Source organism: Franconibacter daqui (genome assembly GCF_014644275.1).
Taxonomy (GTDB): Bacteria; Pseudomonadota; Gammaproteobacteria; order Enterobacterales; family Enterobacteriaceae; genus Franconibacter; species Franconibacter pulveris.
Map to the genome: position 1 here is coordinate 1 of NZ_BMKJ01000006.1, position 112,982 is coordinate 112,982.

The following is a 112,982-nucleotide window of genomic DNA, read 5'->3' on the forward strand; positions in this document are numbered from 1 at the left end:
AACAGTTTGGTTCAAAATGTTCAGTTTTTCCCGCCACTTTTTCTATTCTCTATTTATCCCATACTCCATAAAATCGCTGTGAATTACTGGCAGTGTAGATCACCGTATGCTTTATATTCCGGTGGCCCAGGTAATCCTGAATCAGCCTGGTATCAACGCCTAAATCAGCCAGGGCATAGCCGCAGGCGTGGCGCAACATATGAGGATGCGGAGTGATGGTCAGCCCGGCCATTTCGCCATAGCGCCGCAGCAGGCCATAGACCTGCTGGCGCGAGAGCGCCCCGCCCTTTTGCGACAAAAAGAGCCACGGCTGCCCGCTTCCCTGATAAAGACGGCGGGCTTCAAGCCAGGTTGTCAACGCGGGAAAGACCTCGTCCGTTAATGGATGGACGGTGGAAAGCCCATTTTTAAGGCGTCGGATATAAATTATTTTCTGATTCAGGTCGAGGTCGGTCAGTTTAATGCCGCAGAGTTCAGATACCCGCAATCCATGATAAAAGCAGAGCGTAAACAGGCAGGCGTCACGCTCACGGTGGGTTCCCTCAGCGGTGGCTTTAACTATCTGGCTGATTTCATGACGGGTAAGGTATTTGCGCTGCTTCATCGGTGTCCCTTGTAGTTGTTGGAAAGGTGATAACTTCGCTATGAAGACTATTTCAGAAATCAGAAAGTTACATAATAAAGTCGCGCCTGTCTTTACCGCAGCCCCGGCAGTGTTAGCAGAAAAATCGCCTGCGGTCCGGACGCTTTCCTTCAACGACCTTCACCGGCCCGCTAAAGCGATTGACGAGTTGATGGCCTGCTTCCTGCCCGCCAGCACCCCGTGTAAGCCGAAAACCGGTATGTTGACCGCCCGCCCCGGAGAAGATGAAGGGTTTATCTACCTTATCCGCAGCGGCCGCTTCGACACCTTCCGCCTGATTGACGACCTCTATCTCGGCGTGGGATACGGCCCGGCGATTGTTGGCCTGCAAGAGTTGTTCTGCCATGCGCCGAGCCGCCACTATGTTCAGGTAATGGCCGATACCAGCGTGCATGCGCTGCCCGCAAGGCGCGCCCGGGAGCTGATTGAACAGCATAACCTCTGGCAAAGCGCGAGCCTGATCCTCTCGTTTTATCTGATGTTTATGATGTATCGCGATGAGCACATGGTGAGTAAAAGCGCCTATACCGTCGTGCGCGCCAAGCTGATGGAGTACATGGAAAACCGCGATTTTCATATGATGCGCAAGGAGAGCATTGGGCCCTTTATTCAGAAGACCACCACGCTCTCCCGCAGCCTTATCTACAAGATCCTCGCTGAGCTGACCGAAGGCGGCTACATCACGGTGAACCGCGGCTGCCTGGTCAAAATCTTCTATTTGCCCGAAGCGTTATAACGCTGCGCAAAATGCTCAGAAAGCAAAACGCCCCGCTGGGATCGGCGGGGCGTTTATCAATGCCAGACAGGCGCGGTTAAGGTTTAAAAACTGCCCGCACGCAACCATCCTCTTTATTCTTAAACATTTCATAGCCGCGCGGCGAGTCTTCCAGCGAGAAGCGATGCGTGGCGAGGAAATCCGTACGCAGCTCGCCCCGTTCGGCATGCGTTAACAACGCTTTCATATAGTGCTGGCCGTGCTGCTGCGCGGTGCGAATAGTCAGCCCCTTGTTCATCGCCACGCCGAGCGGGAATTTGTCCATCAGCCCGTAAACGCCAAGGATGGAGAGCGTGCCGCCTTTACGGCAGCAGTAGATAGCCTGGCGCAGCGCGGTACCGACATCAGTGTGCATGCGCAGCGCCTGCTTGGTTTTATCGTAGGCATACTGCAAGCCTTCACCGTGCGCCTCCATGCCGACAGCGTCGATGCAGCTGTCCGGCCCGCGTCCGTGGGTCAGCTCCAGCAGCGCCTCATAGATATCCACTTTGGTGTAATCCAGCGGGATAGCGCCCACCAGATCCCGCGCCATCGTAAGCCTTTCCGGGAAGCGGTCGATAGCGATAACTTTCTCCGCGCCCATGATGTAGGCGCTTTGCGCGGCCATCAGCCCGACGCCGCCGCACCCCCACACCGCCACCGTATCGCCAGGATGAATATTACAGAAGTCGGCGCCCATGTAGCCCGTCGGCGCGGCATCGGAGAGAAACAGCGCCTGCTCGTCAGGCACCCCATCCGGCACCACAAAGCAGTCGTTATCGGCAAAGGGCACGCGCACATATTCCGCATGGGAACCAGCATAGCCACCAAAGGCGTGACTGTAGGCGTAAATACCCGCCGTCGGGTAGCCGAGGATCTGCTCCTGCATATGGGCGTTGGGATTGGTGTTATCACAGCAGGAAAAGAGGTGATGCTGGCAGTACCAGCACGAGCCGCAGGCGATAAATGACGGCACCACAACGCGATCGCCGCGCCGGATGTTTTTAACCTCCGGCCCCACTTCCACCACTTCGCCCATAAACTCATGGCCTAAAATATCCCCCTCCTCCATGCTCGGGATAAGGCCGTCGATAACGTGCAAATCAGAACCGCAGGTGGTGGTTAGCCCCACTTTGATAATGGCGTCGTGCGGGTTGACAAGAACCGGGTCCGCTACGGTTTCCACTTTTAAATCGTTAACGCCGTTCCAGCATAGTGCTCGCATACGCTTACTCCTCCGCTTTGTCCATTCCCCCGTGACGCCCCGCAGGCTGCGGCACGTTGGTGGCGATTTCACCCGTTTCGGCAAGGCTCTTAAAACGGCGCAGTGCCTGGCTTAACATCGCCTCCGGCACCATCTCCATTTTCTTCGACAGCCATTCACCAAGAAAACCGCCGGGCGGGTCGAAATGCATGGCGAGCGTCACTTCTGTTCCCCGTTCATCGGAAACCGGCTGGAAAGAGAGCCTGCCGGCGTTCGGCACGCTGGCTTTTTCGTCTGAGGCCCAGCTGATATAGCGGCCCGGCTGCTCATCCACGATATGCGCGTCCCACTCAAGCTTGCGGCCAAGCGGCAGCTTCACATGCCAGCGCGAAGAGGTATCGCTCAGGATAGTGATAGTGGCGAAATGGTACATAATGCGCGGCAGCGTAGTCGGGTCGCGCCAGAGGTGATAAAGCTCATCAGGGGAGCGGTGAATAAGGATGGATCGACGCAAGCCTTGCTCGTCGTGCCCGGAGGCGGGCCGGGTGTTTTCTGCGTTTTGCTGCATTGGTCTCTCCCGTAAGGTCGATGGAATGCGTTCTCCTTTTCGTTGTTCTCCTTTTAAAAGCCTCATTAACTATAGTGCAAAAAAACGGGGCAACCCTTTGAAAAACCGCCCCGCTTCGCCATTAACGCCCCTGCCGCTCGCTTTCTACAATCTCTTCGATGGTAAAAGGATGGAACTTGATGGTGACGATTTTATCGGTCACTGCGAGGGTCGGATTAGGCAACCGCTCATTCTCTCCCTTTGGCGAGCTGGTTTTTACCGCAATGCCGGGCTGAGCCAGCCCCTCGTCGGAAAGCAGCGCCAGCGCGCGGGCGTTCAGCGTTTCCGGCGCGCCAGGCAGTACGATTTCGATATGCTCCCAGCCTTCATGCGGATAGCGCTTCTCGCCAGGCCATGGCAATTCGACGATATGAAAGCGCCAGTGGGCGACGCAGACCGGCTCATGCAGGCGGAACAGGCAGATGGGCCGCCCGTTGATGATATTTTCCGACAGCAGCTCGCCGCACTGCTCAAACCCTTTGCGCCAGCGCTCCGCCGTGGCGTTCTGGTGGCAGCGCAGGGAGATATGGTCAGCGTGCAGCGGCGCGATATCCAGCCCCAGCCGTGCGGCGAGGTCGGTAAGCGCAGTCGTAAAACGGGGCAAATCCCCGGCGATGTCGGTGAGTTCGTTAATAGCCTGCCAGTTCATGGGCGTCTCTCTGTGCGTCAAAAGCCGCTAATCTACCCTGGCGGGCGGCGCGTGATAACCCCTGTCATAGCCGGGCTGACGCCTGTTGCCAAATGCAGTATACTTCCCGCCTTATTTTTTCCATTGTCGTCGCCCTGGCGGATAAAAACAGGCGGCGAGCGTAACGTAAGGTATCCCGGTGAATATTCAGGCTCTTCTCTCCGATAAAGTCAGTCAGGCACTGATTGCCGCAGGCGCCCCTGCGGATTGCGAACCGCAGGTTCGTCAGTCAGCCAAAGTGCAGTTCGGCGACTATCAGGCCAATGGCGTGATGGCTGTCGCTAAAAAACTGGGCATGGCGCCGCGACAACTCGCAGAACAGGTCATCGCCCATCTCGACCTCACCGGGATAGCCAGCAAGGTGGAAATCGCGGGGCCGGGCTTTATCAATATCTTCCTCGACCCGCAGTTCCTGGCGAAGAATATCGACGCCGCCGTGGCCTCCGATCGCGCTGGCGTGGCGAAAGCAGAAGCGCCGCAGACCATTGTGGTGGACTACTCCGCACCGAACGTGGCGAAAGAGATGCACGTGGGCCACGTGCGTTCCACCATCATCGGCGACGCCGCTGTGCGCACGCTCGAGTTTCTCGGCCATAAAGTGATCCGCGCTAACCACGTCGGCGACTGGGGTACCCAGTTCGGCATGCTGATCGCGTACCTTGAAAAGCAGCAGCAGGAAAACGCGGGCGAAATGGCGCTGGCGGATCTCGAAGGCTTCTACCGTGAAGCGAAAAAGCACTACGACGAAGATGAAGCTTTCGCCGAGCGCGCGCGCGGCTACGTGGTGAAGCTGCAGGGTGGCGACGAGTATTGCCGCGAGATGTGGCGCAGGCTCGTCGACATCACCATGACCCAGAACCAGATAACCTATAAGCGTCTGAACGTGACGCTGACCCGCGACGACGTGATGGGCGAAAGCCTCTATAACCCGATGCTGCCAGGCATCGTCGCAGACCTCAAAGCCAAAGGTCTGGCGGTTGAGAGCGAAGGCGCGACCGTGGTCTTTCTCGACGAATACAAGAATAAAGAAGGCGAACCGATGGGGGTTATCATCCAGAAAAAGGATGGCGGCTACCTTTACACCACCACGGACATCGCCTGCGCGAAATACCGTTACGAAACGCTGCACGCCGACCGCGTGCTCTACTACATCGACTCCCGTCAGCACCAGCACCTGATGCAGGCGTGGACCATCGTGCGCAAAGCGGGCTACGTGCCGGAATCCGTGCCGCTGGAACACCACATGTTCGGCATGATGCTGGGCAAAGACGGCAAACCGTTCAAAACCCGCGCGGGCGGCACCATCAAGCTTTCCGAACTGCTGGACGAAGCGCTGGATCGCGCCCGCCGTCTGGTGAGCGAGAAGAACCCGGATATGCCTGCCGACGAGCTGGAAAAGCTGGCGCACGTGGTGGGTATCGGCGCGGTGAAATACGCCGATCTCTCCAAGAGCCGCACCACCGACTACATCTTCGACTGGGACAATATGCTGGCGTTTGAGGGCAACACCGCCCCTTACATGCAGTATGCGTATACCCGCGTGCTCTCTGTTTTCCGCAAAGCGGAGATCGACGAAAGCGCCCTGCAGAGCGCGTCGGTAGTCATTACCGAAGATCGCGAAGCGCAGCTTGCCGCCCGCCTGTTGCAGTTTGAAGAGACGCTGGCGGTGGTGGCGCGTGAAGGCACGCCGCACGTGATGTGCGCTTACCTTTACGACCTGGCGGGCCTCTTCTCCGGCTTCTACGAGCATTGCCCGATCCTGAGCGCGGAAAGCGCCGAGGTGCGCAACAGCCGCCTGAAGCTGGCGCTGCTGACTGCGAAAACGCTGAAGCTTGGTCTGGATACCCTCGGCATCGAAACGGTTGAGCGTATGTAAGACCAAAATAAGGCCCGCATGCAGCGGGCTTTATTCGGTTCTGACCGTAAAGCGGCTCGCCATTCGGCGGGCCTTTTTTACAGGTACGTTCGCAAAAACTCCGTAAGGGCGAGGATCGCCATCGCCTGACCATAAGGCATCGATGTGAGCGGGATCTGGCGATAAAACTCCAGATCGCTTCCCATCCCGGTGCCGAACGACACCTGCAACAGCTCGCCCTGCGGCGAAATATTCGCCATCACGCCTTTGATGGCTTTCTCCGCCACCGGCGCGTACGCCTTGCTGATATAACGCTTACGCACCGCTTTTAACATCCCATACGCAAACCCGGCGGTCGCAGAGGCTTCCAGATAAGATGTCGGGTCATCGAGCAGCGTATGCCACAGCCCGCTATCGTCCTGACACGTCGCCAGCGCCGCCGCCTGATTTTCCAGCACCTGGATCAGGTAGCGACGGGTGGCGTTGTTTTCCGGCCAGTCCATTAGCTCCAGAAAATCGGGGATCACAATGGTTAGCCAGCTGTTGCCGCGCGCCCAGCGGGCGCTGGCAAAGTTATGGCGGCCTTCATAATTCCAGCCGTGAAACCAGAGGCCGGTCTCCCGGTCCATCAGGTTCTGCACGTGCAGCAGGAATTGATATACCGCCTCTTCCACATACTCCGGCTTGCCGAGCAGCTTGCCGATTTTGGCGAGCGGCAGCACCGTCATCATTAATGTGTCGTCCCACATCTGCTGCGAGTTCTCTTCGGCAAGGGTGATGTGCTGCATGCCGCCGTGCTCGGTGCGCGGCATGTCATACATCGCCCACTCCGCCCAGCTTTCAAGCCAGGGCAACAGCGCCGGATTGCCAGTCTCTTCGTAGCGGTATGCGAGGGTCAAAAACGGCGCCATGGTATTGACGTTTTTGGTGGTCGCCCCTTCGGCGAAACGCGCGCTGAACCAGCTGTCGATAATGTCGCGCATCTGCTCATCGCCGGTCTGGCGATAGTAGTGATACATGCCGTAGAGCCCGACGCCGTGCGTCCACTCCCAGCCCGCCCACCCTTTGGTGTCTATCACCCGCCCGTCATCCAGGCGCAGCAAAAACTGACCGGTTTCATCCTTAATATTGACCAGATTGTCCGTCATCTTATGGATGAGGGATTTCAGTTCGTCCCGGGCGATAAAACGTTCCGGCTGGCGCAGCAGCGCGCTGTGTTTGACAGGCCAGACAATCATTAACTTATCCTCTGATGGGGGTTGAATTCAGATCGTGCGCATCCTTAAGCGAAGGCGCGGCGGGCTTGTGGCGATTGAGAAAACCGATGTTGTTATTGCCCCACAGGTTTTCATACGGCATGCCGGCGAGCATCTCCACGGTGGCGCGGGCCTGCGGCGTGGCCGATTCGGGGATGGCACGGTTAGCGACGCGCATTTTCGCCGTCTCCTCGCGCAGTACGCTATGGGTTTTCAGGTTGAGCTTAAAGCGCAGCGAGACAAGGAAACCGCAGGCTAACACCAGCACGGTGCCGACGCTTAAAATCAGCAAAATGGTGTGGCTGACGGCAGGCGGCTGGCTGCTCTGGCCGGAGACAAAGCCGGACATCTGCATCACAATTCCCACCAGCATTACCGCGCCAGCCTGCGAGGCTTTACGGGTCAGCGTCATGATGCCTGCGAAGATCCCCTCGCGGCGCTGCCCGGTTATCACTTCATCCACGTCAGCGATATAGGTGTAAGTATTCCACGGCACATAGTTGATGCCGCCGCGCCCCAGACCCGCCATCGCAGAAACCAGCAACAGCAGCGAATAAACGTCGCTCAGCCCGGCGTAATACAGCACGGCATAGGAGATGGAGCTTAAGCCGAACAGCACGACCACCAGACGGTAAGAAGGCGCAGGCCCGAAGCGAATGCAGAGCGGGATCATGCCGATAACGGCGATAAACTGCAGAATCGCCATAGTGCCAAGCAGGTTGGAGGCCATCGACGGGCTTTGCATCAGCACGAAAACCACGTAGTAGGTAAACACCGCATTAAACACGTCCTGAGCGATATACCCGCCGAGATACATGCCAAGATGCTGGCGGAAAATCTTAATGCGCAGCGTGGAGCCCAGTTCGGTGACGAGACGACTCAGGTTCTGGCGCAGCGTGAGACTTTTCTTCTCCTCTTCCGCCCGCAGCGCCGCTTCCGTCCACGCCTCGCGCGGCCGCTCCCAGGTAAAGATCCAGACCAGCGTCAGCATGATGGCGCACAGCACCGCAAACACCACGCTCGCGTAGAAGAAGGAGATAGCGTTGTCTTTGCCGAAGTGATTAATCAGGATGCCCGGCAGGAATGAAGCGAGAATGGCGGACATCTGCGCCATCGAGATGCGCGCGCCGGAGAATTTGGTTTTCTGTTTGAAGTCATCGGTCATCTCCGGCACCAGCGTTTCGTAAGGCACCAGGATCATGGTGTAGACCACGTCAAACACCAGATAGGTCAGCAGATAGTACCAGTAGTTCATGCCGCCAACCCACATCAGGCAATAGCTGAAGACGCAGGGAATGCCGAGCAGGATAAAAAACTTGCGACGACCGAAGCGCTTGCCGAGCCAGGTAGAGCCGAAGTTATCGGTGAGAAAGCCCATGAGCGGACTGACGACCGCATCCAGCACGCGGGCCATAGCGAAGATAAACGTCGCCTCGATGGGGGTGAGTCCACAAAAGGTAGTGTAAAAGTAAAGAAGCCATGCGGCGGTGAGCGCTGTCGTCCCTGCGCCGAGGAAATCGCCTGAACCATAAGCGAGATAATTCGCGAGCCCAATTTTACGAGTTTTCATTGCCGTCAACCCTGTGTTTTATGCTGGAAGCCTCCTGAGCAGGAGACGCCATTAACGCTGTCACGGCTAAAGTAAAAGTAAGGCGCAGGGGAAACCTTTTCCTTTTTGCCACCGCCCGGAAGGAACTGGCAAAAATACAAAGAGTTCCGCCACCAGCTTCACCGATTTATAAAACAGCGTTTCACAGGGTTCAAAGCGAGAGTTTAAAAATGCGGGCCAGCCGTCAAAAATGGCTGGCCCGTGAGAAAAGAGGGAAAAGCGGAATTACCGGTAGTTCACAATCACCTGATTGCTAAGCACCTGCAAGCGCGGATAAAGTTTGCCGCCGCCCGGCACTTCCCAAATAAAACGCAGCGGCTCGCTGGCCGGCACGTTAGTAAAAGCCCGGGTGGTGCCGGTCTGCCCTTCTATTGCGACGCAGCGCGACTGCGAGCAGAGGCGCACCAGCAGCCCGGCGGGCGTCGGCCCGACAAGCTCGTAGCGCCAGGCGACTACCGTCATCAGCCCGTCTGGCGGCTGCCCGGGCGACAGCGGCATGGAAGAAATAGCCTGGCCGCGATTGCTCAACGTGATGCCTTTACTGCTCGCCTGCCACGCCCCTTCACCCGCGGCATGTGCCAGCAGGGGCAGCAGCAGAAAAAGCGCTGTAAGTTTGCGCATTACTGGCCCCCGATAGTCGCCGTCATGCGAATGTTGCGATTATCTGAAAGCTCCATATTGGAGAGCACCACCAGTTGCGGCAGGCTGCGGCGTAAAAAGCGCGACAGCAGCGGACGCAGCGCGTGGTTGACCAGCAGCACCGGCGGCGCGCCCATCGTCTCCTGGCGATGCAGCGCTGCCTGCGCCTGCTCCAGCAGACGGTCGGCCAGGCCCGGCTCCAGCCCGCCGCCGCCCTGCAGCGCCTGCAGCAGCAGACGTTCCAGCGCGGTATCAAGCCCAATAACCTGCACTTCGCCGCTGCCCGGGAACCACTGCTGCGTGATGGCGCGGCCCAGCGCCACGCGCACCACGGTGGTCAGTTCATGCGGGTCATTCTGCACCGGCGCATGTTCGGCAAGCGTCTCAAGGATAGTGCGCATGTCGCGAATAGGCACCTTCTCGGACAGCAGATTCTGCAACACTTTGTGCAGCGTAGTGAGAGTAACAATGCCCGGCACCAGGTCTTCGGTCAGCTTCGGCATCTCCTGCGAGACGCGATCCAGCAGTTGCTGCGCTTCCTGACGGCCGAAGAGTTCCGGCGCGAACTGGCCAATCAAATGGTTGAGATGGGTGGCGACGACCGTGCTCGCTTCCACGACGGTAAAGCCCTGGATCTGCGCCTGTTCTTTTAGCGCGCTTTCAATCCAGATAGCGGCGAGACCAAAGGCCGGGTCGACGGTGGCTTCGCCCGGCAGCGTGCCTGCCGCCGTGCCGGGGTTAATCGCCAGCCAGCGGCCAGGATAGGCTTCGCCGCTGCCAATCTCCACGCCTTTCATCAAAATGCGGTAGCGCGCCGGGGGTAAGTCCATGTTGTCGCGAATGTGCACCACTGGCGGCAGAAAGCCCATCTCCTGCGCGAATTTCTTACGAATACTGCGGATACGGCCAAGCAGCTCGCCATCCTGCTGAAAATCGACCATCGGAATCAACCGGTAACCCACTTCCATGCCGAGCGAGTCTTCCAGCTGCACGTCACTCCAGGTCGCTTCCACAGCCTGCGGGTTTTCAGTCGCTTTGACGGGTTGCGCCACCTCGGGCTTCGCCGTTTCGCGACCGCGCATCCACCAGGCGAGGCCCAGCAGCGCGGCGGTAAAGAGCAGGAAAACGAAGTTCGGCATGCCCGGCACCATGCCGAGCAGGCCAAGCACCGCGGCGCTCAGCACCATAACGCGCGGGTTGCTGAACAGCTGAGTCACCATCTGTTCGCCCACGTCCTGATCGGTGGCGACGCGGGTGACGATAACGCCAGCGGCGGTGGAGATAACCAGCGCCGGGATTTGCGCGACCAGACCATCGCCGATGGTCAGCAGCGTATACGCTTCCGCCGCCTGGCCTACCGGCAGACCATGCTGGATAACGCCCACCAGCAGGCCGCCGATGATGTTGATAGCCATGATAAGCAAGCCGGCGACGGCGTCGCCGCGCACGAATTTACTAGCACCGTCCATCGAGCCGTAGAAATCCGCCTCTTGCGTCACTTCCGCGCGGCGTTTTTTCGCTTCATCTTCGCCAATCAGGCCGGCGTTGAGGTCGGCGTCGATAGCCATCTGCTTGCCAGGCATCCCGTCCAGCACAAAGCGCGCGCCCACTTCCGCGATACGCCCGGCACCTTTGGTGATAACCATGAAGTTAATAATGACGAGGATGATAAAGACCACGATGCCGATAGCGAAGTTGCCGCCGACCAGGAAGTGGCCGAAAGCCTCTACCACTTTGCCCGCCGCCGCCGCGCCCGAATGCCCTTCCATCAGAATGATGCGGGTCGAGGCGATATTCAGCGCCAGACGCAGCAGCGTGGTAAAGAGCAGAATGGTCGGGAACGCCGCAAACTCCAGCGTGCGCTGTGTGAACATCGCCACCAGCAGCACCATAATGGAGAGCGCGATATTAAAGGTGAAGAGCATGTCGAGGATAAAAGCCGGCAGCGGCAGCACCATCATCGACAGGATTAGCAGAATAAGTATCGGCCCGGCAAGGATCTGCCATTGCGTCGTTTTCAGGTTGCCCGGCAGGCGCAGCATAGCCACCAGATTAGCCATCAGTGTCCTTCTCGTTCATAAAATCCAGTGCGGCAGGCACCGGAAGGTTTTCAGGTTTTTTTGGGATAAGACCGCCAGCGGCGCGCCAGCGTTTCAGTTGCCATACCCATGCCAGCACTTCCGCCACGGCGGCGTACAGCTGACCCGGGATTTGTTGTCCTATTTCCGCATGACGGTAAAGCGCACGCGCAAGCGGCGGCGCTTCGAGGATCGGGATGCGATTCTCGTTGCCGATTTCACGGATGCGCAGCGCGACCAGCCCTGCGCCTTTCGCCACCACTTTCGGCGCGCTCATTTTGTTTTCGTCATACTGCAACGCCACGGAATAGTGCGTCGGGTTGGTAACGATAACGTCCGCTTTCGGTACATCGGCCATCATGCGGCGGCGCGCGGCGGCGCGTTGCTGCTGGCGAATGCGTCCTTTTACGTGCGGGTCGCCTTCCTGGTCTTTAAATTCGTCACGAATATCCTGGCGAGACATGCGCAGCTTTTTCACATGGCTGTGGATCTGCCAGAAAACGTCAAAGCCGACCATCGGCACCAGGCCCATCACAATCAGCAGCCCGCAAAGCGCCACAAGGTTAAGGGAATTACCTAGCGCCTCAACGGGCGATTCGCTTATCAGCCGCAGCATATCCGGCCAGTTATGCCACAGATACCAGCCGGTAACGATGCCGACCAGCGTCGATTTCATTAGCGCTTTTAACATCTCCGCCAACGCCTGCGAGGAAAAAAGCCGCTTGACGCCGGAGATCGGGTTGAGTTTTCCGAGGTTGAAGGCGATCGACTTAGCGCTAAAGAGCACGCCGCCTAACAACATCGGCGCGCCAATCGCCACCAGCACCAGGCCAATCATCAGCGGCATCAATGCCAGCAGCGCTTGCTTAATCAGCGAGCTGATTAAACTCACCGTCAGCCGCGGGTCATTAATAATGCTGTGGTCGAAATGCAGCCCGCCGGAGAGCATGGCGGCCAGTTGACGGGCGAGCGCCTCCCCGCCCATCCAGGTAACGCTCAACCCTACCAGCAGCATCAGCAGGGAAGTGAGTTCTCTGGAACGGGGGATTTGCCCCTCCTCACGCGCTTTTTCTAGTCGGTGGGGTGTGGGGGCCTCTGTTTTGTCCTCGTCGCTATCTCCGGCCACTTCGCAAACTCTCTGCCCAATTCGTCACGCTTATCATGCCAAAGGACACCCGCGCTAATGGCTGAATTAACGTTAAGAAATGGTGGGGTTTCTGCCGTTAAGTGGAATTAATCAACACCGATGGAAGCAACCGTTGCCGCACTATTGCGCATCGGCTCATAAAATAAAGATATATCTGTGAAAGGGTTAGTGTCGCTTTCTGTAGTCTGATAGCGTAGCAAAACACCGACAAAATTAGGGGTTATTATGGATATGCAGTGGGAAAAATTGCTCAGTAGCGCTCGCCGTAAGGATAAATATAAAAAGGCTATGCAGGAGGAAGAAGCGCCCACCTCTTACGTCACGCCCCCCATCAGTACTGGCCGCCTGACGCTGGATTTTCAAAAGCCCCAGCAACAACTTATGTTGGCTCTGCCCGAGAAATAAAACCGCCGCCCTAAGACGGCGGTTTTTACTTAAAAACCCAGGCTGTCCAGCAGGTCGTCGACCTGATCCTGGCTTGCCACAACGCCTGCGGCGGTGGCGTCCAGCTGGGGGCCATTAAGCAGGCTTTCGTTCTCACGCTTCGGACGCGCGGCTGGCTCCGGCATGTTTTCCAGCAGCACCATCAGCAACTGGCGCTCAATTTCCTGAATCACATCCATCATGCGCTTGATAACCTGACCGGTCAGGTCCTGGAAATCCTGCGCCATCATGATGTCCAGCAGTTGGGCGTTAGTGAAGCTGGTGTGCCCCGGCACTTCCGCCAGGTACTGACGGGTATCGGTAACAAGCTCCCGGGCGTCGCTCAGCTCAATGGGATTTTCAAACCATTCGTCCCAGCGTTTGCTAAGCCCTTTCGCCCCTTTTTCCAGCTCGTCCTGATGCGGCTGCGACGCTTCAACGCTGTTGAGGGCGCGCTCTGCGGCCTGCGCCGTCATCTGGACAACATAGTCGAGACGATCCCGGGCATCCGGAATCGCCTCGGCCGCTTCCGCAATCGCCTGATCCAGACCAAGCTCACGCAGGCTGTCACGCAGCATACGCGTTAAGCTGCCAATGCGAACGATGATATCGGCTGCGGAATGTTCTTCAGTGGGTTTCATTGCAGAATGAATCATCAGGAGCTCCTCACATTCCGAGTTTCTCGAATATCTTGTTCAGCTTCTCTTCCAGCGTCGCCGCGGTGAAAGGTTTAACGACGTAGCCGCTGGCGCCCGCCTGAGCGGCGGCGATGATGTTCTCTTTCTTGGCTTCCGCTGTCACCATCAGCACCGGCATCGCCGCCATTGCGCCGTCGGCGCGAATGGTTTTCAGCAGTTCCAGGCCATCCATGTTCGGCATGTTCCAGTCGGAAATCACAAAGCCAAAACCGCCAGCCTGCAATTTGTTCAGCGCGTCTACGCCATCTTCGGCTTCTTCCACGTTGTTAAAACCCAGCTCTTTAAGCAGGTTACGCACGATGCGACGCATGGTGGAGAAGTCATCCACAACCAGAAACTTGAGCTCTTTATCCGCCATAAAAACTGCACTCCTCTTTAAATACGTATTGCCTGTCCGGCACTGATTTTCGCCAGCATTTGCTGGCTGACCTGGCTTAGATCGACGACTTCGCTGACGCCACCCATATTGATGGCCTCACGCGGCATGCCGAACACCACACAACTTGCTTCATTCTGCGCAATGGTCCAGGCGCCCGCCTGGTGCATCGCCAGCATCCCCGCCGCGCCGTCGTTGCCCATCCCGGTGAGGATAACCCCCACCGCGTTGCGCCCCGCATGTTTGGCGACGGAGTGAAACAACACATCTACCGCCGGGCGATGCCGGTTAACCGGCGGCCCGTCGTGAATCTTAATTTGATAGTTCGCCCCGCTGCGGGTGAGCTCCATATGCTTATCGCCCGGCGCGATATAGGCATGGCCCGGCAGCACGCGCTCGCCGTCTTCCGCCTCTTTCACCGTTATCTGGCAAAGCTTGTTCAGACGCTCAGCGAAGGAACGGGTAAAGCCTGGCGGCATATGCTGGGTAATCAGCACCGCCGGGCTCGAAAGCGGCAGCGGCTGCAGCACGTGACGAATTGCCTCGGTGCCGCCCGTCGAGGCGCCAATAGCGAGCAATTTTTCAGAACTCAGCAGCGGGCCTGCCTTCAGCGTGGCCGGCGCGCTGACGGGCGCGCGGGCGGAAAGGCGAGCGCGGGAAGCGGTACGCACTTTCTCAGCAATCAGCTCGCTGTAGGCCAGCATGCCTTCGCGAATGCCGAGCTGCGGCTTGGTGACAAAATCCACCGCCCCCAGCTCCAGCGCGCGAAGCGTCACTTCCGACCCTTTGCCGGTCAGGGAGGAAACCATCACCACCGGCATCGGGCGCAGACGCATCAGCTTTTCGAGAAAATCGAGGCCGTCCATGCGCGGCATTTCGACATCCAGCGTCAGCACGTCCGGATTAAATTGCTTAATCAGATCGCGCGCGACCAGCGGGTCCGGCGCGGTCGCCACCATCTCCATGTCGCTGTGGCTGTTGATGATTTCCGTCATGATCTGGCGCATTAGCGCCGAATCATCCACTGACAACACTCTGATTTTACTCATTGTCTTTCCTTACTCAGGGCGTATACCGTCTGACCGCGCAGCCAGAAATCGCGACTGAGATTGCTGAAATTCTCCGAATGTCCGGCAAAGAGCAGGCCGCCTGGCTTAAGCAGCGGCACGAAACGCTTGAGGATCGCCTCCTGCGTTTCTCTGTCGAAATAGATCATGACGTTTCGACAAAATATCGCGTCAAACGGACCCGGAACGTTGTACTGCTTGTCCAGCAGGTTGAGCGAGGCGAACTCCACATGGTTCGCAAGCTCCCCACGCACCCGCACCAGCCCTTCATGCGGGCCGGTGCCGCGCATGAAATAACGCTGCAATTGCTGAGGAGAGAGGGTTTTCAGCTCCTCCTGGCGATAGATGCCGCTCTGCGCTTTTTGCAGCACCTCGGTGTCAATATCGCTTGCAAACACCTTCCAGCGGCCCGGCGCTGTGCCAAGCGTATCGGCAAGCGTAATGGCCAGCGAATAAGGCTCTTCCCCCGTCGAAGCCGCCGCGCTCCAGACCTTGTACTCACCGCTGCGCTTGCGCGCATGCTCGGCCAGCACCGGAAAGTGATGCGCCTCGCGGAAAAACGCGGTCAGGTTGGTGGTCAGCGAGTTGATGAACGCCTGCCACTCGGCGCTGTTGGCGTTCGCCTCCAGCATGCTGAGGTAGCGGCCGAAATCATCAAGCCCGAGCGTGCGCAGCCGACGCACCAGCCGGTTGTAGACCATGTCTCGTTTGTGGTCCGCCAGCACGATCCCTGCGCGCTGGTAAATCAATTGACATATCCGACGAAAATGCGCGTCGGACAGCGCAAGGCGCTGTGTCATAGGCAACAGGAACGAGGGTTGCCCACCAGGAATGGTTGTTGTCATAGCGCCTTTTTACTCACAGTCAGGGGGATACGGCTACGGCGTTGAGCGCAACGGCGTCGTCTCGCTCAACAACATGTTTCTCTTCAAGATTAAATACCGACACAACCGCCGTCAGACGATCGGCCTGGCTTGCCAGCGTTTCAGCCGCGGCAGCCGCCTCCTCTACCAGCGCGGCGTTCTGCTGCGTGACCTGATCCATCTGGCTTACCGCCTGAGCGACCTGCTCAATGCCCCGGTGTTGCTCATCCGAAGCGGAGGCGATTTCGCCCATAATGTCATTCACCTGGGTTACCGAGCGGACAATCTCCGCCATGGTTTGCGCCGAGTTATCCACCAGCGACGACCCTTGCTGCACCCGGGATACCGACTCCTCAATCAACGCTTTGATCTCTTTCGCCGCCTCGGCGCTGCGGCTTGCCAGGTTACGCACTTCGCCTGCCACCACAGCAAAACCCCGTCCCTGCTCCCCTGCGCGAGCCGCTTCCACGGCGGCGTTAAGCGCAAGGATGTTGGTCTGGAAAGCGATACCGTCGATAACGCTGATGATGTCGCCGATTTTTTGCGAACTCGTTTCTATCTCATGCATCGTTTGCGCTACGTTCGAGGCCTGATCGCCGCCCCGCTTCGCGGTTTCGGCGGCGCTTTTCGCCAGCAGCGAAGCCTGACGGGCGTTTTCAGCGTTCTGGCTTACCGTGGCGGTCAACTCTTCCATGCTGGCCGCGGTCTGCGCGAGCGATGCCGCCTGCTGTTCGGTACGCGAAGAGAGATCGTTATTGCCGGCGGCAATCTCGCTAATGCCGGTGTGCATCGCAAGGCTGCCGTTGCGTACTTCACTTACCGTTTCCCGCAAGGCGTTTTGCATCGCCTTAAGGCTTGCGAAAATCTCCGATATCTCGTTACGTCCGAAAACCAGGATCGGACGCGCCAGATGGCCTGCGGCAATACTGTCAAAATGGCTGCGTATAATCGCAAGCGGCATGACCAGCATGCGGCGCGACCACCACAGCGACCCCAGAACCAGCAGCACCGCCACGACGCTCACCACGCCGAAAATCAGCCCTGAGAGGTGATACCAGCCTTTGCTCTCTTCGCTGGCGCTGCTGACAAACTGGTTAATGTGCTGCTGCCAGGCGTTAAAACTGGCGTCAAACCCATCCTGCGATTTCTGCACCGGCGCGGTGAGGAAATCGGAAAGCTGGTTGCTTGCAAGCCAGGTCGCCTGATGCTCCAGGTCTTCGCGGTAGACCGCAAAACTTTTCTTCGTCGAGGCGATCAGTTGCGCCACCTCCTCGCTCGCCGGCTCAATAGCGACGAACTGTTTAAACAGGGAATCCGCCTGCTTCAGGCTCTCCTGCGCGCTTGTCATCAGGGCTTTGATATCTTCCGGCGGGTAGCTCAGGGCGGTGAGCGTACCGGCACGGTTTAATGCCGTACTCGCTTGTAACAACGCTGCGCGGGTTTGCGTCAGCGTGTCGCGTTGTTGGTTACTTACCTCGACCCTTTTCAGATTGCCGTAGTCGGCCCGAAAAGCGAGAAAGGACAAACCGTTACTGCCAATCTGCAAAGCACCGCAGAGAATCAAGAGCAAAAACAACGTGGTCGAAATACGAATACGGTTAAACATCAACGCTCCCTTACCCGGCATCGCTGCCGGCTTGAGTGGTCAAAAAGTTTCCCAGTTATCGTTATGGCCAACCGCGGCCGTTTCACGTGGGATCGAAGCCGGGCTGGAGGCCGGCGCCAGGGTCGTGCTCAATGTGCTGCTCAAATTCGGCTTTTGCATAGAGGCAGACGTTTCGCCCTCGCGCAGGCGGAACGCGGCGACCGCCTGAGATAACCGGCTCGCCTGCTCCTCAAGCTGCGCGGCGGCGGCGGCGGATTGCTCCACCAGCGAGGCGTTCTGCTGGGTTACGCGGTCCATCTCGGAGACGGCCAGCGCGACCTGGTCGATACCGCGGCTCTGCTCATCGGACGCCGAGGCGATCTCGCCCATAATGTCGGTCACCCGGGTTACGGCGCTGACGATGTCCTGCATGGTTTCACCCGCGCTTTCCACCAGCACCGAGCCGGTATCCACGCGCGTGACGGAATCTTCAATCAGCGCTTTGATTTCTTTCGCCGCCTGGGCGCTGCGGCTCGCCAGATTGCGCACTTCGCCCGCCACCACGGCGAAGCCGCGGCCCTGCTCCCCTGCCCGTGCTGCTTCCACAGCGGCGTTAAGCGCAAGGATGTTGGTCTGGAAAGCGATGCCGTCGATAACACCGATAATGTCGGCAATCTTCTTTGAACTGGCGGCGATGTCGTGCATGGTGTTGACCACGCCATCCACCACTTTGCCGCCGCGCTGGGCCGTTTCCGAGGCGGTGCGCGCCAGTTGAGAGGCCTGACGGGCGTTGTCGGCATTCTGTTTCACCGTGGCGGTTAACTGCTCCATGCTGGCGGCGGTCTCCTCCAGCGAGGCCGCCTGCTCTTCCGTGCGTGAAGAGAGATCGTTATTGCCGGCGGCAATCTCACGGGTGCCGGTGTAAATCGCATCGGTCCCTGAACGCACGCTGGTCACGGTGTCGATAAGCTCCTGCTGCATGTGCTGCACGCTCTGCGCGAGCTCGCTCATCTCGTTGCGTCCGCTGACGTTGATACGGGCGGTCAGGTTGCCTGCGGCGATTTCACGAATAGAACCGATGATGACGGCAAGCGGGTTGAGCAGCACATGTCGCAGGCCGTACCAGACCAGGGCGCTCACCGCCACCAGCACCAGCGCCAGCACACCGGTCTGCCATTGGGCGAAGCGGTAGTCATGCGCGCTCTGCTGCCAGGCATCCTGCGCGATGCGCACGTTAAGCGCAGCGTAATCATCCATCGCTTTTTGCAGCGCGTTCTGTTTGCCCTGCGTCGGTTGGGCGAAGTAAGGTTCTAAATTGCCGCTCTCCAGGTACTGCACTAATTCGCCAAGCGCCTGCGCGTAATCCTGATAAGCCGCATCAAGCTGTCCGCTGAGAACCTGAATATCGGGCTGGTCAACCGGCGCCGCTTTGAATGTCGCGTAGTGAGCCTGCGCCTGCGCCAGCGTCTTTTTCGCGCTGTTAAGCAGGTCGGTTTTGGCGCTGCTTTGCTGGTTGCTGGGATCCATCATCATTCGCGCCGCGGAACGGCTGAGGTTGATGCGCGTCTGCAACAGCATGTCCCAGGTATGGTTCAGCTCCGCCTGTTGCAGGCGCAACTGGTGTGAAGCGCTAAAGCTTTGCTGGTTCTCTTTTAGCGAAGAGAAAAAGAAGCTGCCGGAAATAAGCTGCAGCAGGATGAAAACGCCTACCACCAGCATCAGCATTGTGACTACGCGAATACGATTCACTCAACATCCCCCAGACATCTGACTAACTGTTGAGGTTATCGGCAAAGGAGACGGGAACTTTATCGTTCAGCGGAAGGAATTTGCGTTAACGTGAAAGCGTGAACAGGCTCACTAAAAGGCGATATCGACCACCAGCGTGTCGCTATAGCTGCCTGCGGGCAGCGCGCTCTGCCCTGAAAGCACCCGGGCGGTGTAGTTATACGTGCGCAGCAGGCCGTCGGTGCTGACCTGCGATGAGCTGGCGCTTGCCCAGCGCTCTGCGCCGCTCACCCCCCAGCGGTTCGTGGTGCTGCCTTTATAGATCTCGTAGCTCAGGCGATTCGCGCCGCTTGCCATGTTGCGCACATTGCCGTTGGCGTAACTGCCGTTATTAATGCCGACGGTATAGACGCTGCCTTTGGTGCAGGTAATGGCGATGCTCTGCGAAACCGGGGCGAAGTTGCCCGGTAGCGGCGCGCTGCCAAAATTGACGTTCGGCGCGCTGATGGTCGTGCAGTCATTGGTTACCGTGAGCGTGACGATAAGCGGCAGCGACACGGTGCCGGTCTGCGCCGACAGGCAGACCGCCGCCCCGACGGCGCAGACGCTGTAATTTATAGAGAGCGTTAAGGTCGCCTGATAGGTCCCGGCGCTGAGGTTTTGTCCCGCCACCGTGCGGATGTAGAGCGGAAGCGTATAGCGTGAGCTGGTCAACAACCCCAGCAGCGTGCTGCCGCTCCAGCGGTACGAACCGCTTAGCGCAATCTCGCTGTTAGCCGGACACCCGCTCTGAGCGCAAAGCTGAATCGGCAGGCTGTCTGTTGATGTTGTCGTGTCGGTGCGCCGCAGCGTGGCGCGATTGCTGGCGCTGGCGCTGGCGGTGGTAAAAGTGGCGTTGACGAAATCGGTGGTGTTGAGCAGGTTCAGCACCGTATCGCACTCCACCACCAGGTTGGTGCTGGTGGTCTGCACTGTGCTGTTAATAACGAACGAGGTTTGGGTGCCGAGCGAAGCGTTGCCCAGGCTCACCCGGCAGGCGGCGAGCGCGGGCGCGCTGACTATCATCAGCAACAGGCAGAGCAGCAGGCGCGTCATGGCTGTTCTCCCTGGCAAATAAGCGGGCCGAACGTTTCCAGCCGATGGCTACGCGCGGCGGCAAGGGTCAGCGTAGCGGTACAGCGCTTACCTTGCGGCGTGGAGACGGTCAGATGGTTTACCTCGCCGACGTTTTCAAGCCAGGCGATGCCGTCGTAACCCACAATGGCGGGCGGCTGACCAGCGCGGAAGACCTGGCTTGAGACGGGCAGCGGCTGGCCGTTTTCGTCATGCAGGATAACGTTCGCTACCCGCTCCTGCTCCATCGGGAAAGTAATCAGATAGCCGCTGCGCCGGCGCAGCGACAGGCGGCGCTCAGTTTCACGGATGCGGGTATCCGCAGGCAGGTTAAGGGTGTCGATGCTGTAGTTGGCCGGATAATAGGAAGTCACGCCGGAGATTAACAGGTAACCCTCTTTATCGGTTTTGCCCACCGGCTGGTTTTCATAGTTCACGGTCACATCCGCCTGGCCGCCGGTGCTTACCACCGCAAAGGCGTCATTAATCTGGTTGGCGGCAAAGAGCGCGCCATTCATCAGCACCAGCGAGCCGGTAGCCTCGCCCCAGTGAGTGTAGCCGTCGCGCTCGCCGTAAATGCCGCCCTGCAACTCGACATGGTTGTTGCGCCAGCCGAGCGTCGCCTGCTGATAATCGTTCTCCTGGGTCTGATGCGCGTAAGCGAGGTTCCAGCTAAAGCCGCCCTCGCTCGGCATCGCATGGTTATAGTTCACGCGCTCGCTCGCGCTGCCATCGGGCTGGCGCTCGGCGCTGAACGCCACGCTTTCCTGCAGGCCGAAGGGGATTTGCAGCGAGAGCGCGACCGACCAGTCGTCGGCATCCGGGTCATGGCTCGCCGCCACATAAAAACTGCTGCTGCCCCAGAGGTTTTTACTCCAGGAAAGGTTCAGCAGCCGGGTGCTGTCGCTGTTAAAACTGTCAACATCCAGCCAGGCCGCGCCGAGGTTGCCAAAACGACCCATATTAAAAGAGAGCGAGTACTGGGCGACGTTGCGACTCAGGCTGACTATCGGCTGGCGGTCGCTGTCATACATCACCTGCTGATCGTAAAGCGCCAGGTTGCCGAAGCCGCGCTCACGGCGCGTGTGTTGCGTCGTGAATGACATAAAATCGGTATTGTACTGATAACCCAGCGTCCACTGCTGGCCCTGCTCGCCGCGCATCCGGCTGTAGGCCACCGCGCCGTTCACCACCCCGAAGTGGCCAAGCTTCACCAGCGACCCAACGCCGCCAAGCCCCAGCGATTCCGCGCCTTCACCGTGCGCCTCTACCGTCCAGAAATCATTGACCCCGTAGCGGTACGAGCCGCTCGCCGCCGCCGGGCCATAGTCAAGGTTTTTGATGCCATAGTTGCGCCGGATAGCCCCCGCCGTGACGGCCCCGTCGCTAAGCCCCGCTTTCAGCAGGTCGCTCGCCACATAAAACGGCATGGTGGTGGTGACCTGGCGGCCCAGGGCGTCGGTAGTCACCAGCACCGCGTCGCCGGAGCCGTTGATATAAGGCAGGTTGGTGAGGGTGAAAGGGCCGGGCTCCAGCTGTGTGGAGCCGGAGCGGTAGCCGTTGATAAAAACATCAACCGTGGTGGGTACCGCCGCCTCGCCGGAGAAGGCGGGCAGCGGATAGGTAATGAGATCCGGGCGCAGCGAGAAATCGCGGCCAAAGGAGACGCCGCCGAGGCGCACGCTGCTGGTCCAGCTTAAGCTGTCGCTCACCACGTCCCCTACCGACCAGCTCAGCGCATCGTCATCCAGCGTGCCGGTGAAGGTCGAGTCGTAGCGGCGGTAGCCTTCGCTTTGCCCCGGATAGCCATCGAGCACCTCGCGGTTTGTGCCGGTAGTGGAAAAGGCGCCGTAATCGTTGAACAACCGCAGCTCGTGCCACAGCGAGGCCTGGCTGCCGCTGTGCTCGGTGTGGTTAGCATAGAAATCGTAATTAAGCAGCCCGCCGCGCCCGTTGCGCGCGCGCAGGCGCGCCGCGCCGTCGCCAAGCGCAATCCGCCGCTCCGGCACCCACTCTTTCGGCACCGTCAACAGCAGCCGCTGGCTGGTGCTGTCATACTCCGTACGCACCAGATTTAGCGTAGAGAGATTGACGTCGCCCTGCGGCAACCGGTCGCCCGGCAGCCCCGCGCGTTGCAGGTCAGCGCTCGAGACCCAGAACTCCTCTGCCCGGCGCGTGACCGGCACGACCATGCCGGTATCGTAATGGTTCAACACCAGCGACAGGTGAAAAATCGCCCGATCGTTGATAGCGCGGGCATCCGGCGGCGGCGGCAGCGCATCGTCGCCCGGTTGCGCCATGGCGCGATCTGTCGCGACGCTAAGCAGACCAACCACCGACACGACTTTCATCGCCTGATACCGGCTTAACGCGAAGAGGCGAGCCATCGCGAGTCGCGGGCGTTAAGGGAAGCGGAGATTTCGCTGGGCGCGGTAATGCCCGCAGGCAACGGGAAAAGCCGGGAGCTGTGCGGCAGCACATACCCCCACAGCCCGTCGGTAAGCTCGCGCTGCCGCCCACCCTGGCGCACCGACACTTTGCTGATGCGCGCGTGAATCTCATCGTTATTTGTAATTTCAATGGCCGGCTGGCCGTTATCGCGAGTCATCCGCCAGCTCAGCTTGGTCGGGTTAACGAAGGCGTGATGCGCGCCGGAGCGCTGGGTTTCAATGCCCTGTCCATACACAAACAGCGGGATGGAGTAGCGCATTTGCAGCTTGATGCCAAGCTGCGGTTTGCTATTGTCCTGCGGCTGGGGAATTTCATCAACCACCACCCGGTACGCCTGCTCAACCCCCATCGGGATCTGCGCCTGGCTGATTAAACGGATAAGCTGTTTTTTACCGCCGCCGATGGTCACGATGGGCGGGCTGGCGACCACATCCTGCTGCGCCTCATAGCGCTCGAAGCCCCCCTCCTGACGCCAGCGCACGATACGCACCTGCATGGTGGTCGGCGTGTCGCCCTGATTTTGCACCCATAGCTCCGCCGCTTTTTCGCCAGCAGGCAAATAAGGGTCGATAGGCCAGATAAGGATATTGCTTGCCGCATGGCTTGTGCTGGCAAAGAGCCAAAGGGCGATGAGTAAACCGCAAGAGTGGAAGCGCGTTGCGCCTGTAATCATGTCACTTCTCCCTGAGTCACCATGACAACGTCACCGTGAGCCGATCGCTGTAGCTCCCTGCGGGGCTGAAGCCAGTCAGCTGCGCTGCGCCGAAAATGGGCAGCGTAATGTTGTTGCTGTTGCTGTAAGTCACCGTCACCGCCTGGTTTACGCCGATTTCGCTCGCTGCCGATAATGAGCTGGCGCTGTAGAGACGGTAAGGCACCCTTTCCGTTCCGCCGCTGCGCGCCATGTTGCGCACCGTGGAGTAATTTTGCCCGCCGTCAATGCTCATGCTGAGCGCCACCCCGGGGGTGCAGGCGAGCGTCAGACCGCTGTTCGGCACAAAGCTTGTGGTGACGCGGGACCGGTCCACACCGCTTCGCGTCCCAAAATCCAGCGTGCCGTAAACGCCGCCGCTGCCGCTCGTCACCGAGCAGCCCGGCGTGATGGTGGCATTAACCTGAAACGACTGCGTCGTCACCGCCCGCGAGGTCAGGCTGACGAAGGCTAACGCCAGGACAAAACCGCCGCTTTTTCGCACAGCTTTCCCCTGGACAGCCCGGCGGACTGCCCTGTTGTGTATCGTAAACAAGCGCAGCGGTAATTAGTAAATAACGCTCACGTTGATAGTGTCGGTATAAGTGCCCGGCACCACGGTGACGCTGTTGCCGCCGCCCTGGATACGGCCATAGAGGGTATAGTTATCGACGCCCCCCGTAGTGGAGGCGCGGGGAATCGGCGCGTTGTTGGCGATAACGTTGTTGAAGGCGGCGTCGCTGTAGAGGCTGTAGGCCACGCCCTGCGTCGCGTTAGTGGTATTGACAAGATAGCGGCCCGGCGTGCCTGGCGTGCCGATCACCGTGCCTGGCGCCTGGTTCGTGCTGCCGGTGACCTGCACGGTGTAATCCGCCGTGGTGCACTGAATAGCGAAGCTGTTGCCGCCCGCCGCGCCGGCTAACTGCGTGGTCAGGGTGTCGAAGGTTGCCGGGTGGGTGCCGAAGTCCAGCGTACCGAAGTTAATGCCGTTCTGGCTGGGCGAGCCGTTGATCAGGCAGCCGTTGGTCAACGTTAAGGTGGCGCCGATAGTACCGCTGCTGGTTACCGCATGGCTCACGGAAGAAGCGAGCAGTAACCCACCTCCGCAGATCACAACAAAAAGATTTTTTTCATCGTGTTTTCCTCTGACTGCGCTGTCGCGAAGCATCCTGTTTTCTAATTTGATCAGCCTGTTAAGCACCGGAACCGGAGCGCCGGAGCCTGTAAACTGAAATTTAGTTTATGTATCTGAATTTAACCAAATACTAACAGCGCATTCATACGGACGACGGATTGACGTATTTATTTCATTAAAAACAAAAGCTTAAATAATATAAATTCATTTCTGAATGTAAAATGAAATGGATATATTCATTATTGCGTGATTTTAGTCACATAATTCAGGCGAAAAACGCGGGCTAAAAATTGACAGATTGGTCAGCAGTGCTAACGGAGTATGTTAGGAGAACTACACAGTGGCGGAAAGTAATTACTCCGGCGGGCAGCGGGCAAAGAAAAGGGGCGTTAACGCGCCCCTCAGCCATGGCGGTTACGCGACGCGCGAAGCCGCGATATCCACCAGTTCCATCTCTTCGCTGTTGAGCAATTTTTCGATATGCACAAGGATGAGCATACGTTCGCCAATCGCGCCGAGGCCGGTCAGATATTCCGTTGAAAGCGTCACGGCGAATTCCGGCGCCGGGCGGATTTGCTCCGCGGTCAGCGACAGCACGTCGGAGACGCCGTCCACCACGATGCCCACCACGCGCTGGCCGAAATTCAGCACGATAACCACGGTGTTGTCGTTGTATTCCACATCCTGCTGGTTGAACTTCACGCGCAGGTCAACGATAGGCACAATCACGCCGCGCAGGTTGGTCACCCCTTTGATAAAGGAGGGGGTGTTGGCGATACGGGTTACCTGATCGTAACCGCGGATCTCCTGCACCTTCAGAATGTCGATACCGTACTCCTCGTCGCCGAGGGTAAATACCAGAAATTCCTGACCTGACGGCTCGCCGGCCAGTTTAGTTACATTACTCATACCGGTCATTTGTATACCTTTTTACGCTTGTGGGATCACGCGGCAGTCTGCGCCATACGCTGTTCACGGTTAATACTTTGCAGCGCTGAAACATCAACGATCAGCGCCACGCTACCATCGCCCAGAATGGTGGCGGCCGAAATGCCCGGCACTTTGCGATAGTTACTTTCAAGGTTTTTCACGACCACCTGATGCTGGCCGATAAGCTGGTCAACCAGCAGCGCGTAGCGGCGGCCCGCGCTTTGCAGAATCACGACGATGCCCTGAGTCGCTTCGGTTTTCGCGCCCTGCACGTCGAAGACCTTCCACAGCTCGACCAGCGGCAGATATTCGCCGCGCACTTCAAGCACGCGTTCGCCGCCAGCCAGCGGATGCAAATCTTCTTCGCGCGGCTGCAGCGATTCCATGACCGCGTTGAGCGGCAGAATAAACACCTCGTCATTCACCTTAACGGACATGCCGTCAAGGATGGCGAGCGTCAGCGGCAGCAGAATGCGAATGGTGGTGCCCTGCCCCTGCTTCGACTGGATCTCAACGTGGCCGCCCATCTCCTGGATGTTACGCTTCACGACGTCCATGCCAACGCCGCGGCCTGAAACGTCCGTGACCTGCTCGGCGGTAGAGAAGCCCGGCGCGAAGATAAGCATGCCCACTTCGTCATCGGTCATGCTTTCGCTGACCGCCATGCCCTGGGACATCGCCTTAGCCAGAATGCGCTCGCGGTTAAGCCCGGCGCCGTCGTCGGTCACTTCGATGCAAATGTTGCCGCCCTGATGTTCCGCGGAGAGGATCAGGTTGCCGACCGGGGCTTTACCTGCCGCCACGCGTTTTTCCGGCGATTCAATGCCGTGGTCAAGGCTGTTGCGAACAAGGTGCGTTAACGGGTCGATAATGCGTTCAATCAGGCTCTTATCAAGCTCGGTGGAGCTGCCCATCAGCGTCAGTTCAACCTGCTTGTTGAGCTTGCCGGCCAGATCCCGCACCAGACGCGGGAAGCGGCTGAAGACATATTCCATCGGCATCATACGGATGGACATGACCGATTCCTGAAGGTCGCGCGCGTTGCGCTGCAGCTGGCTCATGCTGGTGATGAGGTCGCCGTGCGTAACCGGATCGAGCTCGTTAGAACGCTGTTGCAGCATCGACTGGGTAATAACCAGTTCGCCCACCAGGTTAATCAACTGGTCGACTTTTTCTACCGCAACGCGAATGCTCGTTGACTCTTTCTCACGGGCCGGTTTTTCACGTTCCGCGCGGGCAGGCGCTGGCGCTTTAACGGCCGCGACGGGCGCAGCAGCGGCAGGCTCGGCCACCGGCGCGGGGGCGGCTTCAGGTTCCGGCTGCGCGGCCGCTTGCGGCGCGGCGCCCGGCGCCTGCGGCGCCAGGAAGGCTATTTGGTCCAGCTCAATGACGAAGCAGAGCACGGCGGTGATGTCATCCGCGCTGGCGCTGGTTTCAAGCGTCGCGGTGAGCGTATCGACGCCCTTCTCCACCTGGCTTACAGCGCCGAGGTTGCTCAGCTCTTCCAGCAGCAGATCGGGCTCGCTCGCCTTCAGCTTACTGAGCTGAATACGCAGGCTGCCGCCATCTTGTGCAACAGGCGCAGGCTCCGGCGTCTCCACCACGGTTAAATGCGCGCTGGCCGCAGGCGCAGTCGGCGCTTCGCCTTTCGCTTCCAGCGCCAGTTGACGCAGCGCCTGACAGATGTATTCAAAGCTGGCAGCATCCGGCTCCTGTGAGCTTTTATAAGCGTCGAGCTGTTCCTGCATAATATCTTTGGTTTCCAAAAACAGGTTGATAATGTCGGTGTTGAGTTGCATTTCACCGCGGCGAGCTTCATCCAGCAGGTTTTCCATCAGGTGCGTGGTTTCCTGCAAAATGGTGAAGCCGAAAGTGCCTGCGCCGCCTTTAATGGAGTGCGCTGCACGGAAAATGGCGTTGAGCTGCTCAGAATCCGGCGCTTCAGGCGACAGATCGAGCAGATGCTGCTCCATATCCGCCAGAAGCTCGTCGGCTTCGTCGAAAAATGTTTGATAAAAATCGCTGATATCCATACTCACGCTATCACCTCATAACCGGTTGCGACGGTGTTGGGTTGGAGGCCGGGGGCACGGCGCCCGGTTGTTGTAACACGCTCAGAGGCTCGTTCTCGCTTTCGGCGTTTTCATGCACGATGGCGTCTTCCGCCTGCTTGTTGAGCACTAAAATACTGATTCGACGATTCAGCGCTTCGTCCGGGCCGCGATTCGCCAACCGCATGGTGGCGGCCATCCCTACGACGCGCAGCATTTTGCCTTCGTCCAGCCCGCCTGCCATCAGTTCGCGACGCGAGGCGTTGGCGCGGTCGGCGGAGAGCTCCCAGTTGCTGTAGCCGCGCTCGCCGCCCGCATAGGGAAAATCATCCGTATGGCCCGACAGGCTGAGCTTATTCGGAATGCCGTTCAGCACCGGAGCGATAGCGCGCAAAATGTCGCGCATGTAAGGCTCTACTTCAGCGCTGCCGGTTTTAAACATCGGCCGGTTCTGGCTGTCGATAATCTGAATACGCAGCCCCTCCTGCACCAGATCGATCTTCAGATGCGGGCGCAGCGCGCGCAGTTTCGGATCCGCTTCGATCAGCTGATCGAGGTCGCCGCGCAGCTTTTTCAACCGGTTCTGCTCCATCCGTTTTTTCAGCTCGTCGATATTCGGCTGCTTTTTCACTTCACCCTGCTGTTGGGTGTAATCATCCCCGCCGCCCGGAATCGGGCTTTCACTGTCGGCGATGCGGTGCCCGCCCGTGATCGCAGCGGAAAGCGGCGTGCGAAAGTATTCGGCTATTTGCGTCAATTCTTTAGGGCTGGAAATGGAGATGAGCCACATAACCAGGAAAAACGCCATCATCGCGGTCATAAAATCGGCATAAGCGATTTTCCAGGAGCCGTGCGAGCCGCCCCCGTGCCCTTTATGCTTGCGTTTTTTTACGACAATGATGGGGTGATTCTGGTTTTTCATGCATCTTCCGTCGCTTTCTGTTGGTTAGCCCCTTTGGCCGCGCGTACATGCTCATCCAGTTCAGTAAACGAAGGACGTTCGCTGGAATAGAGCGTTTTACGGCCAAACTCGACGGCGATAGGCGGCGCGTAGCCGTTAAGGCTTGAAAGCAGCGTGACTTTTACGCACTGCATCATCTTGGTGGTTTCGGCGCTTTTCTGACGCAGCACGGTGGCGAGCGGCGAAACAAACCCGTAGGCGAGCAGGATGCCAAGGAAGGTCCCCACCATCGCGTGCGCAATCAGCGCGCCGAGTTCTGCCGCCGGGCGATCCGCCGACGCGAGCGCATGCACAACCCCCATTACCGCGGCCACGATGCCGAAAGCAGGCAACGAGTCGCCCATCAGCCCCAGACTGTTGGCCGGCACTTCGCTTTCGCTCTCGTGGGTTTCTATCTCTTCGTCCATCAGCGCTTCAATCTCGAAGGCATTCATGTTGCCGCTGATGATGAGGCGCAGATAATCGGTGATGAAATCGAGCATCATCGCATCCGCCAGAATGCGCGGATAGCTGGCGAAAATTTCGCTCTCTTTCGGGTTTTCTATATCGCGCTCAAGCGAAAACATGCCCTGTTGGCGAGACTTGGTCATCAGGCGATAAAGCAGCGCCATCAGATCCATATACAGGCTTTTGGTGTATTTCGAACGGCGGAAAAGCAGCGGCAGCGCCTTCAGCGTACCCTTGATGGCTTTCCCGTTGTTGCCGACGATAAAGGCACCGATGCCAGCCCCACCGATAATAATAAACTCAGAGGGTTGATAGAGTGCCCCCAGGTGACCGCCGGTCATCATATAACCACCGAACACGGTCCCCAGAATGACCAGGTAACCTAATAAAATCAGCACGACATCATCCTTCTGCTGTTGACCAAAGTGAGGATGCGCAGATAGAAGGGAGCGTTTAGCGGATCGGGGGATATAAAAAAGCAGCGGCGAAATCGCCGCTGCTGGAGTGAGTTTCCACACCGAACCGGTTAGACGGCCTGATCGACCTGTTCATCCAGCAGTTGTGGAATAATATCGGCAGCTTCCCGGGAAAGTTTACGTCTTTTTACCGCGCGGGATGGCGGCTGGCACAGGCTGCACGCAAAGCTGCCAACCGGCTGGTGCGCATGGGTGATAAAGTTGCCGCCGCAGCAGTTACAACGGGACAATTCCAGCATGCCGCTTTCAACAAAGCGCACCAGCGTCCAGGCGCGGGTTAAGGCAAGCAGCGGTCCCTCTTCCTGCTGCGGGCACTGTTCAAGGTATAAGCGGTAGGCTTTAATTACCGCATCCACGCCGCTGCACAGCCCAGTGCGCAGCAGGTATTGCCAGGCGTTGCAGAACATCGACGCGTGGATATTCTGTTCCCAGGTCATAAACCAGTCGGTGGAAAATGGCAGCATGCCTTTCGGCGGCGGGCTGCCTCTCAGCTCTTTGTAAAGCTTAATCAGGCGGCCACGGCTGAGCTGGGTTTCGCTTTCGAGCATTTGCAAACGCGCGCCAAGCGTAATCAACTCCATAGCCAGCTGAATATCACGAGCTTCCTGAACAATGCTTTTCTCGCTCATGATTATGCCCTTTTCTTCTTCGGTGCATCATCAGCGCTGGCGACTTCATTGAGCAGTCGCGTGGAGAGCAGAATACCGGTGTGGATCTGCTGCAGATCGTCAACGCGGGACTCCTGCGTCAGACGAGTGATTGTTTGATGATCGTTAAAGCGGAACTGACAAACCAGTTGGTTAGTTTCAGCCAGCTTCACCATTTGCGGCAGCGTCAATTCAACAAGCGTGTTGGCCATCTGTTCGTTAATACCTAAGCGAAACATAGCCGAAGCCTTATCCTGACTGATCAGCCTTTGCGCCAGTAACAAATATGACAGATTGATATCATAAATATGTTTTAGCAACTCGGATGCGTGCATTTTTCCCATCCCGAATAACCAATTTTATTAAATGCGGCGTTGCCGCACCCCGTGATGTCGCCGGATAAAATCCGGTAAAAAATAAAACCGTAATGGTAAAAAATAATGGGTGGTACGCTGTGCTGACCGGTTAACTATGCCGGTTTAAATTATTGCTTCCCTGTAGCGTTTCCTTACGCGGTTAAGACTTGCTTACAAATTCCTAAGATTTTTCCTAATTCGCGCAAACTGTACTCGTCACCCCTAACACATACAATGTGGTCGCGCCGAGATTTTAGGAATTATGTGATGTACGTCACATAATTTCAATCTATAAATCACACGAAAGCATAAGTGACAGTGTTTAATTGGACAAAATTTAACCAAAGTCAGCTCATAATAAGCTTCCTAAGTCGAATATTAATGCATTGAAGTTTTAGATAGTGACGCCTGTAATACTTGCTGACAGCAATTATTTTACAACTATCTAACCTGCAATGGTTCTATGTTAGAAACATGACTCTTCTGTTAAACTTCTAAATATAAGTTAATTATTTTCAATGAGTTAGCCTGGAGTTACTTGTAACATAAAAAAAGGCTTTTTGATGACTTTACTGCCGCTAAACTGTCAAAATTTTGCGATAAAATAATCATGATTGTTACTTTTCATTAACATATTTACCTCCTGCATATTCCATACATAAGAATATTTAAAGTTTTTTTATGAGACCTATCACGCTTCTTTCAAACGTAACGCTTGCGCAAGGGTTTTATCAGGCGTAAGAGCGAAGAGTGGCTTTATCATCTTGTTTAAAAGGAGATAAACATGAGCTATGCCCATGTTCTTGTTGCGGTTGCGGTGACGCCGGAAAGTCATCTGCTGGTTGAAAAGGCCGTTTCGCTGGTTCAGCCTTATCAGGGGCGTATCACATTGCTTACGCTCGCCGCAGACCCGGAACTTTATAATCAATTCGCCGCCCCTATGCTGGAAAATTTGCGGGAATTAGTTTTAGAAGAGACGAGGGCTTTTTTAGAGGAAATAAAGATTCGCGCGAAATACCCTATCGCGGGTTCGCACATTGCCACCGGAGAATTAAGCGATCATATTCTGGATATTTGTCGCAAAGAGAATATTGACCTGGTTATATGCGGTAATCATAACCAAACCTTTTTCGGGAAAGCCCTTTGCTCAGCAAAAACGGTTGTCGCCGCCAGCAAAGTGGATGTCTTATTAGTGCCGCTCAAGTAAAAATCGCCTGCCTGAATGGAACAGGCAGGCGATTTTCGGTTTACGCCAGTTTCGGGAAGGTCGCCACTTTACTTTGCAGCTGGCTTTCGTCGCTGCGTGGCGTCACTTGCTTTAGGTCGGCGATAAAACTCTCCTGCCAGTGATTGATGTCATTTTTTTGCACAATCTCCAGCATTTCACTGTGACGCGCGATACGCTCAGCCAGCGGCATCGTTAGCGCCCGGTCAAGCGCCGCCGCGACTTCGTCACGATCGTAGGGGTTTACCAGCAGCGCGGAGGTCAGCTCGTTTGCCGCGCCTGCAAAGCGGGAAAGCACCAGCACGCCCGGATTTTTCGGGTCCTGCGCCGCCACATACTCTTTGGCGACCAGGTTCATCCCATCGCGCAGCGGAGTGACCAGGCCGACATCCGCATAGCGGAAGACTTTCATCAGCAGCTTGCGGTCAAAATGCTGGTTGAGATAGTAAAGCGGCGTCCAGCCAAGCTGGCCATATTTGCCGTTAATGCGGCCCGCTTCGGTTTCCAGCAGATGGCGAATGTCCTGATAAGCCTGCACATCACCGCGCGACGTCGGCGCGATTTGCGTGTAGCGAATTTTGCCGTGGTGCTGCGGGAATTTCTCAAGCAGCGCTTCAAACGCCTGGAAACGCTCCGGCAGGCCTTTGGAATAATCCAGACGCTCCACTGAGAAGATGTTTTTGATGCTGCCAAGCTCTTTTTTGAGCTGCTCAAGCTTCGGCGGCAGCGGTCCTGCGGCCTGTTCGGCAATCTCATCCGGTTCAATGCCGATGGGGTAAACTTCCGTGCGGAACGTTTTGCCATAGGCTGAATGCGCATGTTTGCCATGTGCGGTAAGGCGCGTCTGGGTAGCGAGGCTGTCTAAAAACGCTACGCGGTCGTTTTCCGTCTGGAAGCCCAGCAGGTCATAATCGCACAGCTGTTCCAGCAGCTCTTTATGCGGCGGCAGCGCGTTAAAAATTTCCGGCGTCGGGAAAGGAATATGCAGGAAGAAACCGATGCGGTTATTAATGCCGCGCTTACGCAGTTCGGCTGCGAACGGCAGCAGATGGTAATCATGGATCCAGAGGATGTCGTCCTCTTTTACTAACGGTTTCAGCTTGTCAGCCAGCAGGCTGTTAACGCGCTGATAGCCTTCCCAGGCATCACGCTGAAAGTTAACCAGGTCCAGACGATAGTGGAAAGCGGGCCAGAGAACGGCATTGGAGAATTGGTTGTAATATTGCTCATGGTCTTCTTCGCTAAGGTTGAAGGAAGCCCATGTAATATTATCGCGAGTAACTTTCTTTAGCGGCGCGTCTTCATTGCCAATCTCTCCGCTCCAGCCAAACCAGAGACCGCCTGCGGCTTTCAGCGCCCCCAGTATCCCTACCGCGAGGCCCCCGGCGCTGCTCTTTTTGTCATCAGGCGGGGCGATACGATTAGATACTACGACTAAGCGACTCATAGCCTTCTCTCCTTTCAGTAAAATGCTTTTTTTCTTGTTCTAAGTGTTGTACGAGTTCTTCAAGCCAGGCGTGCACCTCTTGTACACTGGCCAGACGCCACTTCGCCTGCGTCTCGCCCTGCCCGACCTTAATGGATACGCCGTTTACGGCGTTTACAGTATGAAAGCCAGCCTCATCCGTCAGGTCATCGCCAACAAATACCGGCGTGCGGCCTGCAAACGGCGCTTCTTTTAAAAACGCCGCTACGGCCGCGCCTTTATTAATGCCCTTTGGTTTCAGCTCTACCACACATTTGCCCGGCTGCAGCGCCAGCTCTTCATGCTGCTGCGCCAGCGACTGGGCAAGCTGCAACACCTGTTGCTCATATTCCGGCGCCTGACGGTAGTGCAGCGCAAAAGCCATGCCTTTTGGCTCAAGCTCGGTACCCGGCATTTTCGCCAGCGCCTGTTCTAGTCGCAAATGCAGCGAGGTCACCAACTCTTCCGGCAGGGCCACGACATGGTTATTTCCATTGATATCACGACGTTCCGCTCCGTGTACCCCGGCGAGCGGGAACTGGAACGGTGTGGCGAGCTTGTCGAGCTCAACCATCGAACGTCCTGAGACCAATGCCAGCGCCCCGTTATTCATGCCCGAAAGTTTTTGCAGCAGGTTGCGCACGTCAGAGGGAATGGAGACTTGATCCGGATGCGGTTTGATTTCCGCCAGTGTGCCGTCCAGGTCAAAAAAGAAGGCAAGATCCCCGGAAAGCAGCGGCGGTGTAGAGAGTACTTCAGCCACCCAATTTCCTCCTTACAGGTTTAATGGATAACCGCTTCGGTTATCCAGGGTTGTTCGTTAGCCATGTAAGTATAGACAGTGTGACGAGTGTCGCCATTCGACAACAGCTTCGCCAGCCGTAAAGGGCTGGCGAAGTGGACGAATATCAGTCAAAAAACGGTTAAACCGTGCGCTTTGCTTTCTGTTTGTAGCGGTCGAAAATCACCGCCGCGAGAAGGATGAGGCCGCGCACCACGTACTGTGCGAAGGGGGAGATGTTCAGCAGGTTCATGGCGTTTTCTACGGTGCCGAGAATTAATATCCCCGCCACCACATACGAGATTTTTCCTATGCCGCCTTTGAGCGAAACGCCGCCCAGAACGCATGCCGAGATGACGATAAGCTCATAACCGATAGAGGTCATCGGCTGGCCGCTGGTCATACGCGAGGCGAGAATAATCCCCGCCGCTGCGGAGACCAGACCGGAGAGCACAAAGATGATTATCTTGGTGCGCACGACCGGTACGCCCGCGAGACGCGCCGCCTCTTCGTTGCCGCCAATCGCCAGCGTATTGCGGCCAAAGGTGGTTTTATTGAGCAGGAAGCCAAACAGCACCAGACAGGCGACCGTCAGCCAGATTGGCGCGGGCAGCCCCAGCCAGTTAGCGTAGCCCAAGGTGAAGAAGCTCTCGTCTTCAATCCCGACTGCTTTACCGTCGGAGATGATATAGGCCAGGCCGCGGACTATCTGCATGGTGGCGAGCGTGGTGATAAGCGCGTTGATTTTTAGCTTCGCAATCACAAACCCGTTCACAAGGCCGCTCGCCACGCCAAGCATTAGCCCTGCGAAAACACCAATCCATAGGCTTTCAGTCATGTTGATGACCACCGCCGTGGTAACGCCCGCGCAGGCGATAACCGATGCGACGGACAGGTCAAAGTCGCCAGAGGCAAGGCAGAAAAGCATGCCGCAGGCCACCATGCCGGACATTGAGATGGCGAGGCCCAGCCCTTTCATATTAATGAAGGTGGCGAAGTTGGGAACGAAGATGGCGCAGGCGATAAACAACACCGCGAAAACCACCAGCATGCCGTACTGATCCCAGATACGGCCGACGCTAAACGGCGATTTGGTTGCGCCGGATGATGTTAATGAAGACATGTTTACTCCTCTCTCAGGCAACCGCCTGGCTGACTTTGGGCATAGCGAGACTCAATGCCTGCTGTTCGCTGGCCTGGTCATGCAACAGTTCTCCGGCGATTTCCCCTTCGCGCATCACCACGATGCGGTCGGCGACGCCAAGCACTTCCGGCAGATCGCTGGAGGCGAAAAGCACCGCCACCCCCTGCGCGGCAAGCGCGTAAATCACGTTGTAAATTTCATGCTTCGCGCCGACGTCAATGCCGCGCGTCGGCTCGTCGAGCAAAATCACTTTCATCTCTTCCGAAAGCCAGCGGCCAAGAATGGCTTTCTGCTGGTTGCCGCCGGAAAGATTCATGATGAGCTGCTCGGCGGTCGGAGTTTTAATATTGAGCGAGCGGATATGGTGCTGGGCGTTGTTGGCTTCCCACTGATTATTGATAAGACAACCCGCGCTGATATGCTTGCGCCGCGCGCTGATGTTGATGTTGTCCTGCACCGAGTGCACCGGAATAATACCGTCGGCTTTACGATCTTCCGGACAGAGCATCATGCCGGCGCGGATAGCGTCGCCGGGTTCACGGATAGCCACCGGCTTGCCGTCTATCAACACCTGTCCGCCAGTGATGCGCGTGCCGCCAAAAAGCCCTTTCATCAGCTCGCTGCGCCCTGCGCCCACCAGACCAAACAACCCGACGATCTCCCCGCTTTTTACGCTGAGGCTGACCGGCATGCGCACGCCGGGCGCTTTCACTTCATTCAGACGCAACCGCTCTTCACCGTAAGGACGCGGTTTCCAGCCGTAGATATCGCCGAGGTTGCGCCCGACCATCGCCTGCACCAGGCTGTCGTGGTTAACCTGCTGCATATCGCTGAAGGTGCAGACATAGCGCCCATCTTTAAACACGGTGATGGCGTCGCTCAGCGCGAAGATCTCTTCCATGCGGTGCGAGACATAAAGAATGACGCGCCCTTCCTTTCTTAACTCGCGAATCACCCGGAACAGGTTTTCGATCTCCCGCGCCGAGAGCGAACTGGTGGGCTCGTCGAAGGCGATAATCTTGGCGTTGCGCGCCAGCGCCTTGGCGATTTCCACCATCTGCCACTGGCCGATGGAGAGGTACTTCAACGGCGTCTGCGGGTCGATATTCAGCCCGAGATGCTCAAGCTGGAGTTTTGCTTCGTAATTCAGCAGCGAACGGTTAACAATGCCGCCTTTATGCGGGATCTGGCCGAGATAAATGTTCTCAGCGACAGACATTTCCGGCACCAGATGCAACTCCTGGTAAATAATGGCGACCCCGGCGTTCAGCGCTGCGGTGGTGTCATTAAAAGCCACTTCGTTGCCCTGAATGGCGATGCTGCCTGTGGTTGGGGTGTAATTGCCGCTCAGGATCTTCAGCAATGTGGATTTACCGGCGCCATTTTCCCCCATCAGGGCGTGGACCTGGCCGGCGTGACAATCAAAGCTAATGTCGGAAAGCGCCTTCACGCCCGGAAAGGATTTTCCTATGCCACGAAATGAGAGATACGGTGCTGCCTGTTGCATAACGCCTCCACAATCGACTCCGGAAGCGGGCGCATTGCGCGCCCGTGAGTTGTAAACCAGACCATTACTTGCCGCCCAGCCCTTTTTTCGCCAGTTCGTCTTTGAAGTTGTCGCGGGTGATAAGCACCACGTCGGTAACTTCAGTGAACTTCGGCGGCTCGGCCCCTTTCGTCACCCAGTTGTAGAGCATTTCGCTGGATTTATAGCCATGCACGTCCGGGCTTGGCAGCAGCGAGCCATAAAAGCCGGTGGCCTGCGCTTTGGAAAGCTCGCTTACCGCATCGACGCCGTTGATGCCGATGCCGATAACATCCGGCGCTTTAAAGCCCTGCCCTTCAGTGGCGCGTACGCCGCCCAGCACCGTGTTGTCGTTCATGCCGACAACCAGCCAGTGTTTCACTTCAGGATGCTGAACAAGCAGCGAGTTGGCGGCGTCAAACGCGCCAGGAATATCGTTGGATTTGGTCGGTACCTGATAGATCTGTTTTTCCGGGAAGCCAGCGGCCTTCAGCGCGTCCATCGAGCCGGTGGTGCGGCGGCGGGCGGTATCAAGTTCGTTTGCAGTGATGGCCATAACGGCGGACTCTTTTACATCCCAGCCGCGTTTTTGCATCTCTTTATAAAGCTCCTGGCCCTGGCGCTCGCCGATTTTGGCCGCCGCCATCATCACCAACGGAACGGTTTCCATCGGCTTGCCTTTGGCGTTAACGAACTGATCGTCAACCGCAATGACTTTCATGTCGTAGCCGCGCGCTTTGGCCACAATCGCCGAGCCCAGTTTCGGGTCTGGCGTACAGATAACAAAGCCTTTGGCGCCGCTTGCCGCCAGACTGTCGATAGCGTTAAGGGTCTTTTCGCCGTCCGGCACGGCGATTTTGATCACTTCAAAACCCAAATCTTTCCCGGCTTTATCAGCAAATTTCCACTCGGTCTGGAACCAGGGCTCCTCCGGCTGTTTAACCAGAAAACCCAGCTTCATGGTTTCTGCGATAGCGGATTGTGACATAACGGCAGCCAGACCGAGCGCTGCCAGCGCTTTAGTAAATTTGTGCATGGTTGACTCCAGCTTTAGCTTTCTTTTATGCAGGGTAAAAACCTGTACGGTTCTTTTAATCGGACATAAAACAAGGCATTAGCCTCGCCTTCCCGGCAGAGGCTGTTGCTGGAGATAGTTTAATAAGGAAATCAATCCTCCATAGGAGAGCAAAATCACACCGCAGAATTACAGTCAGGGTGTGCATAGATTCAGCAATTTAAGGCATAATTCCGAGCTCATATGTATGATGAATGATAAAGGGAGCGGCAGGAAAATCCATATCCCCAGTTGCTCAGTCCTGGCGGTTCCACGCTTCGAGCAAACCGCCTGCGCTGCCGAAAAGCGGATCGCTGTGCGCAATGGCGACCTGGGCGACATTTTTTAACGTTTCCTGCAGCTGTTCCGGTTGGTCGAGGTACTTATCGGGGGAGAGATGAGGGGGATAAGCGCCAACCGCCATAAAATCATCGCTGGCGCGAATTTGCTTATGGCCGACGCCCGCCGGAATGAGTACCGCATCGCCTCTTTTCAGGTGCACCACCGGGCCGGTTTCACCGCCGAGTTGAATATCCGCTTCGCCGGCGTAAATACCCAGCACTTCATGCGTGTTGGTGTGAAAATGGGTATAGGTAAAAACAGGATAACGCCAGCGCGGCGGCCAGTCGTTCTTGTCGAAAACAGCTTCAAACCAGGCGGCGCTGTCTCGCGCGTCCTGCGGCATAACCTGGCGATAAAGCAAAAGCGGCAGCGGATTATTAGGCACGCCGCCGCTGGGTTGCGTTAAATAAAGCGTTTCGTAATGGTTCATAGAGCCCCCTGCTCGCTTAAAACTAAAAGTATAGCCAGCGGCGCGGGGATGAGCGTTTACCAGGCCTGACAGATAGGCCCGGCATGCTCACGTACGGGCGCGTCTTCCAGCAGGCGGGCAGCAAGGGGCCGCGTAAAGTCCAAAGTCCCTGACGCAGAGAAGCCTTCACCTGCGCATCAACACAGACAACGTCGTCGCTATCCTGTCAGAGAGGCCTGACAAGAGTTAACCCTACACGCCGGCTTGCTCCGTTAGCGCGTATATCAATAAAACCCTCCTTCATTTATTTGTTAGTACAACCAATACACGCAAAAAGAGTAAGTGTAAGCAGTTGTAAAAAGAAGACCCCCGAAAAGGTGCGCGATTACGGTCGCGACGTATCCTGATAGTGACCCTGGCGCCAGCACGGCAGAAGAGAGAAGTAAAAAAGCCAGGCGAAAGCGCTAACTTACTGAGATTAAATATTTTATTAAGTGCAACGCTAAACGTGCTTGCCCGGCGGCGCCAACAAACACGACATTCACTCGCTGAATAAGGATGTTTTTATGCCGACCCGTGAAATTTTTCAAAAACTCAATGCGCAGGTAAATCGCGAGTTTAACGCCTCCCACCTTTATCTTCGACTTAGTGACTGGTGTACGGAACATAATCTCAATGGCGCCGCGACGTTTCTGCGCAACCAGGCGAAAAATAATGTCACGCAGATGATGTCGCTATTCGACTATATGAAGCAGGAAGGCGCCGACCCGATCATTGGCGCAACTCCCGTTTCCGCCTGCGACTGCCGTTCGCTGGAAGAACTGTTCCTGCGTACCCTTGAGGATCTTAAACAACGGAGCGCAAGCCTTTCTGATCTCACGCTTCTGGCAAAAGATTGTCACGACGACGCCACATGCCGCGTGCTGGAGTCGCTGGCCGCCAGTCATGCTGAGAACAGACAGTTTTTACAGGCGCTGCTGGAAGAGGTTCGCGTCGCCTCGCGCGAAGGCGTGCCGCTGGCAGATACCGATCGAGGCTTTCTCAACCTGGTAAATTACGAACATCACTCTTCTGTTTAATATTGCCCCACCCCTCCCTGGCCCGGCTTAGTTCGGGCTTTTGCTCGCCTGCGGCGCTAAGCTATGAATGCCCACCTAATAGTATGTTGTAACTATTAACAAACGAAGCGCGCTTAACATTTCTGATCTGGCTCCCAATGATTAACCACACAATATGTGATGATTTGTGTTGTTTTTATTTTATTAGCCAGGGACAGTTATGATAACCATTGAATTTATAGTCATTATTCTTTGTCTGTTAGTGGGTACGCGTTTTGGCGGCATGGGGCTCGGTTTAATCAGCGGCGTCGGTCTTTTTATCCTGACCTTTGTTTTTGGCCTTGAGCCCGGCAAGCCGCCGGTGGACGTGATGCTCACCATCCTTGCGGTCATCGGCTGCGCCGCCACGCTGCAAACCGCAGGCGGGCTGAACGTGATGATGCAGTTTGCCGAAAAACTGCTGCGCCGCCACCCGCAGCACATTACCCTGCTCGCCCCTTTCACCACCTGGTCGCTGACGTTTTTGTGCGGCACCGGCCACGTCGTTTACACCATGTTTCCCATCATCGCGGACATTGCGCTGAAAAAGAACATCCGCCCGGAGCGGCCGATGGCGGTGGCCTCGATTGCCTCGCAGATGGCGATTACCGCCTCTCCTGTTTCGGTGGCCGTGGTGTCGCTGGTCTCCATTATCGGCGCCCGGCATGGCGTAGGTCAGGCATGGGGGATTCTGGAAATTCTCGCGGTTTCGGTGCCTGCCTCGCTGTTTGGCGTGCTGATCGCCGCGCTCTGGAGCCTGCGCCGGGGTAAAGACCTGGCGGACGACGATGCTTTCCAGGCCCGTATTCGCGATCCCAAACAGCGCGACTACATTTACGGCGCCAGCGAGACGCTGATGAACCAGCGCTTCCCTCGCGAAGCCTACTGGTCAACCTGGATCTTTTTTACCGGCATCCTGGTCGTTGTGTTGCTCGGCGCGCTGCCCGCGCTGCGCCCGGCATTTGAAATCAAAGGCGCGCTGAAGCCGCTTTCCATGAACCTTGTGATTCAGATGATGATGTTGATTGCCGGCGCGGTCATGTTGGTGGTGTGTAAAGTGAATGCCGCCACTATCTCCAGCGGCGCAGTATTTAAAGCGGGCATGGTGGCGATTTTCTCGGTGTTTGGCGTCGCCTGGATGAGCGACACCTTTTTTCAGGCGCACCTGGAAGGGCTGAAACTGGCGCTGGAAGGCGTCGTGCAAAGCCATCCGTGGACATATGCGCTGGTGCTTTTTTTGGTGTCGAAGCTGGTGAACAGCCAGGCGGCGGCGTTGACGGCCGTCGCCCCCATGGGGCTGATGCTGGGCGTGGAGCCCAAAATGCTGGTGGCCTTCTTCCCTGCCTCTTACGGCTACTTTATTTTACCAACCTACCCAAGCGACCTCGCCTGCATCGGCTTTGACCGTTCCGGCACCACGCGCATCGGCAAATTCATTCTCAACCACAGCTTTATTCTGCCGGGACTGATTGGCGTAAGCTGCGCCTGCGCAGCCAGCTACATGCTGGTACAGCTTTTCTTTTAATTACCGTGAAAGATAGCAAAACGGCCTCACAGGAGGCCGTTTTATTAATGCGCTTCGTTTTGTGGGGTGAATTTCAGCTCAATCAACGCCACCGCTTTTTGTACCGCGCGCAGCGTAACCGCATCGGCGGCAGGATGACCGGTAAAATCGATAGCCTTAAGCTGGTTCGCCATCTTCTCACGCACTTCAACCGGCGCAATCACGTCAATGACATCCAGGATCTGCTTGATAACCAGCTGGCACGCTACGATGTCAGATTGCAGCTCTTCTTCGGCGGTAAAAACTTTCGACATTTCTCACTCCTTACGTTTCGTGGCGGCCATAGTAGCGGCACCTCGGGAAAAACGGTAGTAAAACGCGGAGGTAGTCGAAACGGAAAAGGAGAGATAAAGTGAAAGCACAAAAAAACCTGCCGAAGCAGGTTTTTTTATCAGAACATAGCGCCTGGCGGTACGTCTTTGAAAGTCTTGCAGTAGTTTTCGAACATGCTTTTCAGGATTTTACGGAATTTCATGATGTGCTCCGAATTTGTTTTTATGCAGATAACGTGTTGCGATGGGCTAATAATATGACCACCATCACAAAAATCAACCAGTTTGTGATGAATATCACACCAATAAAGTTAACGTTTTGCGCATATTTGTTAAAAAAACATAAATAAATCCATCAGTTACCTTTTAAACTGACAGGTATAAATTTACTCATTTTTTTTAAACGGGACGGTAGCGATGAGTGGTAGCGCAGGCGCGACGACAAGACGCGGTCTTTCACCTGCGGCCCTGCTGGTGGCAGGCGCCTTTTTTATGGAGTTTCTCGACGGCACCGTTATCGCCACAGCGCTGCCGGAGATGGCCCGCACCTTTGGCGTGCAGGCGGTAGATCTCAATATTGGCATCAGCGCTTACCTGCTTACGCTTGCCGTGCTGATCCCCGCCAGCGGCTGGATAGCGGACCGCTTCGGCGCCCGCGTGGTGTTTACGATTGCGCTGGGTATTTTTACTCTCGCTTCGGTGCTTTGCGGCCTCGCTGAAAGCCTGGAAGTTTTTGTCGCCATGCGTATTTTGCAGGGCGTGGGCGGCGCGCTGATGGTGCCTGTCGGGCGATTAGCGGTGCTGCGCACTACGCCCAAACATCAGCTGATAGGCGCTATCGCCACCCTTACCTGGCCCGCGCTGGTCGCCCCGATTATTGGCCCGCCGCTGGGCGGCTTTATCACCAGCTACGCCACCTGGCGCTGGATCTTCTTTATCAACCTGCCGCCTGGACTGCTGGCGATGTGGCTTGCGTTACGCATTATTCCAGATATTCGCGAAGAGGAGCGTCGACCTTTCGATACGCAAGGCTTTATCGCGACTGCCGTGGCGATGGTTGCACTGGTCTACATGATGGAGCTCCTTGGCACAGAGCAGCCGGATCTCACGCTTGCTGGCGCGTTGCTGGTCGCTGGCGGCGGCGCGCTGTGGTTTGCGCTGCGTCATTTTCAGCGCGCACGCTATCCTTTGATTCGTCTTGACGCGATGCGGGTGCAGACCTTTCGCGTAACGATGCTTGGCGGCTCGCTGTTCCGCGCCTCCATCAGCGCTGTGCCCTTCTTATTACCGCTGCTGTTCCAGGTGGGCTTCGGCATGGATGCATTTCACTCGGGCTTGCTGGTGCTGGCGGTGTTTGCCGGTAACCTCATGATAAAACCAGCCACTACGCCGCTTATCCGCACGCTGGGGTTTAAGAAATTGCTGCTGATAAACGGCCTGCTGAACGTGGCGGCGTTGCTCGCCTGTGCGTTTCTGACGCCGCAAACGCCCCTCTGGCTGATACTGGTCATTCTTTATCTGGGCGGCGTTTTTCGCTCTATTCAGTTTACGGGAGTTAGCACCCTCGCCTTCGCCGATGTGCCTTCGCCACAGATGAGCTACGCCAATACGCTGTTCAGCACCGCCACGCAACTGGCGGTCGGGCTTGGCATTACGCTTGGGGCGATTGGCATCCGGCTTGGTGAACTGGTGAGCCGCTGGTTTTCGCTGGAAAGCCTGCCGGGTGTGAGTTTTCGTCTGGCGTTTGTCTGGATTGCGCTGATTTGTCTGGTGGGATTAATCGATACGCTGCGTCTGGCGCGTCAGGCCGGAGCGGCGGTTTCTGAAAAACGTTCATAAAAAACCAGCGCCCGGGCGCTGGTTTTCGTGTGATAAAAATCAGCCCAGTACTTCGCGTACGAAAGCTTCAATCTCTTTGTTCTGGCAGTTCTCAAAGAAGCATTTCTGGAAACGCTCGCCAGAAACTGCCGTTTTTACCAGCTCGCGGTCGATAGCACGCAGGGTATCCAGATAGTTCTCTTTCACGACGGCGGCTTTCACCTGGTTAAGGATGCCCGCGTTGCGTACCTGCGGCTCTTTACGCTCCGGCGGATAACCCTCGCCTTTACGACCGGAGAATGCTTTTTCGAAGATAAATCGCACGTTCAGCTCCGCGCCCCAGCCGAAGCCTTTTGCGAAAGGCAGCGCCAGCGCGTTGCCGTTGTTGATCTGCGCGAACAAGAAAGCGTCCGCCGGATCGATACAGTAGCCGCACACCACGCCCGGATGAATGTTCAGGGACATCAGCGCGCCCTGGCCGGTGCCGCAACCGGTGATAACGAAATCCACCGCTTTTGCGTTCAGCAGAATGCTCGCCATGATCCCCAGATGGATATAGGTCAGGTGATGATCCTGCTCATCGCTCATGCCGACGTTGAAAACCGGATAGTCTTTCTCATCCGCAACCGCCTTGAGTTCTTTGTAGATGATGGCGTTTTTCGCCGCCTGACTGTTTTCCATCATCAGTGCAATTTTCATTCTTTCCTCCTGAGGGTACGCGGGTTTCCCCGCCACGAATAGCAAACCATGAGGTAAACATACTATTCACCAAACGCACTTTCAAATTAAATGAAAAAATGTTTTATAAAAGTGCGTAGGCCTCACAGTTTTGCTTTTCGCCCATCAAACGGCGTCAGAATGTTTCCCAGTTTTCCTCTGCGGCTAGCGGGGAGCGTAGGGATGGGGTGACCGAAGCGGTTTTAACAACAGTCGGTACGGCTTTTGTCTGCGCAGACTGAGCGATGCGGAACAGCGCTAAAACTTCGTTAAGGCGTACAGCCTGCTTCTCCAGATCCGCCGAAGAAAGTACGGACTGCTGAACCAGATGCACATTCTGCTGGGTAACGCTATCCATCTCTTTCACAGCAATGCCCACCTGGCTGATGCCTTTGCTCTGTTCGCCGGACGCGCTGGCGATCTCGCCCATGATGTCATTGACCTGCTGCACGGCGCGAAGAATTTTGCTCATCGCTTCGCCCGCTTTTTTTACCTGATCCGAGCCGGTATTGATGTTGCTGACTGACTCGTTGAGCAAGGTTTCAATCTCTTTCGCCGCCTGGGCGCTGCGGCTTGCCAGGTTGCGCACCTCGCTTGCCACAACGGCGAAACCGCGCCCCTGCTCGCCCGCGCGCGCCGCTTCAACCGCCGCGTTCAGCGCCAGAATATTTGTCTGGAAAGCAATGCTGTTTATCACGGTAGTGATATCGACGATTTTGTGTGAACTGCTGCTGATGACCGACATCGTCTTCATGACCTGATCAACAGATTGCCCGCCTTCAATGGCGGTTTGCGTGGCGTTTTGCGCAAGCTGGCTGGCATGACTGGCGTTATCAGCATTGAGTTTAACGGTGCTGCTGAGCTGCTCCATGCTGGCGCTGGTCTGCTCAAGCGCGGCGGCCTGCTGTTCAGAACGGCTCGATAGCTCATTGTTGACGCCTGTGACGTCGCCGGCGTGGGAGCGAATCGTATCAGCGCTGTTGCGAATGTCCGAGACGGTTTTTTCCCAGTTCCCCTGCATGGTTTTGATGTGCGGCACCATCATCCCGATACAGTTGCGGCCAAGATCGCGCAGCGGCGCAGAGAGATCTCCCTGCGCCAGCACATGCAGATGCTCACGGATAACATCCACCGGTTTAACCAGGCAGAAATAGAGGTAACGTTCGGTAAAGACCGTGATAACGATACTGGCTAAAACGGAGGTCATCAGCAGCGTCTGGGCGCCGTCTATCCATGATTTTTGCTCCCCGGTAAGCGTCAGGCTCTCTTCCAGATTATGCAAAAACCAGAGCGTTAATCCGGAAACGCCAATCCAGGCGAGGGCGGAAAAACAAAGTATCATGACCACCATTGCACGGATTTTGATATTACGAATGAAATTCATAGTGTTTTCTCGGTGTGTAGATATGCCGTCCTTATGCGAGGCATGACGACACCCTTCCTGCTTCATTCGTGATTCTTGCGTACGAATAGAAACGTGCCGTATCGCTATTTTCGGCATCTCGTGGAGAAACTTAAGTGACTGAACATAAAAATTAAGTACCGCTAAACTTAGTGAGGTAATAATAATATCGCCAGGGCAACGCTATGATCTGTGGGCTTTTCGGGCGATTGCATTGGTTCGGCTTATGCCATGATGGGAGCTGAATGAACACTCCGGGAACCGACATGCGCAACATGATACTTCTCGCAGCCCTGCTGCTGGCTGGCTGTACCATAACGAAAAACCCCGAAGTTGTGGGCGGCAACAAGCTCACTGGCATGGTGCGCCTGGGCTTTAACGACCCCGCTTTGTTTAACGCAAAAGCAGACCCTTATCTCGCTCAGGGTACCGCCACGCGTCAGTGTCAGGAGTGGGGCTTCGCCACGGCGGAAAACTATGGCCAGCCGATAAAAACCTGCTCTGTTATCAGCGGAACGCAATGTCTGAACGAATCAGTGATACTGGAATACCAGTGCCGCGGTTTTGCCGTGCCGCAAAATGCGGGTTGGTAAGCGTATGCGCCAGCTCGTGAGGCTGGCGCATATCAATATGCGTAACGAATAATCTATTGACCATGATCCTTCTGACGCCTTTCCTGCGCCCATGATTCACTCCCCCGCGCCGCTTTGCTTCGCCTTCTTTTCAGCGTCAGATAAAAAAACGGAAACTGTTGTCGTTGTATGAGAGATAAACGGGACAAACAAAGACTGTATCGCGCGGAAGGCATCAAGCTGCTATACAGCAACGCGCTGCCCGGTATTTTGATTACTTTTATTGTCGCCACCAGCCTGGTCTTTACTTTTCTCGGCCATGAGAACCGCACGGGCAAGCTCATCTGGTGGGCAACTATCTGCCTGCTATTGGCCGTTCGTTTGGTTGACACCCTCCTCTGGTATCGGGCTAACAGCTTTGAGCGAAAACAAAACCATTTTTACTGGCGCTTCAGCACAGGCTGCCTGCTGACCGCCTTATTATGGAGCGGCTGGTGTCTGTTCTTTAGCGGTGGATTCAGTAGTGAGGAGTTCACCTCTTCGATGGTTATCCTCTCTGCTATGGCAGGCGGCGCGACCAGCATTCTTTCCGGCAACGCGCTTATCGGCACGCTGTATCCCATCATCGTACTGGTGCCTTTTTCTCTGGAGCTGCTGTGTGCCAGCGAAAAGTACAAAAACAATCTTGGGGCGCTGGGGCTGTGCTTTACCGCCATTATGGTTTTTTCTGCCGGCCGCGCCGCGCGCTATGTTAAAAGCGCCATTCTGCTGAAGTATAAAAACAGCCAGCTGCTGGAGCGCATGGAAGAGACAATTCGCACCCGTACGCAGGAAATTTATGAGATTTCGCATACCGACTCGCTGACAGGGTTACATAACCGCGTCGCTTTCCTGCGCGCCGCTAATGCATTGACGCTGCGCTATAAGCAGAATGAAATTAGTGGCTTCAGCCTCTTTTTTATCGACCTTGATGGCTTTAAAGCCATCAACGATACGCTTGGTCATGACGCTGGCGATCAAATCCTGCTGGCGTTCAGCGACCGGCTGAAAACCTTTAACCGGGATAATAATGCGATGCTCTGCCGCTGGGGCGGCGATGAGTTTATTTTTTGTATTCCCCTGACTGACAGAGCGCAGCTTGCCCGCCTGGCGCAAGAGATGAACGAGAGCTTCAGCCAACCCTGGGCGTTGCGCGGGCAGGAGCTTTTTCTTAGCGCCACCATCGGCATCGCCATCTGTCCACGTCATAGCGAAGCGATAACCCGGCTGATTCAGCTTGCGGATATCGCTATGTACTCCCTGAAAGGGAAACAGCCGCAGCGCGTTGCATTTTATAACCGCGAGCTTGAGACAGAGCTGCTAAACCAGGTGTATCTGCAGGAAGCACTAAAAAGCGCGCTGGCGAAAAATGAGATGCGGCTGGTTTATCAGCCTATTGTCGAGGCGCAAAGTGGACGTATCGTCTCCCTTGAGACGCTATTACGCTGGCAGTGCGGCGATGACGCTATTCCTCCTTCGCTGTTTATTCCGGTGGCAGAAAAAAGCGGCAGTATTGTGCCGCTGGGATACTGGATAATCGAGGAAGCCTGTAAAACGCTTGCTGAGCTGCCGCCCGCTGCAAAGGAGATTGCCCTTTCGGTTAATGTCTCTATCGTTCAATTACAGGACGCCGCGTTCATCGATAAGGTCGAGCAGTTGTTAACTCACTATGCCATTGCACCAGAGCGTCTGCATCTTGAGGTAACGGAGTCGTTATTTCACGAAAGCCAGACGGAGATTTACGCGAAAGTCAGCTATCTGCAGGATAAAGGGGTACGGATTTCCATCGACGACTTTGGCACGGGGTATTCCAGTCTTTCCGTCATTCAAAACATGCGCATCGACTTTGTGAAGATCGATCGCTCCTTCGTCAACAATATCGATGATAAAGGTCTGGCTGTGGTACAAGCGGTGCTGACCATGTCAGGCACCTTTGGCTATGAAGTGATTGCCGAAGGCGTAGAAACGGCGAGACAGGCGCAGACGCTGCGCAACTTCGGCGTTCCTTTGTTACAGGGATATTATTTCAGTCAACCGTTAGAAAAAGCCGCCATGCTGGCGAGAGTAGTCGAAGCCACCTGCGCAACTCGCCTGTAAATTTTAATTAAGCCACTATTAACGGTTCCTTTCTCGCGGCTTATTTACCTGCTCATTCAGACACCCCTTATATTTATTACTTCAAGAAGTATCTTTTAATTAATTTAATGCGTCTGATTTCTATTTGCATTTTTACTTAACTGTCTTATTTATTTTACCTTTTGCAAATAGATAAATAACAAATTATAGTGCCGCCATCTTCATTCTCTTGCGGAGCGAAAACATGCTTAAACCCGATATGATGGAAAAACTTAATGAGCAAATGAACCTGGAGCTCTATTCCTCTTTGCTTTATCAACAGATGAGCGCCTGGTGCAGCTACCACAGTTTTGAAGGGGCCGCCGCTTTCCTGCGCCGCCACGCGCAGGAAGAGATGACGCATATGCAGCGTCTGTTTGATTACCTGACGGATACCGGCAGCCTGCCGCAAATCAACGCGATTCCTTCGCCTTTCGCGCAATACGCTTCGCTCGACGAACTGTTTAAAGCGACTTATGAGCATGAACAGTTGATTACGCGCAAGATTAATGAATTAGCCCATGCCGCCATGATGGGTCAGGATTACCCGACCTTTAATTTCCTGCAATGGTATGTCGCTGAGCAGCACGAAGAAGAAAAATTATTTAAATCGGTGATCGATAAGCTGAGCCTGGTCGGGAAAAGCGGCGAAGGGCTTTATTTTATCGATAAAGAACTCGCCACGCTGGATGCGCAGGCTTAATTACGCCAGTCAGTGAAATTAACAGATACAAGCGAAGCAGACATTATGTCTGCTTTTTTTATGGCGGCGTGCTGATAATGGATTTCAGCGCCACTATGACGCAGTTGAAGAGAGAGGATGTTTCGTTTCCTCCTGTTACGCCAGGTACAACCGAAAACGTTAACACCAGCAAGCATCGCTTCAGCGTGAAAAGGAACGTGACGTAGTAAAAAACGGCAGCCAATAAGCATTACCAATAAAAAAACCACCTTTCGGTGGTTTTGCACGACACTGCTTATTGCTTTGATTATTCTTGTCTTTCCCAGTGGTACCCGGAGCGGGACTTGAACCCGCACAGCGCGAACGCCGAGGGATTTTAAATCCCTTGTGTCTACCGATTCCACCATCCGGGCTCGGGAAGAAAGTGGAGGCGCGTTCCGGAGTCGAACCGGACTAGGCGGATTTGCAATCCGCTACATAACCGCTTTGTTAACGCGCCAGATTCTTCGCCTTTTCAGGCTGCACCCGCCTTAACGGCCAGTGCTTTTTAAACTGGAGCGGGAAACGAGACTCGAACTCGCGACCCCGACCTTGGCAAGGTCGTGCTCTACCAACTGAGCTATTCCCGCTTATCAGAGCGACTTAACTTGTTGCTAAGTTAATTGCTTGATTTCTTTATCTTCCGGCAAACCGTGCCGCCGTTCGATGCGTTGCATTCTACTTACCTGACGCAGTGAGTCAACGAAATTTTCCCACCAGCCGGTTTGTTTGCTGAATTTTGCGCCGGATAGATCACCGTTCGAGCAAATCGCCCCGCGCAGCGTTCAAATATTGGAACATTGACCAGAACGTTAATACCGCAGCGATGAAAAAGAGCGCGATGCCAGCATACTCGATCCAGATATTAGGACGCCACAGCAGACCGATCAGCGCCAGCATCTGCGCCGTGGTCTTTACTTTGCCAATCCAGGAAACCGCCACGCTGCTGCGCTTGCCCAGCTCCGCCATCCATTCGCGCAGCGCTGAGATAATAATTTCACGGGCGATCATGGTTGCGGCCGGCAGGGTTATCCACCAGCTGTGGTAATGCTCCGCCACCAGCACCATCGCTATCCCTACCATAACTTTATCGGCGACCGGATCAAGAAAGGCGCCAAAACGGGTGCTCTGGTTCCAGCGGCGGGCCAGATAGCCATCAAACCAGTCGGTTATGGCCGCGAAAAAAAAGATAAGGGCGCAGACAAAGGGCGCCCAGTGAAACGGCAGATAAAACGCCAGCACAAAAAACGGAATCAGGATGACGCGAAACAGGGTCAGCAGCGTAGGAATATTGAATTGCATAATGCAGGTAACTATCTGTCGTCAGTGAAATTACCGCTATGTTGCTACATAGCCCCTAATGTTTCAACGAGTAGTAGATCTTTTCTGCCAGCGCCTGCGAGATACCTGGAACTTTTGCAATTTCCTCAACAGAAGCGTTAAGCAAAGGTTGCAATCCGCCCATATATTTCAGCAGCATCTGGCGGCGTTTCGGTCCAATGCCTTCTATCTCTTCCAGCGTACTGGTGTTTTTAACCTTAGCCCGTTTTTTACGATGTCCGGTTATCGCATGGTTATGGGATTCATCGCGAATGTGCTGGATAACATGCAGCGCGGGCGAATCAGACGGCAAAGAGAATCCTTCCCCTTCCGGCTCGAAGAAAAGCGTTTCCAGCCCCGCCTTACGGTCGCTGCCTTTCGCCACGCCGAGCAGCAGCGGGTGGTGTTTATCCCATGGCACCTCAAGTTCGGCAAACACCGATTTGGCCTGCGCCAACTGCCCCTTCCCGCCATCTATCAGGATAAGGTCCGGCACCTTGCTTTCATCAATCGCTTTACCATAACGGCGACGCAGCACCTGGTTCATCGCAGCGTAGTCATCACCGGGCGTAATGCCGGTAATATTGTAGCGGCGATATTCCGCCCGCACCGGGCCGTTGCTGTCAAAGACCACGCAGGAAGCCACTGTCTGCTCGCCCATAGTATGGCTGATATCAAAACACTCCATACGCTTCACATCCGGGAGATCGAGCGTTTTCGCAAGCGCGGCGAGCCGCTGGCTGATGGTCGACTGTTGCGAAAGCTTTGTCGTCAGCGCCGTCGCGGCGTTGGTGCGCGCAAGCTTCAGGTAGCGGGCGCGGTCACCTCGCGGTTTGGTCTGAACGTGAACGCGACGTCCCGCCAGTTCGCTGAGCGACTCCGCCAGTACATTCTGGTCCGCCAGCGCGAAGTCGAGCAGGATCTCCCCAGGCAGCGTACGCATCTGGCTTCCCTGCAGGTAAAACTGCCCGACAAATGTCTCCACCACTTCGGCTAAATCGGTGCCGCCGGGCACTTTCGGGAAATAGCTGCGGCTGCCCAGCACTTTACCCTGACGAATAAACAGCACATGCACGCAGGCCATGCCCGCATCAAACGCCACGCCGATCACGTCCAGATCGTCGCCCGTGTTGGAGACAAACTGTTTTTCCGTCACGCGGCGCACGGCCTGAATCTGGTCGCGGATGCGCGCAGCCTCTTCAAACTCCATGCTCTGGCTCGCTTTCTCCATGCGCGCCACCAGTTGATTTATCACCTGGTCATCTTTTCCGGCGAGGAACAGGCGCACATATTCCACCTGCTGCGCATAATCCTCTTCGCTCACCAGCCCTTCAACGCACGGCCCAAGGCAGCGGCCAATCTGGTATTGCAGACAAGGACGCGAACGGTTGCGGTAAACGCTGTTTTCACACTGGCGAACCGGGAAGATTTTTTGCAGCAGCGCCAGCGTTTCACGCACCGCGTACCCGTTCGGGAACGGGCCAAAATATTCGCCTTTGGCATGCTTCGCGCCACGGTGCATGGCAAGCCGCGGATGGGTGTCGCCGCTCAGAAAGATGTAGGGGTAGGATTTATCATCACGCAACAGAACGTTGTAACGCGGCTGATAAAGTTTGATGTAGTTATGCTCAAGCAGCAACGCCTCCGTTTCGGTGTGCGTCACCGTCACGTCTATCTGCTGGATTTGCGCGACCAGCGCTTCGGTTTTCCGGCTCGCGAGGTTGCTGCGAAAGTAGCTTGAAAGGCGCTTCTTGAGATCTTTTGCCTTACCGACATAGATAACCGTGCCGCTGGCGTCATACATTCGGTAGACGCCAGGCTGGCTGGTCACGGTTTTCAGGAAAGATTTAGAATCAAAAACTTCACTCACTGACTTGTTAACGTCTCCGCATTACACAGGCCATGGCGGATTGCCAGGTGAGTCAGCTCCACATCGCCATGGATATTCAGCTTACTGAACATTCGGTAGCGGTAGCTGTTCACCGTTTTAGGGCTGAGATTAAGTTGTTCAGAAATCTCAGTGACCTTCTGGCCTTTGGTAATCATGAGCATAATCTGCAATTCGCGTTCAGACAAACTGGCAAACGGCGATTCCGTTTTGGCGGGCTCGATTTGGCTGAGCGCCATCTGCTGCGCAATGTCTGAGGCGATGTAGCGTTGACCGGCATGAACGCAGCGAATGGCGCTGACCACTTCCGCTGGCGCGGCGCCTTTGCTGAGATAACCCGCCGCACCAGCCTGCATGACTTTGGCGGGCAGCGGATTTTCCGTATGCACGGTTAACATAATCACTTTGATGTCAGAAGAGTAACGGGCGATTTTACGGGTTGCCTCAAGGCCGCCAATACCCGGCATGCTCATGTCCATTAACACGACATCGACCGGATTCGCGCGGCACCATTTAATGGCGTCCTCACCGCAGCAGGCTTCGCCCGCCACTTTTATGCCTTTGATATCTTCAAGAATGCGTCGTATCCCTGCGCGCACCAGTTCATGGTCATCAACAAGAAGAACGTTGATCAATGGAAAACTCTCCAGAAAAGGGATAACGCTGCTAAAGCCAATTCGCCGTATATTAACGGGTTTTAAGTCAACTTTAAAACGCAAAACGTCCGCTGAGCCGGTTTGCCCTCTCGTTTTTGGAAATAAAATGCGACAGCCGTACCTAAAAAATGGCAAGAGACCGAAACGATAGAAAAATAAAACATTATATTTCAATGATTTAGTTTCATATAACTTTTTTATCAGTTATCAGGAAAATAAATCTATATTTAAGCTTTTATTAATTAACCTTCCAAAAACCAACCTGAAACATATTATTTAACGCCGCGAAAAATCTTCCTCACATTAAGCAAAGTTCGTATAAAAAATACGTTTGTCACGGTAAACCCAACCCGGCAGACGCACAAAAAATGCGCATTGATTACTTTTCTGCGCCTTGTGGTATACTCCGCGCCCTCAACAATCTCGCCGCGCCTTATCGTTGCGCCATTACACAGAGGAAAAGAGATGAGCACCCCTGATTTTTCCACCGCTGACAATCTGCAGGAACTGGCTCTGGAAGTCGCCTGTCTGAAAGGCCTGATCACCCAAATGCTGCAGGCTATGGGGCAGGCCGATGCCGGTCGGGTTATTATTAAAATGGAAAAGCAGATTGCTGAAATGGAAAACGAAGCGCAGGCCGCTGTCTTCAGCAATACGGTTAAGCAAATTAAACAAGCTTACCGCCAGTAATAAAAAAGGCAGCCAGGGAAAAACTGGCTGCCTTTTTGCTGTCTGACACGCAGAACTTAAGTAAAACTCATATCAGTCCAATCGCCGCCGCGTAACAGGCAATCTGCGTCTTATTTGGCGCGTTGAATTTTTTCTGCATGTTCTTCTGATGGAAATTAACCGTGTTCTCAGAAATAGCGAGAATAATGGCTATTTCCGCCGAGGTTTTCCCCTCCGCCGTCCATTGCAAAATCTCCTTTTCCCTTTTGCTGAGCCTCATCTCAAGAGAGGCCATCGCCGGGTCTTCAAGCCGGGCCAGGGTCATCATGCTTAATTCCGTCAAATACTGAAGACGCAATTCCAGTTCATCATCATCAAGCGTTTTCCCATTCACTTGCGTGCGCGAAATCGAAAGGAAACCCTGCGCGCGGTTAGGCGCCATCACGCACTGCGTTATTCCCCTGCGCAGCCCGAAATCACGGGCTCTGGCCCATAACTCCTCCGCGGGCGCCGCGAAAAGCGCATCATCCCAGTTAAGAAAACCACGCTGGTAATTTTGTGGTTTAAGCACGGGATCGATGGCGAAATAATTCTCCGCCTGATAGTGATCTAACCACGCCTGCGGGTAGGTGGTATAAAGTGTTAGTCTTGGCCGTGTGAAAGGAACGGGATGCTTAATACAAAGCGCGAAATAATCAAATTCTAAGTTTTGCGTTTGCTGGTGTAGCAGGTCGTAAATCTCATCGGCAGTTGCGATTGACTGAAAGCGGTTCAGCATGTGCTGTCGCCAGTCAAAAAAATCACTTTCCTTCATGCTGTGCGACTATTCCCCTGCGTTATTAATATCGTCCAATTATACGAATATAACGTATCATTTCTTTGAAATCATTTATACACATTATCATTGAAGCCCACATGAGAAGAAATCTCTTGCTAAGGTTTATGCGATAAGCAGGAGAGAAAAATGTGTAAACCAACCGAGACAGCTTCTGTCTTTACCGAACTCTGGCGTGAATTACAGGAAAATTCGCCGCCGGATATTTTATATATTCATCGCGGCGCGCTGCCTTCTTGCTTTGCCGTTAGCGATATTGCGGCGGCAAGTATTGCGCTGGTAGCCGGCACGCTGCAGCGCCTTATTTCTTCCAACGCCACGCCAGAAGTTGACCGCAGGCTGGCGAGCCAGTGGTTCCAGATGAGCCTGCGGCCGCTTAACCGCCCTGCTCCCGCGCTCTGGGATCCTTTTGCCGGAGATTACGCAACGCAGGATGGCTGGATAAGGCTGCATACTAACGCCGCCCATCATCGCCAGGCGATGGAGCGCGTGCTGGGCATTCACACGGACCGGGAAGCGCTGGCCGCGACGGTAAAAGGCTGGCGAAGCGTGGCGCTTGAAGACGCCATCGCGCAGGCTGGCGGTTGCGCGGCGGCGATGCGCAGCGAAAGTGAATGGCGCAGCCACCCGCAGGGTGCGGCGGTCGCGCGCGAACCGCTCTTTATACAGCAATTCACGGGCGCAGCCCCAGCGGCGCCATGGCGGCTCCCTGCTGCCAGACCTCTGCTTGGCATTCGCGTGCTGGATTTGACGCGCATTATCGCAGGGCCTGTCGCCACGCGGCTGCTGGCCGGGCTCGGCGCGCAGGTGCTGCGCATTGACCCGCCCGGCTGGGCCGAACCGACCCTGGAAGAGGAAATCACGGCGGGGAAACGCTGCGCGCGGCTCAATCTCAAAAGCGAGGAAGGCAAGGCGCGGCTACGTGATTTACTGGCGAAGGCGGATGTCGTGGTGCATGGCTACCGGGCCGATGCGCTGGCGGCGTTGGGTTTTGATGAGGAAACGCGAAGCGCGCTGGCGCCAGGCCTGGTGGATGTTTCGCTGAACGCCTGGGGCTGGAGCGGTCCGTGGCGCAACCGTCGGGGCTTCGACAGCCTGGTGCAGATGGCCTGCGGCATCGCGCATGCCGGCATGCTCTGGCAAGGGAGCGACAAGCCCACCCCGCTGCCGGTGCAGGCGCTCGATCACGCCACGGGCTACATGATGGCCGCCGCTGTGCTGAAGGGACTTTATCACCGTTTACATGCTCAGCAGGGCTACCGGGCGCGGCTTTCGCTGGCGCGCACGGCGGCGTTTCTGATGGCGCATCCCCAGCGGCAGGAGACAGCGTTTCCCGCACGAAGCCGGTATGACGAGCTGCCTTTTTATGAGTGGTCTTCTTTCGGGCTGGGGGCGCGGCTCAAACCGCCGCTGTGGCTTGCGGGTACGCCGCTTGCCTGGTCACGCGCGCCCTCGCCGCTCGGCAGCGACGAGGCGAAGTGGGCCTGGTGATATCCTGCGGCGTTGAGGCAGCGCTGCGGTTCAGAACTCCCCTCCCCTGCGTCGGGGAGAGGGTCAGAGCAGGCGCCTCAGGCGTTCAGGAACTTCTCAAGAAACTGCCGGGTACGCGGCTGTTGCGGGTTAGCGAAGAGTGATTTCGCTGGCCCCTGCTCCACGATGCGTCCCTGGTCCATGAAAATGGCGCGGTCCGCCACGTCGCGGGCGAAGCTCATCTCATGCGTAACGATAACCATGGTGCGTTTCTCTTCGGCAAGCTGGCGAATAGTATTCAGCACCTCTCCCACCAGCTCCGGGTCCAGCGCCGACGTCGGCTCGTCAAAGAGGATAACGTCCGGACGCATCGCCAGCGCCCGGGCTATCGCCACGCGCTGTTGCTGCCCGCCGGAGAGACGCTTAGGATAGCTGGTCTCTTTCCCGGTCAGCCCGACTTTCGCCAGCAATTCACGCGCCCGGGCGGTGGCCTCGGCTTTGGGTTCGCCTTTAACGATAACCGGCCCTTCGATAATATTTTCCAGCACCGTACGGTGAGGGAAGAGATTAAAGCTCTGAAACACGAACCCGACGTGCTGGCGCAGCCGCCGCACCAGCGCTTTCTGCTGGCTCATCGGCTTCGCGGCGTCGATGAGCATTTCGCCCACTCTGATGGTGCCGCTGTCGGGCTGCTCCAGCAGGTTGATGCTGCGCAGCAGCGTCGTTTTCCCGGAGCCGCTCGGCCCGATAATCGCCACGACCTCTCCCTCTGCGACCTCAAGGTCAATGCCGTGCAGCACCGTCTGGCCGTGGAACGCTTTCACCAGTTTTTTTACTTCAATCGCACTCATTTCGGTTCGCGCTCCTGTCGGTTCAGCTGGTTTTCGAAATAGTTTTGCAGCGCGGAGAGCACCGTCGCCATTACCCAGTAAATCAGTGAAGCGGCCAGATACATGGTGAACACTTCCAGCGTGCGCGACGTTATCAACTGCGCCTGACGGAACAGCTCTGGCACCTGAATGGTGGCGGCGAGCGAGGTATCTTTCACCAGGCTTATGAAGCTGTTGCTGAGCGGCGGCAGCGCTACGCGGGCCGCCTGCGGCAGAATGGCGCGGCGCAGCGTTTGCCACGGCGTCATGCCGATACTCGCCGCCGCTTCCCACTGCCCTTTATCGATAGAGGAAATCGCCGCGCGCAGCGTCTCCGAGGTATAAGCTGCGGTGTTCAGCGACAGTCCGATCATGGCCGCCGGGATAGGGTCCAGCTCAATGCCAAACTGCGGCAGGCCGTAGTAGATCATAAAGAGCTGCGCGATAAGCGGCGTGCCGCGAAAAATCGAAATATAAAAGCGCGCCAGCCAGGAGATGGGCCAGATATGAGACAGGCGCATCAGCGCCAGCACAAAACCGAGCACCAACCCGAAAAACATGCCGCCGATGCTAAGCTGCAGCGTAAAAACAGCGCCCCGCAGCAAAAAGGGGGCGGAGTCGAGCACCAGTTGAATACTTTCTTGCATTATATAAATCGCACCCAGGGTTATCAGATATGCGGATGATAGGCGAAAAGCGCCGGCGCGCCGCCTGTATGAACAAAGAGAATCGGTCCGTGGTCTTTGAAGCGTTGCTGTGCAATGCCGTCAATGAGCCCGGCCATCGCTTTCCCGGTGTATACCGGGTCGAGCAGAATGCCTTCAAGGCGCGCCAGCAGTTTTACCGCCTCCATCCCTTCGTCGTTAGGTACGCCGTAAGCCGGGGCAAAATAATCATCCCATAAAAGGATGTCCGCACGCGCTTCCAGCTCCAGGGCCTGCGCGACCGCCTGTTGCAGCGCCACAACTTTCGGTTTTTGCTGCTCAACCTTGCGCGATACCGTCACGCCAATCAGGTCGACTTCCGGCATCAGTTGCTCCAGCCCCACCGCCAGCCCGGCGTGGGTCCCTGCGCTGCCGGAGGCGACCACCACAGAAGAGAGTTCAACCGCGCCTTCACATTGCTGGGCGATTTCCAGCGCGCTTTCCACATAGCCGAGTGCGCCCAGCGCATTGGAACCGCCAACCGGGATGACATAAGGACGAAAGCCCTGCGCTTCCACGCGGGTGGCAAGCTCGTTGAGCTGCGCATCCGGATCGGTGAGCGCCGCGCACATTTCAATCTGGGCGTTGAATAAATCCAGCAACAGGCGGTTGCCGTTGCTGAGGTAGTTTTCAGCGCGCGTGCCCATCGGGTTTTCCAGCAGCGCCACGCAGTTAAGCCCAAGCTTCGCCGCCACCGCCGCCGTCTGGCGCACATGGTTAGACTGAATGGCGCCGGCGGTGATAAGCGTATCCGCGCCTTCGCGCAACGCTTCGGCGGCGAGAAACTCCAGCTTGCGCAGCTTGTTGCCGCCCATCGCCACCGGGGTGACGTCGTCGCGCTTAATGTAGATTTCGCGCCCCAGGTAATCTGACAGGCGCGGCAGATACTCAAGCGGCGTGGGCGCGCCAATCAGTTCGAGGCGCGCAAAGCGGGTTAAATTTTGCAAAGACATACAGCCTCCGGTTGCCGTTTCAGATATGGCGTAACGTTTTATTATGATTCACCCAGACTGCGCCCGGCAGAATACAATAAAAAAAGGTGCTGAAATCAGCACCTTTTTTCTGCAAAACGTCGCTTATTTGGTTACATCCGCGCCAAACCACTTCTCAGAAAGCTGCTTGAGCGAGCCATCCTTCTGCATATCGGCGATAGCCTGGTTAATGGCGTTCAGCAAATCTTCATTGCCTTTACGCAGCGCCACGCCCGCTTCCTGACGTGAGAACGGTTCACCCGCTGCGGCCAAGGTATTGTTGGTTTTCTTCACCAGATCCAGCGCCGCCAGACGGTCAACCAGGATGGCGTCGATACGGCCTACGCGCAGATCCTGATATTTGGTCGGGTCATCGTCATAGGTACGGATATCCACGCCCTGGACATTCTGGCGCAGCCACTCTTCATAGTTAGTGCCAAGGCCCACGCCCACTTTTTTGCCTTTCAGCGAATCGGCGTTAGTGATGCTGTTCGCGTTCTCTTTTTTCACCAGCGCCTGAATGCCGGAAACGGTATAAGGCGTGGAGAAGTCATATTTTTTCTTACGCTCGTCGGAGATAGTGACCTGGTTTATCACCACATCGATGCGTTTAGAATCAAGCGAAGCGAGCATGCCGTCCCATTTAGTCGGTTTCAGAGAGGCTTTAACGCCAAGATGCTGGGCCAACTGTTCGGCGAACTCGACTTCAAAACCGGTCAGCTTGCCGTCGTCGCCTTGATAGCTGAACGGCGGATAGGTGCCTTCAAGCCCTACCAGCAGCGTGCCGCGCTCTTTAACTTTATTAAGCAGGTTTTCCGCAGCGTAAGTTTTTACGCTCATGCCGGCGACCAGCGCCACCGTCATCACGCCCATCAGCGCTTGCCGACCAAAAGTAGCTAATTTCATATTTCCCCCAGAGAGTCAAAACGTTAAGCCGCAGTGTAAGTAGTTTCGCAGAGAAAGCAAAATCGACTCCGCTACAACTTATTCTTTTTTAATATATATCACATGTCGAGGACGCGGCGGGGTTATGTGTCTGGGGGAGCGCTTTTTGCGCCTGGTACTGGGCGTACTTACGCAGCGCGATGCGATAATTGTTCGTGCTGGTGAGCGGTAGCCACATGTCGAGTTGGGCATCGATATCGCCCTGCAAGGCCAGATCCTGTGGCACCTGTTTTTGCGTCAGGTGCGCGCCGAGACGGCGCAGGCGAACAACATATTCACGGATAGTGCCGTGGCTCATGTCGGTCTGTTCGAAGAGATACTGCTTGAAGCCGATAATATCGAAATAGTTGCTCTGCTCTTTACAGTGCAGATCGCCGCAAAAGCGGCAAAGCGCTACCCACTCCTGACGCTCCACCTCCCAGGCAGTTTCGTCCATGAGCGTATCGAGTTGCGCGATGGCTATCTTGTTGACTATCTCACCCTGGCGGACCAGGGTGATGCGGTCAAGCAGCTTATGGCAGTGCGCGCAGTGGGTTTGCGCGTGTTTGAAATCTTTCAGGTAGCGGCTCAGGGGCCGTCTTTTTAGTTGCTGCACCGTCATGATAACTCCTCAATAAATGCTGTGTGTGGCGTTACCGGCAGGTGAGCAACTCAGGTTATAGCTTCCCCAGCCGGGTGCGCAGACGTTTAATAGCCTGGCTGTGCAGCTGGCTTACCCGCGACTCCCCTACTTCCAGCACCGCGCCAATCTCCTTGAGATTGAGCTCTTCCTGGTAATAGAGCGTCAGCACCAGCTGTTCACGCTCCGGCAGCGATTCGATCGCTTCCATCACGCGATGGCGAAGATTGCTCTCCAACAGCTGTTGCAAAGGGTTTTCATTCTGGTGCTCTTCAGTGACCAGCTCGATGCTGTCGCCATGCTCTTCCCGCCACTCGTCGTAGGAGAAAAGCTGGCTGTTATTGGTATCGAGCAGCATCTGCCGGTACTCTTCGAGCGGGATATCCAGGCGCTGCGCCACTTCGGTTTCGGTGGCGTTGCGTCCCAGTTCCTGTTCCAGTTGGCCTATAGCCTGCGCCACTTCGCGCGCGTTGCGTCGGACGCTGCGCGGCACCCAGTCGCGGCTGCGCAGTTCATCCAGCATCGCGCCACGAATACGCTGCACTGCGTAAGTGGTAAATGCCGTTCCTTGCAGGGCGTCGTAGCGTTCGACTGCGTTTAGCAGGCCAATACCGCCCGCCTGGAGCAGATCGTCCAGTTCCACGCTCGCCGGCAGCCGCACCTGAAGGCGCAATGCTTCGTGACGCACCAGCGGCACATAACGCTGCCACAGCGAGTGTTTATCCATTACACCTTCAGCGGTATACATTGAATTCACGATAAACAGCCCTGCGTTAATTGAGTTATCGGCACGATTATCCGTTTCTGGAGGACTATCTATCGAATGAATAAAGACACAAAAGGAGGGTTATTTGACTTTTGTTAACCGGGTAGCAGGAAAAAAGACCATATCCAGTAAATTTATTGATAAATTTCAAGAAATTAAGCCTTTTAACGGCAGGAAAGCCTGCCGTTGATGATTAACCAAGAAGATGGATCATAGAGAGATCGTCACCCGATCTCACGCTTTCGATATGCCCATAAAACGTCTCGGTCAGCGCTTTGTTATGCTGACTTAGCGAATGGAAGCTATAGACAATATTCACCAGATCGTCGCGCTCTATCGAACCTTTATGCTTCGCGCAAGCCGAAGCCAGAAGTTTAATAAAGTAATATTCGGCTACGATCATATAGAGCGCGCGCAGCGGCGGCACACTCTGATAGTTTGGAAAATTGTTTTGCCAGAACTTATAAAGAATAAAGTTTTTGATGGCAAACCCGCTCTCTTCAAAAGAGGGCAGCACGATTTCTTGCCAGGCGTTTTCAATAGCGGTAATTTTTTCTTCGAGACCCGCATCCTGCTGTGCGAAGAGCGCATGTAATAAGTAATCGATATAATAATTAAGCACGCCGCTGCCACGGGTCGTCGCTTTTTTGCGAAAGAAATCCTGCATTAATAAGACCAACGATACTTTCACTTTTTTATCGGTACTAAGTGCGGCCAACTCTTGTTTCATTTCGCCCGACTGCAACTGACCAGCTAAAACGGCATAGGCGTTTTCAATTTCAACAAGCGAAGCATCATCAATCGTTTCAACTTTCTCAATAAACATAAGAAACTTGATGGTGGCGTAGAGACCGGTTTCGACATCCGTTTCAACAAAATCGATAAGGCTCAGGCAAAACAGGTTGAGAAGCTTGTTTTGTGCAGAGATGGGATTGGCGTTATTGAATTTATCCTGCAAGACGACTCGCTCAGAGAAGCGCATTGCATCAGCATCGCTAAAAATAATCGACGCTACTTCCGGGCAAGAGATATTAAGCGAATGCTGAATCTCCGCTTTATAGACACGATTCGACCGGGGAAACATAGAACAGGTGTGGCTTAATGCCTGGGCTCCCATGCTTTTCTGCACCCGGCATAACCGATCTTCATCGAAATAAGGGCAGTTCCCCGTTAGTGGTGAAAACTTCACAATGCCCCAGTCCTGCTGGCTCTTTTTTACTATATCAATACTTTGCTCCGCGATCGTACGGATCGTGAAGTCTTTGCTGGTGGTGTATTTCTTTACCGTCTGCTTATCAAGCGTAATCTGCCAGCCCTTACAGCAATGGTCACGGCAGGCTCCTCCAGTACAGCTGAAGGAACGCACAAATGCAGGTTCGTTAATCAATATTTCTCTCATTACGCTTGCTCCAGTCGAAAAAAAAGGCAGCTTTCGCTGCCTTGATTATCTTTAACTTCCCAAATTTCAATCGCTGGATTAACGCAGCAGAGAGAGTACGTTCTGGGTAGTTTGGTTAGCCTGAGCCAGAACAGAAGTACCAGCCTGCTGCAGGATCTGCGCGCGAGACATGTTGGAAACTTCAGTCGCGTAATCAGCGTCTTCGATACGGCTACGTGCAGAAGACAGGTTGTTTACGGTGTTGCCCAGGTTGGTGATGGTAGAATCCAGACGGTTCTGCACCGCACCCAGGGAGCTACGCAGGGTATCAACCTGCTGCAGCGCTTTGTCGATGGAGCTCAGCGGGTCAACAACAGCTTCTTCGCCCGCAGTCACAGCGCCAGTAGTCTTATTAGCTTCTGCTTTGTAGTAAGAAACTTTACCGTCAGTGCCAGTATTTTTAATGAAGTACTGGGTGGAAGTAGTACCATCTTCGGCCTTCACTTCACGCGCCATCAGGGCATTGGTGCCTTTCAGGGAAGCATTTACAGAAGTCAGGTCAGCGTTAACAGCGGCTTTACCAGCGGTAGTGGAACCCGGCAGAGTCAGCACGTTGTCTTTAGATACTTCTTTAAAGCCTGCACCGCCAGTAGTGTTAGCAGTTGCATCAGCAGTACCCAAAGTTACTGCACCGGTGGTCAGATCGATAGATGCGTTTGCGCCGCTCCAGGATTTAGTACCGTCAGTTACCAGGAAAGTGCCATCATCATCTTTACGGAATACGGTATAGTTTGCCGGGTTAGCAGTGTTGGTTTGTGCTGCAGAAGCAATATCAGACAGCTCAACAACAGTACCGTCGTTGACAAAAGTCGTACCCGCTGCGGCAGTACCAGCTGCGCCAGCGATTGCAGCAGAAGACGTATCGAAGGAAACGGTATTTTTATCCGCATCGTAAGTTGCTGCGTAGTAATCCGTGCCAACTTTAACTGCCAGAGTACCTGCTTTAGTTGCATCAGTTGCGGTAGTCAGAACTTCCAGCGTGCCGCTTGCTGCTTTCGGCGGGAACTGCAAGTTAACGTTAACTGCCGGGGTATTTACTGCATCAACTTTTGCAGCTAATTCAGTAACACCTTTCAGATCTTTGCTGCTGATCTGGTTGGTTACATCCAGTTTATCCAGGCCCAGAGTCTTGGAGGTGATTTCCTGCAGGTCGATTTCGATGGTTTCGCCATCGTTCGCGCCTACCTGGATTTTCATAGTCTGGTCAGAAGCCAGCACTTTCACGCCGTTGAACTGAGTCTGACCGGAAACACGGTCGATTTCGCTCAGGCGCTGTGTAATTTCAGCCTGGATGGATTTCAGGTCGGAATCGGAGTTAGTACCGTTGGTGGCCTGAACTGACAGCTCACGAACACGCTGCAGGTTGTTGTTGATTTCAGACAGAGAACCTTCAGTGGTCTGCGCGATAGAGATACCGTCGTTGGCGTTACGGGAAGCCTGAGTCAGGCCTTTGATGTTCGCGGTGAAACGGTTAGCAATCGCCTGGCCGGCAGCGTCGTCTTTCGCGCTGTTGATACGCAGACCAGAGGAGAGACGCTCAATAGCGGAGCTCAGGGAAGACTGAGATTTGTTCAGGTTGTTCTGGGTCAACAGCGACAGGCTGTTAGTATTGATGACTTGTGCCATGATCTTTTCCTTATCAATTTACATCTTGATGTTGTTGGGCTGTTGCCCACGGTTTCGCACCGTAACCCATGTATCGGCACCTTAAATTCGAACTTTAGAAAATTTTTCACTTCTCCTGAGCTTTTTTCTGCGCAGCGAAATAGCCTCTCTATTAGTCACTATTCGGTCCATTAACTGAATAAATAAACCTCTAAACTTTGTCCTTCTGTTGCCGATACCGTGCTTAACCACTATTTGCACAAAAAGGGATCATGCATGGCTTCTTTTACTTCTTTAGGCGTAGGCTCAAATCTGCCGCTGAGTACGTTGCTGGCTAACCTGGAAACCGCAGAGAAAGGCCGACTGACGCCTATCTCTACCCAGCAAAGCAGCTTCTCGGCCAAGCTCACAGCCTACGGCACACTGAAAAGCTCACTTGAAAAGTTCCAGACAGCAAATACGGCATTAAATGACGCCTCTTTATTTAAGAGCACGACGGCGACCAGCAACAGCACAGACTTAACCGTAAGCACCACGGCTGGCGCAGCGGCAGGCACGTATAAGATTAACGTGACTCAGCTGGCGCAAGCGCAATCGGTGCGCACGACAGCCAACGTGACCGATTCAAAAGCGGCGCAAGGCAACAGCAACGAAGAACGGACGCTTATCATCAAGCAAGACAGCAAAGAAAAGCCGTTAGAGATTAAGCTGACGAAGGATCAAACCTCGCTTGAAGGCATTCGCGACGCTATCAACAACGCCAACGGCGGCGTTTCAGCAAGTATTGTTAAGCTCAAAGATAATGATTTCCAGCTGGTGCTGACTTCCAGCGAAACCGGCACCGCCAATAAAATGAGCATCTCGGTTTCCGGGGACGAAACCCTTAACCAGTTTATTAGCTTTAATAACCCGGACGTGACCGGCAGCGGCGTTGAACAAATTGTCGAAGCGAAAGACGCAGAGTTAAGCGTTAACGGCATTAATATTATCCGCAGCAGCAACACCATTACCGACGCGCCGCAGGGCGTTACCCTGAATCTCAATAAAATCACAAGCGACGTCACGGTTACGGTCAGCAAAAGCAACGATAAAGCGACGACGGCGATTAAATCCTGGGTCGATGCCTATAACTCGCTGGTTGATACCATCGGTTCGGTGACCAAATATACCGCCGTTGACGCCGGGACTGACGCACAGAACACCAGCAACGGCGCTCTGCTTGGCGATAGCGCGGTACGCACGATTCAGACCGGCATTCGCGCGCAATTTACCGATGTCGGCAACGGGGGCAATTTCCAGACGCTTTCTCAGATAGGCATCACGCAGGATCCCGCTACCGGCAAGCTGAAAATCGACGACGCCAAATTAAAAACCGCGCTTACCGATAAGTCAGTTGACGTTCAGCAGTTGCTGGTTGGCGATACCAAAACGACTGGCATCACAACCAAAATCGCGACCCAGGTAAAAGGTTACCTGGCGGATGATGGCATTATTGATAGCGCGCAGGACAGCATCAACTCCACATTGAAGAAACTGACTAAGCAATATCTCTCAGTAAGCCAGAGTATTGAAGACACCATGGCCCGCTATAAAGCGCAATTTACGCAGCTCGATACCATGATGAGCCAGTTGAACAACACCAGTTCTTACCTGTCTCAGCAGTTTGAATCGATGAGCAGCAGTTCGTAATGATAAGAGGTTGATATGTATACCGCGAGCGGTACAAAAGCATATGCTCAGATAGGCGTGGAGAGCGCCGTCATGAGCGCAAGTCCACACCAGTTAATCACGATGTTGTTTGACGGCGCCATGAGCGCGCTGGTGCGCGCTCGTCTGTTTATGCAACAGGGTGAAACCGTTGCCAAAGGCGAAGCGCTGAGCAAAGCCATTAACATTATCGATAACGGGCTCAAAGCGGGGTTAGATCAAGAGAAAGGTGGGGAGATCGCAGATAACCTTTCCTCTCTCTACGATTACATGATCCGGCGCTTACTGCAGGCGAATTTGCGTAATGACACTCAAGCGATTGAGGAAGTTGAAAATTTACTGACCAATATCGCTGATGCGTGGAAGCAAATTTCTCCAAACCAAACCGTGCAGGAGTCTATTTGATGTCGCCTAATGTGGAGTTTATTAACCGCTGGCAACAGATTGCATTGCTCAGCCAGTCGCTGCTTGAACTTGCGCAGCGAGGTGAATGGGATCTTTTACTGGACCAGGAAGTTGTGTATCTCCAGAGTATCGAAGCAGTTATGGGATCCGAAACTCCACAAGGGCTGCCAAAAAATGTTCAGAGCCTGGTCGCGGGTTATCTCAAGCAGACGTTAGAGAATGAAGAGCAGCTTAAGATCCTGTTAAAAAATCGACTGGATGAGCTCAGTTCATTAATCGGCCAATCTTCCCGCCAACAATCTCTTAACCATACCTATGGTCGTCTCTCCGGCATGCTGTTAGTACCAGGCGTCCCTTCCGGGCACTAAATAATACGGCTTCGTTTGTAAAATCCGCCATACTCCAGAAGCGAAAACCTGACGGCTTCTGGAGTATGGATAAAATGAAGAACCCCACCCTTCTGCAATGTTTCCACTGGTACTACCCTGAAGGCGGCAAACTTTGGCCGGAACTGGTTGCGCGCGCGCCTGGCTTTAATGCGCTGGGCATCAATATGGTCTGGCTGCCGCCCGCTTATAAAGGGGCAGACGGCGCGGCTTCGGTTGGTTACGACGCCTACGATCTTTTCGATCTCGGCGAATTCTCTCAAAAAGGATCGGTGGCGACTAAATATGGCGATAAGGCGCAGCTCCTTACGGCTATCAACGCGCTACAGGAAAATGGCATCCTGACGCTGCTGGATGTGGTGGTGAACCATAAAATGGGCGCGGATGAGAAAGAGAGGCTCCACGTCAACCGGGTCAATCAGGATAATCGCAACGACATAGACGACGAAGCGATTGAATGCGAAGCCTGGACCCGTTTTACCTTTCCCGCCCGCCGCGGCAACTATTCCCGCTTCATCTGGGATCATAAATGTTTTAACGGCGTCGACCATATCGAGAACCCGAACGAAAACGGCATTTTCAAAATCGTTAATGACTATACCGAAGAGGGCTGGACCGATCAGGTTGATGACGAAAACGGCAATTACGACTACCTGATGGGCTGCAACATTGACTACCGCAACCGCGCGGTAGCGGAAGAGATTAAGTACTGGGCGCGCTGGGTGATGAAGCAAACGCAGTGCGACGGCTTTCGCCTCGACGCGGTAAAACATATCCCCGCCTGGTTTTATAAAGAATGGATTGAACATGTGCAGGAGGTCGCGCCGAAGCCGCTGTTTATCGTCGCGGAATACTGGTCATACGACGTGGAGAAGCTGCGGCAGTATATCGACCAGGTTGAAGGGAAGACCATGCTGTTCGACGCGCCGCTGCTGAAGAATTTCCACGACGCGTCGCTGCAGGGCAGCAGCTATGACATGCGCCAGATTTTCACCGGTACGCTGGTCGAAGCCGATCCTTTCCACGCCGTGACGTTCGTTGCGAACCACGATACCCAGCCGCTACAGGCGCTGGAAGCGCCAGTGGAACCCTGGTTTAAGCCGCTCGCTTATGCGCTGATCCTGCTGCGTGAGAACGGCGTGCCCTCTGTTTTCTACCCGGATATGTATGGCGCAAGCTATGACGATACCGGCCTCGATGGCGGAACCTACCATATCGATATGGCGGTTGTGGACAAGCTCGACCAGATTATCCTGGCGCGCCAGCGCTTCGCCCATGGCGTGCAGACGCTCTGGTTCGATAATCCCAACTGCATCGCTTTCAGCCGCAGCGGCACCCGCGAAGCCCCTGGCTGCGTGGTGGTGTTGTCCAACGGCGATGCCGGCAAGAAAAGGCTTACTCTCGGCGAGAATTACGGCAACAAAATCTGGCGCGATTTTTTAGGCAACCGGCAAGAGCGCGTCATTACGGACGAAGCGGGCAACGCTGTCTTTACCTGCAACGGCGGCAGCGTCAGTATCTGGGTGATTGCCGATGAAGAGGCGGCAAGCCGGTAAAACTCTTCGTTCCGCGCTGCTTGTGATTCGCATGGCCCAGGGCGGGTCAGCAAAGCGCCAGCCGCCCTTTTAAAAAGCTGCAACACAACGCGCAAGCCGCTTGTCAGTCAGACAAGCAGCCGCAAGGACGGTTAAGGCAGGGGTGTCGGCAGCGGGTTCTTCGCAAGGAAGTCGGCGCATTCGGCACTCGGACGGGCCACGCGCTCAAGCGTCATTCCCGCGTATTCCAGCGTTTCGCCTTCACGCTCGATGTCGTAGACCTCTTTTTTCACCGTCACGTTGTAGATATCGCCGCCGCGCTGCATCAGTTTGCCCGGCAGCGCTATCACCCGCTGCCACTGGCGGCAATCGAGCGTATCGCCCTGCGCCGTCACCACCAGGCTCGCTATCGCCTCAGGGCTGACCAGCTCGCTCTGCGGCCCTTTGCTTTGCCAGTAACCTGCCAGACCGGATGGCGCAGGCGTTTTCACAACGGCATTATAATCACTCACTTGCACGCAGCCGCTCAGACCAAGCCACGCGATTAACAGCATCGTTTTTTTCATTCGAACTCCTCCCTGCGAAGAAAAAAGAGTGTGGCATTAAAGCGTTAAGCCCGCCAGCCTTTCCCTCTCAGGCGGCAAAAATTGATCGAAACGAGGTTTTGTTATTTTTTCGCTGGGCATTGCCGCGCCGCGGAGTACTATCTCGACTCCCTGCGCCCACCGGCGCGTTTTAGTTCCGTCTGAGTTCAGAGGCTAAAATTTCATGTCCTGGCAACATTTCAAACAACACTATCTGATCAAGTTCTGGTCCCCTTTTCCGGCGGTTATCGCCGCAGGCATTCTCTCCACTTACTACTTTGGCCTCACCGGCACCTTCTGGGCGGTTACCGGCGAATTTACCCGCTGGGGCGGGCAATTGCTGCAGCTAATGGGCGTGCAGGCGCAGGAGTGGGGCTACTTCAAACTCATTCACCTTGAAGGCACCCCGCTTACCCGCATCGATGGCCGGATGATCATCGGCATGTTCGCCGGCTGCTTCGCCGCCGCGCTGTGGGCGAACAACGTGAAGCTGCGCCTGCCGCAGCACCGCATCCGCATTATCCAGGCGGTGGCGGGCGGCATTATCGCAGGCTTCGGCGCGCGGCTTGCTATGGGCTGCAACCTGGCGGCCTTCTTCACCGGTATTCCGCAGTTCTCCCTCCACGCCTGGTTTTTCGCTATTGCGACAGCCATCGGCTCCTGGGCCGGGGCGCGCTTTACGCTGCTGCCGCTGTTTCGCATTCCGGTGAAGCTGCAAAAAGTCTCCAGCGCCTCGCCGCTTACGCAAAACCTCGCTCAGGCGCGCCGTCGCTTTCGCCTCGGCATGCTGGTGTTTATCGGCGCGGTGGGCTGGGCGCTGCTTACCGCCATGGAGATGCCGAAGCTTGGCCTCGCCATGCTTTTTGGCGTTGGTTTTGGGCTGCTGATTGAACGCGCGCAAATCTGTTTTACTTCCGCGTTCCGCGATATGTGGATAACCGGGCGCACCCATATGGCGAAGGCGATAATTTTCGGCATGGCGGCAAGCGCCATCGGCATCTTTAGCTATGTGCAGCTCGGCGCCGAGCCGAAAATCATGTGGGCCGGGCCAAACGCGGTTATCGGCGGCCTGCTGTTCGGCTTTGGCATCGTGCTGGCGGGAGGGTGCGAAACCGGCTGGATGTACCGCGCGGTGGAAGGCCAGGTGCATTACTGGTGGGTGGGGCTTGGCAACGTTATTGGCTCGACGATTCTGGCGTACTTCTGGGACGACCTCTCCCCCGCGCTCGCCACCAGCTGGGATAAAGTAAACCTGCTCGCCGCTTTTGGCCCGCTCGGCGGCCTGCTGGTCACGTACCTACTGCTGCTTGCCGCGCTGCTGTTTGTTATCGCCTGGGAAAAACGCTTTTTTCGCGCCAGCCGCCCTGCTGTTTCTCACGCCGTTAAGGAGAGCGTATGAAAACCCTCGTACCTGATTACCGTCTGGATATGGTCGGCGAGCCTTGCCCCTACCCGGCTGTCGCCACCCTTGAAGCGATGCCGCAGTTGAAAAAAGGCGAAATCCTCGAGGTCGTGAGCGACTGTCCGCAATCTATTAACAACATTCCGTTAGACGCCCGCAACCATGGCTATACCGTGCTGGATATCCAGCAGGACGGCCCCACCATCCGTTATCTGATTCAGCGTTAACCCGCCGGCCCTGCTTCCCGCAGGGCCGCGCGTTTGTGCCCTATACTTACTCTTTATTAAGGTCTTAAGGGGTAGAGTATGTGTGGACGATTCGCGCAGGCGCAAAGTCGTGAAGATTATCTGGCGACGTTAGGCGACGGCTTCGAGCGGGCCATCCCTTGGGACCCGGAGCCGCTTGCCCACTACAACGTAGCGCCGGGCAGCCGCGTGCTGCTGCTCAGCATGGATGAAGAGGACACCCTGCACCTGGACCCGGTGATATGGGGCTACGCGCCGGAATGGTGGCATAAAGCGCCGCTGATCAACGCGCGAGTGGAAACGGCTGCCCAAAGCCGCATGTTTAAGCCGCTGTGGCAGCATGGCCGGGCTATCGTCTTCGCCGACGGCTGGTATGAATGGCAGCGGGTGGGCGATAAAAAGCAGCCTTATTTTATTTATCGTGAAGATAAAGCCCCGCTCTGTCTGGCTGCGATAGGCAAGACACCTTTTGATGCAGGGAATGAAGCCGAAGGGTTTGTCATTGTCACCGCGGCCGCGGATGAAGGGCTGGTGGATATCCATGACCGTCGTCCGCTGGTGTTAACGCCGCAAGCGGCGCTCGCCTGGCTGCACCCGGATACCTCGGCAAACCGCGCAGATGAGCTGGCCCACGAAGGCGCACTGCCCGCCGACGCTTTCGCCTGGCACCCTGTCACCCGGGCCGTAGGAAATGTGAAAAACCAGGGGCCGGAGCTGGTGGAGCCGGTTGATAAAACCCATTCGTAATATGTTTGCAAAAGTTTGCGCGAATGCCTTTTGATTGCGCTGCTTTTATTCGCTGCGCAGGTTATTATTCTCTTTGATAAACCCAGGCATAGCCTTTCTTAGAGTTGCTCTACCGCCCGGTTCCTTCTCGCGTGTTACGTTTGTTTTATCTTCGGTATTACGTGGGCGATATCGCCTGTAAGCGATGAAAATTCATCCTTTGGCAGTACACTCTGCTAGCTTTTTGCGGCTTTAGTTTACCATTTTGGCTGTTTTTTATTAAAAGTCAGAGTCATTCAGCAATCCAGTATTCCTGTCCCACCTCTTCATGAATCGTTACCGGGACTATGTCAGGTCGATTCAATGCAGTCCCGCGCAGTAAATTCATTCATGAAAAAATATAAATCTTGCGTTCTGTCTGATACCTAATCTGGCGTTAAACAAAGAACCCAGTCAACCACTCAAGAAAAATCAAATAAAAACAATAAATTACCAACTTACATCGCATTAACGTCAGCAAAGCGATAAGTCTTACATACTATGATTTATAACGAAGCGTGATATTATAAGTAACAGACCATAATCACCTGAAAAAAACAAAATGAATAGCGCGCAATCTAATACTCCCCCACGGAAGTTACTACATGTCGACGGGCTAAGAGGAGTAGCCTGCCTGATGGTAGTATTATCACACCTTGCTTTGATATTTTATCCAGGGTTACATGATCCTACGCTGATCAATAATAACAGTATCATCAACTTTATATTCAATAGCCCTCTGCCGTTTATTTACTCAGGAACAGCCGCTGTATATATTTTCTTCACTCTCAGCGGATATATTTTAACTCATGCTTTTCTTAGTGGTGGCGATATGCTGAATAATGCTACCACCATGACGACAAAACGTTATTTTAGATTAGCAATCCCTGCCACGGCATCATGTATTTTTTGCTGGTTAGTGCTATCAAACGAAACTCCCGGCAGGGAGTTGCTTTCAGCATGGATTCAATCATATACAGTAGCGTCTCCCTCTTTTTTAAACGCACTGTATTCTGGGGCTGTTAGCGCTTTTTTTGGAGATGGCTCTGCTTATAATCCCGTGCTATGGACAATGAAGATTGAACTACTGGGTTCTTTCTTAACTTATTTTATTTGTTTAGTCCTTATAAGAGCACCCAATAAGGGCTTGATAATTTTATTGTTCTGCATAATGTTCTTTGTTTCAAGCCTGCCTCAAAAAGAAAATATGGGTACATTGCCTTTCTATTCGGCTCCTTTATTCACTTTTCAGGATTAAACCTCAGGAAAGGAGTGGCGCTGATACTGATGCTAGCCGGGTTGTATTTAGGTGGAGTGCATTATGGTTCCAGGCCTTATATTTATGCAATCTACTACACAAGATTTTATATAAATGGCGAAGAGTCAAACGCTTATATATTATATAATTTCATTTCTGGCGTTCTGATCACATTAGCAATACTAACCAACAACTCGTTGAAAATGTTCTTTGCTAAAAAACCGTTTGTTTATATGGGGAAAGTCTCTTTTAGCGTCTATCTTTTCCATTTACCCTTTTTCCTGATAATAGCTACAGGAATATTTAATGCTATATATAACGCAGGCTATAGCTATCACGAAAGTGCAATAACAGCAACGACTCTTTCGATAGTCACTATCTATGCTGTAGCAAACTTAATTTTTAAAGCAGTAGATAACCCATCGATGCGGTTCTCAAGCATATTAGCTGAGTTTTTATTTAAAACCCCAACGAGAATTTCATAGCGGCGCCTACGAATTTTAGATAAAAAGGTGGCCAGCTAGTCAGAAGCTGGTCACCTTAAAATGTGCAACTCACATTATAAATAATTAATAGAGCGGATACCGGCAATCTGCTGATGAACATTACTGCTTACACGGTGCGCGATTGCTCGTAACGTCTTTCCAGTGTCGGGAGAAAACAAACTTGCTTGCGCAGTGGCTTAAGACGAGGTACTTCTGCGGAAGAGGCGCCGCGCTGGCTGCATGACAGCAAAGCTTACCAGTTACGGCATACCTATGCTTGCTGGTCGTTGACTGCTGGAGCTAACCCTAGTTTTATCGCCAGCCAGATGGGACATGCAAATGCCCGGATGGCTATCAGGTGTATGGTTCCTGGATGGCAGATAACAATACGGAGCCGGTGGCAATGCTGAACCAGAAATTATCTGACTATGCCCCACCGATGCCCCATGCAATAGGATCTGAGTAGATTAGGTAATATATTTCAGAAAGTTATTGCCGCTAAACCTGCATGTTCATAATATCCTGGTACGCCGCGACCAGCTTGTTGCGCACCTGAATCCCCATCTGCAGCGACACGGACGATTTCTGCAAATCCACCATCACGTCGTTGAGCGCCACGCCCGGTTTGCCTAAGGCGAAATTTTCCGCCTGCGTACGCGCGACGTTTTGCGTTTCGCTGATGCGGCCGAGCGCCGCCTGAAGTTCACCGGCGAAGCTTACGCCCTGCGGGCCCTGCGTCGCTTCGTTGCGTGCGGTCAGCGCGGTTGCCTTCAACTGCTGGAGCACGCCTTCAATGCCCTGAATGGCCATCGTCTTCCTCTTAGGATTAATCTGAATGCTGGCAAGCGTAACACTTTGTCAATAAGATAAAGGCGCTAAATAGGTGCAAAAAACCCGGCTAATTGGCCCATAGAAAATTCTGTAAACGCAAATAATGACATCGCCATCATTGTGGAACTTTTGTCGTGCTTGCCGACCCGGGAGTCCGTTTTGCTTCATTACACGTCTTATTCTGTTAACGCTGAGCCGCGAGGTGAGCAATGACTGCTGCCACCGCTCAAACGCCACAAAATAAAGCCGGCGAATGGCTGAACCGCTTACGCGCTAACCCTAAAATCCCGTTGATGGTGGCTGCCGCCGCTGCAGTGGCGATTATCGTCGCCATGGTGCTGTGGGCGAAAAGCCCTGACTACCGTGTGCTTTACAGTAACCTGAGCGACCAGGATGGCGGCGCCATCGTCACTCAGCTTACTCAAATGAATGTACCTTACCGTTTCTCTGACAACGGCAGCGCTATCATGGTGCCGGCTGAAAACGTTCACGAACTGCGCCTGCGTCTGGCCCAACAGGGCCTGCCGAAAGGCGGCGCCGTGGGCTTTGAGTTGCTTGATCAGGAAAAATTCGGCATCAGCCAGTTCAGCGAGCAGGTCAATTACCAGCGCGCGCTGGAAGGCGAACTCGCCCGCACCATCGAAACCCTGGGCCCGGTAAAGAGCGCCCGCGTGCACCTGGCCATGCCTAAGCCTTCGCTTTTTGTTCGCGAACAAAAAGCGCCTTCCGCTTCTGTTACTCTGAACCTCGAGCCGGGTCGCGCGCTTGATGAAGGACAGATCAGCGCCGTAGTGCATATGGTTTCCAGCGCGGTAGCCGGGCTGCCGCCGGGCAACGTGACGCTTGTGGATCAGGGCGGACACCTGCTGACCCAGTCCAACACCGCCGGGCGCGATCTCAACGACGCGCAGCTTAAGTTTGCAAACGACGTTGAAAGCCGCATCCAGCGCCGTATCGAAGCAATCCTCGGGCCGATTGTCGGCAACGGCAATGTGCATGCCCAGGTGACCGCCCAGCTCGATTTCGCCAATAAAGAGCAAACCGAAGAGCAATACCACCCGAACGGCGATCCGTCGCAGGCTGCCGTACGCTCCCGCCAGCTTAATACCAGCGAGCAAGTTGGCGGCGCTTATCCTGGCGGCGTGCCGGGCGCGCTTTCTAACCAGCCAGCCCCGGCGAATAACGCGCCGATTGATGCACCGCAGCAGCAGAACAATGCGCAGGCAAACGGCCAGAACAATCAGCAGCGCACGCAGACCACCAGCGCGGCGAACAGCGGCCCGCGCAGCACTCAGCATGACGAAACCACCAACTATGAAGTGGACCGCACGATTCGTCACACCAAAATGAATGTGGGCGACATCCAGCGTCTCTCTGTCGCTGTGGTGGTGAACTACCGCCAGCTGGCGGATGGCAAGCCGTTGCCGTTGACAGCCGATCAGCTTAAGCAGATTGAAGACCTGACGCGCGAAGCTATGGGCTTCTCTGAGAAGCGTGGCGACACCCTCAACGTGGTTAACTCGCCGTTTACCGCAACGGATGAAACGGGTGGCGAGCTGCCGTTCTGGCAACAGCAGGCCTTTATTGACCAGATGCTTTCCGCAGGTCGCTGGCTGCTGGTCCTGATTGTCGCCTGGCTGCTGTGGCGCAAAGCGGTGCGTCCGCAAATCCAGCGCCGCGCCGAAGTGGCCAAAGCGGCACAGGAGATGGAGCAGCAGCGTAAAGAGATGGAAGAAGCGGTGGAAGTTCATCTCAGCAAAGACGAGCAGAGCCAGCAACGCCGCGCTAACCAGCGTCTGAGCGCCGAGGTAATGAGCCAGCGCATCCGCGAAATGTCCGATAACGATCCGCGCGTAGTGGCGCTGGTTATCCGCCAATGGATGAGTAACGAACTATGAGTAATCTGACCGGAACCGAAAAAAGCGCCATTCTGCTGATGACCATCGGCGAAGACCGCGCGGCGGAGGTGTTCAAACACCTCGCCCCGCGCGAAGTGCAGCACCTTAGCGCGGCGATGGCGAACTTATCGCAGATCTCCAACAAGCAGTTAACGGAAGTGCTGGCGGAGTTTGAACAAGAGGCGGAGCAGTTCGCCGCGCTCAGCGTCAACGCCAACGACTACCTGCGCTCGGTCCTGGTCAAAGCGCTGGGCGAAGAGCGCGCGGCGAGCCTGCTCGAAGATATCCTCGATACCAAAGAGACCACCAGCGGTATCGAAACGCTCAACTTTATGGAGCCGCAGAGCGCCGCCGACCTTATTCGCGACGAGCACCCGCAGATCATCGCCACCATTCTTGTGCACCTCAAGCGTTCCCAGGCGGCGGATATTCTCGCGCTGTTCGACGAACGCCTGCGCCACGACGTGATGCTGCGTATCGCCACCTTCGGCGGCGTACAGCCTGCGGCGCTGGCGGAACTTACCGAAGTGCTCAACAACCTGCTCGACGGTCAGAACCTCAAGCGCAGCAAGATGGGCGGCGTGAGAACCGCGGCGGAAATTATCAACCTGATGAAAACGCAGCAGGAGGAAGCGGTTATTACCGCAGTACGCGAATTCGACGGCGAACTGGCGCAGAAAATTATCGACGAGATGTTCCTGTTCGAAAACCTGGTGGAAGTGGACGACCGCTCCATCCAGCGCCTGCTGCAGGAAGTGGAGTCGGAATCTCTGCTTATCGCCCTCAAAGGCGCCGAGCAGCCGCTGCGCGAAAAATTCCTGCGCAACATGTCGCAGCGTGCGGCCGACATTCTGCGCGACGACCTCGCCAACCGCGGCCCGGTACGTCTGTCGCAGGTAGAAAACGAACAGAAAGCCATTCTGCTTATTGTCCGTCGTCTGGCGGAAACCGGCGAGATGGTAATTGGCAGCGGCGAGGACACCTATGTCTAATCAGCTTCCCTGGAAACTGTGGATGCCGGACGATCTGCTGCCTTCTGCCAGCGTGAGGGAGATGACGGGCTTCGTTGAAGCTGACGAGACCTCTGCCGTCGACAACGACCTTATGCAGGAGCAGCAGCGTCAGCAGGCGCTGGCTGCAGTGCAGATGCAAGCGCATGAGCAAGGCTACAACGCGGGGCTCGCCGAAGGCCGTCATCAGGGCTTTGAACAGGGCCGCCAGGAAGGATACGCCAAAGGAATGGAGCAAGGCCTTCAGGAGGCGCGCCAGCAGCAGGCGCCTCACCATGCCCGCATGCAGCAGTTGGTCAGCGAATTCCAGCACACGCTGGACGCGCTTGATAGCGTTATCGCCTCGCGTCTGATGCAGATGGCGCTGGAAGCCGCCCGCCAGGTTATCGGCCATACGGCCAGCGTAGATAATAATGCGCTCATCAAGCAGATCCAGATGCTGCTGCAGCAGGAGCCGCTGTTCAGCGGCAAGCCGCAGCTGCGCGTGCACCCGGATGATTTACAGCGCGTCGAAGAGATGCTGGGCGCGACCCTCAGCCTGCACGGCTGGCGGCTGCGCGGCGATCCGACGCTGCATCCCGGCGGCTGCAAAGTGTCGGCTGACGAAGGCGATCTCGACGCCAGCGTGGCGACGCGCTGGCAGGAGCTTTGCCGTCTCGCCGCACCCGGGGTGCTCTGATGACCGCCCGCCTCACCCGCTGGCTCAACGCCCTCGATAACTTCGAGGCGCGCATGGCGCAACTGCCGCCGGTGCGCCGCTATGGCCGCCTCACCCGCGCCACCGGCCTGGTGCTGGAAGCAACCGGGCTGCAACTTCCGCTCGGTGCCACCTGCATTATCGAACGACAGGATAATGGCCAGGTGCAGGAAGTGGAAAGCGAAGTCGTTGGCTTTAACGGGCAGCGTCTTTTTCTTATGCCGCTGGAAGAGGTGGAAGGCATTTTACCCGGCGCCCGCGTTTACGCCCGCACCGGTAACGGCGACGGGCTGCAAAGCGGCAAACAGCTGCCGCTCGGCCCGGCGCTGCTGGGACGCGTGCTTGACGGCGCGGGCAAACCGCTTGACGGCCTCCCCTCCCCGGACACTGACACCACCGGCGCGCTTATCACGCCGCACTTTAACCCGCTGCAGCGCACGCCGATTGAAGATGTGCTTGATGTCGGGGTACGCCCCATCAACGCCCTGCTGACCGTAGGCCGCGGCCAGCGTATGGGCTTGTTCGCCGGTTCCGGCGTGGGTAAATCGGTGCTGCTCGGCATGATGGCGCGCTACACCCAGGCGGATGTAATTGTCGTTGGGCTGATAGGCGAGCGCGGCCGTGAAGTCAAAGATTTTATTGAGAACATTCTCGGCGCCGAAGGGCGCGCCCGCTCGGTGGTGATTGCCGCGCCGGCGGACGTTTCCCCGCTGCTGCGCATGCAGGGCGCGGCTTACGCCACGCGCATCGCGGAAGATTTCCGCGATCGCGGCCAGCATGTGCTGCTGATTATGGACTCCCTTACCCGCTACGCCATGGCGCAGCGTGAAATTGCGCTGGCCATCGGCGAGCCGCCGGCGACCAAAGGCTATCCGCCTTCGGTATTCGCCAAGCTGCCCGCGCTGGTTGAACGCGCCGGCAACGGTATTTCCGGCGGCGGCTCCATTACCGCTTTTTATACCGTGCTGACCGAGGGCGACGACCAGCAGGATCCTATCGCCGACTCGGCGCGCGCCATCCTGGATGGTCACATCGTGCTGTCGCGCCGCCTCGCCGAAGCGGGCCACTACCCGGCTATCGACATCGAGGCATCCATCAGTCGCGCCATGACCGCGCTGATTACCGAGCAGCATTACGCGCGGGTTCGCACGTTTAAACAATTGCTTTCCAGCTTCCAGCGCAACCGCGACCTGGTAAGCGTGGGCGCCTATGCCAAAGGCAGCGACCCACAGCTTGACCGCGCGATTGCGCTCTGGCCGCAGCTCGAAGCTTTCCTGCAGCAGGGCATTTATGAACGCTCAGGCGTGGAAGACGCCCTGCAGGCGCTGGAGCTGATTTTCCCGACGGTATGATGAAAAAGGGAGACGGTAATGAAACAAAACGGAGCGCTCAACACGCTTAAGGAACTGGCGGAAAAAGAGGTAGAAAACGCGGCGCTGCGCCTTGGCGAAATGCGTCGCGGCTGCAAGCAGGCGGAAGATCAGCTCACCATGCTGATGAACTACCAGCTTGAGTACAGCAACAGCCTGAACCAGAACATGAGCCAGGGTATCGCCAGCAACCGCTGGCAGAACTATCAACAGTTTATCCTGACGCTGGAGAAAGCCATTGAGCAGCATCGCCAACAGCTCAACCAGTGGAACAGTAAAGTCGAGCAAGCGCTGAACTTCTGGCGCGAGAAAAAACAGCGGCTCCAGGCGTGGGAAACCCTGCAGGCGCGGCAGAGCAGCGCCGCGTTGCTGGCGGAAAACCGCCTCGATCAAAAAAAGATGGATGAATTTGCCCAGCGGGCATCAATGAGGAAAGGCGAATGATTACGTTGCCCACCGTTGCACTTACTGGCGACGCCGACGCGGCCACTGCGGCATCCGGCGCGAAAGGCGGCGACGCCGCACAGAATTTTCTGGCGTTGTTAGGGGAGCGTCTGGGCGGTGAACTGCCGCTTGCCGACGGCAAAACCCTTACGCTTGCGCAGCTCACTGCACAGGCGAAAACGCCGCTTGCGGCGGGACTCGACGCCTCGACGCTGCCTGCGGATGTGAGCCTGGAAAGCCTGATGGCGAAGCTTCTGCCCGGCGGCGCAGCCGACGAGACCGCCGCATTGACCGAAGGCAAAACCCTGAGCGGGCTTCAGAAAAGCGGCGACAACGATGCCACAAAGCCGCTCAGCGATGCCGACCTCAGCGCGCTGAGCGCCCTGTTCGCTATGCTGCCGCAAACGCCGGCGCTCCAGCAGGCGGCGAAAGCCTCAACCGAAGCGCAGGATAACGCCATTAGCCTTAACGCTGCCGCGCTCAACGCAGCTCAGCTCACGCTGCCTGCCGCTACGCCTGCGAACAGCAATGCTAAGGCCGACGTAAAAGCGGATACCGCTAAAGCTGACGGCAGCCGCGATGCGCGCATCGACCCGCTGAACCTGAGCGCCGCCAGCGCCGACGCGGTAAAAACAGCGACCGCGAATGCCGTAGCGCCTGTGCAGAACAGTGAAAAAAGCGTTAACGATGGCAACAGCACGCATGCGCTTACCGCGCTTAGCCACGCTTCCGCCGCCGCGCTGAACAGCGCGACCCAGACACCAGGCGCCGCGACCAGCAGCACGGCGCCGCAGGTTACCGCACCGCTCGGCACGCCCGCCTGGGAGCAGTCGGTAAGCCAGCATGTGACGCTCTTTACCCGTCAGGGCCAGCAGAGCGCCGAGCTGCGCCTGCATCCTGAAGATCTGGGCGCGGTGCAAATCAGCCTGAAAATTGACGACAATACGGCGCAGCTGCAGATGGTTTCGCCGCACAGCCACGTGCGCGCGGCGCTGGAAGCGGCGTTGCCGACCCTGCGCGCGCAGCTGGCGGAAAGCGGCATCCAGCTTGGCCAGAGCAGTATTAGCAGCGACAGTTCCGCCGCCGGTCAACATCAGGCGAACCAGCAGCACCAGCAGGGTTCCGGCTCCCGCGGCGGCTTTAGCTTTAGCGGCGCGGAAGAGGACGCCGTCGCGGCGCCCGTTAGCCTGCAATCCGCCGCGCGCGGCAATAATGCGGTCGATATCTTTGCCTAACGCAAAAGGTAGCGGGAATAAACACGTCTTTTCCTGGCTTTGACTTTAGGCAAGGTCAGGATAATTAGCTCATAAGCCGTACCGATACAGGAAACCTGAGTCTGATGACTGACAGCGCTATCACCAAAAGCCGCAAACGCTCCATCTGGATCCCGTTGCTGGTTCTTATCACTCTCGCCGCCTGTGCGACGGCGGGTTACAGCTACTGGCGCATGCAGCAGCAGCCTGCCAGCGCGGCCAAAGCGGAGCCTGAGCCGCCGCCGGCCCCGGTCTTCTTTGCGCTCGACACCTTTACGGTGAACCTGGGCGACGCTGACCGCGTGCTTTATATCGGCGTTACGCTGCGTCTGCAAGACGAAGCGACGCGCCAGCGCATTAATGATTACCTGCCGGAAGTGCGCAGCCGCCTGCTGCTGCTCTTTTCCCGTCAGGACGCCAACGTGCTTGCCACGGATGAAGGCAAGCAGAAGCTGGTAGCCGCCATTAAAGAGACGCTGTCGCCGCCGCTGGTGACCGGCCAGCCGAAGCAGGTGGTGACCGACGTGCTTTACACTGCCTTTATTCTGCGGTAACCCCATGGGCGATAGCATTCTTTCCCAGGCCGAAATCGACGCGCTGTTAAACGGCGACAGCGAACAAAGCGCCGAACAGAAGGTATCGGCGAGCGATGGCGACGTTCGTCCTTACGATCCTAATACCCAGCGTCGCGTCGTGCGCGAGCGCCTGCAGGCGCTGGAGATTATTAACGAGCGTTTCGCCCGCCAGTTCCGTATGGGGCTGTTTAACCTGCTGCGCCGCAGCCCGGATATCACCGTGGGGGCGATTCGCATTCAGCCTTACCACGAGTTTGCCCGCAACCTGCCGGTGCCGACGAACCTCAACCTTATCCATTTAAAACCGCTGCGCGGCACCGGTCTGGTGGTTTTCTCTCCAAGCCTCGTGTTTATCGCAGTGGATAACCTGTTCGGCGGCGACGGCCGTTTCCCCACCAAGGTGGAAGGGCGTGAATTCACCCATACCGAACAGCGCGTGATTATGCGCATGCTGAAGCTGGCGCTGGAGTCATACAGCGACGCGTGGAAAGCGATCAACCCGCTGGATGTGGAGTATGTGCGTTCGGAAATGCAGGTGAAATTTACCAATATCACCACCTCGCCGAACGACATCGTGGTTAACACGCCGTTCCACGTAGAAATTGGCAACCTGACCGGCGAGTTTAATATCTGTTTGCCGTTCAGCATGATTGAACCGCTGCGCGAGCTGCTGGTTAACCCGCCGCTGGAGAACTCCCGTCAGGAAGACCAGCACTGGCGCGACACCCTGGTGCGCCAGGTGCAGCACTCCGAGCTGGAGCTGATAGCGAACTTCGCTGAAATCCCGCTGCGGTTGTCGAAAATTCTGAAGCTTAAACCGGGCGATGTGCTGCCCATTGATAAACCGGATCGCATTCTGGCGCATGTCGACGGCGTACCCGTACTGACCAGCCAGTACGGCACCGTGCAGGGACAGTACGCGCTGCGCGTTGAACATTTGATCAACCCTATTTTGAATTCGCTGAATGAGGAACAGCCCAAATGAGTGACATCAACAAACCGTCCGACGACAACGCAGGCATGGACGATCTGTGGGCTGACGCATTGAACGAACAAAAAAGCGCAGGCGGCTCAGCAGACGATCTCTGGGCCGATGCGCTTAGCGAGCAAAAAACCGCCGGAAAAAGCGCGGCCGACAGCGTGTTTCGCGCGCTGGAAGGCGGCGACGTCACCGGCGCGCTGCAGGATATCAATCTGATTATGGATATCCCGGTGAAGCTCACCGTGGAGCTGGGCCGCACCCGGATGACCATCAAAGAACTGCTGCGCCTGACGCAGGGTTCCGTGGTGGCGCTCGATGGCCTGGCCGGCGAGCCGCTGGATATTCTGATCAACGGTTATCTGATTGCCCAGGGTGAAGTGGTGGTGGTCGCCGATAAATACGGCGTGCGTATCACCGACATCATCACTCCGTCTGAACGTATGCGTCGTCTGAGCCGGTAATGAAAACCACCTCCACGGTTAGCCAGCCTCTGCCCTCCGCTGGCTCATCGCTTATCCAGGTGAGCGGCGCGCTAACGCTTATCATTCTGGTGATTTTACTGGCGGCATGGGTCGCCAAACGCGTTGGCTTTGCACCGAAGCATGGCGGTAACCGCGAGCTGAAAGTCAGCAGCAGCGTAAGCCTCGGCAACCGCGAAAAGGTTGTGATTGTCGATGTCGAAGACGCCCGGCTGGTGCTGGGCGTGACGGCAAGCCAGATTACGCACCTTCATACCCTGCCGCCGAAAGCGGTAACGGAAGAAGCTACCGCCCCGGTCCCGGGCGCGGATTTTCAACAACTGATGAAAACGTTGCTTAAGCGCAACGGGAGAAAGTAATGCGTCGTTGGGTTTATCTCTCGTTGGGCGCGCTCAGCCTCTTCGCCGCGCCTGCTATGGCGCAACTGCCGGGACTGGTGAGCCAGCCGCTGGCGGGCGGCGGCCAGAGTTGGTCGCTGCCGGTGCAGACGCTGGTGTTTATCACTTCGCTCACCTTCCTGCCAGCCGTGTTGCTGATGATGACGAGCTTTACGCGCATCATCATCGTCTTCGGCCTGCTGCGCAACGCGCTTGGCACCCCTTCCGCCCCGCCGAACCAGGTGCTGCTGGGCCTTGCGCTGTTTTTGTCCTTTTTTATCATGTCACCGGTGCTTGATAAGATTTATACCGACGCTTATCAGCCGTTCAGCGAAAATAAAATTTCTATGGAAGTGGCGCTGGAAAAAGGCGCGCAGCCGCTTCGCGAATTTATGTTGCGCCAGACCCGCGAGGCGGATCTCGCTCTCTTCGCCCGGCTGGCGAAAACGCCGGAGATGGCCGGGCCGGAAGCCGTACCAATGCGCATTTTGCTGCCCGCCTATGTTACCAGCGAACTGAAAACCGCTTTCCAGATTGGCTTCACCGTCTTTATTCCGTTCCTCATCATCGACCTGGTGGTGGCGAGCGTGCTGATGGCGCTCGGTATGATGATGGTGCCGCCCGCAACCATCGCCCTGCCCTTTAAGCTCATGTTGTTTGTGCTGGTGGATGGCTGGCAGTTGCTGGTCGGCTCGCTCGCTCAGAGCTTCTACAGTTAGGAGAGGATGCCATGACGCCAGAATCGGTCATGATGATGGGCACAGAAGCGATGAAAGTCGCCCTTGCCCTTGCTGCCCCGCTGCTGCTGGTCGCGCTGGTGACGGGCCTGATTATCAGTATCCTGCAGGCCGCTACCCAGATAAACGAGATGACGCTCTCTTTCATCCCGAAGATCCTCGCCGTATTTGTCACAATGGTGGTGGCAGGCCCGTGGATGCTCAACCTGCTGCTGGATTACATGCGCACCCTTTTTACTAACCTGCCGTATATGATCGGCTGACGGAGTATCGGGTGCTCCATTTCACCAGCGATCAGTGGCTGCATTACCTGAACCTTTATTTCTGGCCGCTTTTGCGCGTGCTGGCGCTGGTCTCTACGGCGCCGATTTTGAGCGAGCGCAGCATTAGCAATCGGGTAAAGATAGGTCTCGCGCTGCTGATTACGATAGTCATCGCGCCGACGCTGACGCCAGCGCAGGTGCCGATTTTCTCAGCCCAGGGCTTTTGGCTTGCGCTGCAGCAAATTCTTATTGGTATCGCGCTGGGCTTTACCATGCAGTTCGCCTTTGCCGCCGTGCGTACCGCAGGCGAGATAATCGGCCTGCAGATGGGGCTTTCCTTCGCGACCTTTTTTGACCCGGCCAGCCATCTCAACATGCCTGTTCTGGCCCGCCTGCTGGATATGCTGGCGATGCTGTTATTTTTAACCTTTAACGGCCACCTGTGGCTGATTTCAATCCTGGCGGATACCTTCCATACCCTGCCGTTTAGCGGCGAACCGCTAAACAGTAATGCGTTTATGGCGTTGGCCCGCGCGGGCGGACTCATTTTTCTCAACGGCTTAATGCTGGCGTTGCCGCTGGTGACGCTTTTGCTGACGCTCAACCTGGCGCTCGGTTTATTAAACCGCATGACGCCGCAGCTGTCGGTATTTGTGATAGGTTTTCCCATCACCTTGTCAATTGGCATGATGGTTATCATTGCCTTAATGCCGCTCATCGCTCCGTTTTGCGAACACCTATTTAGCGAAATTTTTAATTTGCTTTCAGATATTGTCAGCGAAATACCCGCCAATAATTAACCCTCACAACAAAATGGTTTTTTGAGGATAATCCTAAAAAAGAAAATATATTCTCCCGCTTAGCTAAAGCACAGCGGGAAATTAAAGATTTTACCTTGCTCACAACTCACAACATTTACTTTACTTTAAGAACATTCCTGGCAAATTATACCTAACTTTACGGGATAGTGGGTCCGCCTGAATGACTTCCCTGACGCTGTTCCAGGTCGTCCGACCTGCTAACCGAATATTGCTTATGCAGTTTTTATCTCGTTATTGCTGGTCTTCGCAGAACGGCGGTCGTTCTCAGGCTAGTGGTGAAGCAATCGTTGTGCTTTAACGGATAACGCGTTTAGTGAGGGTATGCTATGTCAACGATTATTATGGATTTATGCAGCTATACGCGGCTTGGGCTAACCGGCTACCTTGCCAGTCGGGGAGTCAGAAAGCGGCAAATCTGTCACGTCGAAACGGTCGAAGCGCTGGAAGAAGCGTGCCAGAGCAAAGAACCTCATGTGGTATTTATTAACGAAGACTGCTTTATTCACGACGCGCCAAGCAGCTTACAAATTAAGCAGGTCATCAATCAACATCCTGGCACCTTATTTATCGTTTTTATGGCTATCGCTAATATCCATTTTGATGAATATCTGCGGGTGCGCAAAAATTTATTAATTAGCTCCAAGTCAATTAAGCCCGAATCGCTGGACAGCATTCTTGGCGAATATCTGGCAAAAGATATGCAATGCATCAGTCATATTAATTTGCCTACACTTTCGTTAAGCCGCACTGAATCAAGCATGTTACGGATGTGGATGTCGGGGCAAGGAACGATTCAGATTTCAGACCAGATGAATATCAAAGCGAAGACGGTTTCCTCGCATAAAGGCAATATCAAACGCAAAATAAAAACCCATAATAAGCAAGTTATTTATCATGTGGTCCGGCTAACGGATAATGTCACTAACGGCATTTTCGTTAATATGCGCTGACCCCTGACTCTGTACCCTACACCCTGCTCCTTGCCCGCAGCATCGTCTCACGGCAGACAACAAAAACGCTATCCGCTTGCGTTGGCTCAGCCCCAACAGCAAACCGCCCTCAAATGAGGGCAGCGTTAGTTATTCGGCTTTTTCTACAAAGATGCCGTCTGGATGTCCTTTCTCGTTAAAGAACCAAATTCCCAAAGGATAATCTTCCAGCGAGACCAGATACATTGTTCCTTCGTTAAATTCTTCAATCGCCAGCACGACACCCGGGCGACGCGGACCCCCGTCCGTTTTGACAGTAACCCGATCGTTAATATTCATAACCGTTCCTCCAGTGATCCTTCGTGCCAGTTTAGAACAAAACTCGCTGCCGGTGCGATATTTAGCGCCGCCTGCGAGCGTCTATACTTATCAGGGTACACAACCGGAGGGTGACGGTGATGAAAACGATGAAGCCAGACAGCGACAGCGCGCATCGCGACGCCGAAGTGGATGTGGATGCGCTGCTGGCTGCCATCAATGAAATCAGCGAAAGCGAAGTAAAGCGGGTGGACGGCAGCGACGACCCGCAACGGGTAAGCGTGGATGGGCGCGATTACCACACTTACACCGAACTTGCCGACGCGTTCGAGCTGGATATTCAGGATTTCAGGGTGAGCGAGCTCAACCGCTGAAATAAAAAATCCCGGCCTGGGGGGCCGGGATAAGCTTGCGAATGCAAGAAGCACGTAAAATTCGTTACACCAGGAAATCTGATGTCGGCAATCAACATATAGGCAATTTTTTTGCATGACAAGAATATATTTAGCCGATGAATAATTCATTCCGAATATTAAAAACAGTGATTATTACGCCAGGCCTTGGCCGAAGCCTGTTGGCTAAAAACGATCCCAACCTTGCCCATTTACAGGCGTGAATTTTTTGAGACTATTCCTGGTCAATCACTTTTCTGCAACATTTGCTTTTACACGCAAGACAAGGAGCCGACATGCCGCAACTACCGCTTAACGACAGCCTGCTGATTGTCACCGATCTCGACGGCACGCTGCTCGACCCTAATACCCACGCCTGGGAGGCGGCGCAGGGCTGGCTGTCCCGCCTTGTTGATAATCAAGTGCCGGTGGTGCTCTCCAGCAGCAAAACCTCTGCGGAGATCATTACCCTGCAAAAGGAGATGGGGCTGCAGGGATTACCGTTTATCGCTGAAAATGGCGCGGTGATCCAGCTTGATGAAAGCTGGAGCGATCATCCGGACTTTCCTCGCCTGCGCTGCGGCGCGGATCACGAGACTATCCTCGCCGTCATTGAAAAGCTTCGTCAGCAGCACGCCTATAAGCTTTTTAGCTTTGATGATGTAGACGATAAAACCATTGCCGAGTGGACCGGCCTCAGCCCGAAGCTCGCGGCGATGTCCCGACTGCTTGAGGCCTCTCAGACCCTTATCTGGCGTGATACTGATGAACGGCTGGCGGCGTTTGAGAAACAGCTCAACGAGGCTGGGCTGGTGCTTCAGGAAGGCGGGCGCTTCTGGCATGTTTTAGATGCGCAATGCGGCAAAGGCGAGGCGGTTAACTGGCTGAAGGCGCAATACCAGCAACGCGAAGGCAAACTGCGCACCACCCTTGGGCTGGGCGACGGCCCCAACGACGCCCTGCTATTGGATAATGTCGATTACGCGGTCGTGGTCAAGGGGCTTAGCCGTCACGGGGTGATTCTGCAAAACGAGGATCCGCAGCGGGTTTATCGCACGCAGCTTGCCGGGCCTGAAGGCTGGAACGAAGGGCTTGAGCACTTCGTTGCGAAGCGTTAGTCCCGGGCGCGCACGCCGTTGCGCCCGTTCTGCTTCGCCAGATAGAGCCTGCGGTCCGCGACTAACTGCAGTTGTTCGAAATCATAGGTGCCCTCCTCCTGCGCGCCGCTGACGCCCAGCGACCCGCTGATGCGCAGCGTCGTGTTCTGCGTTATCAGGATTTCCCGGGCGTTCAGCCTGGTGCGAATGCGTTCAGCAACGCGCTCCGCCTCGTCGCGCGTTGCGCCGGGCAGCAATATACAAAACTCTTCACCCCCAACCCTGCCAGCGATATCCTCCGCCCGCAGCGTCTGGCTCACCAGCCCCGCCGCATGGGAAAGCACACGGTCGCCCGCCTGGTGGCCGAAACGGTCGTTGACGCTTTTAAAGTGGTCCAGATCGAGCTGGATAACGGCGCAGGGTTGGTTTTGCTCGCGACAGCGCGCCGCTGCGTTTTTGGCCCGTTCAAAAAAGGCGCCGCGGTTATAAAGCCGGGTCAGCGTATCGTACCAGGCGCGCCACTGAAGATGATGCTGCATCTGGTACATGTCGTGCACCATCCTGCGGATAACCACCCAGGAGAAAATCAGCATGCTGGTAAAAAGCAGCCACAATAGCGCCAGCACCAGCGTGATTTTGCCAAACTCGCCGCTGGCGCTCTGGGCCAGCGTATCCACCCGCACCAGTACGCCGTCAAAATAGCTCAGCCGCGCCCAGCTGATAAATCGCGCTCCCAGGCGGTAATCCCCTTCGGTAGCCTTTTTCATCATTTGGGCAAGCTTCGTTTTCTGTTCGGCACTGAGCAGGCGCCCGCGGTGAGTGGTCGATTTCGTAGCGGCTATGACCTGAAAGTGGCTGTCATAAAGGACGATATCAGCCTCATGATCCTCTTCCAGCGACTCCAGTAAAAACTGCGTCACCGCATCCACTCTAAAATCCAGCGCCAGCACGCCGTACCAGCGTTGCTCATGGTCCAGCGGCACGCTGGCGGTAAGGGAGCGGTCGGCCTGATCAACCGGAGACTGACTGTGCGTCCAGCGTACGCCGCGCGTAGGATTGCTGCGTTTGGAATGGGCGGAAAAATAGGGATGGTTGACCAGCCGGTGATAATGGGCGCGAATGCGCGCCTCTTCCTGCTCCTGCGCCGCAGGGCTTAAATAAAAACCGGCGCGGGAGGTATAAAACATATTGCGCTGCAGCGCCGGGTCGGCGCTCGCGCTGTTCATCAGATAACTGAATTCAGAAGCGGCGGTCAGTTCCTGGTTAAGCCGCTCCTCTTCCCGGTTAAGGTAAGGGTTCTGTTCAACATAATCATCCGAAACGCCGCGCAGAGGGACGCCGCGTTTATCGTTTACGTTGAGCAGCCAGCCCTCGCTGTCGCGCTGTGCGAAGAACGCTGCCAGCGCCTCCTGAGAAGGCGTGATGACGGGCGCTTCCAGCGCCTCTTCCATGGCGGAGCGATAAAAAAGCAACCTGTCGACGCCATACTGCAAGTGTCTGTCCAGCGCAGTGGCGATGGTGTCGAGGCTGTTGCGCTGCCCGGCGAGGTAGGCGTTTTCCAGCACAACCACTTCACGCCAGGTCAGCAGCGTGGAGCAGAGTAAGACTATCGCAAAGCAAAGATTGACGACCCGACCAGGATGGCGAAAGCGGGTTGGATTTAACGTTCTCTTAAGCACCAGCAGGCTCCCTGCATTAACAGGCTATTCCCGGTTTTACTTGTCTTTCTACTTTATCCGCCAGCATTGCGCGCTGGCTAGCCTGCCGTCCGAACAGCCTGCAAAAACGCCCGGCTCAAACCGGGCGTTATCGTTAACGGCGTTCTTCACGCGCCTGCTTTTCACCCGGGATCAGTTCTTCTTCCCGGAAAGCTTCCCGCTGGACCCCATAGCCGTCGTACCACCGGCACTCGACCATGCCGCTGGAATACCCCGTAACCACCATGCTCGGGCCGCCGTTTTTACGCTTAACTTCATCGCTGACTAAAAAGACCATATCTGCCTCCTTCTCAGGGGTGAAAACTTTTACAAGATAGTAAAAGAACGCGACCATTGCCGGGCTTACAGCATGTAAACCAGAAAATTCTCAGTGTGCGTCTTTGCCGCGCAGGCGGTTTATGCCTTTTACAACGGCAAGCACGACAGCGCCAATGATAAAGCCGAGCACCAGGTTCATCAGCGTCGGCACCACCGCCTGCGCGATATGACCGCCCTGCTCCGCCCAGTGTTCGATAGCATGATGCACGGGCGTAAGGCCATGAACCACAATGCCGCCGCCCACCAGAAACATCGCCAGCGTGCCGAGCACCGACAGCGCTTTCATCAGCCACGGCGCCGTCACCAGCAGCCCTTTGCCCACGGCCTGCGCCAGCGTCGAGGTTTTATCGGCAAGCCAGTAACCGAGATCGTCAAGCTTCACAATAATGCCCACCAGCCCATAAACGCCGATAGTCACCAGAATGGCGATGCCTGCAAGGATCATGACCTGCGTTAACAGCGGGGCTTCCGCTACGATACCAAGGGTGATGGCGACGATCTCCGCCGACAGAATAAAGTCGGTACGAATGGCCCCTTTGACTTTGTCACGTTCAAAAACTTTCGGGTCTTGCCGTGCGATGGCTTCCAGCCGCTGACGGCGCTCTTCAGGCGTTTCCTTGTGCTTGCGCGCTTCAATGCTATGCAACACTTTTTCCACGCCCTCATAGCACAGGAATGCCCCGCCTATCATCAGCAGCGGCGTGATAGCCCAGGGCGCGAACGCGCTGATGATAAGCGCCAGCGGCACCAGGATAAGCTTATTAACGAACGACCCCTTCGCCACGCCCCAGACCACGGGCAACTCGCGGTTAGCGCGCACCCCGCTTACCTGCTGCGCGTTCAGTGAAAGATCGTCCCCCAGCACGCCTGCGGTCTTCTTTGCCGCCAGTTTGCCCATCATCGAAATGTCATCCAGCAGCGTGGCGATATCATCCAGCAGCGTTAAAAGACTACTTCCAGCCAAAATATTCATCCTTTGTTTGTGATCGGAAAGGTAATTATGGAACAAAAGCCTGAGCGCGGAAAATTCTCCATAAAATCAACAAAAAATTCATCAGAAATAAACAATTAAAAACCTCGCCTCGACAATATTTTTGTCGTTCACTATAAGCGTTCTTTATCAATGTCGTGAGGGAGTATGCGTTTCGCTAAAGTTTTGCCGCTGCTTGGGGCGCTTTTTGCGCTCTACATCATCTGGGGTTCCACCTACTTTGCTATCGCCATCGGCGTGAAAAGCTGGCCGCCGTTTATGATGGCCGGGGTTCGCTTTTTGGCTGCCGGGCTATTGCTCATGGCTTTTCTGTTGCTGACCGGCCACAAGCTGCCCGCTCGCCGTCCGCTGATGAACGCCGCGCTGATAGGCGTGCTGCTGCTGGCGGTAGGCAACGGCTTTGTTACCGTGGCGGAGCATATGCATGTGCCTTCCGGTATTGCCGCCGTCATGGTCGCCACCGTGCCGTTGTTTACGCTTATCTTCAGTCGCTGCTTTGGCCTGCCGACGCGCAAGCTCGAATGGTTCGGTATAGCTATCGGTCTTGTGGGCATTGTGTTGTTGAACAGCGGCGGCAACCTCAACGGCAACCCCTGGGGCGCGTTGCTGATTTTAATCGGCTCCCTGAGCTGGGCGTTTGGCTCGGTGTATGGTTCGCGCATCGAACTGCCTTCCGGCATGATGGCAGGCGCCGTTGAGATGCTTTGCGCAGGCGTGGTGCTAATGGCAGCCTCTTTCCTGACGGGCGAAAAGCTAACGACGATGCCGGACCTCTCGGGTTTCCTTGCCGTAGGCTATCTTGCGCTCTTCGGCTCGGTTATCGCCATTAACGCCTACATGTATCTTATTCGCAACGTTTCGCCTGCGATCGCCACCAGTTACGCCTACGTTAACCCCGTAGTGGCGGTACTGCTTGGCACCGGGCTTGGCGGCGAAAACCTCTCCGCTATTGAGTGGCTGGCGCTGGGGATTATTATTCTCGCCGTGCTGTTAGTAACGATAGGGAAATATCTGCTGCCGGCAAAGCCGACAGTGGTGGCATGTAAAGCTGAGAAATAGTTTCAGGCGGGCGGCGCAGGCCGCTCGCGCTCTGTGGCGTGGATGCCGAGCGTATCGATTTCCGCCTGCGCGCCGCCGCTGCAAATCCACTCTTCCAGCCGTTCTTTGAGCGCCGCGTCAGAAAGCTTCACCCGGCCCCGCAGGGCGCACTCCCAGACCACTAATACCCGCCAGCCTTCATCCCGCAGACGCGAAATATCGCGACGGTCGCGTTCAACGTTCTTGCCGATTTTCTCAAGCCAGAAATCGGTACGGGTAGCGGGCACTTTGAAGAGATAGCAGTCGTGATGATGCCAGAAGCAGCCGTGCGTGAAGATAATGCAGCGGTAGTCGTCGAGCACGAAGTCGGGCTTGCCCGCCAGTTCCGCATCCTGCACGCGAAAGCCGAAACCTGCTTCGCCAAGCAGCCCGGCCAGTCGTTTTTCAATGGCGGTGTCGCGCGTAGCGATGGCGCGCATGTTCTTACTGCGTATCGCTTTGCTGTGCACATCCGCCATAGGGTTACTCCTGTCGTTGTTTTACTGCCTGTAAAATGCGGGGACGAAGCAGTTGCGCCACCGCGGCAAACACAGGCACCACGACGGAGTTGCCAAACTGCCGGTACGCCTGGGTATCGGAAACCGGAATGCGAAAGCGGTGCTCATGCGGCAGCTCAAACCCCATTAACCTCGCGCATTCACGGGGCGTTAAGCGGCGCGGCCGACGCTGCTGATTATCGGGATGGTCGAAATCCTCTTCGCCGAGCGGCTTGTTCCAGCCTCGATCGACCAGGATTTCCGCGCCGTCTTTGTAATAGCGTGCGGAAAGCGTGCGGGCCACGCTGAGCGGATTTTGCGGGTCGACCAGGCCGAAGCCGAAGCCGTTGCCTTTCGCCTGATGCTTTTGCGCGTAGCGGTAGAGGTATTTCCAGAGCGTCGGCGTCAGCACATAGCGGGCGTCAACCGTTGGGTCGAGCAGTTCGCCAAAGGCGGGACGACGTTCGGGATAAAAGGCGGGCAAATCGCGCAGCGTAAACCCCGCATGCAAGTTAAGATCGCGGCGAAAACCCACCAGCACGATACGCTCGCGGTGCTGCGGCAGGAAATGTCGGCCATCGATGATTTTCGGGTCGCCTGCGCCCATCTCGCGCGCGTCCGCCACTTCATACCCGAGCTCATCCAGCGTTTCCATAATGATGCGGAACGTGTTGCCTTTATCGTGGCTCTTCAGGTTCTTCACGTTTTCGAGCACGAAAATAGCCGGGCGTTTGGCGGCGATAATGCGCGCCACATCAAAAAAGAGCGTGCCCTGCGTTTCGCAGGCGAAACCATGAGCACGGCCCAGCGCGTTTTTCTTCGACACGCCCGCCAGTGAAAAAGGCTGGCACGGAAAACCCGCCAGCAGAACGTCGTGATCGGGCAATGTCGCCTGAATATGCGCCGCGGCCTCTTCATCGCTGATTTCGACGCGGTTGCTTAAGGTAACGTCGCGAATATCCTCATTAAAGCGGTGCGCCTGTGGGTCGCAATACCAGTTAGCTTTATAAGTGCGGACGGCGTGTTTGTTCCACTCGCTGGTAAAGACGCACTGCCCGCCAATGGCTTCAAAGCCGCTGCGAATGCCGCCGATGCCAGCAAAAAGGTCGATAAAGCGGAAGGCGTAATGGGGATGATGTTTCGGCGGCGCAGGCAGCAGCGCGCTTAGCGACGCCTCTTCGCGCGGCGTCAGGCGCGTTTGCTCCGCTTCGCGGGTGAGTTCGCGTTTCAGTATGGCCCGGCTCCAGGTTTTATCCCCCGCCTCATTAAGACGCGCAACCAGGGTTTTTACGTCGTAGATTTCCAGCAGTCGCGATAAAAGAGAGCGCCCGACGGGCGGGCAGGCGACCTCGTCAATAACAAATTGATTTTCCAGCATTGCGTTAGCCATACAGAACGAATATCTGACAGAGTAACACAAAATGGACCGCCACGACGGTTAGCGCGTCTTCAGGGCAACAGCCTGCTGAAGCGGCGCAATACGTCTTCATCAAGCTGGCAATATTCGCCTTTTAGTTCAGCACACAGCTTCGCCATGTAGTGCACAAGGAAGTCGGCGTTGTAATGCGCCAGCGCCCTGCCCGCCTCGGTCTGCATGGTATCCGGCAAAGTCAGCAGCTTTTTCTGAAAGTGATCCAGCGCCCAGGCGGCGTCGTCCAGTTCACGCTCCATCGCCAACGGATCCTCGCCGTCGAACAGCGCTCGTCCTAACGCGCCGGAAGTGTAAAAGACGCGGGCGAGGCCTATTGCGCCAAGCGACTCCAGCCGGTCGGCATCCTGGACGATTTTCGCCTCCAGCGTTTGCGGCGCAATGCCGGCGCTGAAACTGTGCGCCTGCACGGCATGAGCGACATCGTCATAAAGCGTGTGCGGGAAATCGGGAAAGTGTTCGGCCAGAATGTTCAGGGTTTCCTGGGCGGCGCGCGTGGAAGCCAGATGCCGTTCGGGGTGATTTTTAGGCAGGTTAACGACATCGTGAAAATAGCAGGCGGCGAGCACCACCAGACGGTCGGCTTCCGTGCCCTGCATAATTTGCTGCGCGGTTTTCCATACGCGCCTGAAGTGCGCCACGTCATGCGCCTTATCATCCTGCAACCAGCTCTGGTTGAACCAGACCTCGAAACGCTCTTGCCAGTGGGATAGGGTCATAGGTACTCCTGATTGCGCTGCGGGCCCGTTTATTATTTGTAACGCAGATCACAAATTTATCAAGACGTAGCCCACGCGACGGCTTCATACATCATCACTATTGACGCTAATGCTCCTGATCAACCAGGACGTCTACGCTAACCTACGCGTCATCCGGCATCACGGAGGATAAAAGCGCTTTGTTACAGAAAAGTTATTCAGAAAAGCGGTTAAAACGCACCGGTTATTTTTATCTGCCGCTTATTGGCAACACTGTCTTTTACACATCAGTGTCGGTTCAGGGAATAAATAAAGGCAGAAACAGCGTTGAGCAGACACATTTATCTGACAAAAAAACGTTCGCGCAGGAGCGCCTTTAACAAATTCAACTTATTGATATGTAAGCCAGGTTAACAAACCACCAGAGCTTAACTTTATTTCTAATTTCCACCACGAATAACAAAAGCACAATCATTTATTATCCAAATAACTTCTTAACTTTTTCCTAATTATTGTTTTCACTCTTCCCCCTCACAGATTCTCTTTCGGAAATTATAAGAATTAAGGATAGAATCCTGCCCGGCATTAAATGAAAAGTGCCATTCATGGTATTTATGATTATAAGGATATTGATAATGAAGAGAAAAGTTTTGGCATTGCTCGTCCCCGCTTTATTAGCGATGGGCACGGCTCACGCTGCAGAAATATATAATAAAGACGGCAATAAATTAGACCTCTTTGGTAAAGTCGACGCGCGGCACACTTTCTCCGACAATCCAGGAGATGATGGCGACGGCACCTATATAGAGTTGGGTTTTAAAGGCGAAACGCAAATTTCCAACGATCTTACCGGCTATGGCATGTGGAACTATAAGCTCATGGCCAACAGCGTTGAAAGCGACAACACTTCTTATAACAAACTGGCTTTCGCCGGCCTGAAGTATGGCGACTACGGCTCCTTCGACTATGGTCGTAACTATGGCGTCATCTACGACGTGGAAGCCTGGACGGATATGCTGCCGGTCTTTGGCGGCGATTCTTACACCTATCACGATAACTACATGATAGGGCGCGGCAACGGCATGGCGACTTATCGCAATACCGACTTCTTTGGCCTGGTGGAAGGCTGGAATTTCGCGCTGCAATACCAGGGCAACAACGAAGGCGAAGGTCAAGGCAACGAAGGCGCAGGTGTGGGTCACAACAGCCTTGCCAGCCAGAACGGCGACGGCTTCGGCATATCGACCACATATGATTTTGGCATGGGTTTTGCCGCCTCAGCCGCTTACTCTTCTGCCGACCGCACTACCGCTCAGGCTAATGCTGGCCGTGGAAAGAGCGCTTATGCTGGCGGCGAGCGTGCGGACGCATGGGCAGCCGGTTTGAAATATGACGCGAATAACCTTTATCTGGCCGCAACCTTTGCTGAAACGCGCAACATGACCCCGTATGGCAGCAGCGACAGCCGTCTTGGCGGCGGTATCGCAGATAAAACCCAGAACATTGAAGTGGTAGCGCAATACCAGTTCGACTTTGGCTTGCGTCCGTCGCTGGCTTTCCTGCAATCAAAAGCCAAAGACGTCTGGTATGATGGCCGATATTTTAATAAAGATTTGGTCAAATACGCCGATGTTGGCGCCTCCTGGTATCTGAATAAAAACTTCCTTACCTATGTTGATTACAAAATCAACCTGCTGGAAGAAGAAGATAACTTCTACCGCAACAATGGCATCGCCACCGATGACATCGTTGGCGTAGGTATGGTTTACCAGTTCTGACAATCAGCTGACGCCAAAGCCCGCCGCCGTGCGGGCTTTTTTATTGCCAGCCTTTAGCGAGCTTTTTAATGTTTTTTTGACGACGCGTTAATCATTACGGAGAACATTTTTTGCGGCTGGCAAATAGCGTAGCGAGAAATAAAGTCTGTTTTTCCCACACAACGAACGTCTTTCCAGCAGCTCCTGAATTTGTCCTGCCGATTTGGGTTGCGCGCTAAAAACCTTGCCAGGATTGGCTGTAAAGATTTCATAAACGATGCCGCTGCCAGGTGTTTTTACTTCGCATCCAGCGCTGGCCTGTAAATAAAGTTCGCGCTGTACTGTGTTAAGTTTGCCTACGCCGCCGCCATCCTGAATAAGAACGTTTACCCCTGTCTCTTCTATATCTGCGACCAGTTGACGATAGCCCTCCGGCGACATGTTGCCGGAAAAAAAGCTGCTGATATAAACGGGCTTGTGCAGAACGGCGACCAACTGGCGACGCGTATCGCTCAACCACTTGGTCATCTGCCCCCGCGCCGCTTTATCACGCCAGTTACTATCGTCTATTTCCGCGCTGATGTACCAACCATCCGGCTGAAAACCCATGGTTTTGGCCCATAACCTCGCCTGGCGACGATCCTGTACGAGTAAGCGATTTAAGTAGTTAGCCTGCGCGGCAAGCGGCTGCTTCTGACGCGTAAAGAAATCGGGGTCGGCATTTAAGCCTATGATAACCTTCAACCCCGCCTGACGCGCCGCCTGCGCTTTCTTTAACAGAAGAGCGCGTTCGGTTTCGTTAGCAAACGCCTCGCCATAGCGCGTCCACTGTATTACCAGCGTATCAAACCCTTGCTGACGCAGCGTTTGCATCAATGACTGCCAGCTCGTGTCGCTTGCAAGGTTATCTCGCAATTGCGGTTGCCAGAAAATGCCTGTCATTGCAAATGAGGGCGCGTTCACCAGTAAAAGAAATAACAAAAAGAGGCATTTATTCATTTACCAGTGAACTCCAACCGTAACAAAGACATTGTTGCGCTCGCCCGAACGTTGATTAACGCTGTTCAGGATATGCTGATACTCAAGGCCCAGGCTTACTTTATGCGGCCAGGCATCGTATCGGGTTTCGCCGGTCCAGATGTTCCATCGTACGCCCGCGCCGCCAGTCTGCGCCCCCCGTGTTTCACCATTACGGTAACCGTTGGTCTGCAAATGGGCATAGGGCTCCAGCGTTTGCCCATCGGTTATTTTTTCATGCCAGCTGACGCGATAATCAACGGTCCATGCCTGAATGTCTTGCCGCACATACTGTGCAGCATCAAGATAAAGATTGTTCGCAAACCAGCCTGGCCCGTTCGGATGCCACTCATCACTGAAACGACCATTATTGAAAAACGAGGCGCTGGCGCGAAGCATGGCATCCGATTCACCGTGATGGCTATCAAGCGGCGCCTGTTGCTCAATGGCAAGAAAGAAAACCGTTTCCCGCAGCGGTTTCCAGCGCAGACCTGCCCCAATCATGGGGTTTTTTACGGGCATCGCTACGCCTGATCCTGCCGTATCGGCAAACAGGCGGCTATATACAGAGAGCAAGTCGCCTTCCAGCAACTGGTTTCGGCCGACACGATATTCCGCTTCAAGCTGGCCGTAGCTTCGGTAGCTCTTCCCTGGCGATACGTCGTTAAGGTTATTATTCACTGAATTAAGAGTGCCAGAGCGCAGGCCGACGGAACTGTCATACGTAAAACTCCAGCGTCGCGCAATGTCTTCATGCAGTCGTCTGAAAGCAAAACGCTGCTGCTTTTGCTCAGCTGTCGGCGGTGCGAGTTCCGCGTCGTCATTAATTTCATCAATAACCTGGCGGGCATAATATTGCGCCGCCGAGACGTTCTGTAACCGCTGATTCACATAAGCGAGTTGCTTAATAAGCGCGGGATCGTCCGGCATCGCCTTATAAGCTTGCTCAAGCAAAACACGCGACTGAACCGCGTTACCGTCTTGCCATAACGCATATCCCAAAGCCGCCTGAAGCGATGCGTTTTGCGGCTCCATTGTCAGCGCCTGGCGTAAATCATCAATCGCCGCGCGGGTGTTGCCCTGCAGACGGTAAATACTGGCACGGGAAACATAAACTTGCGCCGAAGGCCCGATTGCCAACGCGCGATTGAAATCAGCTAACGCTTTTTCAGGCTCTCCTGGCAGGTAGCGTTGTGCATGAAGCCACCAGTAATGCTCGCTGTTATCCAACCCACGCTGTTTCTCTTCCTCCAACAAGCGATAGAGCATATCCTGCTCTTGCGCCGCGTGAGCTGTATTTGCCGCCGCAACCAGATCCGCATTACTCATCTCGTTAACAGGTATTTTCCTCCAGGCGCGCATAGCAGCAGCATAATCCTGAACCTGGTAGGCTTGATACGCCACCGCCCGGTGGTACCAGACATCGGGCGAATGGGCTGCCGCTTGCTGAAAGGCATAGAGCGCCACGCCGGGTAACGTTTCGCGATAACAGGCCGCCAACCTGCTCCACGACGCCGCGTCATAGGCTGGAGACATATCACCAAGCAGGCTACTCAGGGCTGAACAATCCTCCACGAGCCACGGCAACTGGCTTTGCAAGCGCCGTTGAACGGAAGAGTGAAGCGGCTTCGAGAGTTCTGTTTTCTGCGCGTCAGATGCCCATTGGGGATGCTCATGCAATAGCTCAACGAGCCGCATCAATAACCTGAGCGTTATTTTTTCATCACCCTGGAACGGATAGCGCTGCAGTAAAATTTGCGCTGCCTCCTGCGATTGCCCCGCCTGGATCAATTGCCAGCTAAGCGCATCCAGGCGCTGCAAATCATGCGGGTAGCGCGCATAGAGACGTTGAGCCAGTTGCAGCGTTTCATGGCTGTTATGACTTGCTATGCTCAATTCATAACGCGCTTGCAGAAACGCATCCTGGGGCAGTCCGGCCAGCATTTGGCGCGCAGCGGCGTAATGACCAGACTTCAGCAGCCCTGGCAGCGTTGCACCCGCTATGTATGACCGATTTTCACTAAACTGCGCGTTATAGTTCGCCAGCGCCTCTTGCGGATGAACACTGAAACGTGACAGTAAATAAATCCACCGTTTTTCCTGTTCAGCCGTATGGAAAACAGGCTGTCGCTGCGCGAGGAAGCGTTGCAGAAGCGCTGTCTCGCCCCGTTGCACAAGCGTTGCGGCATAAGCGAGATGATTTTCAGGGCTGTTGAAAAGCCCCTGCGATTGCCGGGCCTGTAGGTTCTCATCCTGATGCGCGGCAAGTAATACAGTAAACCATTGTTCTTGCTCAGCGGGGCTCAGGCGTTGCTGCTGAAAGCGTTCAGAGAAAAGCGTGTCTGCTATGTCCCATTGTTTCAGGTAGATTGCCCGTTGCAGCGTGTCATTACGCAGCGCCTCACCGAGCGAATGCGCGGCAAACACCGGATCGCGAAGCTGCTGACGGGCAATCTGAATCTCACCGAGTCGCAACGCGTTTTGTCCTGTTTCGCTGCGGCAGCGAACAGAAGGTTCTTCATCGCATCGCTGCTGTTGCGCCAGTAACTCCGGCACAGATGTTACCAACACAGGCTCAACAGGTATCGCCGCCAGGCTTTGCGCCAGTTTTTTATTGTCGGGGTGCTGTTTTAATTGCTGCGAAAGCAGACTCGATGCTTGCTTATTGTGACCAAAATGGCGAAGCGCTTCTGCCTGATAAAGCGTTAACTGAACATTATTGGGTTCACGTCGACGTATCTCTTCAAATTCACGCAGCGCAGTTTTTTCATCATTTTGCTTTTGCGCCCTTAAAGCCTTTTCCAGATGAGGATAGATGATGAAATAGCGACAATCGCTCAGCCCAAGCGCTGCGGCGCTGGTTTCGGTGGTGTCCTCCTGCGCCAGTACGCTGCCGCTGAGAAGTGAAGCAATAAAAAACGTTAAAAGGCGGTGAGAATGGATACGCATTATCATGCCGCCTGCTCCAGCGCTGCCATCTGCTGCGTCGTCAGACCCGCTTCACTCAGCAATGTCTGCATTGACAATTGCAACTCCTGTTGCCGCGACAATACCCGGCTGAGCGTCTCTTGGCTAATAACGCCCTCCTTCACCAGAAATTCACCCAACGGTAAGTGGCTGCGCTCGTGACGCAATAGCAACGCGTTGATCGCCGAGCTATTAATATGCCCTAACGTAGTGAGTACTTCGGCGAAAAGGAACTGATGGGGCACAAAACGATGCCAGATAGCTTCTGACTGCGCTTCGCTTATCCACCCTTCTTTCACCGCCGTCTGCAAAAGGCTGCGATCGTCCTGGCCGCGATAACGCGCGTACCAGTGCCTCAGGCCTGTGACAACCTGTCCCCGGGGCACGATGACATATTCCACTTCGCAATTAAGTTTACGGGAAAGCGCTGCCAGAGAGACCGGATCGATACCATTTTCACTGGCAAGCACCATTACGCCCCGCTCTATTCGCAGCGGCAGTATGGCATAGCGCAGCGCGATGGAAGCGGGCACCTTAGCAATCAGCGCGACAGGAATTTCCCAGGCGTCAATCGACTCTGTGCGTACGCCATTTTGTTCTGCCAGCGCTTGCGCCAGTTGGGTTGACGTAATAACACCCTGCAACATAAGCGAGCCGCCCAAATGCAAACCCGGTATACGGTTCATTAACGCCTGCTCAAGTTGCGCTTCAGTAATTATCTGATGGGCTATAAGGATTTGACCCAACGGTCGCAGGGCGCGAGTCTCGCCGGTTACGCTTGGAAAATCATGCGTGGTTTTATCCCATGCTACTCGTCTGGGATCGCCGTGTTGAATAACTTGTCTGATGGCGCGCCAGTTGGCCATGAAGTTAACCAGGTTGCCCCAGAAAAGACGGATGACAGAAAGTAATCCCTGTCCGAGTCCGTAGTAGACCGTTACGAAAATAACGCGCTGAAGAATACGGTTAATCATCAGCCCTAAATTCACCCACAGTAGCGTCATCAGCCACGGGCCGCCGGTGAAAATAGAGAGAAATTGCCACGCATCCGGCCAGAGGTGTTGGTAGAGCCATAGCGCCACCAGTTGAACCATGATGAGCATTGCCGTAAAGCTCAGAAAATTGCTTATTGCTCCTTTCCGGTCACGCCAGAGGAAGTAATTCAGCGTCGGGCTGGCGCTCCATTTATGCGTTTTGAGCCCCTGAAAGACAATGCCAATTATCCAACGCGACTTCTGTCGCACTGCGGTAGAAAAGGTATCAGGGAAATATTCGCGTACGCAGATAACATTCGATGAGCGGGCCCGCTGGAGAAAGCGGCGCGGCTGATTACCCTCTGATTCGCTCACTACCGGAAAGCGAACAAAAATTTCCGTCATTCCTTTAGTTTTAAGACGAAAGCCAATGTCGTAGTCTTCTGTAAGACTTTGCACGTCGAAGGCGATGCCGTCCCCGTCGGCCAGAAGCGCCATAACGGCTCGGCGGCTAAAGCAGGTGCCAACGCCTGCGCTTGGCACCTGGCCGGCAATGGCTTCACGCACCGGCACATCTTTACCATGAAGTTCGGCAAACTCATCGATATAAGACATGCTGGTGAAATGGTTCCATTTCCGTTCAAAGGGATAAACAGGAATTTGAATTAAATCTTTACGCTCGACAAGATAATTAAAAAGGCGCAACTCAAGCGGTGAAATAACATCTTCAGCATCATGCAAAATAAAGCCAGAAAAGGCGAATTTAGCGCTACGCTCAAATTGTGTGATGGCATCAAGAATATTATTCAGACAATCCGCTTTGCTGGTAGGTCCGGGTCGAGCGCACACCACTTTATGCACGTTCGGGAAACGCGCACAGACTTCATCTACATCGCGCTGGGTATCAGGATCGTTTGGATAAGTCCCCACAAAAATATGGTAATTTTCATAATCCAGCGTGGTAGCGGCAAGCTCTGCCATATTACCGATGACGCCAGTTTCATTCCATGCAGGCACCATGATGGCTAAAGGTTTTTCATCAGGCTCATAAAGCGCCTGGTAATCCATAGGCTTATGCCGCCGGTAAACAGTGACGGCGCGCCTTGCTCTTCTTACCCAATAGACTATATCAATGAAGAGATCGTCCAGGCCGCTAATAAGCATCATTAAAGCCAGCCCGATGGCGATAAACTTTAAGCCATAAAGATAGGTCGCAAAAATATCAACCAGTCCATTCATGCTGAGACACCCTGTACGATATGAATGGAATTATGCGCAATCCATTTTTTTAGTGTTATCAGGCTACTTTTCATTTTTAATGATATTCACATTTTTATTTAAAAGAGCACGCATTGTCCGCACAAAAATAATCTCTATGGCGCATTTCTAAAACGCCCATTCATATAGCCGCCGCATCAGCTGCAACGTGATATTTATTTCATGGCGTAACTATTTCAACGCATACTAAAAGCGTAAAAGCGGTGTCGCCGGCACCATTTTGCGTCCAAAATAATACACCTACTGGCACTTTAGTACCAGATTTAACCAAAAAACGAGGGCCGTAAGGTTGCCACTACAAGGCGTGCGCACGTGGACTGTTAGCCGAAGGTAGCCCGTAGCGATAAAACATAAACCTGAATGATGGAAGAGAATACAACCAGGGAATAAGATAGCAGGACAAATGGGGCGAGAATTGCTGTTTAGCGGATTTCTGCAGTTTTTCTCAACGAGAGTTTTATCACTGAAAATTAAGGCGGTAAGTGCTTGAAGTATTGGTGGTTGCCATGATGCCAGGTAATTTGGCATTTTAACAGACCCTGCCCCTTCGATTTTGTTCAAGTGACGACTTTGCGAGCAGATAAGATGATTAAGTGGCCCTGGAAAGCAAACGACGACGCGCATGATGACCCGATGCCCTGGGAAAAGGCGCTCGCTATCCCTCTGCTGGCGGGTTTATCCGCGGATGAACAGAACAAGCTGGTGCGGCTCGCCGAACGCTTTATTCAACAAAAACGCCTGGTTCCGTTACAAGGCTTTGAGCTTGATTCCCTCAAGACCGCCCGTATCGCCCTGCTCTTCTGCCTGCCGGTGATGGAACTGGGACTCGACTGGCTCGATGGTTTTCACGAAGTACTTATCTACCCGGCGCCCTTTATCGTCGATGACGAGTGGGAAGATGATATTGGTCTCGTTCACAGCCAGCGCGTCGTACACGCCGGCCAGAGCTGGCAACAGGGGCCGGTAGTGCTTAACTGGCTGGATATTCAGGATTCTTTCGACGCCTCCGGTTTTAATCTGGTTATCCATGAAGTCGCGCATAAACTCGATACGCGTAACGGCGACCGGGCTAGCGGCATTCCGTTCATTCCGCTGCGTGAAGTGGCAGGTTGGGAGCACGATCTGCATGCCGCCATGAATAATATTCAGGACGAGATCGATCTGGTGGGTGAGAATGCGGCCAGTATTGACGCCTACGCGGCAACGGATCCGGCGGAATGCTTCGCCGTGCTGTCGGAATATTTCTTCAGCGCGCCGGAACTGTTTGCGCCGCGCTTCCCATCGCTCTGGCAGCGTTTTACGCAGTTCTATGGCCAGGACCCGCTGCGCCGGCTGCGGCTTTCTGATACAGGCAGCGACCACGTTCAGCGGCAGGTGCATTAAATCAGCAAACTGCCTTATAAATAGCCAGTTGAATCAACGCGTTAAATTTAGCATTGACACCTGAAAGGGGCGCCATTAATATGCGCCCCGTTCACACGATTCCTCTGTAGTTCAGTCGGTAGAACGGCGGACTGTTAATCCGTATGTCACTGGTTCGAGTCCAGTCAGAGGAGCCAAATTCAAAAAAGCCCGCTCAATGCGGGCTTTTTGCTTTTCACCACTGACTGCATTATTGCTCACCTATCCCCTGTTATCTGACAACGCGTCGCTCTGATACCACGTCCGCTATTTTGCCAGGCGAACGTATCTGTATAATTAGCGTATCGTTAAACCGCATAGCCAAAGGATTTGCTTAACATGCGCGGTATCGACCAACCTTTGATAATTTTTAACAGCCGCAAGCCATTCAACGATCGTTGCGCAGATGACATGAAGTATGGCGATTTGACTGAAAAAATGCTTAAAGCGCGCTTTGGCCTTTTCCAGGTCTCTGAACGGGTAGATTGCTATACCTTCCAGAAGATGACTATTCCGGCCTATGGCAACATGCCGAAACTGAGCAAGGAGCAGGCCGCCGCAATCCTCTTCGATCAGCTTCGGTTCGAAGCCGGAAGATTTGCGTTCTGGGGGCCTTATACTGGTATTATCCACAGACTGTTTACTCATATGCAGTATTGCAATGGTAAAGATTTTCACGATGTGCAGATGAATCAGGCCTATAAGAAAATGATTGAAGGTGATAACTCTTCGGGAAGCACTATCAACAGGATAAAACGAACGCTAGATACCTTTTCAGACTGGGATTCCGGGTTACAAACAAGGCACTTTGCCAATGAAATAAACAAATCTCATCTTCCTAAATTTGATAGATTTTCCGACCGCATTAATGGTTTAGGTATTAGCATCCACGAAATAAACAGCACTAAAATCACTCTTGAATCTCTCAACTTTGATAATAACCGATATACTGCAGTATTACATTTCAAAGGCCAGGATCACTTTGGACTGGATACCGATGACATGACTAAAACCCTGTTCAAATATTGGAAGCTATTTGGTATATGGTTCGTTATTCAGCGTTTTGAGAAACTGGCCTACAAGCCCTTTTTTACCAATATGGAAGCCCGCATCACTATTACTGGAGAGAATCATGCGTAAGCCAGTAGTATTTTTATCTATAATAGCAGCCGTGATCATAATCGCACTACTTTATTTTTGGCCGCCTTTTTATAACACCGAAATAAAACGTACCGGAGATGGCGTAGTATTAGTCAAAGATCTCCCTCCTTCTGACAAGCTCAGGCTGCAATGGTGGAAACAAAATAAGCATCTTTTAGAAAAAGATCATGCCCTGATACCTGATCAAGGTTATTTTTCGTTGTCTATTATGGACTTTGGAAAAGGTTATGAAAAATTGCCTGCAGAAGATTTTATATCTGGCATTTCACAAGACGATTATCTATGTTTTGATTCAATCAAAAGCGAAACCAAATGCGTTAAGAAAAATGAGCTTATGTCAATCATGGGTGACGTAACAAAGAAAACATTTATCTACATCGGTGCCAGGCAATATATTCAACTGCCGGATGGAACAATAAAAGAACAACAGATAAAAGAAGAATAAATAATTGATTACAAGGTTTATTAATTCTCTGAATAAAACTCTTCTTTTTAGTGAGGCGTAATAAGCTCAGCTTAAGGTACAGAATTCAACTAAGCCCGCTTAATGCGGGCTTCTTGTTTTTCTCGGCCTCAGATTTGAAAATCGATCACTGGTTCGGCGGCTTCCAGCGCCTGACGTTTGATTTCATCAACCGAAAGACCCGGATTGCAAAGCTCGATAAAGCGCCAGACGTAGTTGCGCTGCAGCTGTCCGCGCTTTAACCCCAGCCAGACGGTATTAGCGTCAAAAAGATGGCGCGTATCAAGGCGCACCAGTTGCCCCGCTTCACCGCTCGCCTGCTCCGCCACCAGGCCAATACCAAGCCCCAGCTCAACATAGGTTTTGATAACGTCCGAGTCCTGCGCGCTTAACACAATGTCTGCCGCCAGCCCCTTACGCGCAAAAGCTTCATCAATACGCGAGCGCCCGGTAATGCCCTGACGATAGGTAATAAGCGGCCAGCGGCTAATATCTTCCAGCGTCAGTGGGTTTGCCTGTAAAAGCGGGTGATCCTGCGGCACCAGCAGATTGTGATACCAACGAAACCAGGGGTAAGCCACTAACGTCGGGTCCGTACTAAGCCGTTCGCTGGCGATGCCGATATCCGCCGTGCCGCTTTGCAGCAGGGAATCTATCTCCTGCGGCGTGCCCTGAATTAATTCCAGACGCACCTCAGGAAAAAGCGCGCGAAATTCTTTAATAACCGAAGGCAGGCTATAGCGCGCCTGGGTGTGCGTGGTGGCGATAGTCAGCACGCCGGAGGCGTCGTTGGTGAAAAGGTCGGCAAGACGGCGCACATTGCTGGCTTCGTCGAGAATACGCTCGGCGATAACCAGCAACGCTTTGCCCGGCTCCGTCATGCCAAGCAGGCGCTTGCCGCGGCGGATGAAAATCTCAATGCCCAGTTCCTCCTCCAGCTCGCGAATATGACGGCTGACGCCAGACTGAGAGGTGTAGAGCATATTAGCGACGTCGGTCAGGTTGTAATCCCGCCTTGCCGCTTCGCGGATAATTTTAAGCTGCTGGAAATTCACATCGCCCCCGGGAGACATTCAACATGACGCTATTGTTAAAGTCACCCGATGGACAGAACAAATAATAAAAACCAGCAATATATTCCTGGATGGAATATAAGCTAGCCCACCAGCATCAACTCACGGCTTTCGAGCGCCGGGCGCGTTACCAGCGACAGCAAAATTTCTTTCACCGCCTGCGCTTGCGGGGAAAGCGGCAGCGTTGACGAGAGATTCAGCGACAGCGGCAGGTTCATGGACGGCGCCGTTATGCGGGCCATCCAGCCGTTCGCGGAGCCCGCAAGGGATCGCGCCGCCGATTCCGGCAATACCGTTACGCCCATGCCGCTGGCGATAGCCGCTGTCAACGTAGCGATAGACTCAATCTCGCCGATGATTTTGGCCGTCAGGCGACGCAGCGAGAAGGCCTCATCCACGCGCTTGCGCACCGCGCTGTAATCGCGAGGGAGAAACAGGTTCATCTCCGCAACGGCGGCGAGATCGATGCTCTGGCCCGGGCAGTCGCGGGTGCCGACCAGGTAAAGATCTTCTTTCAGCAGCGGCTGGCTGGTGAGCCCGGAGGTTGCCGAACGGTCATAGAGCACCGCCATGTCGAGCTGGCCGTTGAGCACTTTCTCGTTTAACACCGACCCGCTGTTTTCATGCAGATAGACCAGCACGTCCGGCAATTCCGCGCGCACGGCCTGCAGCAGCGGCATGGTAATAGAAGAGGCCGCCGTTCCCGGCGCAAGGCCGATAGAGACGTGGCCGCTCAGCGTCTGGCCGACATTGTTCACTGCCAGCTGCGCCTGCTCGCACTGGCGTAAAATGGTGCGCGCATGAGCATAGAGGATTTTTCCGGCTTCCGTCGGGGTTACGCCCCGCTTGGTGCGAATCAACAGCTGTTGATTCATCTCCCCTTCCAGGGTTGCCACCTGTTGGCTAAGGGCGGGTTGCGCAATGTGCAACACTTCAGCGGCCTGCGTCAGGCTCCCGATGTCGACGATTTTTACGAAATACTTCAGTCGTCTTAAGTTCATTTTGCCTCCTGTACGGAACGCCGGTAGTAAAGCCAGCAAGATAGTCGCAGGATGTGTTGCAATATGCTTGCCAGTTTTCAGATTGCTCCGGGCAGGGACGCTAACCGGCTGGATAATAAGAGAAACCAATCACAACGCGTTGAACCATTATTGAAACAGCGTTTTTCTGATGCCCCGTTTCGAACGGCGGTTGCACCACAACGGTGCGAGAGCGGATTTTATGAAGGGCCCGCGCGCGGGATGGCTAATTTGTCGGCAAACGAATCGTTAACGTTAATTCGCCCTTTGACAATCCCGGCCTGCGCCGTTAGTATGCGCCCCGTTCACACGATTCCTCTGTAGTTCAGTCGGTAGAACGGCGGACTGTTAATCCGTATGTCACTGGTTCGAGTCCAGTCAGAGGAGCCAAATTCAGAGAAGCCCGCTTAAGGAAACTTAAGCGGGCTTTTTGCTTTTTAGCGTTTCATCTTTCCTTCACTGCGCTTTCCTTATCCTGTGACATACTAACGGCATGGCTAACACCCGCCTGTGGTGCGGGATAAGGAGAAAATATGCATAACGAAGCCGGAACTCACCTGACGCCAGAACAAGCGCTTGATAAACTCGAAGCCATGTACGACGCGGCGGTTAACGCCCTGCGCGAAGCCATCGCCGCCTTTATTGAAAACGGCGAAACGCCGCAAGAGGCTCGCCGTTCGCAAGGGTTGTTCGTCTACCCGCAATTGCGGGTAAGCTGGGACGGCAACGCCCGCAACCCGAAGAAAACCCGCGCCTACGCCCGCTTTACTCACCCGGGCTGCTATACAACCACCATCACCCGCCCTTCGCTTTTTCGGCCTTATCTGGCGGAACAGCTGACGCTGCTGTATGAAGATTACGGCGCGGCGATCGAGGTTTCGCCTTCTCAGCATGAGATCCCCTACCCTTATGTGATAGACGGCTCCACGCTGACGCTGGACCGCTCAATGAGCGCCGGTCTCGCCCGCCATTTCCCGACCACTGAGCTTGCGCAGATTGGCGATGAGACCGCCGACGGCATCTTCCATCCGACGGAGTTTTACCCGCTCTCGCATTTCGACGCCCGCCGCGTGGATTTTTCGCTGGCGCGCCTGCGGCACTACACCGGCACGCCCGCCGAGCATTTCCAGCCGTTCGTGCTGTTCACTAACTACACGCGTTACGTGGATGAGTTTGTGCGCTGGGGTTGCAGCCAGATCCTCGACCCGGAAAGCCCTTACGTGGCGCTCTCTTGTGCGGGCGGTGTCTGGATCACCGCCGATACCGAAGGGCCGGAAGAGGTTATTTCCGATCTCGCCTGGAAAAAGCACCAGATGCCCGCCTGGCATCTGATTACCGCTGACGGTCAGGGCATTACGCTTATCAATATCGGCGTTGGACCGTCGAACGCGAAAACCATCTGCGATCATCTCGCCGTGCTGCGCCCGGATGTCTGGCTGATGATTGGTCATTGCGGCGGGCTGCGTGAAAGCCAGGCGATTGGCGACTACGTGCTGGCGCACGCGTATCTGCGCGACGACCACGTGCTGGATGCCGTACTGCCGCCGGATATCCCTATCCCGAGCATTGCAGAAGTGCAGCGCGCGCTGTATGACGCCACCAAACTGGTGAGCGACATGCCGGGCGAAGAAGTTAAACAACGGCTGCGCACTGGCACCGTTGTCACCACCGACGACCGCAACTGGGAGCTGCGCTACTCCGCCTCCGCGCTGCGCTTCAACTTAAGTCGCGCGGTGGCGATTGATATGGAGAGCGCCACCATCGCCGCCCAGGGATATCGCTTCCGCGTGCCTTACGGCACGCTGCTGTGCGTTTCCGACAAGCCGCTGCACGGAGAGATAAAGCTGCCCGGCCAGGCGAACCGCTTTTATGAAGGGGCCATTTCAGAGCATTTGCAGATTGGCATTCGCGCTATCGACCTGTTGCGCGCCGAGGGCGAGCGCTTACACTCTCGTAAGCTGCGCACCTTCAACGAACCGCCGTTCCGCTGATCCCCCGGCTGAAAAAACGCCGCCGCGTACTCCCTTCGCGGCGGCGATTTCTTTTCACTGGCGCGTCCGATATGCGGCCTTTCGCTCAGAAAAGTGTCAAAAAAAGCGCAGCTTGCGGAATTAATCGGCAAACGGCGCGTTTTTTTAAAAGAGCTTTTGACAACCCTGGGGCATCTCGTTACTATGCGCCCCGTTCACACGATTCCTCTGTAGTTCAGTCGGTAGAACGGCGGACTGTTAATCCGTATGTCACTGGTTCGAGTCCAGTCAGAGGAGCCAAATTTTAGTCTTAAGACATCTCTATGCGTCTTAAGGCTGTAAAAAAAACAAGAAGTTATCTGTACCCGGCTGTCCCAATAAGGATTACCGGGTTTCTTTGCATCCATAGTTTTTGGGGGCTTAATCGGGGGCCTCACGGTTCGGTGAACAAATGGAGCCCCCCGCTATGGCATTAACAGATACCGCTATCCGCAAGCTCAGACCCACAGACAAACCCTTCAAACTCGGCGACAGTGCCGGACTGTACCTGCTGATCAAACCCAACGGATCAAAACTCTGGTACTTTTATCGTCATGAATAATTTTGAGTACAATGTGCTGAAAAATTTCATGAAGAATCAGGCTGGCTACTCCTCCGTTGCATTGGGGAAATTCATCGGCATGGTTCTGGTGAACCCTTGCATTGATTTTCAGTCGCTTGCGACGTCGATGGGCATCAGCGCCTGCCGTGTCACCCAGGCTGCTGATATCACAGCGGCGGTTAAAATGGGTATAGCCAGCGGGAAGACGAATCTGATTGAAGTGGTGATCTCCGCGGGCTAAATAGCTGTTATTAGTCGTTTCGCACCAGAAAGAGATTCAGTGCGGATTGTACGATCTGATCAAGCATACACTCCGGAAAGAGTAACACCAATCAGCTGCGGCCACGCCGTTGAGAATGAACAGGAGTAGAGCTATCAGCAGTTGTTTCATCGCATCCTCCCCATGGGGATTGAAAATGAGGGGGGTAGCGACAACTGTTTTTTGGTAAAAAAATAGCGCCCGATTCTTCAGGCGCGAAGACCCAGTATTTATGCAATGCCAGGTTTGTTATTGCTGGTCAATGATTTCATAAGACGTGATGGCATACGCTGAACATCCCCATATTATATTTGATGATGTCTGAGACAGGCATAAATCGCCCTGGCCAAATAATGACTGTTCTGCCGGAATATTCACTGCAATTTCTTCAATATAGCCAGTGTCAGGATCAAGGGTTCCCAGATACTGGCCTGAATGTTCGTTAAACCAGATTGCACCATTATTCATAATGACAATATCAGATGGTGGGCCATTCAGAATGCCTTCGCTGTATTGGGTATATTCCCCTGTTTCGGGAGTAAACTTACCGATTGCTCCGGCGTTATTGTTATAGTAGGTGTTGGTATACCAGATGTTTCCGTCAGTATCGGTAGTTAAGGCGTTAATATTGATATCTTCATTCAATGGGGCGGGATAGTATGAGAACTCCTGAGTGTTGGGTGTAAATCGGATAAGCCCTGCTCCAGAGAGTTCGACAAACCAGATATTCCCGGCATTATCGACAGTAATATCTCCGGGATTATCAGGACTGAACGATGCTGTGAGGTATTCTGAGATTTCTCCGGTAGCAGGGTTATAGCTGATAATGCCCTGCCTGACGTTTTCGGGATCGGTTTTAATATCATAAACACGGCTGGTCAGCCAGATGAGTCCGGTCGTTTTGTCAGTAGTTATCCCTCCCAGCATTCTTGATGTCACTGTACCGGGAATGGGTATTTCGGATATTGAGCCAGATGTGGGGTCGATTTTGCCAATATGATAATTTATATTTCTCTCAGAAAAGTAAATCATCTGGTCATTGCCCAGAGTCATTTTACCAAGCTCTCCCTGCGGAGTGAAACCGCTGGTAATGGCACGGGTTGTTGAGGTTGCCACATTAAGTTGATATATCGCTCCCTCTTCTCCGCCATTAAATACAGGAAAGGTTCCGTAGATATAACCCATTCCTGAATCCTGAATGCCGAAACCATCACTACCTTCACTACAGTCATAGATTGTTGTTTTGATTGAAACAGACATATTTATTCATCCTTGTACTGTTAGTTGATATACGTTGAAGAAAATTTACCTGCTGTGGTTTGTGAGGCTTGAGCAAAAAAGCATAAAAAATAAATCAAAATGCGCCCGGTTAAACCGGGTGCAAAACTCACTATGATGTTTTAAATTTATGATATGCATCACATTCCAATCAATTATAAGATTGGGGGCTTTATTGAGGGCTTCGCTCTAAACCGAAAATAGAAATAATTAAAAAATTAAAATGGATATGTGGCATATTGTATTCAGTCAGAGGAGCCAAATTCAAAAAAGCCCGCTTAAGGAAACTTAAGCGGGCTTTTTGCTTTGCTGGTTCAGAGCGCTAAACGCATAAAAGGACGCAACTCTGCTTGCTTTGCGCCCTTTGAAAATAGCGTTACTCGTTGCCCCACTGATTCAGAAACGTCGCTATCTCGTCGATACGTTCTTCATCAATCCCTGCTTCACTGGCCAGCTCTCGCTGCGCCTCTTCGCTGATCTCCTCGTTATTCATTAACCGGGTGATCAGCAGCTGGAAATAGCGCGCCAGGGGTTCGCGTTCTGACTCCGTTACCGGCTCCGCGCATTCGGTCGAGTACTCATCCGCGATATCATAATATTTAAGTGGTATTTCAGCGCTCATAAGCAGCCCCCTGGATTAACGTCTTTAGTAAGTTATAGCCTGCCCCGGCAGACCTGAAAATATCCTGCTTCCCTGCGGCTTGCGGTCATCCCTGCAAGCTGGGCGCCTGAAAGACTTCACGCTGGCATCAGCAATAACCCAACGCCGTAGTCTCTGCACGCCATACTGCTCATTACCACATCAAATCATCAGGGACTTTGAAATCAGCATACGGGTCGTCCTCATCCTGCGCTTCCTGGCTCAGCACGTGATTGACGACAATGCTGCTCGCATCTCGCTGCGCGATTTTATCGGCAACGCTCGCCGGGATAATGGCGTATTCACACTCTCCCTTGCCATCAACCACCAATCGCGCAATGGCGAGACGGCCATTTATCAGCTGCGTCTGAGTGGGCTTATCCACAACAACTTTTTTGATGAGGTTATTATCGGTGAAATTAAAATCGATGCTGCCTTTTGAAATGGTAATTCTGTTCATTTCAATGAGTTGCTTAACCTGAGCTTTATACTCTTTAGATAAAGCCGCCTGTTTTTGCTGTTCGCTTAGCTGCTTATCACGCTCAAGCTGCGCTTTTTTATTCTCTTCCACGGCTTCTCGCGCCTCGCGGGCCTGAACCCGTGATTTTTTCGCCGTTCTTTGCACTTTGGCCATTTTTTTGCTGGTCACTAAGCCAGCCTTTAGCATCTGCTCTTGTAAGGTAAGTTTCGTCATTTTCGTTTCTATAACCCGCCAGTCATGGGTGAGGTTGTATTCAGGCAGTTATGCCCGGGTGCGGTAGCCGATGGGCGTATACCCTGTCCGGAACCCGGCGCAAGGCATATCAAACTTTAAGCAGTTTCACCGTGGCATCCACATCAATCTCATCTTCCGAAAAGATTAATGTCGTTCCCTGGAAAGTGGTGATAGCCAGCTTTTTCAGCGAACGCATTTCACCAGGCTTAGCGGCAGTTTTCGGCTTAATGCTGTTCATTAACGCCCCGACAGAGAGCACCGCATTTTCTTTATCAATGCGCGTGCTGGCAGGCACCTCTTCGCTGAAAACCACGTAAGATTTGATAGACGTGAGCTTCAGGCGCTCGCCTGCGATATAAATATATTTGCTCTCCGGTACAACTTTCACCGCATAAGCTGACAACCCTTTATTATTGGTGGTAGGTTCGAACGTCACCGCGGCATCTTTTTTAATCAGTTCCGGATTGGCGACCTTAATCACATGAAAATAACGGTTATCGCCGTTTTCATCTTTGATAAACCCAAACCCTTTTTCTTTAAACCAGGTTGTGATCTTTCCGTTCATCGCCATTATCGCCTGCTAATCGTTTATCTACTCAGTTTTTGCAGCGCGCAGTGTAAAGCACAATGTCCGCGCAGACTACGTCTTTAGTTTACGTCTGGATGCTCAAGGAGCGATAAAGTGGAGGAGTAAAAAACCGTAAACGCGCTAGCCTGGCGTTTACAGGCGTCGGCGCAAGCGCCCTGTACAGCTGCCGACAGGTCAATAAAGCGCGCCGTTATCGCGCCTGACGTTGAGCGCCCGCAGTGTGCATCGCGTGCTGGCTACATCCCGTCGTCAGGCGCATCCCTGGTCTCATGCCGGCTTGATGTTCTGATTCATCCGGAAGAGGTTCATCGGGTCGTATTTATTTTTAAGCTCCACCAGCCGCTTCCAGGTC

111 protein-coding genes, 6 tRNA genes and 2 pseudogenes (1 of these 119 running past the window's edge) are annotated in these 112,982 nt (G+C 54.8%); 49 read left to right on the top strand and 70 right to left on the bottom strand.

What is annotated here, in order from left to right:
* Positions 1-49: 49 nt before the first annotated feature.
* A complete protein-coding gene (locus IEX01_RS17290; RefSeq protein WP_048888036.1) occupies positions 50-604 on the bottom strand; it encodes a tyrosine-type DNA invertase in 555 nt (184 codons plus the stop codon).
* Positions 605-644: 40 nt separating this feature from the next.
* Between IEX01_RS17290 and IEX01_RS17295 the strand changes: the two genes are divergently transcribed.
* Complete coding sequence (locus IEX01_RS17295) at positions 645-1,379, top strand: helix-turn-helix domain-containing protein (protein ID WP_024558503.1); 735 nt, start codon at positions 645-647, stop codon at positions 1,377-1,379.
* A gap of 76 nt (positions 1,380-1,455) precedes the next feature.
* Here the strand turns inward: IEX01_RS17295 and IEX01_RS17300 are convergent, their stop codons facing one another.
* The 3 genes from IEX01_RS17300 to IEX01_RS17310 all read right to left on the bottom strand — a co-directional run bounded on the left by IEX01_RS17300 (position 1,456) and on the right by IEX01_RS17310 (position 3,857).
* A complete protein-coding gene (locus IEX01_RS17300) occupies positions 1,456-2,622 on the bottom strand; it encodes a zinc-dependent alcohol dehydrogenase (RefSeq protein WP_048888038.1) in 1,167 nt (388 codons plus the stop codon).
* Between the two features lie 4 nt (positions 2,623-2,626).
* Entirely contained in the window at positions 2,627-3,169 is a 543-nt protein-coding gene (locus IEX01_RS17305) for an SRPBCC family protein (RefSeq protein WP_048888039.1), read from the bottom strand.
* Between the two features lie 121 nt (positions 3,170-3,290).
* Positions 3,291-3,857 (bottom strand): VOC family protein, encoded by a 567-nt coding sequence (locus IEX01_RS17310; protein ID WP_024561049.1) that lies wholly within the window; start codon positions 3,855-3,857, stop codon positions 3,291-3,293.
* A 178-nt stretch (positions 3,858-4,035) separates the two neighbouring features.
* Between IEX01_RS17310 and argS the strand changes: the two genes are divergently transcribed.
* Positions 4,036-5,772, top strand: a complete 1,737-nt coding sequence (gene argS / locus IEX01_RS17315) for an arginine--tRNA ligase (protein ID WP_024558499.1) — start codon at positions 4,036-4,038, stop codon at positions 5,770-5,772.
* A 77-nt stretch (positions 5,773-5,849) separates the two neighbouring features.
* Here argS and bglB read toward each other — a convergent pair whose 3' ends face one another.
* From bglB to flhB, 5 genes are all read right to left on the bottom strand, one after another.
* On the bottom strand, positions 5,850-6,989 hold the full coding sequence (gene bglB, locus IEX01_RS17320) for a beta-galactosidase BglB (protein ID WP_188724248.1): 1,140 nt from the start codon (positions 6,987-6,989) through the stop codon (positions 5,850-5,852).
* A gap of 4 nt (positions 6,990-6,993) precedes the next feature.
* Positions 6,994-8,577, bottom strand: coding sequence for an MFS transporter (locus tag IEX01_RS17325; protein WP_188724249.1), 1,584 nt, complete (start codon positions 8,575-8,577; stop codon positions 6,994-6,996).
* Between the two features lie 264 nt (positions 8,578-8,841).
* Positions 8,842-9,237 carry a flagellar protein FlhE gene (flhE, locus tag IEX01_RS17330; RefSeq protein ID WP_048888043.1) on the bottom strand — a complete coding sequence of 132 codons (396 nt, stop codon included), beginning with the start codon at positions 9,235-9,237 and terminating at the stop codon, positions 8,842-8,844.
* The gene (gene flhA / locus IEX01_RS17335) at positions 9,237-11,315 is read right to left on the bottom strand and encodes a flagellar biosynthesis protein FlhA (RefSeq protein ID WP_024557474.1); all 2,079 of its coding nucleotides are present in this window, start codon (positions 11,313-11,315) and stop codon (positions 9,237-9,239) included. Before flhA ends, flhE begins: the two co-directional genes overlap by 1 nt.
* The gene (gene flhB, locus IEX01_RS17340) at positions 11,308-12,459 is read right to left on the bottom strand and encodes a flagellar biosynthesis protein FlhB (protein ID WP_024557475.1); all 1,152 of its coding nucleotides are present in this window, start codon (positions 12,457-12,459) and stop codon (positions 11,308-11,310) included. Before flhB ends, flhA begins: the two co-directional genes overlap by 8 nt.
* 246 nt (positions 12,460-12,705) lie before the next feature.
* Between flhB and IEX01_RS17345 the strand changes: the two genes are divergently transcribed.
* Complete coding sequence (locus tag IEX01_RS17345; protein WP_188724250.1) at positions 12,706-12,885, top strand: hypothetical protein; 180 nt, start codon at positions 12,706-12,708, stop codon at positions 12,883-12,885.
* A gap of 29 nt (positions 12,886-12,914) precedes the next feature.
* Here the strand turns inward: IEX01_RS17345 and cheZ are convergent, their stop codons facing one another.
* The 17 genes from cheZ to flhD all read right to left on the bottom strand — a co-directional run bounded on the left by cheZ (position 12,915) and on the right by flhD (position 30,457).
* Entirely contained in the window at positions 12,915-13,559 is a 645-nt protein-coding gene (gene cheZ / locus IEX01_RS17350; RefSeq protein WP_024557477.1) for a protein phosphatase CheZ, read from the bottom strand.
* Between the two features lie 10 nt (positions 13,560-13,569).
* On the bottom strand, positions 13,570-13,959 hold the full coding sequence (gene cheY / locus IEX01_RS17355) for a chemotaxis response regulator CheY (RefSeq protein WP_024552273.1): 390 nt from the start codon (positions 13,957-13,959) through the stop codon (positions 13,570-13,572).
* A 17-nt stretch (positions 13,960-13,976) separates the two neighbouring features.
* Positions 13,977-15,026, bottom strand: a complete 1,050-nt coding sequence (locus tag IEX01_RS17360; RefSeq protein WP_024557478.1) for a protein-glutamate methylesterase/protein-glutamine glutaminase — start codon at positions 15,024-15,026, stop codon at positions 13,977-13,979.
* Positions 15,023-15,889 (bottom strand): protein-glutamate O-methyltransferase CheR, encoded by an 867-nt coding sequence (cheR, locus tag IEX01_RS17365; RefSeq protein ID WP_024557479.1) that lies wholly within the window; start codon positions 15,887-15,889, stop codon positions 15,023-15,025. The genes IEX01_RS17360 and cheR overlap by 4 nt, the downstream gene beginning before the upstream one ends.
* Before the next feature lie 19 nt (positions 15,890-15,908).
* Positions 15,909-17,513: a methyl-accepting chemotaxis protein IV gene (gene tap, locus IEX01_RS17370; protein ID WP_188724251.1), complete on the bottom strand. Its 1,605-nt coding sequence runs from the start codon at positions 17,511-17,513 to the stop codon at positions 15,909-15,911.
* Positions 17,514-17,552: 39 nt separating this feature from the next.
* Complete coding sequence (tar, locus tag IEX01_RS17375) at positions 17,553-19,217, bottom strand: methyl-accepting chemotaxis protein II (RefSeq protein ID WP_188724335.1); 1,665 nt, start codon at positions 19,215-19,217, stop codon at positions 17,553-17,555.
* Between the two features lie 135 nt (positions 19,218-19,352).
* Positions 19,353-20,315 carry a Csu type fimbrial protein gene (locus IEX01_RS17380; protein ID WP_048888046.1) on the bottom strand — a complete coding sequence of 321 codons (963 nt, stop codon included), beginning with the start codon at positions 20,313-20,315 and terminating at the stop codon, positions 19,353-19,355.
* Positions 20,312-22,720, bottom strand: a complete 2,409-nt coding sequence (locus IEX01_RS17385) for a fimbria/pilus outer membrane usher protein (protein WP_373289694.1) — start codon at positions 22,718-22,720, stop codon at positions 20,312-20,314. Before IEX01_RS17385 ends, IEX01_RS17380 begins: the two co-directional genes overlap by 4 nt.
* Positions 22,699-23,457 carry a fimbrial biogenesis chaperone gene (locus tag IEX01_RS17390; RefSeq protein WP_188724252.1) on the bottom strand — a complete coding sequence of 253 codons (759 nt, stop codon included), beginning with the start codon at positions 23,455-23,457 and terminating at the stop codon, positions 22,699-22,701. Before IEX01_RS17390 ends, IEX01_RS17385 begins: the two co-directional genes overlap by 22 nt.
* Positions 23,458-23,473: 16 nt before the next feature.
* Positions 23,474-23,980, bottom strand: a complete 507-nt coding sequence (locus IEX01_RS17395; RefSeq protein ID WP_048888049.1) for a Csu type fimbrial protein — start codon at positions 23,978-23,980, stop codon at positions 23,474-23,476.
* A gap of 63 nt (positions 23,981-24,043) precedes the next feature.
* Positions 24,044-24,643: a Csu type fimbrial protein gene (locus IEX01_RS17400; RefSeq protein WP_024559024.1), complete on the bottom strand. Its 600-nt coding sequence runs from the start codon at positions 24,641-24,643 to the stop codon at positions 24,044-24,046.
* Between the two features lie 381 nt (positions 24,644-25,024).
* Positions 25,025-25,528: a chemotaxis protein CheW gene (gene cheW, locus IEX01_RS17405; protein WP_024559023.1), complete on the bottom strand. Its 504-nt coding sequence runs from the start codon at positions 25,526-25,528 to the stop codon at positions 25,025-25,027.
* Positions 25,529-25,554: 26 nt separating this feature from the next.
* Positions 25,555-27,573 (bottom strand): chemotaxis protein CheA, encoded by a 2,019-nt coding sequence (gene cheA / locus IEX01_RS17410; protein ID WP_048888050.1) that lies wholly within the window; start codon positions 27,571-27,573, stop codon positions 25,555-25,557.
* Between the two features lie 10 nt (positions 27,574-27,583).
* Positions 27,584-28,513, bottom strand: coding sequence for a flagellar motor protein MotB (gene motB / locus IEX01_RS17415; protein WP_024559021.1), 930 nt, complete (start codon positions 28,511-28,513; stop codon positions 27,584-27,586).
* Positions 28,510-29,397 carry a flagellar motor stator protein MotA gene (gene motA / locus IEX01_RS17420; protein ID WP_024559020.1) on the bottom strand — a complete coding sequence of 296 codons (888 nt, stop codon included), beginning with the start codon at positions 29,395-29,397 and terminating at the stop codon, positions 28,510-28,512. The genes motB and motA overlap by 4 nt, the downstream gene beginning before the upstream one ends.
* 128 nt (positions 29,398-29,525) lie before the next feature.
* Positions 29,526-30,110 (bottom strand): flagellar transcriptional regulator FlhC, encoded by a 585-nt coding sequence (flhC, locus tag IEX01_RS17425; RefSeq protein ID WP_175306425.1) that lies wholly within the window; start codon positions 30,108-30,110, stop codon positions 29,526-29,528.
* Positions 30,107-30,457 (bottom strand): flagellar transcriptional regulator FlhD, encoded by a 351-nt coding sequence (flhD, locus tag IEX01_RS17430; RefSeq protein ID WP_024559018.1) that lies wholly within the window; start codon positions 30,455-30,457, stop codon positions 30,107-30,109. Before flhD ends, flhC begins: the two co-directional genes overlap by 4 nt.
* 805 nt (positions 30,458-31,262) lie before the next feature.
* On the opposite strand from flhD, the gene uspC reads away from it, so the two are divergent.
* Positions 31,263-31,685 carry a universal stress protein UspC gene (uspC, locus tag IEX01_RS17435; protein ID WP_024561100.1) on the top strand — a complete coding sequence of 141 codons (423 nt, stop codon included), beginning with the start codon at positions 31,263-31,265 and terminating at the stop codon, positions 31,683-31,685.
* A 40-nt stretch (positions 31,686-31,725) separates the two neighbouring features.
* Here uspC and otsA read toward each other — a convergent pair whose 3' ends face one another.
* From otsA to IEX01_RS17465, 6 genes are all read right to left on the bottom strand, one after another.
* A complete protein-coding gene (gene otsA / locus IEX01_RS17440) occupies positions 31,726-33,150 on the bottom strand; it encodes an alpha,alpha-trehalose-phosphate synthase (protein ID WP_024559016.1) in 1,425 nt (474 codons plus the stop codon).
* The gene (otsB, locus tag IEX01_RS17445) at positions 33,125-33,931 is read right to left on the bottom strand and encodes a trehalose-phosphatase (RefSeq protein WP_024559015.1); all 807 of its coding nucleotides are present in this window, start codon (positions 33,929-33,931) and stop codon (positions 33,125-33,127) included. Before otsB ends, otsA begins: the two co-directional genes overlap by 26 nt.
* Positions 33,932-34,091: 160 nt before the next feature.
* On the bottom strand, positions 34,092-35,072 hold the full coding sequence (gene araH / locus IEX01_RS17450) for an arabinose ABC transporter permease AraH (protein ID WP_024559014.1): 981 nt from the start codon (positions 35,070-35,072) through the stop codon (positions 34,092-34,094).
* Between the two features lie 13 nt (positions 35,073-35,085).
* A complete protein-coding gene (gene araG, locus IEX01_RS17455; RefSeq protein ID WP_048888051.1) occupies positions 35,086-36,600 on the bottom strand; it encodes an L-arabinose ABC transporter ATP-binding protein AraG in 1,515 nt (504 codons plus the stop codon).
* Positions 36,601-36,664: 64 nt separating this feature from the next.
* Positions 36,665-37,654, bottom strand: coding sequence for an arabinose ABC transporter substrate-binding protein AraF (gene araF, locus IEX01_RS17460; protein WP_024559012.1), 990 nt, complete (start codon positions 37,652-37,654; stop codon positions 36,665-36,667).
* Positions 37,655-37,928: 274 nt separating this feature from the next.
* Positions 37,929-38,444 carry a cupin domain-containing protein gene (locus IEX01_RS17465; protein ID WP_024559011.1) on the bottom strand — a complete coding sequence of 172 codons (516 nt, stop codon included), beginning with the start codon at positions 38,442-38,444 and terminating at the stop codon, positions 37,929-37,931.
* Positions 38,445-38,989: 545 nt separating this feature from the next.
* Between IEX01_RS17465 and IEX01_RS17470 the strand changes: the two genes are divergently transcribed.
* On the top strand, positions 38,990-39,502 hold the full coding sequence (locus tag IEX01_RS17470) for a non-heme ferritin-like protein (protein ID WP_188724253.1): 513 nt from the start codon (positions 38,990-38,992) through the stop codon (positions 39,500-39,502).
* A gap of 199 nt (positions 39,503-39,701) precedes the next feature.
* Positions 39,702-41,045 carry an anaerobic C4-dicarboxylate transporter gene (locus IEX01_RS17475; RefSeq protein ID WP_024559009.1) on the top strand — a complete coding sequence of 448 codons (1,344 nt, stop codon included), beginning with the start codon at positions 39,702-39,704 and terminating at the stop codon, positions 41,043-41,045.
* A 44-nt stretch (positions 41,046-41,089) separates the two neighbouring features.
* On the opposite strand, the gene IEX01_RS17480 is transcribed toward IEX01_RS17475, so the two are convergent.
* Both IEX01_RS17480 and azuC read right to left on the bottom strand, forming a co-directional pair.
* Positions 41,090-41,338 (bottom strand): DUF2766 family protein, encoded by a 249-nt coding sequence (locus tag IEX01_RS17480; protein WP_024559008.1) that lies wholly within the window; start codon positions 41,336-41,338, stop codon positions 41,090-41,092.
* Between the two features lie 137 nt (positions 41,339-41,475).
* A complete protein-coding gene (gene azuC / locus IEX01_RS17485; RefSeq protein ID WP_103676150.1) occupies positions 41,476-41,559 on the bottom strand; it encodes a stress response protein AzuC in 84 nt (27 codons plus the stop codon).
* A 214-nt stretch (positions 41,560-41,773) separates the two neighbouring features.
* On the opposite strand from azuC, the gene IEX01_RS17490 reads away from it, so the two are divergent.
* Entirely contained in the window at positions 41,774-43,195 is a 1,422-nt protein-coding gene (locus IEX01_RS17490; RefSeq protein ID WP_188724254.1) for an MFS transporter, read from the top strand.
* Between the two features lie 39 nt (positions 43,196-43,234).
* On the opposite strand, the gene IEX01_RS17495 is transcribed toward IEX01_RS17490, so the two are convergent.
* Complete coding sequence (locus IEX01_RS17495) at positions 43,235-43,873, bottom strand: RpiB/LacA/LacB family sugar-phosphate isomerase (RefSeq protein ID WP_024561105.1); 639 nt, start codon at positions 43,871-43,873, stop codon at positions 43,235-43,237.
* Between the two features lie 154 nt (positions 43,874-44,027).
* The gene (locus tag IEX01_RS17500) at positions 44,028-45,275 is read right to left on the bottom strand and encodes a methyl-accepting chemotaxis protein (RefSeq protein WP_188724255.1); all 1,248 of its coding nucleotides are present in this window, start codon (positions 45,273-45,275) and stop codon (positions 44,028-44,030) included.
* Positions 45,276-45,538: 263 nt separating this feature from the next.
* Between IEX01_RS17500 and yecR the strand changes: the two genes are divergently transcribed.
* From yecR to ftnA, 3 genes are all read left to right on the top strand, one after another.
* Complete coding sequence (gene yecR, locus IEX01_RS17505; RefSeq protein WP_048888056.1) at positions 45,539-45,886, top strand: YecR family lipoprotein; 348 nt, start codon at positions 45,539-45,541, stop codon at positions 45,884-45,886.
* A gap of 168 nt (positions 45,887-46,054) precedes the next feature.
* Positions 46,055-48,001 (top strand): putative bifunctional diguanylate cyclase/phosphodiesterase, encoded by a 1,947-nt coding sequence (locus IEX01_RS17510; protein WP_048888057.1) that lies wholly within the window; start codon positions 46,055-46,057, stop codon positions 47,999-48,001.
* Between the two features lie 223 nt (positions 48,002-48,224).
* Entirely contained in the window at positions 48,225-48,722 is a 498-nt protein-coding gene (gene ftnA / locus IEX01_RS17515; protein ID WP_024555904.1) for a non-heme ferritin, read from the top strand.
* 305 nt (positions 48,723-49,027) lie between these two features.
* On the opposite strand, the gene IEX01_RS17520 is transcribed toward ftnA, so the two are convergent.
* The 6 genes from IEX01_RS17520 to uvrY all read right to left on the bottom strand — a co-directional run bounded on the left by IEX01_RS17520 (position 49,028) and on the right by uvrY (position 52,583).
* Positions 49,028-49,114, bottom strand: a tRNA-Leu gene (locus IEX01_RS17520).
* A 12-nt stretch (positions 49,115-49,126) separates the two neighbouring features.
* A tRNA-Cys gene (locus IEX01_RS17525) sits at positions 49,127-49,200 on the bottom strand.
* A gap of 54 nt (positions 49,201-49,254) precedes the next feature.
* Positions 49,255-49,330, bottom strand: a tRNA-Gly gene (locus IEX01_RS17530).
* A gap of 163 nt (positions 49,331-49,493) precedes the next feature.
* Positions 49,494-50,042: a CDP-diacylglycerol--glycerol-3-phosphate 3-phosphatidyltransferase gene (gene pgsA / locus IEX01_RS17535; RefSeq protein ID WP_024555905.1), complete on the bottom strand. Its 549-nt coding sequence runs from the start codon at positions 50,040-50,042 to the stop codon at positions 49,494-49,496.
* 55 nt (positions 50,043-50,097) lie between these two features.
* Complete coding sequence (gene uvrC / locus IEX01_RS17540; RefSeq protein WP_188724256.1) at positions 50,098-51,930, bottom strand: excinuclease ABC subunit UvrC; 1,833 nt, start codon at positions 51,928-51,930, stop codon at positions 50,098-50,100.
* Positions 51,927-52,583 (bottom strand): UvrY/SirA/GacA family response regulator transcription factor, encoded by a 657-nt coding sequence (gene uvrY, locus IEX01_RS17545; RefSeq protein WP_024555907.1) that lies wholly within the window; start codon positions 52,581-52,583, stop codon positions 51,927-51,929. Before uvrY ends, uvrC begins: the two co-directional genes overlap by 4 nt.
* A gap of 486 nt (positions 52,584-53,069) precedes the next feature.
* Between uvrY and IEX01_RS17550 the strand changes: the two genes are divergently transcribed.
* The gene (locus IEX01_RS17550) at positions 53,070-53,294 is read left to right on the top strand and encodes a DUF2594 family protein (RefSeq protein WP_024555908.1); all 225 of its coding nucleotides are present in this window, start codon (positions 53,070-53,072) and stop codon (positions 53,292-53,294) included.
* Between the two features lie 67 nt (positions 53,295-53,361).
* Here the strand turns inward: IEX01_RS17550 and sdiA are convergent, their stop codons facing one another.
* Complete coding sequence (gene sdiA / locus IEX01_RS17555; protein WP_048888059.1) at positions 53,362-54,087, bottom strand: quorum-sensing transcriptional regulator SdiA; 726 nt, start codon at positions 54,085-54,087, stop codon at positions 53,362-53,364.
* Between the two features lie 150 nt (positions 54,088-54,237).
* On the opposite strand from sdiA, the gene IEX01_RS17560 reads away from it, so the two are divergent.
* Entirely contained in the window at positions 54,238-55,599 is a 1,362-nt protein-coding gene (locus IEX01_RS17560) for a CoA transferase (protein WP_188724257.1), read from the top strand.
* 77 nt (positions 55,600-55,676) lie between these two features.
* On the opposite strand, the gene tcyN is transcribed toward IEX01_RS17560, so the two are convergent.
* The 8 genes from tcyN to IEX01_RS17600 form a co-directional block, all read right to left on the bottom strand.
* Positions 55,677-56,429, bottom strand: a complete 753-nt coding sequence (gene tcyN, locus IEX01_RS17565) for an L-cystine ABC transporter ATP-binding protein TcyN (RefSeq protein ID WP_024555911.1) — start codon at positions 56,427-56,429, stop codon at positions 55,677-55,679.
* Complete coding sequence (gene tcyL / locus IEX01_RS17570) at positions 56,426-57,094, bottom strand: cystine ABC transporter permease (RefSeq protein WP_024555912.1); 669 nt, start codon at positions 57,092-57,094, stop codon at positions 56,426-56,428. The genes tcyN and tcyL overlap by 4 nt, the downstream gene beginning before the upstream one ends.
* A gap of 23 nt (positions 57,095-57,117) precedes the next feature.
* Positions 57,118-58,104 carry a D-cysteine desulfhydrase gene (dcyD, locus tag IEX01_RS17575; RefSeq protein WP_024555913.1) on the bottom strand — a complete coding sequence of 329 codons (987 nt, stop codon included), beginning with the start codon at positions 58,102-58,104 and terminating at the stop codon, positions 57,118-57,120.
* Between the two features lie 123 nt (positions 58,105-58,227).
* Positions 58,228-59,028, bottom strand: coding sequence for a cystine ABC transporter substrate-binding protein (tcyJ, locus tag IEX01_RS17580; RefSeq protein ID WP_188724258.1), 801 nt, complete (start codon positions 59,026-59,028; stop codon positions 58,228-58,230).
* Between the two features lie 88 nt (positions 59,029-59,116).
* On the bottom strand, positions 59,117-59,668 hold the full coding sequence (gene fliZ, locus IEX01_RS17585; RefSeq protein WP_024555915.1) for a flagella biosynthesis regulatory protein FliZ: 552 nt from the start codon (positions 59,666-59,668) through the stop codon (positions 59,117-59,119).
* A 55-nt stretch (positions 59,669-59,723) separates the two neighbouring features.
* On the bottom strand, positions 59,724-60,443 hold the full coding sequence (locus IEX01_RS17590) for an RNA polymerase sigma factor FliA (protein WP_024555916.1): 720 nt from the start codon (positions 60,441-60,443) through the stop codon (positions 59,724-59,726).
* Between the two features lie 202 nt (positions 60,444-60,645).
* Positions 60,646-61,851 (bottom strand): flagellin lysine-N-methylase, encoded by a 1,206-nt coding sequence (fliB, locus tag IEX01_RS17595; protein WP_024560464.1) that lies wholly within the window; start codon positions 61,849-61,851, stop codon positions 60,646-60,648.
* 78 nt (positions 61,852-61,929) lie between these two features.
* Positions 61,930-63,516, bottom strand: a complete 1,587-nt coding sequence (locus tag IEX01_RS17600; protein ID WP_024560465.1) for a flagellin N-terminal helical domain-containing protein — start codon at positions 63,514-63,516, stop codon at positions 61,930-61,932.
* A gap of 255 nt (positions 63,517-63,771) precedes the next feature.
* Here IEX01_RS17600 and fliD point away from each other — a divergent pair, with 255 nt between their 5' ends.
* The 4 genes from fliD to amyA all read left to right on the top strand — a co-directional run bounded on the left by fliD (position 63,772) and on the right by amyA (position 67,549).
* Positions 63,772-65,184 carry a flagellar filament capping protein FliD gene (fliD, locus tag IEX01_RS17605; RefSeq protein WP_188724259.1) on the top strand — a complete coding sequence of 471 codons (1,413 nt, stop codon included), beginning with the start codon at positions 63,772-63,774 and terminating at the stop codon, positions 65,182-65,184.
* Positions 65,185-65,199: 15 nt separating this feature from the next.
* Positions 65,200-65,607, top strand: a complete 408-nt coding sequence (gene fliS, locus IEX01_RS17610) for a flagellar export chaperone FliS (protein ID WP_024560467.1) — start codon at positions 65,200-65,202, stop codon at positions 65,605-65,607.
* Positions 65,607-65,975: a flagella biosynthesis regulatory protein FliT gene (fliT, locus tag IEX01_RS17615; RefSeq protein ID WP_024560468.1), complete on the top strand. Its 369-nt coding sequence runs from the start codon at positions 65,607-65,609 to the stop codon at positions 65,973-65,975. The genes fliS and fliT overlap by 1 nt, the downstream gene beginning before the upstream one ends.
* A 74-nt stretch (positions 65,976-66,049) precedes the next feature.
* Positions 66,050-67,549 carry an alpha-amylase gene (gene amyA, locus IEX01_RS17620; protein WP_188724260.1) on the top strand — a complete coding sequence of 500 codons (1,500 nt, stop codon included), beginning with the start codon at positions 66,050-66,052 and terminating at the stop codon, positions 67,547-67,549.
* 131 nt (positions 67,550-67,680) lie between these two features.
* Here the strand turns inward: amyA and yedD are convergent, their stop codons facing one another.
* Positions 67,681-68,094 (bottom strand): lipoprotein YedD, encoded by a 414-nt coding sequence (gene yedD / locus IEX01_RS17625; RefSeq protein WP_024555923.1) that lies wholly within the window; start codon positions 68,092-68,094, stop codon positions 67,681-67,683.
* Positions 68,095-68,296: 202 nt separating this feature from the next.
* On the opposite strand from yedD, the gene yedE reads away from it, so the two are divergent.
* From yedE to IEX01_RS21615, 6 genes and pseudogenes are all read left to right on the top strand, one after another.
* Positions 68,297-69,511 carry a selenium metabolism membrane protein YedE/FdhT gene (gene yedE / locus IEX01_RS17630; protein ID WP_024560470.1) on the top strand — a complete coding sequence of 405 codons (1,215 nt, stop codon included), beginning with the start codon at positions 68,297-68,299 and terminating at the stop codon, positions 69,509-69,511.
* Positions 69,508-69,741, top strand: a complete 234-nt coding sequence (yedF, locus tag IEX01_RS17635) for a sulfurtransferase-like selenium metabolism protein YedF (RefSeq protein ID WP_024555925.1) — start codon at positions 69,508-69,510, stop codon at positions 69,739-69,741. The genes yedE and yedF overlap by 4 nt, the downstream gene beginning before the upstream one ends.
* Positions 69,742-69,819: 78 nt before the next feature.
* Entirely contained in the window at positions 69,820-70,506 is a 687-nt protein-coding gene (locus IEX01_RS17640) for an SOS response-associated peptidase family protein (protein WP_024555926.1), read from the top strand.
* A 580-nt stretch (positions 70,507-71,086) separates the two neighbouring features.
* Positions 71,087-71,782: an acyltransferase family protein gene (locus IEX01_RS17645; protein WP_268237283.1), complete on the top strand. Its 696-nt coding sequence runs from the start codon at positions 71,087-71,089 to the stop codon at positions 71,780-71,782.
* Positions 71,783-71,796: 14 nt separating this feature from the next.
* Positions 71,797-72,267, top strand: a complete 471-nt coding sequence (locus IEX01_RS17650) for an acyltransferase family protein (RefSeq protein ID WP_188724262.1) — start codon at positions 71,797-71,799, stop codon at positions 72,265-72,267.
* A 248-nt stretch (positions 72,268-72,515) separates the two neighbouring features.
* Positions 72,516-72,733: pseudogene (locus tag IEX01_RS21615) on the top strand (integrase); the annotation flags it as partial.
* 32 nt (positions 72,734-72,765) lie between these two features.
* On the opposite strand, the gene fliE reads toward IEX01_RS21615, so the two are convergent.
* A complete protein-coding gene (gene fliE / locus IEX01_RS17655) occupies positions 72,766-73,077 on the bottom strand; it encodes a flagellar hook-basal body complex protein FliE (protein WP_188724263.1) in 312 nt (103 codons plus the stop codon).
* 230 nt (positions 73,078-73,307) lie between these two features.
* Between fliE and fliF the strand changes: the two genes are divergently transcribed.
* The 14 genes from fliF (at position 73,308) to rcsA (ending at position 84,954) form a co-directional block, all read left to right on the top strand.
* A complete protein-coding gene (fliF, locus tag IEX01_RS17660; protein ID WP_048888062.1) occupies positions 73,308-74,996 on the top strand; it encodes a flagellar basal-body MS-ring/collar protein FliF in 1,689 nt (562 codons plus the stop codon).
* Positions 74,993-75,988, top strand: a complete 996-nt coding sequence (fliG, locus tag IEX01_RS17665; RefSeq protein ID WP_024558657.1) for a flagellar motor switch protein FliG — start codon at positions 74,993-74,995, stop codon at positions 75,986-75,988. Before fliF ends, fliG begins: the two co-directional genes overlap by 4 nt.
* Positions 75,981-76,685 carry a flagellar assembly protein FliH gene (gene fliH / locus IEX01_RS17670; RefSeq protein WP_024558656.1) on the top strand — a complete coding sequence of 235 codons (705 nt, stop codon included), beginning with the start codon at positions 75,981-75,983 and terminating at the stop codon, positions 76,683-76,685. The genes fliG and fliH overlap by 8 nt, the downstream gene beginning before the upstream one ends.
* Positions 76,685-78,055: a flagellar protein export ATPase FliI gene (gene fliI / locus IEX01_RS17675; protein WP_024558655.1), complete on the top strand. Its 1,371-nt coding sequence runs from the start codon at positions 76,685-76,687 to the stop codon at positions 78,053-78,055. Before fliH ends, fliI begins: the two co-directional genes overlap by 1 nt.
* 18 nt (positions 78,056-78,073) lie before the next feature.
* A complete protein-coding gene (gene fliJ / locus IEX01_RS17680; protein WP_024558654.1) occupies positions 78,074-78,517 on the top strand; it encodes a flagellar export protein FliJ in 444 nt (147 codons plus the stop codon).
* Positions 78,514-79,752, top strand: a complete 1,239-nt coding sequence (locus tag IEX01_RS17685) for a flagellar hook-length control protein FliK (protein WP_188724264.1) — start codon at positions 78,514-78,516, stop codon at positions 79,750-79,752. The genes fliJ and IEX01_RS17685 overlap by 4 nt, the downstream gene beginning before the upstream one ends.
* Before the next feature lie 104 nt (positions 79,753-79,856).
* The gene (gene fliL / locus IEX01_RS17690; protein WP_024560474.1) at positions 79,857-80,324 is read left to right on the top strand and encodes a flagellar basal body-associated protein FliL; all 468 of its coding nucleotides are present in this window, start codon (positions 79,857-79,859) and stop codon (positions 80,322-80,324) included.
* Positions 80,325-80,328: 4 nt separating this feature from the next.
* A complete protein-coding gene (fliM, locus tag IEX01_RS17695; RefSeq protein ID WP_024558651.1) occupies positions 80,329-81,330 on the top strand; it encodes a flagellar motor switch protein FliM in 1,002 nt (333 codons plus the stop codon).
* The gene (gene fliN / locus IEX01_RS17700; protein ID WP_024558650.1) at positions 81,327-81,788 is read left to right on the top strand and encodes a flagellar motor switch protein FliN; all 462 of its coding nucleotides are present in this window, start codon (positions 81,327-81,329) and stop codon (positions 81,786-81,788) included. Before fliM ends, fliN begins: the two co-directional genes overlap by 4 nt.
* Positions 81,788-82,165 (top strand): flagellar biosynthetic protein FliO, encoded by a 378-nt coding sequence (gene fliO, locus IEX01_RS17705; RefSeq protein WP_024558649.1) that lies wholly within the window; start codon positions 81,788-81,790, stop codon positions 82,163-82,165. The genes fliN and fliO overlap by 1 nt, the downstream gene beginning before the upstream one ends.
* Positions 82,165-82,902: a flagellar type III secretion system pore protein FliP gene (fliP, locus tag IEX01_RS17710; RefSeq protein ID WP_024560636.1), complete on the top strand. Its 738-nt coding sequence runs from the start codon at positions 82,165-82,167 to the stop codon at positions 82,900-82,902. The genes fliO and fliP overlap by 1 nt, the downstream gene beginning before the upstream one ends.
* Positions 82,903-82,913: 11 nt before the next feature.
* Complete coding sequence (gene fliQ / locus IEX01_RS17715) at positions 82,914-83,183, top strand: flagellar biosynthesis protein FliQ (RefSeq protein ID WP_024558647.1); 270 nt, start codon at positions 82,914-82,916, stop codon at positions 83,181-83,183.
* Positions 83,184-83,194: 11 nt separating this feature from the next.
* Entirely contained in the window at positions 83,195-83,983 is a 789-nt protein-coding gene (gene fliR, locus IEX01_RS17720) for a flagellar biosynthetic protein FliR (RefSeq protein WP_024558646.1), read from the top strand.
* A 347-nt stretch (positions 83,984-84,330) separates the two neighbouring features.
* Positions 84,331-84,954: a transcriptional regulator RcsA gene (gene rcsA, locus IEX01_RS17725; RefSeq protein ID WP_024558645.1), complete on the top strand. Its 624-nt coding sequence runs from the start codon at positions 84,331-84,333 to the stop codon at positions 84,952-84,954.
* Between the two features lie 129 nt (positions 84,955-85,083).
* Here the strand turns inward: rcsA and dsrB are convergent, their stop codons facing one another.
* On the bottom strand, positions 85,084-85,272 hold the full coding sequence (dsrB, locus tag IEX01_RS17730; protein ID WP_024558644.1) for a protein DsrB: 189 nt from the start codon (positions 85,270-85,272) through the stop codon (positions 85,084-85,086).
* A 119-nt stretch (positions 85,273-85,391) separates the two neighbouring features.
* Between dsrB and yodD the strand changes: the two genes are divergently transcribed.
* Together yodD and IEX01_RS17740 are read left to right on the top strand one after the other, a co-directional pair.
* Positions 85,392-85,625, top strand: coding sequence for a YodD family peroxide/acid resistance protein (gene yodD / locus IEX01_RS17735; protein ID WP_024558643.1), 234 nt, complete (start codon positions 85,392-85,394; stop codon positions 85,623-85,625).
* A 314-nt stretch (positions 85,626-85,939) separates the two neighbouring features.
* On the top strand, positions 85,940-86,761 hold the full coding sequence (locus IEX01_RS17740; protein ID WP_024560635.1) for a mannosyl-3-phosphoglycerate phosphatase-related protein: 822 nt from the start codon (positions 85,940-85,942) through the stop codon (positions 86,759-86,761).
* Here IEX01_RS17740 and dgcQ read toward each other — a convergent pair.
* The 3 genes from dgcQ to IEX01_RS17755 all read right to left on the bottom strand — a co-directional run bounded on the left by dgcQ (position 86,758) and on the right by IEX01_RS17755 (position 89,740).
* Positions 86,758-88,419: a cellulose biosynthesis regulator diguanylate cyclase DgcQ gene (dgcQ, locus tag IEX01_RS17745; protein WP_229701871.1), complete on the bottom strand. Its 1,662-nt coding sequence runs from the start codon at positions 88,417-88,419 to the stop codon at positions 86,758-86,760. The two genes, IEX01_RS17740 and dgcQ, sit on opposite strands and share 4 nt — an antisense overlap.
* Before the next feature lie 133 nt (positions 88,420-88,552).
* Positions 88,553-88,735: a YodC family protein gene (locus IEX01_RS17750; RefSeq protein ID WP_024558640.1), complete on the bottom strand. Its 183-nt coding sequence runs from the start codon at positions 88,733-88,735 to the stop codon at positions 88,553-88,555.
* 90 nt (positions 88,736-88,825) lie between these two features.
* Positions 88,826-89,740, bottom strand: coding sequence for a DUF808 domain-containing protein (locus tag IEX01_RS17755; protein ID WP_024560633.1), 915 nt, complete (start codon positions 89,738-89,740; stop codon positions 88,826-88,828).
* A gap of 174 nt (positions 89,741-89,914) precedes the next feature.
* Between IEX01_RS17755 and yedA the strand changes: the two genes are divergently transcribed.
* Positions 89,915-90,826, top strand: coding sequence for a drug/metabolite exporter YedA (yedA, locus tag IEX01_RS17760; RefSeq protein WP_024558638.1), 912 nt, complete (start codon positions 89,915-89,917; stop codon positions 90,824-90,826).
* A 2-nt stretch (positions 90,827-90,828) separates the two neighbouring features.
* Here the strand turns inward: yedA and IEX01_RS17765 are convergent, their stop codons facing one another.
* From IEX01_RS17765 to IEX01_RS17775, 3 genes are all read right to left on the bottom strand, one after another.
* On the bottom strand, positions 90,829-91,323 hold the full coding sequence (locus IEX01_RS17765) for a very short patch repair endonuclease (RefSeq protein ID WP_188724265.1): 495 nt from the start codon (positions 91,321-91,323) through the stop codon (positions 90,829-90,831).
* A 4-nt stretch (positions 91,324-91,327) separates the two neighbouring features.
* Positions 91,328-92,719 carry a DNA cytosine methyltransferase gene (locus tag IEX01_RS17770; RefSeq protein ID WP_024558636.1) on the bottom strand — a complete coding sequence of 464 codons (1,392 nt, stop codon included), beginning with the start codon at positions 92,717-92,719 and terminating at the stop codon, positions 91,328-91,330.
* 71 nt (positions 92,720-92,790) lie between these two features.
* Positions 92,791-93,489, bottom strand: a complete 699-nt coding sequence (locus IEX01_RS17775) for a phosphohydrolase (protein ID WP_024558635.1) — start codon at positions 93,487-93,489, stop codon at positions 92,791-92,793.
* Between the two features lie 614 nt (positions 93,490-94,103).
* Here IEX01_RS17775 and ompC point away from each other — a divergent pair.
* A complete protein-coding gene (gene ompC / locus IEX01_RS17780; RefSeq protein WP_024558634.1) occupies positions 94,104-95,246 on the top strand; it encodes a porin OmpC in 1,143 nt (380 codons plus the stop codon).
* Between the two features lie 87 nt (positions 95,247-95,333).
* Here ompC and IEX01_RS17785 read toward each other — a convergent pair whose 3' ends face one another.
* From IEX01_RS17785 to nfrB, 3 genes are read right to left on the bottom strand one after another with little or no spacing between them, the layout of a single operon-like run.
* Positions 95,334-96,224 carry a DUF4434 family protein gene (locus tag IEX01_RS17785; RefSeq protein ID WP_188724266.1) on the bottom strand — a complete coding sequence of 297 codons (891 nt, stop codon included), beginning with the start codon at positions 96,222-96,224 and terminating at the stop codon, positions 95,334-95,336.
* Complete coding sequence (locus IEX01_RS17790; protein WP_373289695.1) at positions 96,225-99,197, bottom strand: phage receptor; 2,973 nt, start codon at positions 99,195-99,197, stop codon at positions 96,225-96,227.
* Positions 99,194-101,422 carry a cyclic di-3',5'-guanylate-activated glycosyltransferase NfrB gene (nfrB, locus tag IEX01_RS17795; protein WP_024560628.1) on the bottom strand — a complete coding sequence of 743 codons (2,229 nt, stop codon included), beginning with the start codon at positions 101,420-101,422 and terminating at the stop codon, positions 99,194-99,196. The genes IEX01_RS17790 and nfrB overlap by 4 nt, the downstream gene beginning before the upstream one ends.
* Positions 101,423-102,046: 624 nt before the next feature.
* On the opposite strand from nfrB, the gene mtfA reads away from it, so the two are divergent.
* The 4 genes from mtfA to IEX01_RS17815 all read left to right on the top strand — a co-directional run bounded on the left by mtfA (position 102,047) and on the right by IEX01_RS17815 (position 104,468).
* Positions 102,047-102,844 carry a DgsA anti-repressor MtfA gene (gene mtfA / locus IEX01_RS17800; RefSeq protein WP_188724267.1) on the top strand — a complete coding sequence of 266 codons (798 nt, stop codon included), beginning with the start codon at positions 102,047-102,049 and terminating at the stop codon, positions 102,842-102,844.
* Positions 102,845-102,944: 100 nt separating this feature from the next.
* Positions 102,945-103,020: transfer RNA gene (locus IEX01_RS17805), tRNA-Asn, on the top strand.
* A 181-nt stretch (positions 103,021-103,201) separates the two neighbouring features.
* A complete protein-coding gene (locus IEX01_RS17810) occupies positions 103,202-104,002 on the top strand; it encodes a DUF3289 family protein (RefSeq protein WP_188724268.1) in 801 nt (266 codons plus the stop codon).
* Positions 103,995-104,468 carry a DUF943 family protein gene (locus tag IEX01_RS17815; RefSeq protein WP_024560626.1) on the top strand — a complete coding sequence of 158 codons (474 nt, stop codon included), beginning with the start codon at positions 103,995-103,997 and terminating at the stop codon, positions 104,466-104,468. The genes IEX01_RS17810 and IEX01_RS17815 overlap by 8 nt, the downstream gene beginning before the upstream one ends.
* A gap of 128 nt (positions 104,469-104,596) precedes the next feature.
* On the opposite strand, the gene cbl is transcribed toward IEX01_RS17815, so the two are convergent.
* Together cbl and nac are read right to left on the bottom strand one after the other, a co-directional pair.
* Entirely contained in the window at positions 104,597-105,541 is a 945-nt protein-coding gene (gene cbl / locus IEX01_RS17820; RefSeq protein ID WP_024558628.1) for an HTH-type transcriptional regulator Cbl, read from the bottom strand.
* A 101-nt stretch (positions 105,542-105,642) separates the two neighbouring features.
* Positions 105,643-106,560: a nitrogen assimilation transcriptional regulator NAC gene (gene nac, locus IEX01_RS17825; protein WP_024558627.1), complete on the bottom strand. Its 918-nt coding sequence runs from the start codon at positions 106,558-106,560 to the stop codon at positions 105,643-105,645.
* Positions 106,561-106,892: 332 nt separating this feature from the next.
* Here nac and IEX01_RS17830 point away from each other — a divergent pair.
* The 5 genes and pseudogenes from IEX01_RS17830 (at position 106,893) to IEX01_RS17850 (ending at position 109,390) form a co-directional block, all read left to right on the top strand.
* Positions 106,893-106,968 (top strand) — tRNA-Asn (locus IEX01_RS17830).
* A gap of 143 nt (positions 106,969-107,111) precedes the next feature.
* Positions 107,112-108,569 (top strand): AMP nucleosidase, encoded by a 1,458-nt coding sequence (locus IEX01_RS17835; protein WP_024558626.1) that lies wholly within the window; start codon positions 107,112-107,114, stop codon positions 108,567-108,569.
* Positions 108,570-108,772: 203 nt separating this feature from the next.
* Positions 108,773-108,848: transfer RNA gene (locus IEX01_RS17840), tRNA-Asn, on the top strand.
* A 166-nt stretch (positions 108,849-109,014) separates the two neighbouring features.
* Positions 109,015-109,131: pseudogene (locus tag IEX01_RS17845) on the top strand (Arm DNA-binding domain-containing protein); the annotation flags it as partial.
* A gap of 10 nt (positions 109,132-109,141) precedes the next feature.
* Positions 109,142-109,390 carry a thiamine pyrophosphate-dependent enzyme gene (locus IEX01_RS17850; protein ID WP_024558625.1) on the top strand — a complete coding sequence of 83 codons (249 nt, stop codon included), beginning with the start codon at positions 109,142-109,144 and terminating at the stop codon, positions 109,388-109,390.
* Between the two features lie 267 nt (positions 109,391-109,657).
* Here IEX01_RS17850 and IEX01_RS17855 read toward each other — a convergent pair whose 3' ends face one another.
* The 5 genes from IEX01_RS17855 to IEX01_RS17875 all read right to left on the bottom strand — a co-directional run.
* Complete coding sequence (locus IEX01_RS17855; RefSeq protein WP_188724269.1) at positions 109,658-110,668, bottom strand: Vgb family protein; 1,011 nt, start codon at positions 110,666-110,668, stop codon at positions 109,658-109,660.
* Positions 110,669-111,062: 394 nt separating this feature from the next.
* Positions 111,063-111,308, bottom strand: a complete 246-nt coding sequence (locus IEX01_RS17860; protein WP_024558623.1) for a YmjA family protein — start codon at positions 111,306-111,308, stop codon at positions 111,063-111,065.
* A gap of 172 nt (positions 111,309-111,480) precedes the next feature.
* Positions 111,481-112,020: a DUF2058 domain-containing protein gene (locus IEX01_RS17865; RefSeq protein ID WP_024558622.1), complete on the bottom strand. Its 540-nt coding sequence runs from the start codon at positions 112,018-112,020 to the stop codon at positions 111,481-111,483.
* A 109-nt stretch (positions 112,021-112,129) separates the two neighbouring features.
* Entirely contained in the window at positions 112,130-112,612 is a 483-nt protein-coding gene (locus IEX01_RS17870; RefSeq protein ID WP_024558621.1) for a cold-shock protein, read from the bottom strand.
* A gap of 285 nt (positions 112,613-112,897) precedes the next feature.
* A protein-coding gene (locus IEX01_RS17875) for an FAD-binding oxidoreductase (protein WP_188724270.1) crosses the window boundary here: on the bottom strand, positions 112,898-112,982 show its end. 1,301 nt of this gene lie beyond the right edge of the window; only the last 85 of its 1,386 coding nucleotides appear in the window; the start codon falls outside the window, past its right edge — the gene reads right to left on this strand; it ends in the stop codon at positions 112,898-112,900.

Excerpts from the sequence above, each read along its gene's own strand:
- IEX01_RS17465 (WP_024559011.1), bottom strand. The coding sequence starts at position 38,444 with ATGAACCATTACGAAACGCTTTATTTAACGCAACCCAGCGGCGGCGTG.
- cheY (WP_024552273.1), bottom strand. The coding sequence starts at position 13,959 with ATGGCGGATAAAGAGCTCAAGTTTCTGGTTGTGGATGACTTCTCCACC.
- fliE (WP_188724263.1), bottom strand. The coding sequence starts at position 73,077 with ATGGCCATTCAGGGCATTGAAGGCGTGCTCCAGCAGTTGAAGGCAACC.
- fliD (WP_188724259.1), top strand. The coding sequence starts at position 63,772 with ATGGCTTCTTTTACTTCTTTAGGCGTAGGCTCAAATCTGCCGCTGAGT.
- IEX01_RS17470 (WP_188724253.1), top strand. The coding sequence starts at position 38,990 with ATGCCGACCCGTGAAATTTTTCAAAAACTCAATGCGCAGGTAAATCGC.
- rcsA (WP_024558645.1), top strand. The coding sequence starts at position 84,331 with ATGTCAACGATTATTATGGATTTATGCAGCTATACGCGGCTTGGGCTA.
- ompC (WP_024558634.1), top strand. The coding sequence starts at position 94,104 with ATGAAGAGAAAAGTTTTGGCATTGCTCGTCCCCGCTTTATTAGCGATG.
- IEX01_RS17380 (WP_048888046.1), bottom strand. The coding sequence starts at position 20,315 with ATGACGCGCCTGCTGCTCTGCCTGTTGCTGATGATAGTCAGCGCGCCC.
- fliQ (WP_024558647.1), top strand. The coding sequence starts at position 82,914 with ATGACGCCAGAATCGGTCATGATGATGGGCACAGAAGCGATGAAAGTC.
- IEX01_RS17640 (WP_024555926.1), top strand. The coding sequence starts at position 69,820 with ATGTGTGGACGATTCGCGCAGGCGCAAAGTCGTGAAGATTATCTGGCG.
- IEX01_RS17480 (WP_024559008.1), bottom strand. The coding sequence starts at position 41,338 with ATGTCGAAAGTTTTTACCGCCGAAGAAGAGCTGCAATCTGACATCGTA.
- IEX01_RS17305 (WP_048888039.1), bottom strand. The coding sequence starts at position 3,169 with ATGCAGCAAAACGCAGAAAACACCCGGCCCGCCTCCGGGCACGACGAG.
- IEX01_RS17765 (WP_188724265.1), bottom strand. The coding sequence starts at position 91,323 with ATGGCGGATGTGCACAGCAAAGCGATACGCAGTAAGAACATGCGCGCC.
- flhA (WP_024557474.1), bottom strand. The coding sequence starts at position 11,315 with ATGGCTAATCTGGTGGCTATGCTGCGCCTGCCGGGCAACCTGAAAACG.
- IEX01_RS17385 (WP_373289694.1), bottom strand. The coding sequence starts at position 22,720 with ATGGCTCGCCTCTTCGCGTTAAGCCGGTATCAGGCGATGAAAGTCGTG.
- IEX01_RS17490 (WP_188724254.1), top strand. The coding sequence starts at position 41,774 with ATGAGTGGTAGCGCAGGCGCGACGACAAGACGCGGTCTTTCACCTGCG.
- IEX01_RS17295 (WP_024558503.1), top strand. The coding sequence starts at position 645 with ATGAAGACTATTTCAGAAATCAGAAAGTTACATAATAAAGTCGCGCCT.
- IEX01_RS17510 (WP_048888057.1), top strand. The coding sequence starts at position 46,055 with ATGAGAGATAAACGGGACAAACAAAGACTGTATCGCGCGGAAGGCATC.
- fliS (WP_024560467.1), top strand. The coding sequence starts at position 65,200 with ATGTATACCGCGAGCGGTACAAAAGCATATGCTCAGATAGGCGTGGAG.
- IEX01_RS17810 (WP_188724268.1), top strand. The coding sequence starts at position 103,202 with ATGCGCGGTATCGACCAACCTTTGATAATTTTTAACAGCCGCAAGCCA.
- IEX01_RS17475 (WP_024559009.1), top strand. The coding sequence starts at position 39,702 with ATGATAACCATTGAATTTATAGTCATTATTCTTTGTCTGTTAGTGGGT.
- motB (WP_024559021.1), bottom strand. The coding sequence starts at position 28,513 with ATGAAAAACCAGAATCACCCCATCATTGTCGTAAAAAAACGCAAGCAT.
- araF (WP_024559012.1), bottom strand. The coding sequence starts at position 37,654 with ATGCACAAATTTACTAAAGCGCTGGCAGCGCTCGGTCTGGCTGCCGTT.
- IEX01_RS17300 (WP_048888038.1), bottom strand. The coding sequence starts at position 2,622 with ATGCGAGCACTATGCTGGAACGGCGTTAACGATTTAAAAGTGGAAACC.
- tap (WP_188724251.1), bottom strand. The coding sequence starts at position 17,513 with ATGTTTAACCGTATTCGTATTTCGACCACGTTGTTTTTGCTCTTGATT.
- fliT (WP_024560468.1), top strand. The coding sequence starts at position 65,607 with ATGTCGCCTAATGTGGAGTTTATTAACCGCTGGCAACAGATTGCATTG.
- yedE (WP_024560470.1), top strand. The coding sequence starts at position 68,297 with ATGTCCTGGCAACATTTCAAACAACACTATCTGATCAAGTTCTGGTCC.
- IEX01_RS17775 (WP_024558635.1), bottom strand. The coding sequence starts at position 93,489 with ATGACCCTATCCCACTGGCAAGAGCGTTTCGAGGTCTGGTTCAACCAG.
- otsA (WP_024559016.1), bottom strand. The coding sequence starts at position 33,150 with ATGAGTCGCTTAGTCGTAGTATCTAATCGTATCGCCCCGCCTGATGAC.
- araG (WP_048888051.1), bottom strand. The coding sequence starts at position 36,600 with ATGCAACAGGCAGCACCGTATCTCTCATTTCGTGGCATAGGAAAATCC.
- IEX01_RS17310 (WP_024561049.1), bottom strand. The coding sequence starts at position 3,857 with ATGAACTGGCAGGCTATTAACGAACTCACCGACATCGCCGGGGATTTG.
- yodD (WP_024558643.1), top strand. The coding sequence starts at position 85,392 with ATGAAAACGATGAAGCCAGACAGCGACAGCGCGCATCGCGACGCCGAA.
- fliJ (WP_024558654.1), top strand. The coding sequence starts at position 78,074 with ATGAAACAAAACGGAGCGCTCAACACGCTTAAGGAACTGGCGGAAAAA.
- yedF (WP_024555925.1), top strand. The coding sequence starts at position 69,508 with ATGAAAACCCTCGTACCTGATTACCGTCTGGATATGGTCGGCGAGCCT.
- cheW (WP_024559023.1), bottom strand. The coding sequence starts at position 25,528 with ATGACCGGTATGAGTAATGTAACTAAACTGGCCGGCGAGCCGTCAGGT.
- IEX01_RS17870 (WP_024558621.1), bottom strand. The coding sequence starts at position 112,612 with ATGGCGATGAACGGAAAGATCACAACCTGGTTTAAAGAAAAAGGGTTT.
- fliG (WP_024558657.1), top strand. The coding sequence starts at position 74,993 with ATGAGTAATCTGACCGGAACCGAAAAAAGCGCCATTCTGCTGATGACC.
- IEX01_RS17360 (WP_024557478.1), bottom strand. The coding sequence starts at position 15,026 with ATGAGTAAAATCAGAGTGTTGTCAGTGGATGATTCGGCGCTAATGCGC.
- IEX01_RS17860 (WP_024558623.1), bottom strand. The coding sequence starts at position 111,308 with ATGAGCGCTGAAATACCACTTAAATATTATGATATCGCGGATGAGTAC.
- fliF (WP_048888062.1), top strand. The coding sequence starts at position 73,308 with ATGACTGCTGCCACCGCTCAAACGCCACAAAATAAAGCCGGCGAATGG.
- fliB (WP_024560464.1), bottom strand. The coding sequence starts at position 61,851 with ATGAGAGAAATATTGATTAACGAACCTGCATTTGTGCGTTCCTTCAGC.
- IEX01_RS17815 (WP_024560626.1), top strand. The coding sequence starts at position 103,995 with ATGCGTAAGCCAGTAGTATTTTTATCTATAATAGCAGCCGTGATCATA.
- IEX01_RS17850 (WP_024558625.1), top strand. The coding sequence starts at position 109,142 with ATGAATAATTTTGAGTACAATGTGCTGAAAAATTTCATGAAGAATCAG.
- fliN (WP_024558650.1), top strand. The coding sequence starts at position 81,327 with ATGAGTGACATCAACAAACCGTCCGACGACAACGCAGGCATGGACGAT.
- mtfA (WP_188724267.1), top strand. The coding sequence starts at position 102,047 with ATGATTAAGTGGCCCTGGAAAGCAAACGACGACGCGCATGATGACCCG.
- fliM (WP_024558651.1), top strand. The coding sequence starts at position 80,329 with ATGGGCGATAGCATTCTTTCCCAGGCCGAAATCGACGCGCTGTTAAAC.
- IEX01_RS17855 (WP_188724269.1), bottom strand. The coding sequence starts at position 110,668 with ATGTCTGTTTCAATCAAAACAACAATCTATGACTGTAGTGAAGGTAGT.
- fliO (WP_024558649.1), top strand. The coding sequence starts at position 81,788 with ATGAAAACCACCTCCACGGTTAGCCAGCCTCTGCCCTCCGCTGGCTCA.
- yedA (WP_024558638.1), top strand. The coding sequence starts at position 89,915 with ATGCGTTTCGCTAAAGTTTTGCCGCTGCTTGGGGCGCTTTTTGCGCTC.
- nac (WP_024558627.1), bottom strand. The coding sequence starts at position 106,560 with ATGAACTTAAGACGACTGAAGTATTTCGTAAAAATCGTCGACATCGGG.
- IEX01_RS17500 (WP_188724255.1), bottom strand. The coding sequence starts at position 45,275 with ATGAATTTCATTCGTAATATCAAAATCCGTGCAATGGTGGTCATGATA.
- IEX01_RS17560 (WP_188724257.1), top strand. The coding sequence starts at position 54,238 with ATGTGTAAACCAACCGAGACAGCTTCTGTCTTTACCGAACTCTGGCGT.
- IEX01_RS17550 (WP_024555908.1), top strand. The coding sequence starts at position 53,070 with ATGAGCACCCCTGATTTTTCCACCGCTGACAATCTGCAGGAACTGGCT.
- yecR (WP_048888056.1), top strand. The coding sequence starts at position 45,539 with ATGAACACTCCGGGAACCGACATGCGCAACATGATACTTCTCGCAGCC.
- IEX01_RS17600 (WP_024560465.1), bottom strand. The coding sequence starts at position 63,516 with ATGGCACAAGTCATCAATACTAACAGCCTGTCGCTGTTGACCCAGAAC.
- fliH (WP_024558656.1), top strand. The coding sequence starts at position 75,981 with ATGTCTAATCAGCTTCCCTGGAAACTGTGGATGCCGGACGATCTGCTG.
- flhE (WP_048888043.1), bottom strand. The coding sequence starts at position 9,237 with ATGCGCAAACTTACAGCGCTTTTTCTGCTGCTGCCCCTGCTGGCACAT.
- tcyN (WP_024555911.1), bottom strand. The coding sequence starts at position 56,429 with ATGAGTGCGATTGAAGTAAAAAAACTGGTGAAAGCGTTCCACGGCCAG.
- cheR (WP_024557479.1), bottom strand. The coding sequence starts at position 15,889 with ATGACAACAACCATTCCTGGTGGGCAACCCTCGTTCCTGTTGCCTATG.
- IEX01_RS17645 (WP_268237283.1), top strand. The coding sequence starts at position 71,087 with ATGAATAGCGCGCAATCTAATACTCCCCCACGGAAGTTACTACATGTC.
- ftnA (WP_024555904.1), top strand. The coding sequence starts at position 48,225 with ATGCTTAAACCCGATATGATGGAAAAACTTAATGAGCAAATGAACCTG.
- uspC (WP_024561100.1), top strand. The coding sequence starts at position 31,263 with ATGAGCTATGCCCATGTTCTTGTTGCGGTTGCGGTGACGCCGGAAAGT.
- azuC (WP_103676150.1), bottom strand. The coding sequence starts at position 41,559 with ATGAAATTCCGTAAAATCCTGAAAAGCATGTTCGAAAACTACTGCAAG.
- bglB (WP_188724248.1), bottom strand. The coding sequence starts at position 6,989 with ATGATTGTCTGGCCTGTCAAACACAGCGCGCTGCTGCGCCAGCCGGAA.
- dcyD (WP_024555913.1), bottom strand. The coding sequence starts at position 58,104 with ATGTCTTTGCAAAATTTAACCCGCTTTGCGCGCCTCGAACTGATTGGC.
- fliZ (WP_024555915.1), bottom strand. The coding sequence starts at position 59,668 with ATGACGGTGCAGCAACTAAAAAGACGGCCCCTGAGCCGCTACCTGAAA.
- IEX01_RS17785 (WP_188724266.1), bottom strand. The coding sequence starts at position 96,224 with ATGAATAAATGCCTCTTTTTGTTATTTCTTTTACTGGTGAACGCGCCC.
- IEX01_RS17390 (WP_188724252.1), bottom strand. The coding sequence starts at position 23,457 with ATGATTACAGGCGCAACGCGCTTCCACTCTTGCGGTTTACTCATCGCC.
- fliI (WP_024558655.1), top strand. The coding sequence starts at position 76,685 with ATGACCGCCCGCCTCACCCGCTGGCTCAACGCCCTCGATAACTTCGAG.
- IEX01_RS17325 (WP_188724249.1), bottom strand. The coding sequence starts at position 8,577 with ATGAAAACTCGTAAAATTGGGCTCGCGAATTATCTCGCTTATGGTTCA.
- cheA (WP_048888050.1), bottom strand. The coding sequence starts at position 27,573 with ATGGATATCAGCGATTTTTATCAAACATTTTTCGACGAAGCCGACGAG.
- nfrB (WP_024560628.1), bottom strand. The coding sequence starts at position 101,422 with ATGAATGGACTGGTTGATATTTTTGCGACCTATCTTTATGGCTTAAAG.
- IEX01_RS17770 (WP_024558636.1), bottom strand. The coding sequence starts at position 92,719 with ATGCTGGAAAATCAATTTGTTATTGACGAGGTCGCCTGCCCGCCCGTC.
- cheZ (WP_024557477.1), bottom strand. The coding sequence starts at position 13,559 with ATGATTCATTCTGCAATGAAACCCACTGAAGAACATTCCGCAGCCGAT.
- IEX01_RS17790 (WP_373289695.1), bottom strand. The coding sequence starts at position 99,197 with ATGATAATGCGTATCCATTCTCACCGCCTTTTAACGTTTTTTATTGCT.
- fliP (WP_024560636.1), top strand. The coding sequence starts at position 82,165 with ATGCGTCGTTGGGTTTATCTCTCGTTGGGCGCGCTCAGCCTCTTCGCC.
- IEX01_RS17290 (WP_048888036.1), bottom strand. The coding sequence starts at position 604 with ATGAAGCAGCGCAAATACCTTACCCGTCATGAAATCAGCCAGATAGTT.
- dsrB (WP_024558644.1), bottom strand. The coding sequence starts at position 85,272 with ATGAATATTAACGATCGGGTTACTGTCAAAACGGACGGGGGTCCGCGT.
- amyA (WP_188724260.1), top strand. The coding sequence starts at position 66,050 with ATGAAGAACCCCACCCTTCTGCAATGTTTCCACTGGTACTACCCTGAA.
- IEX01_RS17495 (WP_024561105.1), bottom strand. The coding sequence starts at position 43,873 with ATGAAAATTGCACTGATGATGGAAAACAGTCAGGCGGCGAAAAACGCC.
- yedD (WP_024555923.1), bottom strand. The coding sequence starts at position 68,094 with ATGAAAAAAACGATGCTGTTAATCGCGTGGCTTGGTCTGAGCGGCTGC.
- tcyL (WP_024555912.1), bottom strand. The coding sequence starts at position 57,094 with ATGCAAGAAAGTATTCAACTGGTGCTCGACTCCGCCCCCTTTTTGCTG.
- araH (WP_024559014.1), bottom strand. The coding sequence starts at position 35,072 with ATGTCTTCATTAACATCATCCGGCGCAACCAAATCGCCGTTTAGCGTC.
- IEX01_RS17685 (WP_188724264.1), top strand. The coding sequence starts at position 78,514 with ATGATTACGTTGCCCACCGTTGCACTTACTGGCGACGCCGACGCGGCC.
- flhD (WP_024559018.1), bottom strand. The coding sequence starts at position 30,457 with ATGCACGCATCCGAGTTGCTAAAACATATTTATGATATCAATCTGTCA.
- IEX01_RS17835 (WP_024558626.1), top strand. The coding sequence starts at position 107,112 with ATGCATAACGAAGCCGGAACTCACCTGACGCCAGAACAAGCGCTTGAT.
- IEX01_RS17865 (WP_024558622.1), bottom strand. The coding sequence starts at position 112,020 with ATGACGAAACTTACCTTACAAGAGCAGATGCTAAAGGCTGGCTTAGTG.
- IEX01_RS17740 (WP_024560635.1), top strand. The coding sequence starts at position 85,940 with ATGCCGCAACTACCGCTTAACGACAGCCTGCTGATTGTCACCGATCTC.
- pgsA (WP_024555905.1), bottom strand. The coding sequence starts at position 50,042 with ATGCAATTCAATATTCCTACGCTGCTGACCCTGTTTCGCGTCATCCTG.
- sdiA (WP_048888059.1), bottom strand. The coding sequence starts at position 54,087 with ATGAAGGAAAGTGATTTTTTTGACTGGCGACAGCACATGCTGAACCGC.
- IEX01_RS17400 (WP_024559024.1), bottom strand. The coding sequence starts at position 24,643 with ATGCTTCGCGACAGCGCAGTCAGAGGAAAACACGATGAAAAAAATCTT.
- tcyJ (WP_188724258.1), bottom strand. The coding sequence starts at position 59,028 with ATGAAATTAGCTACTTTTGGTCGGCAAGCGCTGATGGGCGTGATGACG.
- IEX01_RS17345 (WP_188724250.1), top strand. The coding sequence starts at position 12,706 with ATGGATATGCAGTGGGAAAAATTGCTCAGTAGCGCTCGCCGTAAGGAT.
- tar (WP_188724335.1), bottom strand. The coding sequence starts at position 19,217 with ATGCTGATGCTGGTGGTAGGCGTTTTCATCCTGCTGCAGCTTATTTCC.
- IEX01_RS17750 (WP_024558640.1), bottom strand. The coding sequence starts at position 88,735 with ATGGTCTTTTTAGTCAGCGATGAAGTTAAGCGTAAAAACGGCGGCCCG.
- fliL (WP_024560474.1), top strand. The coding sequence starts at position 79,857 with ATGACTGACAGCGCTATCACCAAAAGCCGCAAACGCTCCATCTGGATC.